Below are 115,343 nucleotides of genomic sequence, written 5' to 3'. Positions count from 1 at the left end.
TGAAGCCATTGAGGATGCCGTTAGCCGGGAGGATACCAAATATTCCCTGGGAAGTGTTTTAAATCATGTACTGCTTCATCAGACTATTGTGGGTTTAGAGGTCAAAAAACAATTTGAAAAGATAGGAGAATATCCGGATATCTTGATCGGTTGTGTAGGAGGGGGTTCTAATTTTGGGGGATTCAGTTATCCTTTTGTAAAGGATAAGTTAAGTGGAGAACGGAAGAATACCCGAATTATTGCCGTAGAGCCCACAGCATGTCCCAGCTTAACAAAAGGGATTTATACCTATGATTTTGGAGATACTGCCGGAACCACGCCGCTCCTTAAGATGTATACCCTGGGGTCTAATTTTATTCCGCCTCCGATCCATGCCGGTGGACTCCGCTACCACGGCGATGCGCCTACTTTATGTCTTTTGGTTGATGAAAAAGTGATCGAAGCCAGGGCCTATCCCCAAAAGGCTATCTTTGAGGCCGCCTTACAATTTGCAAGAACAGAAGGTATCGTACCGGCACCTGAGCCAGCCCATGCCATTCGTTGTGTTATCGATGAAGCTTTACAATGTAAAGCTTCTGGAGAAGCTAAAGTCATCGCTTTTAATTTATGCGGGCATGGTCATTTTGACCTGGCGGCCTACGATGCGTATTTGAACGGTAAATTAGAAGATTATAGTTATCCTGAAGAAAAAATCAAGGAGTCTTTAGCAAAACTTCCGAAGTTTTAAGGAAAAATCGGAGGTTAGAAATCATGAGAGAGGTTACCTATTTAGAAGCTATTCGTGAAGCCCTTCGAGAAGAGATGGCTCGGGATAAAGATGTGTTCCTATTGGGGGAAGACATCGGTGTTTATGGGGGGGCCTTTAAAGTAACCGCCGGCTTACTGGAAGAGTTTGGAGAAGAACGGGTTATCGATACCCCTTTATCCGAAGGGGCCATTGTGGGAGCCTCTATTGGAGCTGCTTTGATGGGTATGCGGCCGGTCGCCGAGATGCAGTTTGCAGATTTTATCTCCTGTTGCTTTGATCCCATTGTAAACTGGGCAGCTAAAGCCCATTACCGGTGGGGGGCTAAAGTCCCTATTGTGATTCGATGTCCTTCCGGGGGAGGAATGAATGCAGGCCCCTTCCATTCTCAAAATCCAGAAGCCTGGTTTACCCATGTTCCCGGTCTAAAAGTAGTGGCTCCGGCTACTCCTTATGATGCCAAAGGTCTGCTTAAGGCTTCCATCCGGGATAATAACCCGGTGCTGTATTTTGAGCATAAATTCCTTTATCGAAGAATTAAAGGAACCATTCCCGATGAAGATTATATAGTGCCTTTGGGAAAAGCCGATATAAAAAGACGGGGCCATCATATCACCCTTTTAACCTACGGGGGAACCCTCCATAAGTCCCTGGAAGCGGCAGAGAAAATGGCCGAAAAAGGGGTCAGTGTGGAGGTTGTAGATCTAAGAACGCTCATTCCCCTGGATAAGGAAACGCTTTTAGAATCCATCAAAAAAACCAATAAGGTTGTGATCGTCCATGAAGATACCAAAACCGGTGGATTTGGAGCTGAGCTTGCCGCGATTATCTCCGAGGAGGCCTTTGAATATCTCGATGGACCCGTTCTGCGGGTAGCTTCCATTGATACCCCCGTGCCTTATAGTCCCCCTTTAGAGAACTTCTTCTTACCTCAGGTGGAGGATATTGTCGAAGCGCTGGAGAAGCTGGCAGCCTATTAAAGGGATAAGGGAGAAGAGGGAGAATGGGAGAGCAAAAGACAGAACTAAACTCCCAAACTCTCGTTCTCTTTACATTTTCATTCTTTCTTAAATTATGAATCTTAAAAAAGATGAGCTTTTAAAAATCTATTATTACATGAAACTCATTCGGGCCATAGATGATCGGGCCTCAAAGTTGTATCGCCAGGGGAAGCTCTATGGCGGAGTTTACAGTGGTTGGGGTAATGAGGCTACGGCTATTGGCTCAGCCTGGGCTTTAGAGAAAGAGGATATTCTGGCTCCCCTGCAAAGGGATGTCGGCGCAGCCCTCGTCCGAGGGTTTACCCCGGCCAAAATTTTTGCCCAATATATGGGCAAAAAAACCGGTTATACCCGTGGAAAAGACCTTAACCTTCATATGGGAGATCTGAAACTCGGGGTTATTGCCCCCATCAGTATGCTAGGAGAAACCATCGTAGTTTGTTCTGGAATTGCCCTTTCTTTCAAATTAAGACGGGAAAAAAGGGTCGTTTTGACGTACATCGGAGATGGTGGAACCAGCACAGGACTCTTCCATGAGGGGATGAACTTCGCCGGGGTTCATAAACTCCCCCTGGTGGTAATCTGCGAAAATAATCAATATGCCTACTCGACGCCTCTAAGCAAACAAACGGCCCTTGTGGATCTGGTGGATCGTGCCAAGGCTTATGGAATACCTGGCGTCGTTGTCGACGGTAACGATGTTTTGGCCGTTTATGAAGTAACGAAGGCAGCCGTAGAAAACGCTCGGAGCGGTAAGGGTCCTACTTTTATTGAGTCAAAAACCATGAGAATGCGGGGCCATGCAGAACATGACGATGCTTTCTACGTACCCAAGCAATTGCTGGAAGAATGGGCTAAAAAGGATCCCATCGATCGATTTGAAAAATATCTGAGGAATCATAAAATCCTTAATAAAACCATCCAGAGCGAAATAGAGACCCGTATAGAAAAAGAGATCGAAGAGGCCGTCCAGTTCGCCGAGAATAGTCCCTGGCCGGAACCCGAAGAGGCCCTGGAAGGTGTATATGCTGACTAATTTTGTCCGTTATTCGCTGTCCGTTGTAGGGGATTAAGGGATTGTCGGAACAGATAAGGAACCGCTTACAACGGACAATGGAGAACGGATACCAGACACTCATTATGCCTGTTAAGGTTGTGATGCCACAACTGGGGGAAAGTATTGCAGAGGGAACCGTCTTGAAATGGTTGAAGAAAGAAGGGGAACGGGTAGAGAAAGATGAGCCGCTCCTGGAAGTCAGTACAGATAAAATCGACTCTGAAATACCTTCCCCGGCGAGTGGAATTTTATCCAAAATTATGGTTCCAGAAGGAGGTGTGGTCCAGGTCGGCAAAGAAATGGCCGAAATTGCCCCCTCCGGCGAACAAGTTATGGCTAAGCCGCCTCCTCTAGAATCGGTTCCTCCCCAGGCAGGGGTTCCGCAGCCTGAGAAACCCTCTGCAGAAAAGCTTACCGAATTTAAACCGGAAAGTAAGGGAAGGGAACCCCGGCATTATTATTCTCCGGTGGTTCGAAATATCGCTCAGAAAGAAGGAATTAGCCTGGAAGAATTGGAGCAAATCCAGGGAAGCGGTCTCGGAGGAAGAGTCACCAAAGAGGATCTCCTAAAATATATCCAAGTACGGGCCCAGAAGAAAAAAGCAGAAGCAGAAAAAGAAGTCATTCCTTCTCCGGTTGAACCGGCCATCAAAATGCCTGAAAAACCTCCCGTTACTCCTACTCCACGGGTAACCCTTGAAAAAGGGGATGTGCTAATTCCCCTGACCCCGATGCGTAAGGCCATCGCCGAACATATGGTCCGTAGCGTACACACTTCCCCCCATGTCACAGCCGTTGTGGAAGTCGATATGACTGCCATTGTCAAATTCCGGGAGAAAATCAAAGAACAATTTCTCCAGAAAGAAGGGGTTAATCTCACTTACCTTCCCTTTATCATTAAAGCAACGGTGGGTGCATTAAAAGCTTATCCAATGGTCAATTCCAGTTGGTCCGACGAAGGGATCATCCTACATAAGGATATCCATATAGGAATTGCCGTAGCTTTGGAAGATGGACTTCTGGTACCTGTGATCAAAGCTGCCGATGAGAAGAGTATTTTAGGATTGGCCCGGGAAGTAGAGGACCTGGCCCGAAGAGCCAGAGAACGTAAATTAACTCCCGCCGATGTGGAAAAGGGAACCTTCAGTATCACCAATACGGGCATGTATGGAACTCTCTTTGCAACCCCCATTATCCATCAACCCCAGGCGGCAATTTTAGGCGTAGGAGCCATCGTGAAACGGCCTGTAGTTTTGGAAAATGAGGCCATCGCCATCCGCTCCATGATGTACCTGTCTCTTTCCTTTGATCATCGGATCATCGACGGAATCATAGCCGCTCAATTTATCGATAAAGTTAAACAAAATCTGGAAACCATGGACTTAACCACCCTGGAATTGCTTTAACCCGGATGAATCTGGAAGTTATACTTGGGAAGTTTCAAGATTTTAGTGCTTAAAAGGTTTTGACAATAACTTCGTACTGTTCCGGTTGACAGGAGAGGGGAATCGGACCTTTATGCTCGAAACTGAATATTCGCAATAAGAAGAAACCGTAGCTTTTCAGACACGCTCTACGGGATAGAATTGCCTCCTGGCCGGCAAACTCCCGGGAACTTTCCATCCCTCATTCGGTTTCCACTTCCTCATCGCATATCCAAAACCTATCCACCTTATATCAGGTCGGTATTGAAATAGGGTATAAATCCTTTTCTGCCTGTTATTTAAATTTTACCTTGACACTCCTTAGATTCGGCATAAAATTTGAATATTACTATTTTTAAGGTTTTTCCGAATTTTCATAGGGAGTTAAAACGGTTATGGCTACGATTACCTACAAAGTGGTAGAGCTAAATATTGTCACCGATGAAACCATTGAAGCTTCCGTCAACGAGTGGGTACGTAAAGGTTGGAACTTTGAAGGGATTCATTTTGTGGTTACACCGGCTTCGCGGAGACCCTCGATGGCTTTTATTTTCTTTATCCGGGAAGCCCCGGAAGAAGAGTAGGAGGTAAGGTATGGAAACGACCTATATCTGTGCAGAATGCCTGATGCGTCAGGCTCGAGAAGCTTGTGATCTGGCCTTTGAAGAATGGAATTCCCGCTATGAAACCATGTTATGGGCCATCGATAAACTCCAGAATTCCTTTCAAGGTGCCACGCCCGCCTTACTGGGCACCGAGATTCATAGAATGATCAAAAATGCGGCCACCGGGGACCCTTATCTGAAGTTTAAAAAGAAAAGTAATGAGGTCGCCAAACAGGTTTTTGAAATCATCTCACCGAAGGTAAAAACTCTAAGAGAGGCTTTCCTTGTAGCTACTACCAGTAACGCCATCGATGCAACGGTGGCCGACTATACGAGCTTTGAGGTAGCTGAAAATCTCATTCAACTTATCCAACAGGGCTTACAAACCGGTTTTGCCATTGATGAGAGTAAAAAACTGGAAGAAGTCCTTCAAGGGGTCGATAGTGTTTTATTCTTAACGGATAACTGTGGGGAGATTGTTTTCGATAAGCTGATCTTAAAGCGATTGGTTGAGATGGGCAAAACGGTGGTCATTTCCCCGAAAGAAGAGCCGATCCTGAATGATGCGACGGTAGAGGATGTCATGGAGATGGGTTTGGATGAGTACGGGGTAGTTATTCCCCATACCCGGGACCAGGAAGGCTTAACCCTCCAGACCATGTCGGAAGGATTCATCGATGTATGGGACAACTCGGACCTGGTCCTTGCCAAGGGAATGAGTTATTATCAGACCCTGTTTGGGGTTCGAGAGAATATCGCCTGTTTACTCAGGGCAAACTGTGAACCGGTAGCCCGGAGTCTGGGAGTTAAAAAAGGAGATAATGTACTTCTATTTTAAAATGAGAAGGTCCGATGGATAGATGCAAAAATTTTTGCTTATTGTGGCTGCGGGGCTGGGAGCCGGTTTTATAAATGCGGTCGCCGGTGGGGGTTCCTTGATCAGTTTCCCGGCTCTGTTTTTGAGCGGCTTGCCTGCTGTTATGGCAAACGCTACCAGTACGGTGGCCCTGTGGCCTGGATCTCTGGCCAGTGTTTGGGCTTATCGCTTACGTATCTGGTATAAACGAAAACAGGCCATGGCCCTTGCACTTCCTTCACTTCTGGGTGGACTTCTGGGTTCTGTTATTCTCTTACACACTCCTGAAAAAGCCTTCCGACTCATCGTCCCCTACCTTATTTTACTTGCCTGTGCCCTGCTGGTTGTACAGGGGCAGGTTGGAAGGTGGGTAACCCGGCGAACCAAAACAAATCCTAAGGGGGCTTCACGAGCCCTGTGGATCGTCCAGTTCCTCATCTCCGTTTATGGTGGTTACTTTGGTGCAGGTATTGGCATTCTCATGCTTGCCGCTATGGCTATTTTTATGCCCGAAGATTTGCAATCTGCCAATGCCCTCAAGGTTTTTTTTGCCACCCTTATCAACGGAATCGCTGCCTTTTATTTTATTTTAACCGGTGCGGCAGATCTCGGTGCTGCCGGAATTATGGCCGGAGCCTCCATTGTCGGTGGCTACGCCGGGGCCCGCCTGGCCCAGCGCTTACCTCCTAAACTGCTCCGTGCGGTTGTGGTAGGTTTTGGGATTATCATCGCCTTACGCCTCTTTTAGTATCAAAACAGGAAATCAGAGGAATCAAGAGCAGGATCGGCCCCCTTTTTGAGACAAAGGGACGAGGAGACAAGGGGACGGGGAGGCCCTTCGCCTTGTCTCCCCCTCACCCCCTCTCCTGAAGCTTCAGGAGAGGGGGTGAGGGAGAGCAGGCTCGAAGTAAAGGAAATAAATTTACCTTTGGATAACAATCAAAGGAACAAATATTTCTTCTCGACTTAAACCCCCATGGTTCCCAATATTAAACTGCTCTTTTTCACCGAGAAGAAAATCCTTGAGGATATACCGGTCCTTTAGAATGAAGGTGTAATCTCCAATTCTATCGAATAAATTTTTATGGGGTTCAAATAAGCCGAAATAATTCTTCTCGACCAATTCTTCACTTCTATAAAGCTCCCCATACTCAGCCAGATGGGTCGCTATATACTCTTCAAATTGCCTGGTTTTGGATGGACGAACATAACAATAGGCTACCCGGGGCTCTCCACATAAGGGAAGTATCAAAGTTTCAGCGAGTTTAGGATGGTTTTTTAATTGGATAACGTGGGAGGTATCGGTATCCAAAAGGCCATGATCTGCCGTAATAATTATGGTGGTATGGGTCCCTTCTATGGAGTTTAAAAACGCCGCTAATCTTTTGTTTAAATCGGCAAAATGGTCGGTAACTTCTTTACTTCTGGTCCCATACTTGTGGCACAAACGATCGAACTCGGACCAATAGGCATAAATAAACTTCCGATGGGGATGCCAGCGAATAATTCTTTTTATCTTTTTAAAGAATCCTTTCAGATTACGATAATAGACCCGTTTTGTTTTTCCCGTAGTTGCACAGGTATAGTCGGATTTGACAAAATCTTTGTGGGTCACCACATAGGAAGGGACTTTAATTTTCTCAAAGATGGACGGTTGATCGAATATTTTTCTGGGTTCAACCTGGGTTTGACTAAAGGAAACCCCACCATTTCTCGGCTTAAAGGGTAAGATGGCAGAAACCGTTCCCAGCTCTTTCAGATACATAAACCAGCCGGTAATGGCATGTTGTTGGGGTGCAAGTCCGGTGACAAAGGTGGTTAAACTGGCTGCTGTGGTGGAAGGAAATACAGAAGTCAGTTTATCTTTAAGATTTTCATAGAGGATACTTCCTTTTCCGTAATTGATTAAATATTCATAACCTAATCCATCCAAAACCATCAGGAGGAGAGTTCTGGATCCGGACCATAATTCTGGTTTTAAGGTTTCTAAAGGTTCGTAAAGGGGGGTATCTCCTAAGGATTTTGAGATGGAGCTTATTAAGTTGACGATACTTCCGTTTTGGTAGTCAGGTAAGTACATAATTTATTTTACCGCATAGGAAATCACCGTCGGCACCTTTTCTTTCCTTCTCTATCCTTGGGGGCAGGATAAGGGAGATGAAGGGGCGATGGGGAGATTTTGTGGATTTTATCCATTCGCCCCAGAAGATAAGTCAGAAACGGCCCTTTAGAAGAAGAATCGTCTTCGAACCGGTCGAGATCGTTCAATCAGCCGCATCAGTTCTGTAATACGGCGGTTCTCGGTTTGGAAGGGATTATCACACATGACCCGAACATCCAGGAGGTTTCCGATTCGGATATAGCTCCAATCCAGGTTGTAGTGGATGTTTTTTTCCTTGGCCAGTTTGATAAAGTCGCCCCGAAGTTTCGCCCGGGTATCCTGGGGTGGATTTTGCATGGCGTCTTCGATTTCTGCATCACTGCAGATGCGGGTGGCCATCCCTTCTTTTTCCAGGAGATAGTAAAGGCCTTTATCGGTTCGAATATCATGGTATTGGAGGTCGATCATGAGAACCCGATCATCTCCCCAGGAGAGGTTATACCGGTCGATATAGGTTTCAATTAATTGCTTTTTCATGACCCAATCGAGTTCTTTATTGAGCTGTTCCGGGTTTTCTTCCAGTTTGGTCAGGATATATTCCCATTTTTGGAGAATATCTTTGACCATGGGATTGAAGTCTCGAGCGCTGTAGTATCGGAGGGCCAGTTCCAGATATTCTTTTTGAATTTCCACGGCAGAGAGTTTTTTTCCGTTATCCAGCTTGATCTTTCGTTTGCAGGTAATATCACAGGAGATGTCCTTGATGGATTTTACCGGATTTCGCAGGGAGAGATCTTTGTCGATGAAGTCATCTTCGATCATTTGGAGAACCAGACCCGTAGTTCCGGTTTTCAGATAGGTCACGAACTCGGACATATTGGAGTCTCCGACGATGACGTGAAGTCGGCGGTATTTTTCCTCATCGGCATGGGGTTCATCTCGGGTATTGATGATACTCCGGTCGTTGGTGGTCGTTCCGGAGATTTTCTGACAGATATGTTGGGCCCGTTGGGAGATGTTATAATCGGCCCCCTTTCGATCCTGGAAAACCTTACCTGAGCCGGAAAAGACTTGTCGGGTGACCAGGAAGGGAATGAGTTGCTCGGCCAGGTAGTAGAAATTGGCATTTCGATCGACCAGGTAATTTTCGTGGCAGCCGTAGGAATTACCTATGAAGTCGGTATTGTTTTTAAAGATGGCCAGGTTTCCCGATATCCCTTCTTTGGCTATTTTATATTCAGCGTAGTTGAGGAGTTTTTCTAAAATACGCTCCCCGGCTTTATCATATCGAACGAGATCCAGGGGGTTGGTACATTCCGGGGTCGCATATTCGGGATGATAGCCGGTATCTTGGTAGAATCGAGCTCCATTTTCCAGGAAGACGTTCAAAAATCCTTCCGTTGTGACCAGTTGTTCAAAGAGGTATCGGACTACCTTTTCAACTGGGAGGGTTTTACGTCCGTTGGAGGTAAAAATAATACCATATTCACTTTCTAACCCGTAAATTCGTTTTTCCATACGCCACTAAAGATAACTTTTCATAAGGTCTCGTATCTCCGCGGGGGGGATACGTTTAAACTTCCTTCCTGGACGATTCCTGTCCAGGATCGCGACCTCAAGATTCGTTTCACTGATCGGTTTATTTTCCACGACTCTAAGGGCTTTTTGACTCAGCCACAAAGCATCTGCCAAGGAACTATTTTCCCGATACTGTTCTTTTAAAAAACGGGTTACTTCTTCCGCTTGACCTCCAATCACCGCAAATTGCTTCCGATCGCTGATACTACCGTCGAAAAGGATATGGTACATGGCATTTTCCGACTGAACTTCTCCGACTTCCACAACCAAGATTTCGATTTCTAAGGGTTTAACTTCCTGGGTGAAGACATTTCCTATTGCCTGAGAATAGGCTTCCGCTAGGGACTTCGCCGTGACATCTTCTCGACTGTAGATATATCCTTTGGTATCGGCATATCTCACGCCGGATTTACGCAAATTTTCAAACTCGCTGTATTTACCTACCCCGGCAAAAGCGATCCGATCGTAGATTTCCCATATTTTATGCAGGGAGGAACTCGGGTTCTCGGCGGTGAGGATAATACCATCTCGGTATTCCATAGCCACCAGAGATTTACCCTTGGCGATTCCTTTTCGGGCGTACTCCGCCTTATCCTGCATCATCTGTTCCGGTGAGACGTAATAGGGTAAAACCATAGGGACCTGTTATCCGTTGTTCGTTGTTTACTGCAAAGGATCCTTTGCAGTGGATAAAAACAACGGACAACGGACGGCGGACTATTGATTTTTGCGACTTTCTATAATCGCCTTACAAATAGATGCAACGGTTGTTTCTGGTACATCCATGATACCCTGTTCGGTAATTTTTTTGACGGTAGGGTAAATCCCTCGAACCAGATCCGGTCCACCAGTTCCTACATCTTCTTCCGACGCATCAATGAGAGCTTCCAGAGCTACTTTAAGAGCTTCTTCTTCCTGGAGTCCTCTCCGGTAGAGCTTCTTCATGGTATTGCGGGCGTCTTTCCCACCAGAACCCGTGGCATAAAATTCCTCCTCTTCGTACTTTCCACCGACTACATCGTACTTAAAGATCCGACCTTCTTTTCGCTTGAGGTCGTAGCCGGCAAAAATAGGAATCACGATCAAGCCTTGAAAGGCTGCCGGGAGATTCTGCCTGATCATTTGGGCCAATCGATTCGCTTTACCTTCCAGGGTTAATCGCTCCCCTTCGAGTTTCTCATAATGTTCCAACTCTACTTGAAACAAGCGCGCCATGTCAATGGCAGGACCTGCGGCGCCAGCGATGGCCATTGCAGAGTAATCATCGGTTTTATAAACCTTCTCCATAGTTCTGGAAGAAATCTGAGGTCCTTCAATGGCCCGACGATCCCCTGCAATGAGGACTCCATTTTGATACCTTAAGGCCAGGATGGTAGTCCCGTGAGGTACGGACACAGAATCCTCGCTCAGGAGTGTGGGATCACTCCTGTAGGTAGGGAGTAAGTGAGGATAATCAATTTTTAAAAGTTCAAAAAAGCTGGAACCATCATATTGGGTCTTGAGAATCATCGCAAGTTTTGAGGATTTTAGATTTCAGATCCTGAAGATCTGTAATCTGCTACCTAGAGATTATTCTCCCCCTCTTTGGACATAACTTTTCACGAATTCCTCTGCATTCTCTTCGAGTACCTCATCGATTTCATCCATGAGCTTATCCAGATCCTTTTTAATCTTTTCACCTTTCTCGGCAACTCCCGTTCCGGTTCTCTCACTTTTCTCTTGTTGAGGTGCTTCGGGTTTTTTAACTTTTTTCTGTTGATCGGTACTGGCAGTTATCACATGGAAGAAAGTCTCAGGGTTACTTTCCGGTTGGCGACCTAAAAAGTTTAGAGATGTCATAGTTATTCTCCTTAAAATCTAAAGTGCCTACAGTGTCTGAAGTGGAAAACCCAACTTCAAGCACTTGCAAACTTTAGCTTACTTTAGTTCCTTCTCTGGGGTTAAGCTGCAAGATTCTTCAACAATTCTTTAGCCGTTGCAGAGCGTTCAAGAAGCTCCTGGACATGGGCTTTGGATCCTTTCGCCGGTTCTGACATGAGAACTCTCTTAATAGAAACCTCATCGACACTAAAGGACAAAGCACTCCAACTCACCCCGAATATTTCCGATCGATACTTTCGTAAGCAGCTTCCGCGAAAATAAGCCCGGGTGTCGATGGGGGGATTCTCAACGGCCTCTAAAATCTCCGCATCATTTAAAATACGCTCAACTCCTCCTTGTTTTAGTAATAGATAATATAATCCCTTTTCAGGACGAACGTCATGGTACTGGAGATCCATCATAAGAACTTTGGAATCCGTCCAGTTACAGCCACGACTCTTCATATAATTTGTGATCAGGTATTTTTTAATTACCCAATCAATTTCCCGGTTCAGCTGGTCCGGTTCCTCTTCCAATTTGGTCAGTACCCTTTCCCATCTTGCCAGAATATCTTCTGTGATAGGATTCTTCTCTTGCTGACTGGCATACTTTTTAGCTAACTCCAGATATTCCTTCTGAATTTGAATCGCCGTGAATTTTTTACCATTATCTAACTGGACCTTCTTCTTACAGGTGATATCGTGGGAAATATCCCGGATCGCCTTCACCGGGTTACGAAGCGTCAGGTCTTTATCAATGAACTTATCTTCAATCATTTTGAGAACCAGGGCCGTGGTTCCGACTTTCAGATACGTGGTAACCTCCGACATGTTGGAGTCCCCTACAATCACATGTAACCTTCGGTATTTTTCACGGTCTGCATGGGGTTCATCCCGGGTATTAATAATGGGTCTTTTGACCATGGTATCCAGACCTATTTCGGTTTCGAAAAAGTCGGCTCTTTGAGAAATCTGATAATCTACCGGATCACTGTCATTTTCGAATCCCACCTTGCCGGCTCCCGTAAAGATCTGCCGAGATATTAAGAAAGGAGTCAGGTGAGTAACAATGAGTTCGAAGGGGGTTTTTCGATCCATGAGGTAGTTCTCATGGTATCCGTAACTGTTCCCTTTCCGGTCGCTGTTATTCTTATAGATGAGAATCTCTTCCCCGGCCGGGATCAGTTGGTTGGCCTGCATCCGGCTGACATTAACGATCCATTCTCCAGCTTTCTCATATTTAACCAAATCTCGGGCATTGGAACATTCCGGGGTGGAAAATTCAGGATGGGCATGATCCACATAGTACCGTGCTCCGTTATCCAGGACTTTGTTGATGGCTGCATTGTCTTTTTCTCGAGGGGCTTCTATCTTTCTTTCTACTTTGAACCCCCGGGCATCGACCAGGGGATTCTCTTGGTCGTAATCCCAGATAATTTTAACCGTAGGGTCCGGTTGATAGCTATTTACCAGGAGCATGGAATGGGATATTGCATCGAATTCCACATCGTTTTTAGTCGTAATTCCATATTCCGTCTCAGTGCCTATGATCTTTTCAATAGCCATAAAAAAAATGTCTGAAGGGACAAAGCATTCACTCATGGGTTATACCCCATGGTTTTCCCTGTGAATGCTTTGCCCCTACGTAACCCTACAAATATTGTCCTGCTGTGATGTTTTCTATGCTGCGTCCACCGCCACCTTTTTCACCCCCCAACAGGGTTCGTACATTGACAATCTTTTCACCCTTTCGACCGGAAATCTTAGCCCAATCATCTGGATTGGTGGTGTTGGGTAAATCTTCATTCTCTTTGTACTCGTCTCGAACAGCCTCCAGAAGATCCTCAGACTTGATTCCCCATTCTCCTTTTTCTATATATCGCTTCAACGCTCTTTTCTTAGCTCTTCGGACAATATTTTCGATCATGGCACCGCTGGCAAAATCTTTAAAATAGAAAACCTCTTTTTCTCCCTTGGCATAAGTCACTTCCAGGAATTTGTTCTCATCGTCGGTACTATACATCCGCTCGGCAGTTTTATCAATGAGATATTTAACGGTCTTCTCCCGATCATGGTTGAATCGTGCCAGTTCCTCTTCATGGAGAGGAAGATCTGGCGTTAAATAAATCGCAAAAATGGCCTTGGCCCCCTCTAAATTAGGACGGTCTATTTTAATCTTGATATCGAGCCGACCCGGTCTTAAAACTGCAGGATCAATCAGATCCTGCCGGTTGGTGGCTCCAATTACAATAACATTCCCTAAGGATTCTACTCCATCGATCTCCGAGAGGAATTGGGCAACCACCGTAGCTTCCATATCTGAAGAAATCCCGGAACCCCGGAGCCGGAAGAGAGAATCCATCTCATCGAAGAAAACAATCACCGGAGAGTCCTCCTTGGACTTCTCCTTGGCTTTTTTAAAGACCTCTCGGATCTTATACTCTGTTTCTCCGACATACTTGTTAAGGAGTTCGGGGCCTTTAACATTCAGGAAGTAACTCTTGGTTTTAACCCCCGTTTTCTTCTCCATTTGCTTAGCCAGACTGTTGGCTACTGCCTTCGCAATAAGGGTTTTTCCACACCCCGGAGGACCATACAGAAGAATCCCTTTCGGGGGGGTCAATTTATGTTTCTTGAATTCTTCAGGATAAATATAGGGAAGCTCAATGGCATCCCGAATCTCTTCGATCTGTTTATCTAATCCCCCGATATCGGCATAGGTAATATTGGGGACCTCCTCTAAAACCACTTCTTCTACCTGGGATTTGGGTAGTTTTTCAATGGCATAGTTGGAGCGAGGATTAATCATCAGATGATCCCCGATATTGATCTTCTCCTTTCTTAGTTTATCCGAGAGCTGAATCACCCGCTCTTCATCGGCCCGACCTATTACAATAACCCGATCTTCACCTAAAATATCTTTAACCTGGACTACTTCCCCTCTGGTATCATAGCCGGCAACATCCACCACATTCAGGGCTTCGTTGAGTACTAACTGTTGACCTCTCTGAATTTGACTGGTATCAATCCCAGGTCTTACGTTTACTTTGAGCCTTCTCCCCTCCAGGTCGATATCGATGGTATGGTCATCATTACTCTCTATAAAAGTTCCATAACTGTTGGGAGGTGCACAAAGTTTGTCAACCTCCTCCTTTAATTCTTGAATCTGAATCTTAGATTCTTGTAGAATCCCTACCAGTTTCTCATTCTGCCTTTTGGCTTCCGCCAATTGTTCTTTGGTTCGGTAATATTTCCTTCTTAAAATTTCAAATTCACCGAGGTTTTTTTCCAGTTTTCTTGTCAACTCCTCAGATTCACTCTCGAGAAGCTTTATTTGATTCTGGAGTTCCTGGCTTTCCCGTTCACATTGAGATAGGCGATATCTCAAAGAGGCCTCGCTCATGGGAATATGGGAGGATAGCTTTTTCATCGTGTCTCTCATGAAACTTTTCTTATCCTGGTCTCTGTAGGAGTTGTCCATACCTTACTCACCTCTTAAAGTTTATTGAAGGAAGTTACCTTTTGGGGAAAACTTCTTTCGTCTTATAAAATCAAGCTTTTACAGGTGAACTTCTGACAGTCCGATCCTGCTAGTATCTATAGTGATATATTAGCATCTTTTTCCCTCATGTCAAGTCTAAAAACGAATCTGAAAAGAGTTATGAAAACCCGAAAATGTTGGTTTTTGATTATCCTGAAATTGTAACAAACCAGATTCCCACTCGGAATCCAGGATCCCTGGCCTGCTACGAACAGATCCCACATACCTGGTCGAAGAACTCACCTAAAAATAACACCCTGTAAGGCTAAGGAGAAGACGATATTTTTCTCTTGACGAGGCCTGTATTAGTTGATACCGTAAACACTTACCTAAGTCTTGAATCGGAACGGTGGTAGCAATACGGTCCATTTTTCCTGTACAGACCGCTCTCTATAGCTGCCTTGCTCTATATGAGGATCTTGCTTGAGGAAATCCTCATTAGATCATCCTTGTAAAAACTCGTGAAACTGAAAATACTGTAAACGGCTAGCTATCAGCATAAAACGTAAAACGTAATTCTTAAAGCATCAACCTCCTAACAAAGAGTCTCTAGTTTTTTACGATTTACGTCTTATTCCCTAAAGGCTGATCGCTACGCTTACCTGATATGGGAGCCTTTATTGCAAGTGTCTTCTCTGCCTTATTAGGAATTCTGTTGTTCATCCTGGCCTATAAGGTCTACGATCTCATCGTTCCCTTTGATTTAACCAAAGAGCTGGAGGAAGATCAAAATATTGCCGTCGGCATTGTCATTGCCGGTATGATCATCGGTATTTCTATTATTATTGCAGCAACAATCATGCCAGCTCCTCAAATTGTGATGCCAAAATAAAACAAAATAAAGGAGGTGTGGACTTGCCTGAACCTTTACAGGTAAGGATTCTACCAGGTGGGTGAACCAAATCTTGACCAAGCAACAAATTTTATTTCTGGTTATTCTCATCGTTTTACTTATCTCGGTATTAAAAATTACAAGGATTTTTGTGGGGGTGATTATCCATGCAACTTTATGGCAGGCTATCTTCGCCTTTGCCGTTATGATTACCCTTATTTATGCGATTTACGATCTCTTAGGGTAAAGAATTCTTCGTGGGGTTTACAACTCCCCAGGAGTTACAAGAATGACGAACAAACAACTAAAAGGTAAAGAACTTCTCCATAAGGTTTGCAGCCCCTCAAGGGTTTTGAAGGTTTACCGGGAGTCAAAATCATCCTCCCTTCTACCCAGGGAGGCTCTGAAAAGCCTTCCGGTTTTTGGTTGCCCAGAAAAAACCTTAAATCCGATCTTTGTTAGAATTAGAAGCCGGTGTTATGATCCTGACGCAGGAGCAAAATGCCTGGAGATCCATCCAAGGCAGACTCGAGGTTTCTATAGCTAAAAACCTGACGGTGCTTTAGCCAGGAAGTAAAAGTAAGAATTCCCTGCTTTCTCATTCTTGCTTCTTACTTCTTGAACCTAAAACCCAGAACTTTGCATAATGCAGAAACTGAGAATTTCTACTGAGGTGGTCGGTCCTCACAAGGACATTGTCAAAATAAAAGTGAGTGGCTTTTTAGATGCCCATACGGTTCCAGAAATGGAAGAGGTTGTGCAATCTCTGATAGAAAAAGGCCTCTACAAAATGATTGTGGATCTGGAGGAGCTTTCTTACATTAGTAGTGCCGGATTAGGAGTTTTTATGAGTGTCATTGGAGATATTCGAGACAATCGCGGAGATATCATTCTCATCCGGATACCGCCTAAGATCTTCAAGGTGTTTGATCTCTTGGGATTTACCGAGATTTTTACCACGCTAAATCAAGAAGAAGAAGCCATCCTGGCCTTTACTAAGGAATGAAACCTAAGACGTGAAGCCGAGGGCCTCTCCAGGGAATCCCAAAGGTAAGGCTCAAAATGCCGATATCTCGTTTTAGCTTTTACGTTTCAGGTTTTACGTTCAAAGATGAAGCAGGAAGGCAGAAGAATTGTATTCAGCATACCCGGTGAAACCGATTATCTGATTCAGATTCGATCCCTGATATCTAAGGTTGCTTCGGAAGCCGGATTGGCCGAAGAAGAACTTTATAAGGTTGAAACGGCGGTGGATGAAGCCTGTGCCAATGTTATTGAACACGCCTATGAAGGAGAGAAAGAAAGCAAACCTATTCAGATCTGCCTGGAAGTAACCCCTTCCAGGTTAGTGGTCTCGGTTAAAGATTATGGAAAGACGTTTAACCCCGGCGCCATAAAGCCGCCGGACCTTCCAAAACTTATTACAGAGAAAAGAGATGGCGGCCTGGGATTATTTCTGCTTCAATCCCTGATGGATGAGATCAACTATACCTCAGACCCCTGGGGTTACAACCAACTTACCATGATAAAATACCTTAAGCCTAAACAACGGCATGGTCCCGATGTTTAAAGGGACTCCGCCTGGCTATTCGGGAACAGATATGGCTAAATTTTATAGACTTCTTTTAGTCAGCTTTTCTCTTCTTCCTGTTGGATGTGCCGGCGATTCTCCTTTCCAGAAAGGTCAGATCCTTTACAACTCGGGGAGATACCTTGAAGCGATCTACCAGTGGGAAAAGGTACCTCCCCAGGATAAAAATTACCTGCAGGCTCAGCTCAAAATCAGTCAGACAAAGCGAGAATTAGATCAAAAAGATACCCTGTATACCCAGTATCTTCGTAGAGGAGAACGGCTGGAAAAAGCGGAAGATTTACGCGGGGCTATGGAGATGTATGAAAAGGCAATTCAAGTCGCACCCTACCAGAAAAATCAGCTCTCTCAGAAGATCACTCAACTCACCGCCAAAAAGCAGGCCTTAATGGAACGGGCTTTTCGGTCGGGGGAGGATTTTTTTAAAAATAAAGATTATCAAAACGCCAGAGCCCAGTGGAAGAAAGTTCTTCGTCTGGATCCTTCCCACACTCAAGCCCGGCAACGTCTCAAGGAAACAGATTGGATCGAGAACTCCAATGATCAGGTTTTTTACCGTCGAGGGGTCGAGCTTTACAGGCAAAAGCTTTTAAATGCGGCTAAACGGGAATTTGAAAAAGCCTTAAGCCTTAACCCCAATAACCCCGACGCAGCTCAATATCTGGAGGCTATTTCTAAGGTCCAATCGGTTCCCTATAGAGTTAAAAAAGGAGATACCCTGACCGGTATCGCCAAAACCCAAATGGGGAAGGCCGAGGATGTAAAAATTCTGGCAGACTTTAACCATCTTCGGGTAACCTCTCCGGTGAGGCCGGGAGAAATCCTTCACATCCCTTCCTTCCAGGATTTTAAGGCGGTCGCCTTGAAAGAGGAATCCCGCCGGGGCGTACAGGAATCACCTGTGGAAACCATGGCAAAAGAGGAACCGATGCCCAAAGAGGAAAACCCAATGAAAGAAGAGAGTCCGAAGACACCCGATCTTTCGGAACAGATTCAAAGGATCCTGGAAAGAGGTCGTTCCTATAAAGAACAGGGAGAATATGCCGAGGCCATTGCAGAGTTTGAAAAAATCTTAAACTTAGACCCCCATCATCCTCAAGCCCAGGCTTATTTAGAGGAAACCCGAGAAGCTCTGCAAAAGCAGATCGCCTTCCATTTAAACCAGGGAATTCAGTATTTCAACGATCAGGAGCTGGAAAAAGCCATTGCCGAGTGGGATAAGGTGCTTGCCCTCAATCCAGACAATCCAAAAGCCAGGGATTATCAAAAGAAGGCTTATGCTCTACTGGAAAAACTGCGGGCTCTTCAAAATTCCAAAAATCAACCCCCATAGAACAGGGAGAATCCTTTTATTCCGGATCGACCAGTGGAAAGCAGAGGAAGATGACAAAAGGGGTTCAGCCCCCTGGTTTAGAACCCTGTCGGATCAGGACTTTCCGATCGATCACGCTAAGAAAATTTATCGTAGATAAGACCATGACTTTAAAACCGTTTTCATGGGAAACTTCCCACCTGGTCAGCATGGACCAATTCCAACGGGAAGATATAGAACTTATTTTCAAGAGAACGCAAGAACTTGAAACAAACCTTTTTCCTGTGGATAGGGAGAAATTCTCCCAAATGGTCCTGGCCTCTCTTTTCTTTGAGCCGAGCACAAGGACACGACTTAGTTTTGAGGTTGCCATGCTACGGCTTGGAGGACAGGTGTTAAAATTACCCGATGTCGAAAACCTCTCCCTTTCTAAAGGAGAATCCTTGGAAGATACAATCCGGGTCCTGGGAGCGTATGCCAACGTCATTATTCTGCGCCATCCTTCAGAAGAAGCCCTTGGATTAGCCTGCCGGTACTCTTCTGTTCCCATTATCAATGCCGGGGATGGCTGCGATGAACACCCGACCCAGGCACTCTTAGATCTTTACACGATTCAAAAGGAGAAGGGTTCCATCGATGGATTAAAGATAGCCATCGTGGGAGATCTCAGGCATGCCCGTGTGGTTCATTCTCTTTTGAAGGGACTGGCAAAATTTAAAGTAGATCTCAAACTAGTTTCCCCGCCGGAACTCAAAGTCCCGGAACCTTTTTTAAAGAAATTAGAAGAACAAAACCTGAACTATGTGGAAACTCCGGATCTGGAGAGTGTTATCGGAGACGTTGATATTCTCTATGTGGTAATGCTCCAGCATCATCGAATCTCAGATCCACATCAGGTGGAACAGTTGAAGAAGAAGTATTACGTCATCGATCGAAAGTTGGTCCAGAAGGGCCAAAGCAATCTTATAATTTTGCATCCCATGGTTCGACGCGAAGAGCTTTCACCTGAGGTCGATGAACTCCCCCAGGCAGCTTATTTTCGGCAGGTGAGGAACGGAGTGAGCGTAAGGATGGCCCTATTGAGCTTGATGCTGGGATAGGTCGCCTCTTATCCATCCCCTCTGAAGGGGCTGGATCCTGGGTAGGAGCAACCTTATACGCATCAAGCTAAGGATCAGACCTGGAGCTTAGAGGATCCTATGATCCTGTCTCCCCTGGCGTAAGCCAGGGGCTATCCACAGGTTGCCCCACCGGAGTCAACCTTCTTATCCTGACCCATATGGGGCCAGGGAGGTGTGGCTTTTTCCACCTACTAAATGGATACGGATACAAACTTGACAGGTAGGGGTAAAGTGTTTATTCTTTTATAAGATTATCTTTAATTAAAATAGAGAAAATATTCTGAAAGAGTTGAATAAAAGAAAGGACGGCATGTTTGGTAAACTGGAAAAGATTTTAATCATTGAAGACCGTAAGGAAGTGTTGGAAGTTCAAGAGGAGATTTTCAAGCAGCAGGGGTTTGAGGTCATTATTGCCGATGATGGAATGACCGGACTGGCAAAGGCTAAAGAATATAAACCGAGCCTGATCTTAACGGATATTCGTTTTCCAGATATCAGTGGCATTGAGATTTGCCAGTATGTCAAACAGGATCCAGAGTTGAAAGATATTCCGGTTATTGTCTCCAGCGCCAGCGATCTGGAAGAGGAAGAAGTCTATCAGGCCGGGGCTGATCTCTTTTTACTCAAGCCGGTTTCTTCCCAAAAACTCCTGACCCACGTCCAGAACTTACTTCAAAAAACGAAATCTGATTAACCCTCCAGCCATTTTACCAGAAAAGACGCAAAGAATAAAATACAGAGAAGTCTCACAAAATGAAACAGGGCCACGATGGAAGCGTTGGCCCCGCTTTTAACGGCAACAACACCTAAAGAGGCAATTCCACCTGGCATCGTGCTGAGAAGAGCTGTAATCAGATCCATACCTTTAAACTTAGCCAGAATAAGACCCACCAAAAGGCCTAAAGCGATTAAAAGAGCCGAGGAAAAGAAAACCAGAAACCAATTTGCCCGTATGTCTTTAAGAAGTCGGGGGGTTACAGATAAGCCGATGGCACTTCCTACCGCTACCTGAATAAAGAAATCCAAAGGAGCCGGAAATCGACCTACTTCCATAACGGTGAGTTTAAAAATGGCTACTGCTATTAAAGCTCCCATCATGATTCCGGAAGGGAGATTAAAACGTAAACCTAGATACCCTCCAATACTACCTACCAGTAGAGTTAAGATGGCGTGGGTCATGAAAAAATCTCCTTCGTGAAAACTTTAACGGTTAAAGATACGTCGGCTCTTATCCTTATGGCGCTCAATGGCAAGTTGGATCAGTCGGTCGATAAGTTCAGGATAACTGATCCCGCTGGCTTCCCATAATTTAGGATAAGCACTCATCTCGGTGAAACCGGGTATGGTGTTAATCTCATTTAGATAGACCTTTCCTGTCTCCTTATCAATAAAAAAATCTACCCGAGCCATCCCGGCACAGTCAATGGCCAGATAAGCCCGAATTGCAATCTGTTGAATTTCTTCTTGCGTGGCCGGGGAAAGTGGTGCGGGAATGATAAATTTCATCATCCCCTCGGTATATTTGCAGGTATAATCATAAAATTCTCCCTGGGGGATGACTTCACCGGGAACCGAAACCCAGGGATCATCATTTCCTAAGACGCTGCACTCTATTTCTCGGCAGTTGATCGCCTGTTCCACGATGATTTTGCGATCATATTGGGCCGCAAGGGTTAAAGCTTTACGGAGATCAGCTAAATCCTTGGCTTTGGAAACCCCCACACTGGATCCTAAGTTGGCAGGTTTTACAAAACAAGGATACCCTAACCGTTCTTCAATCTGCTTACACACGGGGTCGGGATCTTTCTCCAGATCTTTCCTTTTGATAACCAGGAAGTTTACGATGGGAAGACCGTGATCTCGAAAGACACTTTTCATAAGGGCTTTATCCATTCCTACGGCAGAAGCCAAGACGCCGGCCCCTACATAGGGAATATCAGCCAGTTCTAACAATCCTTGTACCGTTCCATCCTCCCCATAGGTACCGTGGAGTAACGGAAAAATAACATCCAGCGAATCCATATGGGTAGGGTCCGGTTTGGAATGGTCTAACTTGAGTAATCCCTTCGTTTCTGGATTGACCAGAAGCGTTGCCGGTAAGGTATCTGAATACCCGGTATGCTCTTTAAGAACTTTGAGCGGATCCCCTCCCACGATCCACTTTCCCTCCCGGGTAATCCCGATGGGGACAACTTCGTATTTCTCCTTATCGATAGCCTTCAGGACCGAAGCCGCTGAAGCTAAGGAGACTTCATGCTCCCCGGACCTGCCTCCAAAAATCAGACCTACACGAATCTTTTTCATTTTTACTTTCTCCTTTGACTTTAATATAATGCTTTCTGCCCCAGCCTCCAACCGGGGGAGATGGTAAAAAGATTCGCCCCATCTGTCAATTAAATTATTCAGGATGGATGGAATTTTCAGGGAAGAATTCCCCTTTCTTCAGACGACTTCCGGGTAAAGACAGACAAAAAACTCCAAGAGCCTCAGAAGAAAAGATTCAGACCCCGTTATTAATTTTCATTTATTATAAATAATTTTTCTTGACAGTTAGTTAACAAACGTATATTAACTCAGGTATAAAAAGAAGATCCGAAAGTAATTGGCAGGAAACGATTCGGCAGGATGACCTATCTGAAAATCCAGATCCCCAGGGAAGGAGACCTTGATGAAGGATTTTTCCGATAGGTTCTGCAGGCTTATCTATGGAGCAGACAGGCAGAGAAAGGGTAGAACAGGGTTCATTTATTATCGTGCTCACCGATGCCACTGGTCACGTGAAATATGTTAATTCTATATTCACCCAGGTTACCGGTTATACCTCCGAAGAAATCCAGGGGGTCAATCTTCGGGACCTCATGGAACTATCTCCCGAGCAATATCAAGCCATTTGGGAAGTTTTGACTTCAGGAAGGCCCTGGGAAGGGGAGCTTTCCGGTAAGAAGAAGGAAGGGGAACCTTATCCGGCCTTTGCTTCCCTCTTACCGATTAAAGATCCAGAAGGTGCCATCAGCCACTTCCTTATGGTTAAAGAAGATCTTTCCCAACGTCGACGTCAGGAGGAGACCATTCGTCGCCTGGCTTATTACGATGTCATCACGAACCTGCCTAGTTGGAAGTTGTTTAAAGATCGGTTGAATATTGTATTAGCCCATGCCCATCGGAACCAGGAAATGTTGGCGATCATGTTCCTCAACCTGCAAGAATTCAAGAGAACGGTTGACACCCTGGGCCATGCCTTGGGAGATCGGTTACTCAAAGACGTTGCCAGCCGGTTAACCAGTTCCTTACGAGAAAGTGATACGGTCGCTTATCCCGGAGGGGATGAATTTACGCTCCTGTTATTAGGTATTGCTCAAGTCAGAGACGCCGTCACCGTTGCCCAAAGGGTTCTCAAAATCCTCCATCCTTCTTTTCGTGTCAACGGCCATGAACTTCAGGTCAAAGCAAATATAGGTATCGCCCTTTATCCCAATGATGGAGAAGACGCCCAGACCCTGTTAAGAAATGCCGATCTGGCTTTACGCCAGGCCACAGAACAGGGTCCGAACACCTATCAGTTCTACACGCCGACAATGAATGCCAGGGCCTTTGAGCGAATAGCTCTAGAAAACAGCTTAAATCGGGCTTTAGAGCGAGGAGAATTTAAGATTTACTATCAACCTCAGGTAGATCTGCATACGGGTCAGATTGTCGGTGTGGAAGCCTTGGTACGGTGGCAGCACCCGGATCTGGGACTGATCTCTCCCATGAGATTTATTCCGCTGGCCGAAGAAACGGATTTCATCATTCCTTTGAGTGAATGGATCTTACGGACCGCTTGTGGGCAGATCAAGGCCTGGCAAGAAGCCGGTTTTCCTCCTCTGCGGGTAACGGTAAACCTCTCCGCCCGTCATTTCATGCATAAAGATCTGATCAAAATGACCGATAAGATACTTACAGAGACCGGACTTGATCCCCGCTACCTGGTTTTAGAACTGACCGAGAGTACCATTATGCAGAGTGCCGGGATAGCTCCCAAGACCTTACGCAAATTAAAAGAAAGGGGGGTCCTTCTGAGCATTGATGATTTTGGTACCGGTTATTCTTCCTTAAGTTATCTGAAGCGGTTTTCCATCGATGCCCTGAAGATCGATCAATCCTTTGTACGAGATCTTCCGGTTGACCAGGATGATGTAGCCATTACGGCTGCGATTATTGCCATAGCCCAAACTTTGAATTTGAAAGTGATTGCAGAAGGGGTGGAAACCCAGGAGCAATTATCGGTGTTACGTTCTTACCGATGTGACGAGATCCAGGGTTACTATTTTAGTCGACCCCTGTCGGCAGAGGCCATCGCCCAGCTTTTACAAGAAGGACGACGCTTGACCTTGGAAGAAGGTTCCTCCCGGTGAAATAGAAACTAAAAGATCTCCCCTCGGCTAGGAGGTTTGATCCGATGAGAGGACCTTTTGCAAGATCCTATCCAGCTCTTCGACTTTATAAGGCTTAGGAATAACCCCTTTAAAACCCCATTTTCTAAAATCGGCCATGATCGGATCATCCAGATAGCCACTGGATAAAATCGCTTTAACCTGAGGATTAATTTCTAAGAGTTTCTGAATCGTTTCATGGCCCCCTAAACCTCCCGGTATGGTTAAATCCAGGATAACAACATCGAAGGGTTTTCCAGATTCTTTAGTCTTTTGATAAAGTTCAATGGCTTCGGTACCCTCTTTGGCAAATTCGACGTCATATCCGAGATAATTTAACATCCGCCGGTTAGCCTCTCTGACGATTTCTTCATCGTCCATGATGAGAATCCGCCCTTTGTCACCCTTTGGATGGATCAGGGTTTCCACCTGGATGGCGTCTTCCTGGATTTCGGTCTCTTTTTGGGACGCCGGCAGATAGAGGGTAAAGATGGTTCCTACGCCCAGCTTGGATTCCACATGGATATAACCCTCATGCCTTTTAATAATGGAATAGGTGGTGGCCAGTCCGAGTCCGGTCCCTTTCCGCTTGGTTGTAAAATAAGGGTCGAAGATCTTCGGCAGATGCTCGTCGGGTATGCCGATTCCTTGATCTTCTACGGATATTTTGATATACTTTCCCGGTTGGAGAGGCCATCCTGGTTGAATTTTTTCCGATCCGATAGTTATGTTTTCACCCCTTATCTTGATAATTCCTCCTTTGGGCATGGCCTGTCGGGCATTGAGGATCAGATTATGGATGACCTGGCTGATCTGACCTTCATCCACTTCAGCCGGCCATAGATTTCCAGGAATGGAAAGTTCACACCGAATTTTGGAGCCCCCCAGGGCAAAGCCGGCCGTATCTTTAATTAATTCGGTCAGAGAAGTGATGCGCTTGATGGGTTCCCCGCCCTTGGAAAAGGTTAGAAGCTGTTGGGTTAAATTTCTGGCCCGTAAGGAGGCCTTCTCTGCCTCGGTCAATCGTTTAAACATCTCGGTTTCAGGAGCTACAGATAACTTTGCCAGGGAGATATTAACCGTGATCGCTGCCAGAATATTGTTAAAATCATGGGCAATACCCCCGGCCAGAAGAGCCAGAGATTCCAGGTTATTGGCTCTTATACGTTCTTCTTCTATTTTTCTCTTTTCCGTAATATCCTGAAATACCAGGACGGCTCCGATGACCTTTCCATTTTTATCCCGAATGGGAGTACCACTTCCTGCGATCAAACGCTCTGTTCCATCTTTAGCCATCAGGACCAGATGATTGGGGAGGATGGTAGTTCCACCGACTTCCAGTATTTTCTTCACGGGATTTTCAACGGTTTGACGGTTTTTTTCATGAACCAGGTAGAAAACCTCTGCAAGGGGTTTACCCTTGGAGGCTTCCTGGGTCCATCCTGTAAGTTTTTCCGCTACTTCGTTGATTAAAGCGACCCTTCCTTCGGTGTCGGTAGTGATAACCCCATCACCTATTGAACGCAAAGTTACCGCAAGGTATTCTTTCTCTTTGGCCAGGGCTTCTTCTGCTCGCTTAAGTTCGATTACAATACCCGCCAGGTGAGCGGCGGTTTCGATGAGTTCCAGATCGTAGGGATTGGGGCTGCGGGATTCCTGATAATAAAGTGCGAAAGTTCCCAACACTTCATTACTTCGGGAAAAGATCGGTACAGACCAACAGGCTCTTAGTCCGTACCGCAAAGCCAGATCACGAAAGTCTACCCATAAAGGATCTGTGCTGATATCACTTACAATTACCAACCCTTTTCGACGGATTGCTGCGTTAAACCCATTACTGCCTGCGTCCATAGTAATCCCATCAATCGCGGTATTAAATTCTTCCGGAAGATTGGGTGCAGCCATGAGGCGAAGGTGTTTTCCCTCTTCGTCCAGGAGAAGGATAGAGCAGAAGAGTTCCGGGGACTGCTGTTCAATGGTCCTGGTGAGGGCTTCTAATACCCTGGGAAGGGGAGCCCCCATGGCAATCATCTCGAGCACCCGTTTTTGTCCGGCTAAAAGGCTCTGCGTTCGCCTACGCAGGGTAAGATCCTGAGCTCCCTTTGAAAGCACATTGAGACGTCCGGATTGGTCCCGCAGGAGCAGCCTGCTGAGGTTTATCCAAAGCTTTACCCCCTGTTTAACTACTTGCCAGATATCAGCAATCCTCCAGCTTTCGATGGTTGCCTGTATGTGGCAAAGGGTTCGATAAATTTTCCTGAGAAATTGGATAAGTTTGACCCTAAGCTTTTTTAAGAACTCCACCATAAAAACTCCCTTATTTGGAATAATAGCCATAAAGTAAAGAGAAATATTGAGCTTTTACCCCTTGCACTTCCAATAGATTGATTAAAAAATAAAAACGACCCGGAATCTTTCTACATTCATAGACAAAGTAAAGGGGAAGAAAGATTAATCTCGGACATTAATAAAAACTTTTTATTCATAACTTTCAAAAAACAGGGGGTTTTTCAGAGTTGTTGATCTTTTTCCATTTAAGCGTATCCGTATCCATTTAGTAGGTGGAAAAAGAAACGCCCCCCCCATCCCCCTCCAGGGGGGATTCAGCAGCAGCAACCCTATGTCAGTCCCCCCTGGGGGGATGGGGGGGTGTTCAGACAGAAAAAGTGACACCTACTAAATTGGTATAGTTACCATTTAAGCAGGTTCCCTTGACACTCAGCTGGAAGGACTCTAAAACTTAATAAAACTCCCTGATACAGGAGGTATCTTTATGGAAGCAGCTATTCTTCTTTTTGATCGATTAACCGCCCTGGATGCCGTGGGACCCTATGAGGTCTTGAGACAGATTCCCGGGGCTCAGATACGTTTTGTCGCAAAAGAACCGGGCCCTAAACGTACCGATGCCGGAAGTCTTGCTTTAATGGCCGATTATGCGCTTAAAGATATTTCTTCACCGGATATTATCGTGATTCCAGGAGGACCGGGACAGGCTGATTTAATGGAGGATCACGTTGTGTTGGATTGGATTCGTCAGGTTCATGCCACGACCCGCTGGACCACTTCGGTTTGTACAGGAGCTTTAATATTGGCCGCTGCGGGTTTACTTCAAGGATTACGGGCTACTACCCATTGGCTGGCCCTTCATGTTTTACGCCAGCTAGGAGCTGAGGCTGTATCGGAACGTGTGGTGGTCCAGGGTAAGATTATTACAGCAGCCGGAGTCTCGGCGGGAATCGATATGGCCCTCACTTTGACGGCACTTGAGTACGGAGAGGAAGTTGCTCAGACCATTCAGCTCAGCCTGGAATACGATCCCCAACCACCTTTTAACACAGGATCGCCCAGTAAAGCCCCGGCAACCCTTGTGGAACGTGTTCGCAATCGAAGTCGATTCAAAGTACCGGCCTGAAATAAAATTCCAAAAGAAAGGAGTAGAGGAATAAAATCTCAAAAACTGCCTTTGATCAGAAGACGAAAGGAAGCTCTAAAGCCATACAAATAAAGAAAAAGGGCAGAAGTTAGATGAAAATTGAAGACAAAGGCGGTCTGAAGGATTATCAAAACATAAAAACAAAAACCAGAACGATGAACTTATAAAGGAGGCTAATATCCTTTATGACGCTAACAATCAAGGACTATGTACCTAATTATGTCCGGCTCTATGAGTCCGGTGAACTGGGGAGGCGGGCCGAACAGGCCTTAGCCTATCTGGAAAAATGTAGGGTTTGTCCATGGAATTGTGAAGTCAATCGCCTGGAGAATCAAAAGAAAGTCTGTCGAACAGGTCGCTATGCCCGAGTGGATTGTTACTTTCCTCATTTTGGTGAAGAAGATTGCCTGCGGGGTTGGAAAGGTAGCGGAACCATCTTTTTTGCCTGGTGTAATCTACGATGTGTGTTCTGCCAAAACTATGAGATCAGCCAGAACGAAGCAGGATTCGAAGTACAACCCCAGCAACTGGCCAACATGATGTTAAAGCTTCAGGACATGGGCTGCCATAATATCAATCTGGTCACTCCCGAGCACGTAGTCCCACAAATCCTGGAGGCCCTTCCCTATGCAGTTCGGGGGGGATTGCGTTTGCCCATTGTTTATAACACCAGTGCCTTCGACTCCCTGGAGAGTCTCCGTCAGATGGAAGGGATTGTAGATATCTATCTACCCGATTTCAAGTATTGGCATGAGGATAAAGCAAAGTTTTACCTTAAATCTCCAAAATATCCGGCCGCTGCAAGGGCAGCCATCAAAGAAATGTATCGCCAAGTAGGAGACCTAACATTCGACGAAAATGGGTTGGCACGCCGGGGATTGCTGGTACGCCATCTGGTCATGCCAGGAGGGTTAGACGAGACCCGAGAAATCATGCGGTTTTTGGCCACCGAAATTTCACCTCTTACCTATGTAAATATTATGGATCAGTACTATCCAGCCGGGAAGGTCAAATTAGAAGAAAAATACAAGGAAATTAACCGTCGTACGACTTCTCAGGAAGTCGCCGAAGCCTTTCGGATTGCGCGAGAAGCGGGCTTATCCCGTTTCGATGAACGTAGACCGGTATACGTAAGATCTTCCTCTGGAGGTTGGCTCAGTATGTAAATAATCCTCCATTCTGAAATTGAAGGCTTGACGAAAAATCTGACTGTAATAGATTGTATTTTTGGTTACCTTATTGGTATAAGAGGTAACTTTTTGTAAGGATAAGTAAAAATTTAAACCTGTCTCAAGAAAGTAGAGAAGCCGATAGGAGTTCTAGAGGTATTCTTTACAGCCATTTGGGGAGAGGTGAAGTTATGAAAAAGATATTTTCTCTTTTATGGGTAGTCTTCTTTGTGGCTGGTATGACCACCATGGCCATAGCCCAGCAGATTCAGGAAAGTCCAGCAGGTGGTACTACGACTCAGGGTTCCCAACAAATGGGCGGCCAGAGGGAAACGGGAGTCCAGACTCCCATTAAAGAAGAAGGCCTTAGAGGGGACCATATCATGATGGGTACGGTCAGCAAGGTCGATAAGAATGATATGGTAACCTTGAAAACCGATCATGGGAATTTAATGCTTCATTTACCCGGTGCTTCCCAGAATCTTAAAGAAGGCCAAACCATCCATGTGCGACTGGGTTACTATATGCCAGGTGAGGGTGGGATGGAGAGATCGGGCGCTGCCGGTCAACAGGGTACTACCTCTGGTCAAGGAACTTCCTCGGAGCAACCCGGTGCTTCTGAACAACCGCAACAGGATACCAGCTCAGGACAATACAATCGGTAGGCAAGCTAAAAGAGCTATCCTGTCAAATTGAGCAGAGAATATCTCCCATCAATTTGAAGGACTCTGGAGAGTTGACAGCCCCCCTTCCTCCCCCGCATGCGAGGGGAGGAAGGGGGGCTGATGGGAGGGGAGATGCTTTTTTGTCTCTCCTTCATCCTGGGACAGTTTCAAGTGTTCATCTACGAAGAGCTTAGGCTCGTTGTAAGATTAACCTGCTTAAAGCTATCTTGAAAGCTAGTTAAATCTCCTGGATTTTTGGAGGTTTAGAAAAGGTTTTGAGATAGTTTTCCTGAGAACCGTATGTATAAGAAGATAGGCTGGATAGTATTCTGCTTCATTTTTGTATGGGTAGGCATGGAAACCTTTGCAAAAGGTCAGAATGCACCTTATCGGCTAAGTGACAAAGACGTGAAACGGCTCCTGGATCGGTTAGAGAAGGATTCTGATAAATTCCGTAAAAGTGTAGATAAAACCCTGGACAAAAGCCGTCTGGACAGTACGAATCGGGAAGATGACATAAACAGATTTGTCAAAGACTTTGAAGATGAGATAGATCGACTCAAGGATCGTTTTGGCGATCATAAAATGGTATCTGCCGATGTGGAAGCGGTACTCCGTCGTGCCGTTCTCATGGATCGGTTTATGCAACGCCATCTAGTCAGTACTGAAATGCAAGGGGATTGGGCCGCTGTAAAAGCTGATCTCGATGAGTTGGCCCGTGCTTATAATGTATCCTGGGAGTGGGAGAGGATGACCCGGTAAGCTACCCCGGGATTTTGAGACGCGGGGATACAGGGACATTTCTCCGTGTCCCCCTGTCCCCGCGTCTCCCTGTCCCCGCATCCCCTAAGGGGGTGGATGCTGCAGAAGGACCCTACTTTTCACATCCATAGGGAAGTTGGAAGGGAGGTGGTAGGGTAGGGATAGGGACCTCTATCACCGTAGGCCGATCTGCTTCCAAGGCTTCTCTTAATGCTTTGCCTACCTGTTCGACTCCCACCCGGATTCCCTTTGCTCCGAAGACTTCCGCTATCTGAGCAAAGCTGGGATTATACAATTCCGTTCCTAGGATCCGTTTTTTGAAGCGAGTTTGCTGGTCATTATTCGAAGCTCCGAAGGCGTTATCTACAAAGACCAGGGTTATGACCGGAATATGATACTGGATCGCCGTTGCCAGTTCTGGTAAAGCGTACATGAATCCGCCATCCCCTACGATACATACCACGGGTCGGTTGGGAGCGGCCACTTTTGCTCCTAAGGCCGTTGGGAACTCAAAGCCCAGGGTAGCAAAGTAGGAGGAACTAAAATAGGTCCTGGGATGTCGAACCGGATAGGCCAGATGGCTCCAGTAGCCCACATTTGTAATTCCACTGATAAGAATCGCATCCTCTACGAGCTCTTGTCGGATTTGGGAAATAATGCGCTGCTGGAGAGGAATTTTCTCATCTAGCCAGTGTTGATGGGACCGGCGAATTTCAGCGATTTCCTGGGCAGACCATGCCGGATTTCCTGGAGGTCGTGGCCGGATTTCTGCCGTGAGTGCCTGGAGTGCCATCCTGGCATCGGCCACCAGAGCAACTTCTGCCGGATAATTCTTACCTATGACGGTGGGATCAATGTCTATATGAATGAGTCGTTGAGGTATTCGCAGTCGGGTTGGTCCATACATTTGGCTGGTCAGGCGAGTTCCAATGGCAATCACCACATCTGCCTGGGAAGAGGCCCAGGCCGGGGCACCCTGTCCGTAATATCCTACGCCTAAGGCGAGAGGATGATCTTCCGGGATAATACCTTTTCCCTCCACGGTGGTTGCAACGGCGGCCCCTAGCATTTCTGCCAGGGTGACCACCTCCGGGGACGCATGGGAAATGATGGTTCCTCCACCTGCCCAAATAATCGGCTTTTGGGCCTTCTCCAGTAAAGCAGCCGCCTTATATACCTGTTCGGGATCTGGAGGAGAGGGAGGATATTTTTCAGCTTTGAGGAAGGTGACCTGGGCTGTTTTTGCAAGGATATCGGGCGGGATTTCCAACACGGTGGGGCGGGGACGTCCTGTCTTCATTTGGCGCATCGCCTCATGGAGGGCCGATGGAATCTCCTCAACTTCCCGAACCCGGTAACACCACTTGGTCACAGGCCGAACCACATCCAACTGATCGTTGATTTCGTGGAGTGCTCCCGTATCGCGCCCTATCAGGGAGCTCTCGATTTGACCTGCCAGGAGGAGCACCGGAGAAGAAACCGAAAAAGCGGTTCCCAACCCGGCGGAGGCATTTTGAACGCCCGGACCCGGTACTACCAGACCTACTCCAGGAGTTCCTTTAACCCGGGCATAACCATCGGCCATATAGGTGGTGGTCTGTTCATGACGTACGGTTATCAATCGAATATCTGAACGGTTATAAAAGGCATCAAAAATATGCATAATCTGGACTCCGGGAAGTCCAAACACTACCTCTACACCTTCCTCCACCAAAGCCTGCACAACGGCTTGCCCACCGGTAACTTGCGGCATGTTGATCTCCTTTATTGGATTAAGAATGGGGTATCTCAGGAGTCAGAGTTCAAGGGTTTGGAATCGGAATAAAGTCCGACAAATTTTACCCCTTCTCCCTAAGTATCCCAGAAAAATCGAGTGCTCTATTCCTTTTCATCTTTAGATCCTGATACCTGGTCTCTGTCCCTTGTCTTTACAACTCTCTTTTATCTATCACCCGCTTCGCTTTACCTTCAAAGCGTTGGATGGATTTGGGTCCCATTAACTTTACCCCGACCGAGATACCAAGTGTTTGGGTCAGCTCTCTGGCCACCCGTTTTTGGAGTTCATTTAATTTATCTGGATCGATGGGTTGAAAGAGCCTGGGGGAGGCTTCCACCCATACCTCTATGGTATCCAATTGATCTTTGGGACGGTCGATTACGATCTGGTAATGCGGTTCGATATCTTCCAGGGAGAGCAGGGTTCTCTCGATGAGCTGGGGAAAAACATTAACCCCCCGGATGATAAGCATATCATCGGTGCGACCCAACACTTTATCCATACGGACCGTGGTCCGCCCACAAGGACACTGGTCGGTATATAAGCGTGTACGGTCGCGGGTCCGATAGCGAATAACCGGCATGGCTTCCTTGGTTAAGGTTGTTAAGACCAGTTCACCTTCTTCACCGGGAGGGATTTGTTCTCCGGTATCTGGATCAATAATTTCGGCCAGAAAGTGGTCTTCCTGGATGTGCAGACCCTGGTGGTATTCACATTCCACCGACACGCCGGGTCCTATAATTTCGGTCAAGCCATAAATATCGAAGGCTTCTAACCCCAGTTTGGACTGGATTTCTTGACGCATCTTTTCACTCCAGGGTTCTGCACCGAAGACTCCTATCCGGACTTTCATCCGTTTTTTAAAGTCCACACCCATTTCAGCGGCTTCCTCTGCAATGACAAGTGCATAGGATGGTGTACAACACAGGACCGTTGCGCCCAAATCTTCCATAAGCATAACCTGTCGTTTGGTCAATCCGCCGGATATAGGAATGACCATGGCTCCGACCTTTTCCGCCCCAAGGTGAAACCCCAGTCCACCGGTAAATAAGCCATAACCATAAGCATTGTGGACAATGTCCCGGCCGGTCACGCCGGCACTGGTTACCGTACGTGCCATCACCTCAGTCCATACTTCCAGATCGGCCCGCGTATAACCGGCAACGGTAGGCTTACCGGTAGTACCCGATGAGGCATGGATACGGATGATTTGCTCCAGCGGTACAGTAAACATCCCGAAGGGGTAATGGTCACGTAGATCACCCTTTTCAGTAAAGGGAAGACGCCTCACGTCATCGAGGGAGTTAATCTTGTCGGCAGATATGTTGGCATCGGCGAACTTTTTTTTGTAAAAAGGGACACCTGCCACCCGCATCATAACTTCTCGAAGCCGTTGAACCTGCAGCTTTTCCAATTGATCCCGCGGCATCATCTCGTATTGGGGATTCCAAATAGGCATATTTTCTCTCTCCTTCCCCGGACAATTCGTTTAAAATCGGTCTAGTTCTGACTATAGGCGAGAGACTTAGAACCTGTCAACCAGAATTTATCTATCAAAGCAAGAAAAAAGTAATGATAAAAGGGTTCTGGATCGACGGTAGTTTAAAATCAGGATATTTTAGATGGAGAGAAAGGTAGATTGACAGTAATTTGAATCATAAACCAGTTCTTGTTATAGGAGGAGACCGGACTTATGCTTAAACAACAAGATCAAAATAGCTGGCAAGCCCCGGTGGATTCACTTCCAGATTTGTTATGGGACGTACTGGTTATAGGCGCCGGCCCTGCAGGTTCCATGGCAGCCATTCATTTAGCCTCTCAGGGCCATAGGACCCTCTTACTGGATAAATATAGATTTCCCAGAGATAAGACCTGTGGAGATGGTCTCATTCCCGATGCCATACGGTGTCTCCAAAGGGCAGGCATATATGAGAAAGTCTGTCAGGCCGGTCGACAGACGAAAATGGCTACCGTTTTTAGTCCGTCCAGGATAGATCTCGAGGTTTCGGGAGAGTTTCTGACGATCAAACGGCAGATTCTGGATGAGATTCTTGCCAGAGAAGCTGTCTCCCGAGGGGCTACCTTTTGTCAAGGGAAAGTTAAAAGTCTTTCCCTGGATTCCCAGGGTATGATCACCGCTTCATTTTCAGACTCTCCCCAACAGATCCGTACACGGATAGCAGTTATCGCCATGGGAGCCGACGTTTCCCTTTTACGTCAACTGGATATGGTCTCGCGTCCAAAGGCAAGCGGAATAGCCATCCGCAGTTATCTCCGCTCTTCGTTTCATCTGGACCGCATGATTGTCTCTTTTGATCGTGCCATTATTCCCGGCTACGCATGGATATTTCCCCTGGCTAACAACGAATATAACATGGGGTGTTGCCTACTTTACCGGGGAACTTCCACCGATCAGATCAACTTAAAAGAAATGTTTTATAAATTCACAGCCGAATTTCCCCTGGCGCAGGCATTGTTAAGCCAGGGCGAAATGATAACCCCCCTTCAAGGAGCCATGCTGAGATGTGGTCTGACCGGTTCCCAGCCTCTTAAAGGTGAAAAGATACTGGCCATTGGAGAAAGTATTGGCGCAACCTTTCCCTGTACCGGAGAAGGTATCGGTAAAGCTATGGAGACAGGAGAATTAGCGGCGTTGGTTATACATAAAGCCCTGGCAAAAAGGAAGAGTGAATATCTGCAAGAATTTCCACGTCTTTTAGAGGAAAAATTAAAACCCCGATACCTGGGATATCAAATCGCAGAAAACTGGCTGGCCAAAGCCTGGCTCAACGATTTTATGGTGCAACGCGCCCGCAAAAGCAGATTTCTACGGGAGGCCTTTACCGGGATCCTGGCAGAAACCATAGATCCACGCATGGTCTTCTCTATCTCTGGGATTTTGAAATCCTGGTGGAAGTAAAAGACAAGAGAAGCATCTTAACAACAGAGTGAAGAATGACGGGACTTCATTCTTCACTCTTTAGAGTTAAAGATCTGATCGACCTATTTTAGGGTTTGAAGATAGGCTATGATATTGTTCAACTGATCTTCCTTAAGGATTTTTTCAAAACTGAACATAAAAGAATCCGGCTGGGGAGTGATACTTTCAATCTGATCCTTTTGAACTGTCTGGATTTTAAGATCTGGATCGGTAATATCCATGATTTTTAATTCCTTATCGGTTTCCCCTTTTTTGAGCCCATCCATCGTTTTACCGTCCTTCATTTTAATGGAAAGTATTTCATAGCCCGGAACGATATAAGCACTGGGTTTAACAATGGATTCCCGAAGATATTCCACAGGCTTCTGACCGACATGGGAAAGATCAGGGCCTACATCGGCTCCTTTCCCATTTACCTTATGGCAATTGACACAGGCTAAAGCCCCTAAACCCTGAGTATCAAAAAACAGCTTTTCACCGGCCGCCGGATCTCCCTTTTTTTCTTCTGCAGCCTCTGTCTTAGAAATCGATAGAGATAGATAAAGAGCAAGTCCTAAAAAAACACCAACTACTAAGATTCCGACCCGCATACCCCAGTTTCTAAGTTCATGCATACCTGACCTCCTTTGATCCGATCAAGAAGAAACACCGGTCCATACCTCAAAACAGCAGGTCCTGGTTCAAGTTTCCTCCTGAATCCGGTTTTATTTAAATTGGATTTATGGATTCTTCCATAGAAAAAATAAGAATATCTCCGTGTATCTTATACCTCATTTACTTCCATAGATAAAATATATAATGTTTTCCCTGCCGGCCAGAGTCTGTTTAATAAAGATTTTCACAAACCTTCTTTAATTCCCATGAAGTCCTGTCGGAGGGCCTGTGGGGGAAAAACCTCGATAAAAATCTCAGCTTTAAATAAAAATAGCCGAAACAGAACCTATGGAAGAAAATCGAGTTTCCCATCGATCCCCTTTTTGGATTGGTAAAGGCTTGGTAAAGGAACCGCTCATAATACGCTGGCCGGCTTCCAGATAGGCTCCGTATTCCACGAGTTGATTAGCCAGCCAGGCGATAGATTGAAGCTGATGATCGATAACCTCGGCCCCCACGGCTTTTACCTCCAACTTCCCATTTCGCATAACCTCGGCGGTCACCTGACCGAGATCCAGATCGAGATCCAGATTTTGAGGGTAAGGTGTTATCTCGGCTCCCACCACATAGGCCCTTTGAGCCACATTATCGGCGATTCCCAGCGGAAGGTCAGCCGCCATATCCCCCCGACGCTCAATGATCTCAAAGGCGGGCGCAACGGAATCGATAGCCGAGAGTACCTGCTCCCTGGTAACTCCCGGTCCTTTTAAATCACTTTTAAGCTTGAAACACAATTCGGATTCCAGGGCAGGACTGATCATCTCATCGAATTGAAACGTAGTACCACTGGGAAACTGCCGACTTTCTAAAAGATAACCAAAAGCCGGAGCCTGGGCACGATAAAGATTACGTACCGCATCGGCCGTTAAACCGATCTTCCACCCTGCCTGCTTCTCTCCCCTGGCAAGCCAGCGATCTCGTATCGCCTTCTGTACCTGATAAGCTTCCTTTAAAGTTAACTTCCCCTTCAGGACTTCAGGAAAATGAATACGTCTCTGAATAGACTGCCAGAGTATCTCTGCAGCTTCTTCAACTTTCACAATCCTATGCCTCCTTTGTGCACCTTTAAAGCGGATACTAAATAAAAGCCGTCTTACAACGTACTCTTACTTCCTATCCGGACTTCTACACATCTCTAAGAACCCTTTAATTTCATAGGGTAAGGGTTACTCCTCTTTTATTCTTTTAGACTATCCTGCATTGACATTCCCCGATTCACTTCAAAGTTAACAGAAAATCTATACCCTCCTTTCTCTGGATGTCAATAACAATTAACGAAGACCCTCCCCTGAAAGGGGCATCTTGTAAAGTCAAATAATCGTTTTTCCCTTCCCCCTGCACCCCTCTCCTGAAGCTTCAGGGGAGGGGGAAGGAGGCTTTTAAGGAAGGTTTTTTACCTGCTCCAGAAAGGGGAGAAAAGGCCCCTGGGAATTTGGCCTGGAGATCCCTCAGCTCCTCTCTCCCACGCTGTGGGAGAAGGGCCGGGGGTGAGGACCACTTAAACATTAAGCAAAATTAAAGTAACAAAGCACTACTTGGCTGGGGAAGGTACTTTGAAGCGAAATTCCCTCCCCTGGGAAACGGGGGAGGGACCGGGTGAGGGCACCTTAACCTGGCGCCTATGGGGACCGGGGGGAGGGCCGAGAATTACACGGAACTCCCCTTGCAAACCCTATAAAAAGTTTATCAGATGAGTAGGGGATTCTATCAGGTCGTCCTGAGATCGAACCGCTGTATGGAAGGTCCTTACCCTTTTCAATGTAGAAATAGTAAAATATTATGAAAATTTTAATTGAAAATAGTTTTCTTATCGGCTTATGCTAAGGTAAGAAATAATGGAATCCAGAAGGTTTTCGTATAAGATGCTATGGAACCAAAGTATGTTTTTACGGATCCCGGCGCCGTTGGGATTGTTGTGGGTTCAAATGCGGTCCAGGTAGCTTCCGATGGATTTGTCGAGGTTGTTTTGCTGACCCAACAATCCAAGGTAACCGTTGTTATAAACCTCATATCCGGAGAGAATTCGAAGACCTTTTCCTTTGAGGATCCCCTCTATGTCAACATAGTTCCGCGGGGTAAAATTGTGGATATTACCTCGGATAAGGGGGATCAGGAGGTTGTCTTCCCGAGCCCGGTCACCGTAGAGGTTCAACTCATTTAAGGGTCCTAAAGAACTTCTATTTCAGAATTTGATCCGGCGTATAGACCTGGCCGTCTTTAATAACCAGATCAATGGAACGGGTATTCTGAATCCTGGCTAAGGGATTGGCATGGAGGATAACCATATCGGCAAGCTTGCCTGCTTCCAGGGAACCCAATTCCTGGGATCGTCCCATGAGTTCGGCTCCATGAATCGTAGCAGCCGTCAAAATCTGCTGGTTAGAGAGTCCGGCCTCTGCCATCAATTCCAACTCTCTAAATATGGCCGGTCCATGAAGGGTTCCTATATTTCCGGCATCGGTACCGACTGCCAGGGTGACTCCAGCATCTTGAAGTAATTTCAGGTTTTTTAAGGGAATGGGGTTGGGGAAAATGGGTTTTGGATTCCTTATTCTGCTTAAAATATGTGGGGGAATATCCTCTGGAGGCAATTTTCCAAGGTCAAAGAGGGTTGAGAGGATATAGGGATTGGCTATTTCCCGTTCAGGGGTTGTCAGTCGAATTTGCTGGCTCAGAACCTCACGATACCGCTGAGAAACCATCAGAGTCGATGTGTAGATGACATGATTCTCCTTGAGAAGTTGAATAAATTCACGGTCAACGATCTCATCATCCACACTATGGGCCAGAATATCTGCACCTGCTTTTACAGCTACCCGGGCCGTTTCCAGCTCGGTGGCGTGAACAACTACCCGAATTCCATGATGGTGGCTTTCTTCTATAATTGTCTGAATCAAAGAAAAATAACGCTCCGGTTTATGACCCGGAAGGAGGATAAACCAGATTTTGATTAAGTCGGGTTGCCATTCTGCCTGGCGCCGTACCAGGGCCCGGGCTTCTTCAGGAGAATTTACTTTAATAACAGGAGGATCCTCGGTCGTCAGTTCTTCAGGTTGGTAGGTAGAAATCAAAGGACCTGCTACGGCTACACGAGGGGTCAAAGCGGTTCTTTGGGCCAGCTCGCGTACCTTGAAATTCCAAAGGGGTCCTCCTACATCGACCACCGAAGTAACTCCACATCTCAAATACCGTGCAAAGGTGTCCGTCAAATGGGCTTTAATCCAGGATAACTCTTCTTGGTAAGGTCGATACTTTCTGAGATCCAGAATATCCGGGCGGGTATAAAGCCCTCCCGATTGAAAAAAATGTACATGGGCATCTACTAACCCTGGAATAATCCACTTTCCTTTAGCGTTTATGATCTGTGCATCCTGTGGAATCGGGATTTCCTTTAATTTCCCCACTTTTATAATCTTGTTTCCTTCTATTAAAACAACCGAGTCCTCCAGGGGATCTGTTCCATCTGTCTGGATAAGAGTTCCGCCCACAATGGCTTTCATAGAAGGTTGTGCAGATAAAACCGGCATAATAAAAAATAAAATGAAAAAGATCACGAGATGAGGTTTCATAAAAAATCTCTATTTTAATTTATTACAAAACTAAAATTTATCTAAAAATACTACCTTGTAAAGTTAAATTTGAATAACCGTTCTGCCCTCGCCCCCGGCCCCTCTTCCGAAGCTTCGGGAGAAGGGCGTACTTGGGAAATTGGTCCGGAAATCCGCCGGCCCCCCTCCCCAGCGTGGGAGAGGAATCGGAGGCATACGCGCAGAAGGTTAGCCCCAGCGGAGCACGACCCGTAGATAGCCCCTGGCGGGGCTTTTTACCCTTAACCTGGCCCATAAGGGGAAGGGAGGATGAGGCATGCGGTGTTTCCACGTAGAAATAGTATTAAATAAAGAAATACCGGCCAGGGAATATTATTTGATTGGTCAGGAAAGTAGAAAAAAGGACCTTTAAGGTAGAGAAATAAATCCAAGGAACGGGGCCGACGGGGCTCGAACCCGCGACCTCCGGCGTGACAGGCCGGCGTTCTAACCAACTGAACTACGACCCCGATTCGGAAGGATAAAAGGGGAAGATCTTAGACTTTAACTAATCCTGTCTGCATGAGATAAACTAGTTCTTCTAAATTTTATTGTCAAGGGCCTTCCGTGAAAAATTATCTTGCTTACTCAGCAGGGAAAGCTTCGATAGAATTCGCTTTTTTGAACCAGGTAGAATTCGGAGGGTCCTTTATAAAAAGATCCTCCACTTACCTCCATCCCTTCATTATACCATAGCCTTCCTCCTTCCTGTCGGGTTACCTCCAGAAAGCGTTGGGTTCTCAGTACCGGCCGGGTAACTTTTTCGCAGGTATCTGTATCGATTTAGTAGGCGGAAAAAGTGACCCCTATTAAAGGGTTACAGTTACTTTTCACAGGCCATTTCTTGACTTTTACGTTAGGTTATATTATAACTCCAAAAGATGGTAAGTGTCCTTTGAGGACCTTTATTTATTTTTAGGGACGACACCAAATTTGTTTGAATAATTCGCGCTTTGCTGTCTTGACCGGGGCGAAGTAATCATCCAAATTTGGTAGGACAGATATGAAAAAGTATCCAAAGGTGTTTTCTGTCTTGGTGGGAATTTCTGCTCTCTGGTTACTTTTATCCTCTCCGGCTTCAGGGGCTCAAGCTGAACCGAAGTATGGAGGAATTCTTAATGCTTCCCACATTGCAGACATTCCCAGTCTAAGCATCCACGAAGAAGCAACGGCTTCTACCGTATGGCCCATGATGCCCTGCTATAATAACCTGGTACTCTTTGATCCATTGAAAAAACAAGAGAGTATGGAGACTATCATTGGAGAACTGGCCGAGAGCTGGGAGTGGCAGGATGAGGGAAAGAGTTTGGTTTTTCATCTACGAAAAGGGGTCAAGTGGCACGACGGCCAGCCTTTCAGCTCCAAAGATGTAAAGTATACCTTTGACCTGGTTCGTCAGGCTCCCGGCATGACGGTCAAATTACGGGTAAATCCCCGTAAACTCTGGTATGATAATGTAGAAGCTATCGATGCTCCTGATGAAGCTACAGTTATTTTCCGCCTGAAACGACCCCAACCCTCGCTCTTGATGATGCTGGCCTCAGGATACTCTCCTGTTTATCCCGCCCATATCCCCCCTGCCCAACTTCGCACCAAATGTGTAGGAACCGGTCCCTTCAAAATGAAAGAACATCGTCCGGGCGAGGTGTTGGAGTTGGAGAAAAATCCCGATTACTTTATTCCGGGACGTCCCTACCTGGACGGTATTCGTTATATCATGATCAAGGATCGGGCCACCCGCACAGCCGCCCTACAAGCCGGACAGGTCGATATTGCTTTTCCCTTTGATACCACAAAAACCATTGCCGAGACCTTGAAGAAGACCAATCCGGATATGGTTATCGTGGAGACCAGTCAAAACGTTAATGAGAACATCTTGATTAATTTTGAGAAACCTCCCTTTGATAACCCAAAGTTGCGATTAGCCATTAACCTGGCCATGGATCGTAGAGCTTATGTTCAGGCTGTATATCAGGGAGGAGGGGTTATAGGCGGAGCGATGCTCCCTAAACCTTATGGAGTTTGGGGACTTCCGGAAGAAGAGCTGGTTAAACTGCCGGGCTATGGAGATCCGGTCAAACAGAAGGAGGAAGCGAAAAAAATCCTGGCCGAACTGGGATATGGCCCGGATAATCCCTTAAAAGTCGTCTTATCTACACGGGCCACGGCGAGTTATTTAGACCCGGCTAACTTTGTCATTGATCAGCTCAAACAAGTAGGAATCGAAGCAACTTTGGAACAGGTGGAGACGGGAGTCTGGCATCCGAAAGTTACACGGAGGGAGTATACCCTTGCTGCCAATCGAACCGGTATTGGTCCCGATGATCCCGATGCCAACTACTTTGAAAACTACAAATGCGGTTCGCCCCGTAATTATTCGGGTTATTGCAACAAAGAAATCGATGAATTGATTGAGAAGCAATCTCAAACCCTCGATTTCGCCGAACGTCTCAAACTGGTCCAGGAGATCGATAAAAAACTCCAGATAGACGGGGCCAGACCTATCCTGGGTTGGGCTCTCGATTACTTTGCCATGTGGCCGTATGTTAAAAACTTAGTGCCGCATCAAAGTGTTTATAACTACGGTCGGATGCAGGAGGTCTGGTTAGATAAATAAGGACAGGTGTTTTCAGGGTGGAATAATTACATTTTTCCTTGACCCGGGTCTAGAGTTTATAGGAGATTTTTTAATAAGTTATTACCCTTTGTGAGGATTAATTCCGGAGGTTACTACCAGATCACCCTGTCGGAGCTTTTAATCCTGATTCTGACGTGTAGGGGGCTACAAAGGCTGATTCGAGCGTAAGATGTCCCATTTAGAGTAAGCAACTATGCGAGTCTATCTTTTACAAAGGCTTTTGATCGGATTCATTACCCTATTCGGGATGTCTATTGTCATATTCGTATTGTTACGCCTAGCACCGGGAAATATTGTAGATATTATTTTTGCTTCGGCAGGATATGTAGACCCGGAAGATAAAAAAGCCCTGGTTCATGAGTTAGGGTTTGATAAGCCTCTTATCAGCCAGTATGGAAGCTGGATTGTTCATCTCTTTCAAGGAGATTTGGGAAAGTCCTATCATTACGATGTTCCTGCCTGGGAGATTATCAAACCCAGGATTCCGGTTACCGTAGAATTGGGTATTTTATCCATCCTGGTTGCCATTGCCCTGGGGGTCCCTTCAGGGGTCATCAGTGCCGTTCGACAGGATACCTGGTTGGACTATACTTTTCGTATTTTCAGTCTGGCAGGCCTTTCGATGCCTGCTTTCTGGCTGGGAATGCTCATTATTCTTCTGTTGGTGCGAAATCTGGGTTGGGTTCCTTCCCTGCTCTATATCTCCCCCTTTGAAAATTTTAAGGATCATCTTCTTCAATTTCTCTTTCCGGCATTGGCCGTAGGCTATCGAAGTTCTGCCTTGATCATGCGGATTACACGCTCCGCCTTATTGGAGGTCCTGCGAGAAGATTATGTCCGTACCGCCCGGGCCAAAGGGCAACGTGAGATCCTGGTGATTTTTCGACATGCTCTGAAAAATGCCATTCTCCCGGTTATTACCGTTATCGGTATCGAGTTCGCTTTCCTCATCGGAGGATTGGTGGTAACCGAAACGGTCTTTAATCTGCCCGGAGTGGCCCGCTTTTTAGTAGAGGCTATTTTAAGTCGAGATTATCCCATTGTACAGAACCTGGTGATGTTTATCGCCGTGATCGTGGTACTCTCCAATCTGGTTGTAGACTTCCTCTATGCCTGGCTCGACCCCCGGATACGGTATGCAGGCTCATAGATAATGCGATACTTTACCTTTGATTATTTTATTCATCCACGAAGCATGGGGGCGTATGGGTGTAGATTCTCCCATACCCCCATACCCCCATACGCCCCCATGCTTCGTGGATGAATATTTAAAGGAAGTCACAGAGAGATTATGGACCCTTCATCCCTAACCCGCCGTCAATTCATTAAAAAAATAACCCATGCAGCCGTTGGCCTGTCCGGCTTTTCCATCTTCCGACCTCCTCGGGTTCATGCGGCAACCCCCGAGCTGAGTATACTGACCTTAAATCATTTTGTTCCGGCTTCCGATGAAAAATTAAAAGAACAGGCTGCCGCATTTGCTAAAGAACACGGCGTCATCGTCCGGGTAGATACCATGCCCCATTTGCAAATCCCACGTAAATTAGCGGCAGAGATCCATGCTCAGGCCGGGCATGATATCATCTGGCTACTTGGGGAGTCGGCCTGGCTTTACCATGAACATTTAACCGATGTGGATGCCGTGGTTGCCCGCATGGAAGAAGATCAAGGAATGTTTTATCCTTTCATCAAGGAGAGTCTCTACGTGAAGGGATCCTGGAAAGCGGTTCCCTGGTGTTGGCTAACCCGACCCAGCCTATATCGGGAAGATCTCTTTGCAGAGGCCGGTCTTCCGGCCCCCGATAGCTGGGAAGATATTTTAACTGCCGGGCGCATCCTGAAACCGAAAGGACATCCGGTAGGAATTGCCATCAGTCAGTGTAATGATGCTTATAACGCCTTCTGGTCTATTCTTTGGGGGTTTGGGGGTAAAGTCCTGGAGTCGGATGGAAAAACCATCGCCCTGAGTTCTGCCGAAACCAGGAGGACCCTCGAGTATTACGAAAATCTATATCGAGAAGGGATGGAGCCGGAAGTCCTTTCGTGGGATGATGCCAGTAATAATCGATTCCTCCTCTCAGGGAAAGGCTCATGGACCCAGAATCCCATCAGTGCTTATCTGACTGCAGTAGAAAAGAAAATGGAAGTGGCCGATAAAATCGGCATTTATTCAACTCCGGCCGGGCCTGCCGGAAGGCATAGTGCCGTTGGGATTTACAGCCTCGGCATCTGGAAATTTTCAAAAAATCAAGAACTGGCTCAAACTTTTCTGGCTTATCTTATGCAGCCGGAAAACTATAATGCGTGGATCGAAGCAGGGGGTGGCTTTAACCATGGTCCTTCCCGCAGATATGAAAATCATCCCATCTGGACCCAAAATCCCAGGTTCAGGATTCTCCCCGGAGAGGCCCGATTTGGTCATGCCCTGGGATGGCCTTCTCCTCCAAACCCTTATATCCAGCGAATTAACGATCTCTTCATTTTGCCCAACATGGTGGCCAAGGTGGTAACCGGTTCTTCCTATGATCAGGCCATTACATGGGCCGAGGGACAGATTAAAAGAATTTTAGAAAGTTAATACCATGAAAGAAGGAAAGTGGCTACAAATACTTCGCCGGGCCGGGCGATTTTTACGAAGGAAACCCTTAGGGGCTGCAGGAGGAATCATCGTATTTCTTCTGGTTTTTACGGCTGCCTTTGCCGATTTCCTGGCTACCAAGGATCCAACGCGAACCCATCCGGCCCAAACCCTGGTCCCTCCCAACCGAACTTTTTGGCTAGGAACGGATAATCTGGGAAGAGATGTCTACAGCCGGATTGTTTATGGAAGCCAGCTTTCCTTACTGGTGGGATTGGGCTCTACCTTGTTGGGTTCGGTCATTGGAGGTATCGTAGGACTCCTGAGTGGCTATCTGGGAGGAAAAGTAGATCTGATTAGTCAACGATTTCTTGACATTATGCAGGGGCTTCCCCTTCTTGTTCTGGCTTTGGTGATGTCTGCGGCTCTGGGTCCTTCGGTGTGGAATGTCATCCTGGCCATCTCGGTTCCCCTTATCCCTCGTGCTGCGCGGGTCATCCGGGCCAGTACCCTGACCATCCGGGAGATGGCTTACGTTGAGGCGGCAAGGGCCCTTGGAAGCAAAGAGGGTCGTATCGCTTTCCGCCATATCCTGCCCAATACCCTGGGACCTTTTATCGTACTGACCACGGCCCAACTGGGAAGTGCCATCTTAGTGGAAGCCTCCTTGAGTTTCCTGGGAATGGGAGTGCCGGAACCCTATCCCTCCTGGGGACGCATGCTCTCCGTTTCCGCGGCTGAATATGCCCAGAAGGCTCCCTGGCTGGTTATCTTTCCCGGACTGGCTATCAGCCTGGCCGTTTTTGGCTTTAACTTATTGGGAGATGCCCTTCGGGATCTCCTGGATCCTAAACTACGCAAGCAATAGGGAAGCTCTTTGTTATGGATTTTATTTATTCACCAAGGGCCACGAAGAATTACTCGGTACCTTGTTTCATAATTACTGCCCTGGGTTTTAAAGGCTGTGGAATGTAACGCGAGTGGAGGAATATTTAAAAGCTGCAAAAGTATAGTAAAAAATAAGTGAAGAGAATCTGTAACAAACTGGCTTCAAGGGCTGGAACTCCAGGTCTTGATCAGTTTTTATATCCTGATCGCTTATCTATTTAATAGATGGACAGCAATAGCCGGCACATTCGGGTTTCTCTTTATAGTCAGTAACCATGCTCCCTCCTGGGCTTCTGTTACCTATTTACCATGACTGTTCCCAGGAAATTTTGTTCAATCAAGGTTTTATTTTACACTTGCAGTTTATAAGAGAGCCTTATATGCAGAAAAGTACTGATGGTGTCTCGCAGTTGGGATCCTGTTAGGTGTTACCTTTTTGGGTCATACTGCTTCCGCTTTAATCTTCGGTTTTATTATTGGAATTTTTACCCTGCAAACCATCATCCTATCAAAGAGAGCGTCCTATCCTCTCTTTTTCCTCTTTATCGAATGATGATTAACTTTGGAGTTATTCTAATTTCGGCTCCCCTCGTCAGTCAGTCTTTCTATATAAAGAATTTACAACTGATAAAACGAGTATCTACCGGGTTAAAGGGTGTTCAAGAGATTCATAAAAGTTCTGATACTGCCAAGAAACCTTGATTTTTTCATCGGGTAAAATAAAAAAAAGGAATCTTTGAAACTCAGGGTTTTAATTGATTTCAGATTCTCAGAAGAGAAGGGATATGACTTCAACATTTTCTGGAGGTTTTGTAACTAATAACTTTCCAAACTCTGGGTAAACTTCTTGCCAGTAAGTAACAATGTCAGCATCAGATTTGACGAATCGAATATCATAATCGGTCCCAACTTTGTGCCTCATGACCCAAAATTTTGCCGCAAGCCCTGGATATTCATTTTTACCCACAAAGGCATTTATGGGTTCGCTACGGTTATAGAAATAAAGAACTTTATCTATACCTTTTGAGCGCACAAGGAAAATAAAATCCTCATTAATTCCATGAACCATCGTACAGAGCGTAGTCATAATACTGGTTTTTACGATACCCGTATTGGCTAAAAAACTAGACGTAAATAAGACGATAACCCCACCTGTTATGATTCTTTTTGATACTTTCTTATTAATCAAAACTAAACGCAATTGTTCTATGAATAAAGCCAGAGATATAGCTATGAGTAAGGACGGAAAATAATGGTATCTATCATAAGCTGACAAAGCTTTTGATGTTGCTTCTATATTAAAACCGGAAAAATTCATCTGCATGGTGGTTCTTCCCACATGGATTAGGAAATAAAAACAGGTCATGGCCACAAATAAAACGATCATTCTAAATTGGATGATTCGGCTAGAAGGAAGAATCCAAATACCGATAAGAAATGCACAAATAATTACAATACCGGCTAAAATGCTATGCTCAGGAAATCCCAATAAGCCGGCCCATCCGTTCGAAACTAAATAGAGGAATACTTGCGGAAAATAGGTAAGAATTAATTTACCATCCATCAAGCCGGAAAGATGATTTAGGTAGGTTTCTGTCAGGGCTATGGTAGAAGTAGGGATCAGAGGAAATAAAGCCCATGAAATTTTCTCATAGTCAGGTCTCAAACTCCAGACCAGAGGAAATACTAAAATTGCAGATATATAATTTGAAATAAAAAAAATCGGCGAAAGAGCCAGTCCAAGTCCCAAAACATAATATTTTAAGGAGACCGTATCAGAGTCAAAAGCTTTCATCGCGGCAAGCAGAGCCAGAAGAAAGAATAAAACTGAAAAGGTAATACCTCCAAAAGCTGCGAACCACTCTAATCCTCTGAAAAATACAGCACTTGTAGCCCATAATCCTGAGAAAGAAATGGCAAGGAGCTCATGAATGTTCATTTTTCTCAAAATCCAATAGAGAAGAATTGAATTTATGGAATGAATGACTAAAAGCGTTTCAAAGAAAGAACGACTATTGTACCCAAACAGTTTATAAAGTCCCAGGACTTCTAACTTGAAAAGAGGGTAAAAATGCCCTCCCAGGGAGGCAGAGAGATACTCGATGAGATTCATCCAGTGTAAATCAAAGAGATAAATATAGTCATCCATTCCAAAACAGCCGTTCAAAACATAAGAATACCTAAAAAATACTAAGCCGGGTAATATAAGAGAGGGAAGATAGGATAAAAATGAGGAATTGCCTACGCCATTCCGTTCGCTATGAACATCCTCTCGACTCTTCCCAATTTCAGGAAAAAGTTGTAGATATACTTTATAAGGGAAGATCCGTTTATACATCAGAAAGCCGATAAAATAAACGAAAATCCCTAACCAGGTCAATTTCAGGAATAACAGGAAATACTTTAACTTCTGACCAGCTTTATAATCACGATAATGAGTAAATTGAGAGAGTAAGAGGTAGGAAGGGAGTCTCTTCAGGTTTTGATTCCATGGTGCCCAGGAAAGGTCCATTCCATAAGACCCTCCAGCTTGAAAATATCGAACCTTAATAGGATAAATGCCTGCCTTTAAGTAAATTTGACCTTTCGCCTCTTCTAATTTATGGATTCCTCCATTATCTACCACCAGTTGATCATTTATATAAACTGAAGAGCCATCATCCGAAGTAGTTGCAAAGGTGTACCTTCCAGATTTCTCTATGACCAGATATCCCTGCCACTCTATACTAAACTGATTAGTATGAGCGGCTAATTCCTTTTTTCGTTTTGTTAAAAGGGAAGGAGAAATTTCTAAGTCCAGTTTGACGAACGCAGGTTGGCCTTGCCAGGAAGGATTAGGATAATAATAGCCTTTTAAACCGTGGGGAGGGTTAAACCTCTTGGTTAAGATATAACCTAGAACGGTTGCAACAAAGAGCAAAAGAAGGAAAATAATTTTTAATCTTTTAATCCACATTTTATATGGAAATAAACAGTCAGAGAATTATAATGAATAAATCTCACTTTATTAACAATGAGATGTGTTATTATCAAAAATTCAAACTGTACCTAAAGAAGAGATATATATGCTAACCAGTTTTGAAGCACTCAGGGTAAACATTTACTACCATGTCGTGGTAAAAACATTCTGGAAATGGTGGACTACCCCATCATAGCAACCGTTTTCGGTATGACCAAAATATATCCGGTGAAGATCATCTGGATGCGGAAATCCACCTCCAATTACATAATTATCCGGATCTAAAACAGCTACAGTAACCACTGGCCAACTCCATACGATGCCATCATAGCTGAACAGATAATCAATATTAGACCCGAAATTGTTAGCAAACATGTGGTAATAACCTGCTGATGAATCATACTTTACCTTAAAAGTTGAATAAAGAGCTGGGGCGGTCCATATTGTATTTACAGTACCTATTGTAGTACCATTTGATCCTAAATCAACCCTTTGAACGTAACCTCTGTTTGTGGATGCACCCTGGTTGATCATCCCATAAAGATATATAGTATTACCTACTCTAGTTGCTGATGGCAACCATGCATGAGGAATTAATTGCGCTGGTGGGGACCAATTATTGACGCCATTCGGTGATATTGAATAATATATGGCATCGCCATAATTTGAAGAACATGTAGTCTGCTGAGCTCTGTAACCAGTCATGTACATAATATATTGTCCATCTGAGGGACGTTGGACAATTGTTGGATCATTCAAAATAAGACTAGGATTAGTTGTTTGTGGACCAAAAATCATCTGCCTATTGATTAAACTAGTACAATAAGGATTAGTACACTGGGCTATGTAAATTGCATCTCCATATAATGGAGTTGCTTGTAGGTCACTATGAAAACCACCCACAAATAAATAATATGTACTGTTTATTTTTAATAAAAATGGTGAGTATAAACTATTTCCATGAGTGATTTTGGTTTGATATGGGCTTCCAAAGTTGCAGGCATGGGCAAAAGCACGCTTTTCATCTAAAATTTGATATCCAATAATAGTTGATAATCCTATAATAGCTAATAATAGCTAAAATTAAAGATAATTTTCTCAAATGAAAAAGATCTAACCCATCACTAAACCTTAACCCGTCATAATTTTTAAACTCATAAACAACAAATCTATGAAAGTCATCGAAGAGAGAGCTATCCAAGATAACCAAATAGAAGAGGAAGAAGGTTGGGCCGTCACTGAATTTGCCGATGCGGATCTTCAGGATGCCCAACGTACCAAGCGGTTGATAGAGATTGCTACCGTTGTTGCTGACAAGTCTGGAACTTCGTTTCCTGAAGCCTGTGGGCAGTAAAGCCATGAGGAAAGCAACCTATCGACTTTTCGACCATGAGGCCATCGACCCCAACAACATCGAGGATTCACCACATAGTGGCTACAAGCCGTCGAATAAAGACAGTGCCCGTGGGGTTGGCTGTACAGGATACTACAGGGTTTAACGGGACTCCTCATCCGGCCACGGTGGGTCTGGGGTCTTTGTCTGGGAGTCATCCCCAAGGCTCATGGCCCATACGACGCTGGCCATGACACCGGAGCGGGTAGCCTTGGGGATTCTGGCCCAAGAGGTTCGGGCCCGGGATCCCAATGAGAAGGGTAAGAAAAGGACTCGTAAAACTCGACCTATAGAGGAAAAGGAAAGCCACAAAGGGTTGAGGAGTCTTTGTGCCGTCATCGAGATCAGCCAAGAGCATCTCGAGGGAGATTTCGTCAGCGTAGGGGATCGAGAAGTAGATGGGTACGACTTGTTCTTGGTGGAGCGCCCAGATAATACGGATTTGTTGGTTCGGGCCGCGTGGGATCGCCGGGTAGACCATTCTGAGAAATATCTTTGAGCCAGTGTGAAAGCCAAACCTCTGGCAGCTTGGGTGGGGATAGAAGTGCCACGACGTGGCAGACAACCGGCAAGAGCTGCTCCTTATACCCTGGGACCTTTTATCGTACTGACCACGGCCCAACTGGGAAGTGCCATCTTAGTGGAAGCCTCCTTGAGTTTCCTGGGAATGGGAGTGCCGGAACCCTATCCCTCCTGGGGACGCATGCTCTCCGTTTCCGCGGTTGAATATGCCCAGAAGGCTCCCTGGCTGGTTATCTTTCCCGGACTGGCTATCAGCCTGGCCGTTTTTGGCTTTAACTTATTGGGAGATGCCCTTCGGGATCTCCTGGATCCTAAACTACGCAGACAGTAGTAAAAAGAAAGCTTCTTTAGATCCCATGGATTAATAGTTAAAATGGGTTAATAGTTAAAAATGAAGGCGATTCACCATGTGAGAAACCGGTGGATTCTTTCCCTGTTAGGCCTTTCTGTTATTTTCTTAGGAATACACAAACTTGACCAATCCCTAACCCTTTCCCATGGATTGATAGGGAAGTATTATGCAAATCCCTATTGGTCTGGGAATCCCCAGTATGTAACCCTTGATTCAGAAATCTCCAGTGAACTTCTAAAAGATCGTGGGGAGAAATTTCCGGAAAATCGATTCAGTGTTGAGTGGAATGGGTTCATAGCTATAGAAAAATCTGGGAAATATACCTTTATACTTATATATTAACGATGGGGGTATTTTATCGCTCAGCGGGGGTATTTTATCGCTCAGCGAAACCCTTTTTGATTCCGGTTCTGCTGACCACTCTGTTTTATATCACCTCTCTTCTTTACCTTTCTCATCCGAGAAATCCATCCAAAGAAATTATCTCATTTCTCTAGGTTTTTCTATTGGGTTGTTGGATGAGCCTGCTAGATAGGCAAGGTTTTTTCTATACCCTGTTTGTGTTAGCTGGCTTAGCCCTCTATTACCTTCTACGAAGGAGCCAATCCGACTTGTATCGGGCACTTCTACTTCTCTCAGCTACTTTTTGTTCTGTCTGTGCAATGATCGCTTACAACCTTTATTTGGGACCCTGGATCATTCAGTCTATCAATGGATACCGCCCGGACTTTTCCTATTAAAAAATAGAACCCATTTTCCTGACGAATCTTAACTTTTACCTGGCCGCTTCAGAGATACTTATACAAAGTGTCCATATCCTGACGGGTAGCTTTCTTTTGTGGATTTATGGGCTCCTCAGAGTTTTGATCCTCATCTGGAAGTTCTGGCCTATTTTTGGCTCTTTTCTTCCCTTTAAAAGGACCCATATAGGCTATCAACCCATTGTATCTACTTTTGGAAGGCGGATTGATTATTTAAGCTTGCTTCTGGGTTGTTTTGGGGTAGGTTCTCACATTATCCTGTTTGCTCTCATGATCATGAGGTATGCCCCGGTCTATTTCTGGCCCGATCCCAGACTCTGGTACTATCCTTTACCGTTTCAGGCTGTTTTAGTTTTCAGCCTTTTGCTACTCTTAAACAGATTCATGCCTGCTTTGAATAGCAGGCAGGTGGCGTTTTTGAATTTTTTCCTCTTTGTTATAATCCTGAGTAACATATTCCATTGGGTAAGTTATCGAAATGTAATGCTTTCTACCCCCTGGTTCTATAAAGTTTATGACCAGTCCTCTCATCTTAAGCAATCTCTCCAGGACGGAAAAGCCTACAACCTTAAAGATGCTTACAGGCTCTTTTATCAATATTATGTTCATAGGTTTCCTTCTCTTAAATCCAGGGCTTACCTGAAAATAAAAGAAAACGATGGGGATTATTACAGTGAAATGTTCACTGAAAGGGCCTTTGTCTGGCCTCAGAAAACGACCTTTCTGGAAGTAAACGTTAAAGAGGGAGGTCTTTATAAGATCCGGGTTACTTTTTTGGTACTTCCAGATGCTGAACCCGGCATTGTTTCTCCGTATGTCAATGATCAAATATTAGGTACTTTTGAGGTCCCCCAGACCATTTCCATTGCTCTCAAAGAATTTACGCTTGTACTGGCTCTTCCGGGGGGTGAGGCAGGGATCAGGCTTAAATCCGAGTTATCCGAAAAGGAAGGGGGTCTAGGTCTCCACGCCGGGGGGTAGCCTTTGGAATGTTTTTCCTGCTTGAAGCAGAACGGGTGGAGAATAAAAGTTGAAGAGGAACTCAAGAAGATCCCTTTGGGGGATTTATCGGAATAGATCTTTTCTTTAGAATGGGGTTCTCCAAGACTTTTAAGGAGGCTCCGTAAGGGCACCTTTGTGCCCTTACTTTCCGTGGCAAATTCCCAGGAGGGTCTGGAGGGTAGAAATCAACCGATCTCCGTTCTCCACCTAGCGGTTTACCAGTTGTTCATAGATTCTTTCGTATCCATTGACCATTCGAGAAACAGAGAAATTCTCTTCAACGTGATGACGGCAGGCCTGTCTATCGATATATTTGATATCTTGAACGGCATCGGCCATTTCTTCCCAGGTTTCACAGATAAAACCGGTCTTTCCATGGATCATGATCTCTGGAATGGAGCCGCGGTTCCGAGTGATTACGGGAGTTCCACACGCCAGCGACTCGATAATAGCCAATCCGAAAGGTTCTGGCCAGTCTAGGGGAAAAATAAACGCCCTGGCCCTTTTGACAATTTCATTTCTCTCTTCTTCACCCTTTTCCCCCACGTATTCGATAAAGGGGGGCTCGATGAGGGGCTTGACCATTTCTTCATAGTAAGTCCGATCCGTGGGGTCCACCTTGGCGATTATCACCAGCTTCATACGGACCTTTTTAGCAATCTGGATGGCTTCTACGGGACCTTTTTCGGGTGAGATCCTCCCTACAAAAACCAGATAATCCTCGGGTTCCGGATTGAACGGAAATTTCTCCAAGGGGTATCCATGGTAAACGGTTCCTAACCAGTTTAGGTCGGGAAGAAATTTCCTTTGGGCATTGCTGATCGAAATGAAATTGCCATCCCGATAATAGTGATAGATTTTATGGATATCTGGAATATCCAGGCGGCCATGAAGCGTGTGAACGGTGGGTGTGGAAACTAACCGGGTAAAGGGAAAGGTAATAAAATCCAGATGAGCGTGGATCAGGTCAAATTCCCTGGCCCGGTCATAGACCATTCCCAATTCCAGCATATGATAGGGGAGATAATCTTTCACAGTTGGGTCCAGCCGTAATGCTTTTGGATGGACTGGAACCAGTTGAGCCGAGGTGAGAGAATCTCCACTTGCAAACAGGGTTACCTCGTGTCCCCTTTTCACCAACTCCTCGGTGAGGTGAAAAACGACCCTCTCGGTTCCCCCGTACATTTCCGGCGGAACCCTCTCCACTAAGGGAGCTACTTGGGCAATTTTCATACTTCTACCTCCTTGTAAATGATTTAAAGCCCAGTAACGACTTAGAAGAGCAAGGTTCGTGCCAAAATTCTCAAGGTAGTATTTTCCTGACTCATCGTTTAATAACCACTTCCAGATCAGCACTTTTGTTCAGGATTTCAACGGAAGCTGCATATTGACCTTGAGTCACATAAAAATCCACATACCGACCGTTAACCTCCAGATTGGTTACTTCGATCCAATCCAGCCACTGGGGTAATTGAGGTTGTACGAAATAAATTCGATTATTCAGGGCATCTCCTTCAAGGCCGGTTAATGCTTTTAATACTTCAAAAACGACCCCGGAGGACCAGGCCTGAGGAGAGCAAGAAGTCGGATAAGGTGTAGGGCCGTGATGGTAAGTACGGCTGAAACCGCAAAAGAGTTCCGGGAGTCGATAATCCCGGAAAAACATGGAAGCCTCTGCTAGAGCGGTGGTAAGTCTATCCACATATCTGGTCAACCCATACCGTTTTAACCCGGCAAGGATCAAAGCATTATCATGGGGCCAGATAGAACCGTTATGGTAACTCATGGGATTATAGCGAGCTTCTCGTTCGCTAACCGTTCGGATTCCCCATCCACTAAACATATCCTCCTGAAAAAGCCGTTCGGCAACCAATTTGGCCTTGTCCTGATCCATAATGCCACTCCACAGGCAATGTCCGGGATTGGAAGAGATGATCCGACAGAGTTCCTTTTTTCTATCCAGGGCGATACCAAAAAAGTTTTCCTCTTCCATCCAGAAGTCTCTATGAAATTTCTGTTTCAAAGATTCAGCCTCCTGCCGAAGTTTCTGAGCCAGATCAGTTTCTGAAAAGAGTTCTGCTAAACGGGCCATGCCCATTTTAGCCGCATACACATACCCCTGGACCTCTACCAGGGCCGTAGGGGCTTCCGCCAACCTCCCGTCTTTGTGAAAGATGGAATCCCAGGAGTCTTTCCATCCTTGATTGACCAAACCTTTGGGAGATTCTTTGTAATATTCTACGTATCTATCTCCATCCAGATCTCCATATTGATCTATCCAGGCCAGGGTTTTCAGCGCTTTTGGCCACCATTTTCTGGCTTTAGAGAGATTTCCTGTCCAGGAAACGTATTGATAGAGTAGCATTAAAAACAGAGGGGAGGCATCGACACTTCCATAGTAAGGGATAAAGGGGATTTCCTTCAAATTGGCCATTTCTCCTTTTCTGAACTCGTGGAGAATTTTTCCAGGCTGTTCATCTTTGAAAGCATCGAAAGTTTTTCCCTGATAGTGAGCCAGAAAATTTAAAGTTCCTTCCGCCAGCTTCGGTCGAAAGGGGAGGAGTTCCATAGCCGTAATGCAGCTATCCCGACCAAAGGGGGCTACGTACCAGGGAATTCCCGCATAGGGGACCCATCCCCAGTCTGTCTGGGTACTGAGCAAATAAATATCTCGCAGGGAGCGATTAATCCATTTATTGAACAGCTCGCTGCTGGAAGAAATCGAGCAACCGGCATTTACCCATTGATTGAAACTTCTCTGGAAGGTTTTTCTTAAAGAGGCCAGAGAAAGGACGGGAGGACTTTTAACTCCTTCTATTTTAGCCTGGATGGTCAGGAAAATTTTCTTTTCTTCTCGCGAGTTTAATTCGATCCAATACCGAACCTCGGTTCCTTGAATTTGATCAGGTTTTGGATCGAAAACGATGGAAGTTGTTCGCTTTTGACGATCCAGTCCCTGATATTTCAAAAGGAGTTGATGATCTTGCCATTGGGGAGGGAAAAGCTGACCCCTGGCTGGCCGCTTCATTCCGCGTACTTCAAAGATGTCTGCAAAATCAGCTCCCAAAGACATCTCCAGTGAAATACGAATCGGATGAATATGAAAATTTTTGAGGGTCAATTCTATAAAAAGAAGGTTATGCCATAGCGAGACCCTTCGATTTAAGGTAATACAATTTCTGGGAATAATCAACACCCCATCCTGGAAGATATCTCCATTGGTCAAATCCACCAAAATATCGAAATCGTCATCACTGGTGGAGGATTCAAGCAAGATGGGATATTCGCCGGAGATACGGACGTCTAATTCATCTAAAAAGCGGGTTCCTTCCACATAAAAACCCATCTCTCCGTGAATGCGTCCGGGAATATCAGTCCTCCGATCACAAACCAAAAAGGTTTCCCCCTTTTTTAGAACCAGCTTTTCAAGGTTAGCGGCAATGGCAGAAGCCTGAATATAATATTCATCGCCGACCTGGATCCTTTCTGCGGCTTTAACCAATTTCTCTTTTGGATTCTGTACCTGATCTTGAGCCAGAGTGGGTAGTAGGGAATGTACTTTATCCTCCATGAGCCTTATGATTAAATCCTGTGGGTAGGGGTAGCCTCATATACAGGAAGCTAAAGGTTGATAAACCTTGTGAGCAACTGCATAGAACTACTCCTACTCTGTTGTTTCAAGAATTGAAAATCGATTCTCATTTTTAATTTTTTTCAAGTTCTATGCCGGAATTTACAAGGAGGAAAAACAAAAGAAAAAGGCGAAAAATCCCATCCTACGCTTTCTGTCCATGAGAAGGGTAGGATGGGGATCTTTCGCCCTCTAATTTTATTTATTGGTTTAGTTAAAGGCCGGAATTCCCGTAATTTTCTGTCCCAGGATAAGCTTGTGCATATTTTCGGTTCCTTCGTAAGTTTTCACGCTTTCCAGGTTATTCATGTGGCGGATGGCACCGTATTCCAGGCTGATTCCGTTGGCTCCCAGGATATCCCGAGCTTCTCGAGCAATTTCCAGGGCCATGTGGACATTATTCAGTTTGGCCATGGAGACCTGGGTATAATCCATCTCTCCTTTATCTTTGAGACGTCCCAATTGGAGACACAGCAACTGGGCCTTGGTAATCTCGGTCAACATAAAAACAAGTTTTTCCTGGATGAGTTGAAAGGAAGCAATGGGTTTATCGAATTGAATTCGGGTTTTTGCGTAATTAAGGGCCTCCTCGTAACAGGCCATGGCAGATCCAACGGCACCCCACGCGATTCCATAGCGGGCCTGGGTAAGGCAAGAAAGAGCAGATTTAAGTCCTTCGGTTTTGGGGAGGAGATTTTCCTCGGGAATACGACAATCTTCCAAAATGAGCTCAGAGGTAATAGAAGCCCGAAGGGAGAGCTTTTTTTTCATTTCCAGAACGGTAAGTCCTGGCGTTCCTTTCTCCACCAGAAAGCCTCGGATTTGTCCGTTTAGCTTGGCCCATATAATGGCTACATCGGCAATACTCCCATTGGTAATCCACCGTTTGGTTCCATTCAAAATGTAAAACTTGCCGTCTTTTACAGCTCTGGCCTGCATACCTGCCGGATTGGACCCATAATCTGGCTCTGTCAATCCGAAGCACCCAAACTTCTCGCCCCGGGCCATACTGGGAAGCCACTTTTCTTTTTGTTCCTCGGAACCATAGGTATAAATCGCGTACATGACCAGGGCACTTTGTACAGAAACAAAGCTTCTCAATCCACTGTCCCCCCGTTCGAGCTCTTGCATAATAAGCCCATAGGCTACATTATTAAGTCCGGCACACTCATATCCCTGGAGATTGGCGCCAAATACCCCTAATTTGGCAAGGTCTGGAATCAAATCCATGGGAAAAGTTCCCTTTTCAAAATGGTCCCCGATAATCGGAATTACCCGCTCATCAACAAATTTTCGAATGGTATCCCGAATGAGAATTTCCTCTTCGGACAGGAGAGACTCGGTGTTAAAGAAATCTATTTTCATTTTTTATTACAAAGACGCGTGGGCGCGGAGGAGTGTGGAGGTGTGGGGGTGTGGAAGTATGGAAGTAGGGGAGTAGGGGAGTAGGGAAGTAGGGAAGTTCTATCTTCTACCCTCACACCCCCATACTCCCACACCCCCACACCTCCACACTCCTCCGCGTCTCGAATTAGGGTCCTTCATCTTTTACTTCCTTAAGGCCTCGTTTCATGACCACTTTATTCACGGCATTCAAGTAAGCTTTAGCACTGGCTTCAATGACGTCGGTACTGGACCCTTTACCACTTACCAGTTGCCCATCGAAATCCACAACTACCAGGGCTTCTCCAATAGCATCTTTACCTTTGGTGACAGCACGGATGGAATATTCTTTCAGTCGGCCTGGGATTCCGGTGATGGTATCGATGGCGCGATAAGCTGCTTCGACAGGCCCGTCCCCACATCCGGACTGTTGGACCACCTGATCTCCCCTTCGAATCTTAACCGTTGCCGTAGGTACGATACCGGTTCCGCCGATAATTCCCAAATATTCCAGTGTGTAAGCTTCCGGCATTGAAAGGGAGAGTTCTCCTGCGATAACCTGAAGATCTTCATCGTAGATTTCTTTCTTTTTATCGGCCAGGTCTTTAAATCGCTTAAAGGCTTCATTCAGTTGTTCTTCGGATAATTTATAACCCAATTCTTCCAGTCTATTTCGAAAGGCATGGCGACCGGAGTGTTTACCCAAAACCAGTTCATTACTGGGTCTTCCAATAGACTCCGGGGTCATAATTTCATAGGTTAGTTTTTCCTTCAAAACCCCATCTTGATGGATACCAGCTTCATGGGCAAAGGCATTTTCTCCTACAATAGCTTTATTTCTTTGTACAATGAGTCCGGTAAGTTGGGTCAATAAGCGGCTCGTTCGGTAAATTTCCTCTGTTTTGATATCGGTATGGACAAAATTGAAAAGATCCTTTCGGGTTTTGATGGCCATCACAATCTCTTCCAAGGAAGCATTTCCGGCACGTTCCCCGATTCCGTTAATGGTACACTCCACCTGTCGCGCTCCGTTTTTAATTGCAGCCAGGGAATTGGCTACGGCCAATCCTAAATCATTGTGGCAGTGTACACTCAGGATGGCTTTATCGATATTGGGGACCCGGTTTCGAATTTGAGCGATGAGATCCCCAAATTCCCATGGAATGGTATATCCCACGGTGTCGGGAATGTTAATGGTTGTAGCACCAGCTTTGATCACCTCTTCGATCACTTTACACAGGAAATCCAGTTTAGTACGGCCTGCATCTTCCGGTGAGAATTCTACGTCGTCGGTATAATTTCGAGCCCTTTTAACGGCGTTGATGGCGTCTTCCAGAACTTCCTCACGAGTTTTTCTCAGCTTGTATTTGACATGGATATCCGAAGTAGCAATAAAGGTATGGATTCGAAAACGCTCGGCATATTTTAAAGCTTCCCAAGCCCGGTCGATATCCTGTTTGGTAGTTCTAGCCAGTGCGGCAATAATAGGGCCTTTAATTTCTTGAGCGATCTCTTTGACCGCCAGAAAATCCCCTTCGGAGGCAATGGGAAAGCCTGCTTCGATAACATCTACATTCAGCCTGGCCAGTTGCCTCGCCATTTGCATCTTTTCTTCGATATTCATACTTGCCCCAGGAGACTGTTCTCCATCACGCAAGGTAGTATCAAATATAATGACTTTTTCGCTCATGGTATCACCTCCTAAAAATTAGCGATTTTATACACCTACGCACCCTGAACTCCAGATCATTGCTCATTTTTTATGGTTAAAGGTTGATCCTCGGTATAAGATTTAACTTCACTCCCCTGTACGGTTCCTTCAAGCTTTCTCAGCTTTTTTCGTCTGGATAAAAGAAACTCTACAGGACCCGATAAGGTGAAGATCGAGAACAGGACAAAAATCATAATTTCCGGATGTGCTGCAATGACAATCAGTACCAATGTAGCCATAACCAGAATGTGATAAGGATTTTTATTTCGATAATTGACCTTTTTGAAGCTCCGATATTTGATTCCACTGACCATTAAAAGCGCCAGTACATAGGTCAGAATAGCCATCAGAATGGTATGATTGGGTAATTTACCTGTGACCTGTTCCTGGAGTATAATCGACGAGGCTAAGGTACCGGCTGCCATAGGAATGGGTAATCCTATAAACCGATCCATACTCACTTTATCCACCAAAACGTTAAATCTGGCCAGTCTCAGAGCTCCACAGACTACAAAGAGAAATGCCGCCAACCATCCTACCTTCCCATAGGGTTTAAGGGCCCACAGATAGACCAGCAAACCCGGAGCCACTCCAAAGGAAATAAGGTCTGCCAGGGAATCAAATTCAACACCGAATTTACTTGAGGATTTAGTAACTCGGGCTATTTTACCGTCCAGAATATCGAATAATCCTGCGATCAAGATAAAAATCGCTGCGATTGTATACCTTCCATTGATTGCGGAAATAATGGAATAGAATCCGCAGAAAGCATTCCCCAGGGTAAAAAAATTAGGTATAAGGTAGATTGTTTTCATAATTTTACCACCGACCTATAATAGAGGTTCCAGCCTTGACTTTATCTCCAACTTTTATTTGAAGTTGAACCGTGGTCGGAAGAAATAAATCAACTCTGGAGCTGAATTTAATGAGGCCGATCCGCTGCCCGGTTGTCACTTTGTCTCCTTGTCGAAGCCAGCAAACGATTCGACGGGCCAGCAGTCCTGCAATTTGTTTGACCATAACCCGAGCCGGTCCATGGGGCGTCTCTGCAGTCAGGATGATGCTGGTCTGTTCGTTGAGCTCAGAGGCTTTATCCCGAAAAGCCGGTAGAAATCGGCCGGGAATATAAGTGATGGATTCAACGACGCCGGTAATGGGGGATCGATTCACATGGACATCCAGGGGAGACATAAAGATACTTACCTGCTGATAGCGGCCTTTCAATTCCCGGCGGTCGGCCTCTACGACCTGAACGATTTTTCCATCGGCCGGTGAGACAATGACCCCCGGGGTTTCTGGCGGTTTTCTTTCGGGATCTCTAAAAAAATTGATCATTAAAAGAGTTACGGCCAGAGATAGCCAGCTCAAGAGACTCCCGCGCCATCCCGGTACCAGGAAAAGGATCAACGTTAAGATCAACGGGATGGTTATGAAGATGTAACCTTCTTTCGCTATCGGCATGCCTGGGAGAGGGGATGAGGTGGCAGGAAGTCTGCCCTTCGGGTTACCTCACCCCGGAGATTAAAACTCAATTTCCTTTGCATCGATCCAGCTCATCATCCTCCTCAGGTTTCGCCCAACCTGTTCGATGAGATGGTTGGCCTCTCGTTTCAGGGTCGCATTATAGACCGGTCGACCGGCTTCATTTTCCAAGATCCATTCTTTAGCAAATTGACCGGTTTGAATTTCATCCAGAATTTTCTTCATTTCTTTTCGGGTTGCTTCACCGATCACTCTTTTGCCTCGGGTAAGATCTCCATATTTGGCCGTATCACTTACCGAGTAACGCATGTAATTAATACCCCCTTGATAAAACAGGTCCACGATGAGTTTCAGTTCATGCATACACTCAAAATAAGCTATTTCGGGTTGATAGCCTGCCTCTACAAGGGTCTCAAATCCGGCTCGAACCAGCTCTGTCACTCCGCCACACAGAACGGTCTGTTCGCCAAAGAGGTCCGTTTCGGTTTCCTCTTTAAAGGTTGTTTCCAAAACCCCGGCCCGGGTAGAACCAATTCCCTTTGCATAGGCCAATCCGATACTTTTGGCATTTCCCGTATAATCCTGGTGAATTGCAATGAGGGAAGGGACTCCCCCTCCTTCCACGTATACCCGACGCATGATATGACCGGGGCTTTTAGGGGCTATAAGAACGACATCTACGTGTTTGGGAGGGACTATCTGACCGAAATGAATATTGAATCCATGGGAGAAAAACAGGGCGTTCCCTTCCTCCAGATTGGGTTTTATTTCGGTTTCAAAGAGTTGTTTCTGAATGCTATCTGGAGCCAGAATCTGGATAACATCTGCCTGGGCAGAGGCCTCCGGGACAGTGGTAACTTTTAATCCATCTCGTTCAGCCTGGGCCCAGCTTTTACTATCCTTTTTAAGGCCCACAACGACATTCAACCCGCTATCCCGCAGGTTTTGGGCTTGGGCATGTCCCTGGCTTCCATAGCCGATAATGGCGATTGTTTTATTTTTAAGGACATTTAAATCTGCATCTTTATCATAATAAATGGTTGCCGGCATAGCTTTCTACCTAAAACGTAAAACGCAAAACGTAAAAATACAAGGCATTCCTTTTTTACCTTTTACGTTTTACCTGATGGTTTGTGCTCTTATTCTTTCTCCAGAGAGTCCTCCGGTTTTCTTTTGCTCGGGAAGGTCAGGGCGACGATCCCCGTTCGGGCCATTTCTTCGATTCCATACTGGGCTAAGAGCCGCGTAATGGAATCAATTTGGCGTTGATTACCGGTCACTTCAATCATAATACTGGTTTCAGACATATCGGCGACCCGGGCATTAAAAACACCGGCTATTTGAATGATTTCTGCTCGGGATTGGTTGCTTGGGGTCTTGACGACAAATACGGCCAGTTCTCGCGTGATAGATTCATCGTATTTTAAATCCTTGATAGAGAGAACATCCACTAACTTCTGGCATTGTTTGATAATCTGTTGTACGACCCGCTCATCACCGCCTACGGCAATGGTCATTCTGGATAATTCCGGATTTTCGGTTACACCCACAGAGATACTTTCAATGTTATAACCTCGACGGGTGAAGAGTCCGGCCACATGGGAAAGGACTCCGGGATGATTTCGGACCAGCAAGGATAAAGTATGTAGCATTTCCAAAATAAAGGCGAAGGGTGAAAAGCAAAAAGTCAAAAAAGTAAAAGGCGAAAGGTGAAAGGTAAAAGGAAAAACTTCCTTTACCTTTTGCCCTTCGCTCTTTCGCCTTTCGCCTTGCCCCCTTTGCCTGGTTAGCCGATCATTTGTTTTAAAGTTCCGCCGGCAGGAATCATGGGATAAACATTATCTTCTTGAGGAATGCGAAAATCCATAACCACCGTATTATCTGTTTCAAGGGCTTTTTCAATGGCCGGTCGGACTTCTGCTTTTTTGGTGATAAGTATGCCCACGGCCCCATAACCTTCTGCAATCTTCACAAAATCCGGACTTCCAAGGAATGTATGGGAGTAGCGTCCTTTGAAGAAAAGCTGCTGCCATTGACGAACCATTCCCAGATATCCGTTATTTAAGATTGCGATTTTGATGGGCAGATGATACTGTACAGCGGTAGCCAGTTCTTGAATGGTCATTTGGAAACTTCCATCCCCATCTATGGTAAAGACCGTTCTATGGGGATAGGCAACCTGAGCCCCAATAGCAGCCGGAAAACCAAAACCCATAGTCCCTAATCCACTGGAGGAGACCCAGGATCTGGGTGCTTGAAATCGGTAGTACTGGGCCGCCCACATTTGATGTTGCCCGACCCCAACGGTAATAATCGCTTCCCCTTTGGTGGCTTCGTAAATTTGTTCCACTACATACTGGGGTATGACGCGATCCTCTGAATTCTCATAGGTTAAAGGATATTGGGTTTTCCATTCCTGAATCTGTTTATGCCATTTGTCATAGGTTTTGAGTTTAGCCTTATCTAACTTTTTAAGGAACACCTGTAGGACTTTTTTAACATCTCCCCGGATAGGAATATGGGCATAGACAATTTTATTAATTTCAGCGGCATCTATATCCACATGGACGATTTTAGCATTCCGTGCAAATTCAGAGACCTTTCCGGTGACCCGATCATCAAAACGAGCTCCAAGGGCTAAGATAAGATCGGCCTCTCCCATGGCATAGTTGGCGTATTTGGTTCCGTGCATTCCCAGCATCCCCAGGGACAACTCATCGGTTCCGGGAAAACTCCCGAGTCCCATAAGGGTCGTAGTAACCGGAATACGGGTTCTTTTAGCGAACTCATAAAGTTCCTGGTGAGCCCCGGATATGATCACACCACCGCCCACATAGATAACGGGTCGCTCGGCTTCTTCAATGGCCTGGATGGCTTTGTCTACTTGCGCTTCATTAATTTCTTGAAAATATTGATTATAACAAGGTAAGGAAACGGGTTTAGGCTTTACATATTCTGTTACGGCATTTTGAATATCCTTGGGTAGATCTATTAAGACCGGTCCAGGGCGTCCTGTTCTGGCAATATAAAAAGCCTCCGCGACAATTTGAGCTAATTTATTAACGTCCCGAACTAAATAATTATATTTGGTTGCCGGAATACTAATCCCATAAATATCGGCCTCTTGGAAGCCATCGGTTCCAATGAGGTGGGTTGGAACCTGACCTGTGATAGCCACAATGGGTGTGGAGTCCATCAGGGCATCGACTAAACCGGTCACCAGATTTGTGGCACCGGGTCCGGAAGTCGCCATGCACACCCCAACTTTTCCGGTAGTCCTTGCATAGCCTTCCGCAGCGTGAATCGCTCCCTGTTCGTGGCGGGTCAGGATATGGGCGATTCCAGAGTCAAATAGCACATCATACACGGGCATGATGGCTCCCCCTGGAATACCAAAAATCACTTCCACACCCTCCGCTTTTAAGGATTCTATTAAGATTTGTGCACCTGTTAATTTCATTCCTATGCCTCCAACCTTATAACTCTTTCCCCTTATGGACCCAGCTAGGAGTGGTTCTCTACCCAATAACCTTAAAACCCCGGGGCTATAAAACAACAGGAAGTATTTCCTGGGCTTCCCGAAGGGAATAACCGCTTCTTCCCGGGAAAATAAAGATAAACCCTCAAATTACCCCCTACCCTACCCAATCAGGGAATAGAGCCAAAGGTTTCCGTTACAGCCGTTTAGTTATCTTTCCTATAGGAGTTGTTACTCTAAGTCGCTCCCTTCTTCTGATAAGCCCGAAGCATCTCAGTCATGTGATCCTTTAATCTCAGCTTTTCTTTCTTCATTTTCTTCACTTCCATTTCCTCTTCCGGAGTCAAATAGCGCTTTTCTTCTAACTGCTGGAGTTTGAGGTCTAACTCTCGATGGCTTTTCTTAAGCCGTGCATACTCCTCATTCTCCCTTTCTAAACGCTTTTGGAGCTCCTCCATGGATTCTTCTGACATAATAGCCTCCTTCCTTCTAAGCTTGGTAACCCGAGTGGCTTACCAAAAAGGAAGCACCCCCACCAGGGGTCCCCCTACCAGATAAAACCAACTGGAATTTACCCTGCTTCTTAGGGGATGAAATGGATTTAAAACCCGAGATGCTTCCCCTCTACAGGCTAAATAAGACAGAGTGGTAATCTTCTATCTATAATAACTATATCTCTTTTTGTCAAGTTTTAAAGATGAAATGTTGCTACCTTCTGTACTCTCAAAGTGTTATAAAATTTCTAAAATTTTTCTTGACAGAAGATCCTTTTATGATTTTTATATTATTATTGATATTGATTATCAATATCAATTTTTTTGAAAACAGAAGTTAGGTTTAATATCGCCCTTACACCACTCACGAAAAGAGTTTTTAAACAGGAAAGATGGTAAAATGAAGTCTAAGGGTCACAAAGGTATTTCGATAAAATTCCCTGGCGAAACCGAGGGATGAAGAGAAAATCTGTATGGTAGGTTCCAGATAAAGGGGTAATTACCGTATTAAGTCCTTTCTCTGCTAGGCTACGACACCTCCTCGACCTCTCCAAGTAGCCTGGGAGAACGGTGGGTGGAACATCTTAACCGTTGCCATTAAGATGTTCCCCCATCGGATTTTAGATCTATCCCGAAATGGTTGATTACAGACTCAACATGAGATTTTTCTTTATATTCTTTATTTTCTTTATTTCGCTGGCCGTTGCAGGTACTACCCTTGTCCAAACCCTGCTGGCAGGTGCCGATGATGAATCTATCATAATTCGTGATAGGTCTCGTATCGTAACCATTGGCGGTTCAATTACGGAGATCGTATATGCCCTGGGTCAGGGTTCTAACCTTGTTGGGGTGGATACCTCAAGTATCTACCCAGAGAGCACGACCCATTTACCCAAAGTAGGTTATCAGAGAGCGCTATCGGCCGAGGGTATTCTCTCCCTCAGGCCAAGCCTGATTTTAGCAACCCCCGAGGCAGGCCCCCTTACCGTGATCGCGCAATTGAAAGCTTCCGGTATTCCGGTTCTTGTCTTACCTGTAGAGTATTCTGTTGAGGGTGCAAGAAACAAGATTCGGTATGTTGCTAAAGTGTTGGGAGTGGAAGCAAAAGGAGAAGAGTTAATAAGGTCGATAGATCAAGATCTCAGGGTTGTAGAGCAGCAGGCGGCTTTGATTCGTTCGAAACCTCCAAAGGTTTTATTTATATACGCTCGAGGGCAGGGTACTCTACTCGTATCGGGTAGAGGTACGGCAGCCGATGGAATGATTAAACTGGCACGGGGCATCAATGCCATAACCGACTATGAGGGCTTTAAACCTTTGACCGCAGAAGCGGCCATAGTGGCTGCACCCGATGTACTTTTGCTACCTTCACGGGGCCTTGAGAGTATCGGCGGGGTCGATGGTCTCTTCCGACTTCCTGGATTATCTTTGACACCTGCCGGGAAGAACCGTCGGTTTATCGCCATGGATGATCTATATCTCTTGGGATTTGGTCCACGGGTTGGTCGGGCTATTCAGGAGTTAATGGTTTTGTTATATCCTGAGCTTGGAGAAGGACAACGGCAATGAGTACTCCGACTTACCTTCTCACCATCAAATCTCTGCCTCGTAGACGACGATCTGTTTCTGTATTAATGATACTGCTAATGCTCCTGATAGGGATTGTCCTGGCATCAGTCGGGATAGGGGCTGTTCGTATTTCGTCGGGTCAAATCTTGGCCATCCTTGTTAAGCAGGTAGGTATTGCCTTGCCTCAGGCCTTTGAGGAGCAACAAGAAGTTGTTCTTGTTACCATTCGTCTACCCCGGGTGGTGCTGGGTATTCTGGTAGGGACCGGTCTGGCAGTATCCGGGGTTGCCATGCAAGCTTTATTCCGTAATCCCCTTGCCGATCCAGGTTTAATAGGAGTTTCCAGCGGCGCTGCCCTGGCGGCAGTTTCTGTAATTGTGCTCGGAACAAGGTTATTTGGAGGATTATTCCAGCTTTTAGGATTTTTTACCCTTCCGGTTATGGCCTTTGTAGGTGGGTTAGGGGCTACCCTTGCGGTGTATAAGCTTTCACATTTTGAAGGAAGAATCCAGGTGACTACGATGCTTCTAGCAGGTATTGCCATCAACGCGCTGGCCGGTGCCGGTATTGGGCTGTTAACCTCTATAGCTACTGATGTACAACTCCGTAGCCTTACTTTCTGGAACTTAGGGAGTTTAGGTGGTGCGACCTGGGCAACAGTAAGCGTAGGGGCACCGTTTATTTTAGCCGCAATCATTTTCATCTTACGACTCTCCCAACCCTTTAATGTCCTTCTTTTAGGTGAAGCAGAGGCCGAACACCTGGGTATTCCGGTTGAGTCCCTCAAACGACAGGTAATGATTCTCGTAGCTATGATGGTTGGAGCCGCCGTCTCCATGACCGGCATGATCGGTTTCGTGGGGCTTATAGTTCCACACCTGTTACGGTTAATGATCGGACCAGATCACCGCTATTTACTTCCGGGATCGGTCCTGCTGGGTCCATGTTTGCTCCTGGGAGCCGATTTGATCGCTCGGGTTCTGGTAGCACCGGCCGAGTTACCTTTAGGAGTCGTGACTGCCTTTCTTGGTGCTCCTTTTTTTCTCTGGTTGCTTTTGCAGGACCGTCGTCGAGAGAAGTTTTTATGATCGAAGCTCATCAGATCTCTGTGAAAATTGGGACTCAATTTCTCCTTCAGGAGGTCTCTCTTAAAATCTCTCCGGGTGAAGTAGTGGCTGTGATTGGGCCAAACGGAGCAGGCAAGTCTACCTTGCTCAGGGTACTAAGTGGGGAATTGGTTCCATCCGATGGGGAAGTTTGGATGGCAGGCCAGCCTCTCCCAACATGGTCACTTCTCGAACGGGCCCGCAGGCGTGCGGTGTTACCTCAAGATTCAACTCTTGCCTTTCCTTTTACCGCCTTAGAGGTTGTTCTCATGGGTCGCACCCCACATTGTAAAGGCCTAGAACGGACCTGCGATTATGAAATAGCCCGCACCGCTCTGATAGCCGTGGGAGCCTTGCATTTGGAAACACGTCTCTATCCTACCCTCTCAGGAGGGGAGCGCCAGCGTGTACAACTGGCCCGTGTTCTGGCCCAAATAGGGGATACCTTCTCCATTCACCCCTGCTACCTGTTACTCGATGAGCCTATTGCCAGGTTAGACTTGATTCATCAGCACAGCACCCTCCAAATCGTGCGGGATTTTGCACGGGCCGGGGTAGGAATCCTGCTAATTCTACACGACCTGAATCTGGCGGCACAATATGCCGACCGCATTGTGCTTCTCAAGTCAGGACGACTTATAGCGGAAGGATCCCCCTGGGATGTCCTCACCCCGGAGATAATCCGGAGTGCCTTTGCCATGTCCGTTGTCGTAATACCTCATCCCTATCTGGGGTGTCCGCTGGTCGTCCCTTTACCGGGGCCGGATCTGGTACCTAATTCGGTAGATTGGATAGGACGGTGCAAAGAGAAAAAGTAAGGGATCCTCCCTAAAAATTTTTCCTTAATAGATCTTAAAAAATTTCCTAAAATTTCCTAAAAAGAATAATGGTTTTAAAAATTAACTATACCCAAATAAAAAATGAAACCCTAGAAAGGAGCTAGCCATGATTGCAGTTGCCAATCGTATTTTTGTAGCCCAAGCGTATGCCAAAACCTTTGAGGAACATTTCCGTACCCGAGCTGGTTTGGTGGATGGTATGCCGGGTTTTATTTCCAATCAGGTATTGCGGCCCACCCATCCGGGGGATCCTTATATTGTGCTTACCTTCTGGGAGTCCTATGCCCACTTTGAGTCCTGGACAAAATCTGATGCTTTTATTAAAGGACATACCCGCTCCGGAACCTTACCAAAGGAGGCTTTTATCGCACCCAACAAACTGGAAGTTCATGAAGTTATCCTCACCACCCTTTCAACTCCAAAGCCAGAGGCCCATTGATGGGGCTTATACCCTTTCTATGTTGAAACATCGCATACCCCTGCCTCACCCCTCTGTCCCTCCCCCATTTTCCAGGGAAGGGAGCTTCGCTTCAAAGTTCCTTCCCCTGCAAAGCAGGGGAAGGTCCGGAAGGGAGCGCCTCCCGGATCTCACTCTTATCCTGGCATCTAAGCCCCTCTCCTGAAGCTTTAGGAGAGGGGAGTTTCCTGTTTAAGGGTTACAGTAATCAATTCTTTTAGAATATCCCCTCAACCTGGATCGGTTATTTTATTGTTCCCAACTATTTGGTAACCAGCCAGGCACGACTCCAAATCCGATAGACTTCGTGATACAGGTTTTCTACCATAAATCCAAATGCCAGCTCCTCCTTCGCCCAATCACCGTCTCCACCCATCACCCCATATAGATTCGGACTTCCCATATCGGTTCCCCACATCTGCTGCTGGTTCTGGATAAATTTCCACACGAGTTCCCCAACACTCAGATTCTGTTCAGGAAATGATTCATATTCTTCGTCGGTTAAGGCATTAAACATAAACCTTAACGCAAATCGGCTGACGATTCTAAGCTGGACCAGGTATCTCTCTTCAACCGGTTCCTGAGCCTTTTCAATAAAAGCGGCATAATCTTTCAAACGTGTATCTACTTCCATCAGCCTTAGCAAGGCTTTAATATCCGATTCATCTGGTGTGCCGTCAAAATAAATGATCCCTCCAGAAGGTTCATTGGTTGGAACATTATGAAAAGGATGGTTTAAGCCAGGGTGGTAGCCATAATATTTTGAAGGAGGGTCCGAAAGGACTTTTATAGGATCGTCCCACGGGCGGATCAGAAGTGGGCCTTCAATTCCAATGCCCATAGGAGCAAATAGGCTTAGGTCTCCGGGTTGTATCTCTAACTCCTTACCTGGCCAGACTCGAGGCGAAATCCTAACCAAATCTTTAAATTGCTCAATCTTCTTATCCATCTACGTTCTCCATAGGAGCTAGGAGGATGATACAACTGTCCACCCCCTAATCCCTATACCTGGTTGAATTATTTTATTAGAAGAGTCTTGGGTATAACTCTGGTTTATTATTCTCTATAAGTATAAACATAACAGCGAAGAGTTATTAACAGTCTAATCAAAATTTAGGACATGGCTTTGGTTAACCAGGACTTGGGAAGAGGGGTGTGTAAACTGGGATTTACGAAATGAACCCGTCTTCTTGCTCATTTCACATTTATTCTATCAGTAACTTCAAACGAGACGTTTAATCTACTCCAACGGCGGATTTATTCGTTTTCAGAGGTCTCCTTTAATAATGCTATGGCCCTTTCCTTACGCCCATAGAAAATAGGAAATAGATAGGATCGTGTACCTAACCGGGTCCCCACGGTCCCATCAAAAACCGGACCCGCATATCCCAATATGTTAATGGCATAGGGATCGACCAACCGCTTGAGTTCGCTCCAGAAAAATGTTCCTACTTCAGGTTTTACGTAGAGATCCTGAAGATCAACTAATATATAGCATTTGGCGTTGAGAGATCGGCAGAATCCTTTCATCTTGCTTATAAAAGACTCTATGTCCTGATGGGTTCCCAATAAACAGTGATGAAAGGAAATAATCAACATATTCTCTGCCCGATTATAGTTAAAGTGAAAGGGCAGTGAGGAAGGATCCCATAAGTTTTCACCGGTCATAGCCTTTATCTCTCTCAGATTTTTTGGTTCTTTCGGAGCTCAATTTTTGAGCAAGGGTTTTAACGCCGTGTTCAAATAAAACTTTAATTCGATGAAATTCTTCTACCTTGATGACAATACCCAGACCGAAGGTCGTATGAAAGATCAGATCTCCCGGTTCGAAGGTAACTTGAGGGTTATAGGTTATTGCACGGTCTTTGTGGTTAAACTCTCCGGCCAGAGTCGCGCTCCAGGCTTCTTTAGCCTGGGGATTATTCTGAGTAGGGTCATGGGAATTGGTTCCTGTGGATCTTTTTCTCCTTTTCTTGGGATTGACTTCGTTTGAAGTCTCCAACAGATCAGGATAAAATTTATGCTCCGTCTTACAGAGGGTACATTGAACTTTTTGATCCGAAGCCTGTCGGTTAAAAGACATTGAAATAAGGTGTTCAGACATAAACCGACATTTCGGGCAATAAGTTTCCACGAATTGGGTTTTATAAATCATGAAAGTTTCCTTCTTTTCTTTTTTTATTTATCCTACTTTTACGGGCTTCCTTTTCGAGGATACACCGGATGTACCAGGTTATATCCCTCACCGTTTTCATTCGACTCGCATCTCGTTCAGGGATTTCGATGCCAAACTCTTCTTCCAAACTGATAAAAAGACCTACGATGTCTAAATAGTCTGCTCCCAGGCTCTCAAAAGATGCATCCAGGTATATTTCATCGGCATCGAGACCCAGGCATTCGGCTATGACCGATTTAACCCGGCTTTCCGAAACCATTTTTATTTACCTCCTTCAGGATTTTCCGGTAATTCAATGAGAGTTGTTTTAATTCGTCGGGTCGTAGGAAGTACTCTTCATCGGTCCTGTTTCCATAAAGATCCTAATTACTTTTTTCATTCTCTTTTTTCATTCTCTTTAAAGCATTGAGAGCTCCTTCTCGGGTTTTATAAAAGTTGGAATCAAAGTGATGAAGCAGTCCTTCTTTCTCGATGATGAGGTAATCTAAGAGCGCCCCTCCAAATCGCACAACTCCTAAAGCATATCGGTCCATCACCCTTTTAATTTCTCTTCCCAGAAAGTTAAGGGTTTTATAATCGATTTCAGGACCAAAACAAGCTTTTCTGTAGTCAATCAGGAAGTAACATTTTTTTCCCAGGGATTCGCAGATCTTTTCCTTCGCTTCTATGAATTCTTTAACATCTTCCAAGGTTCGGAAAACGAATCCCTCAAAGGAAACGGTTAAAATATTCTCCATTTCGTCATAATTGAAATCGAACTTCATAAGATCGTCGGTTGAACAAGGGTTTAACAGCTCTTCAGGTGCGGTAATAAAATCCTGGCTTATCTTGCCATGGATCTGGAAAATCCAGATTTTTACCTCCCCGCTATACTTAAGCGCAACCTTTATGCCAGATTAAAATTTGAGATTAAATAAAAACATCTCCTCTGTATAAACCTTGAAAGTTAAAAGGGTTAAAGATCTTTTAAAAATTTTGGATGGAAGGAAAAAGGATTCGAATAAAGATAAGGAGGATAAAAACTGTGCTGAATCTGCACGGTAGGTTGAGAGATAAAGATAAGATCGTGCTATTTCGGCATTAAAAAGCAGGGGGAAAAGAAAAAATCTTATAAACCATGCATTTTTTGCATCCCTCCGGGAAGATGATAATTTTTAAATTTCTGATAAATACTTCCTAAGCCAATGTTAAGGATTTTAACTGTTTTAGTCGGTATTGAAATGTGGAGTAAAGTAGGGATAGCCCCCTGGGCATCAAGCTAAATTTCGTAAAGCCTTGTTAGAGGGTACTCCCACCCTGTTCTTCCTTTCAGGGGTATTTTCTTTGGACCTAACTCCTCCGACTCCCTTCCCTGTAGTTTCTTTTATTTTACTATCCTGTCACCTGAATGGTGTAAAAACTGCTTGTTTTTAATGAAAAACTCACCTAATAAATATCTATACCTTTGCAGTTTTAAATATTCAGCCAGAAAGGACCGCGAAGAATTATGGAAAGTAAGGAGGTATAGAAGCGTAGAAGATTCATAGCTTAACGAAAAAAATGCGAAAGCAAAGTAAATATAAGATTGGGTTCATTCCGTGTTTTAGCTGAGGGATCAGAGGTTGTGTTTAAACAGCTCAACTGGCAGGAAAATAAAAAATAACACCCATGATTCTGAAGGTTTAGACACCTATGTCTTTAGAGAAGGGACTTATTTTAGTAATTGATAGTCAGGAAGGAAATCTCGAAACAGTTAGCAGTTTGTTACAGCATGAAGGATACGAAGTGGTTTCTGCGAGAAACGGCAGGATTGCTTTAGATCTCCTCAAGCAGACCTTTTTTAACGTTGTTATTACGGCCTTAAAAATGCCCGGAGTAAGCGGAATGGAGATTTTGAAGTTCGTTAAAGAGCAAAGTCCGGAAACGGTCGTTATTCTGATGACAGGGTATGCTACCGTAGAGTCGGCCGTTGAAGCCATGAAAGAGGGGGCCTATGATTACCTGACCAAACCTGTAAACCTTTCCAAGCTGCGTGTATTGATTAGGCGGGCCATTGAACAACAGCAAATGGTTGTGGAAGTGGAGGAACTACGCCGGAAATTGGAGACCCGCACCAGCTTCCAGAATATCATAGGGACCTCCAAGGAGATTCAAAGGGTTTACGAAACGGTTTTACGAGTTGCCTCCATCAACAGTACAGTTTTAATCTATGGGGAAAGCGGAACCGGAAAAGAACTGGTAGCCCGGGCGATCCATCATAATAGTCCCCGGCGGGACAGGCCTTTGATTATCTTAAATTGTGCTGCATTGCCGGAAGGCGTCATTGAAAGCGAACTGTTCGGGCATGAAAAGGGGGCTTTCACGGGAGCTTTTTCTACTAAAAGGGGAATGTTTGAACTGGCTAACGGAGGGACCATATTTTTAGATGAAATCGGAGAGATGAATCTTTCCACCCAGTCCAGGCTCCTTCGGGTTTTGGAGGAAAAGGAGTTTATGCGGGTAGGTGGAACTAAAACCCTCAAAGTAGATGTGAATATCATCGCCGCCACAAATGTAGACCTGGAAAAGGCCGTAGCTGAAAAGACCTTCCGGAAGGACCTATACTACCGGTTAAAGGTGATGACGATTAAACTTCCCCCTTTACGGGAACGAAAAGAAGATATCCCCCTGTTGATTCGGGCGTTTATCGATGCTTTCAATCGTGAAAACCATACCAAAGTCCAGGGAGTCAGTCGGGAGGCATTAAGTAAGCTTCAGAATTATCCCTGGCCTGGCAATATCCGGGAACTGAAACACTGTATTGAGAGCATCATGGTTACCACCAATCGAAAAATCATTGAGGTAAACGATCTCCCCGCTCATATTATCCAGGTAGCCCATCAGGAGCCGGAAATACGGCTTAAAGCCGGTGTTTCCATGGCTGAAGTAGAGAAGGAAGCCATCCGGCAGACTTTGATCTATACCGGCGGTAATAAAACGAAGGCAGCTAAAGTGCTCAATATTGGTTTACGAACTCTCCATCAAAAGATCAAAGACTATAACCTTCGTTGATCCCTGAAAAGGGTCCAATAAAACAGGGGAAAGGTTGTATCCTGGGTAGAGTTGCCCCCATAGCAACTACATGCCACAAAATTTTTAGGCTGTGACAAATTTCGTCAGTGGACGATCTCCCTCATAAGCTTTAAAGAGATATTTTCCTCAGTAAAAAAATCCATGAAATCTCCATCTGCCCCAAGATCCTAGGGCATCTTTAAAAATTAAGAATTTTTTATGGAACCGATCCCCGGAAACTGGTCTAGATCTTGCTCTAATCAGAAGGGTATACGAGTACGATTCAAATTGGAAAAATTTTCCAGATCTGGAAAAGGAAATTACTCAAATGGCCACAGTACTTATTACAGGCGGTGCGGGCTTTATCGGCTCCTATGTAGCCCGGGAATTGATCCAAAAAGGAGAGCAGGTTGTCCTTTACGATGCTTTTATCCAGTACGTCTCTCCCTTAGAAAACAACTACTGTATCCATCTTAGGGAGCGCTTCAAAGGAATTCTGGATAAGGTGATCATCGTACGGGGGGATACCCGGAATAAAAACGAGCTGCGAAGGACTATTCTGAAGTACCAACCGGAACGTATTATCCATCTGGCGGCTTTACCCCTTGCAGATCTTGCGGATACGCACTCGGAAGAAGCCCTGGAAAGTATCCTTCATGGGACTGTAAATATTTTGGATATTCTTCGGGACGTGGGGTTTGTTAAAAGATTCGTATATACTTCTTCCAGTATGATCTACGGGGATTTTATGTTTCATCCTGCCGATGAAGAACATCCTAAAAATCCCAAGGATATCTATGGGGGAACGAAGCTGGCCGGTGAAATCCTGGTCCAATCTTACGGGCGTCGCTATGAAATCGAATACACGATTATCCGACCATCAGCAGTTTACGGTCCAACCGATGTCAATCGTCGGGTCAGTCAGATCTTTGTTGAAAATGCTCTGCGGGGTGAAAAGCTGGTGTTACATAACGGAGGTAAATCCAAATTGGATTTTACCTACGTCAAAGATGTCGCTCAAGGCTTCGTCCTGGCTACCTATCGACCGGAAGCTAAAAATGAAATTTTCAATATAACCCGAGGAGAAGGTAGATCTCTGCGAGAATACGCCGAAATCTTGCAAAGCCTGTTACCTGGCGTTGAAATCGTGGAACAACCTGCCAACGTTTTTCGCCCGGAACGCGGCGCCTTGGATATTTCCAAGGCAAGAAAACTTTTAGGCTACGAACCTCAGTACTCTTTGGAGGAAGGTCTCAAGGAGTATGTGGCGTATTTTAAGAAGCTAAAAAATCGAAAGCCAGAATCCAGGAATTCCAGGTTATTTCGAATCCTGAATTCTGAATCCTGAAAAGATGATTCCCCTTTCCCTCCCAAATTTGGATGAAAAAGAGCTGGAAAGTATAAAGGATGTCTTGTGCTCCGGTTGGCTGGCCCATGGAGAAAAAAATCTGGAGTTTGAGCGAAACTTTGCAAACTATCTGGGGGTTCGAGAAGCTGTTTCTTTAAATTCCTGTACATCGGCTTTGTTTCTGGCTTTGAAGGCGTTAAACATTCAGGGTGAGGTCATCCTGCCCAGCTTTACTTTCGTAGCAACGGCCAATGCCGTCGTTACGGCCGGTGCCACTCCTGTATTTGTGGATATTGATTATCATACCTGTAATATGGATCCTTTAAAAATTGAAGCATCCATAACCTCCCGAACCCAGGCTATTATCCCGGTCCACTACGCCGGACAGAGTTGTCAGATGGATGAGATCCTGGCCCTTGCAAGTCATTATCGCCTGGCCGTCATTGAAGATTCTGCCGAAACCCTGGGAGGGACTTTTAAAGGCAGAAAAACAGGTTCCTTTGGGATTGGATGTTTTTCCTTTTTTCCCACTAAAAATATAACCACCGGAGAAGGAGGTATGTTGACCACCGATGACCCCCAATTGGCTGCAAAAGTGAGGGCTATGGCCGGACATGGGATCGAGGAAACGACTTTGCAGCGGGAAAAAAAGGAAAAACCCTGGCTGCGGGCGGCGACTCTGGCCGGGTATAACTTCAGAATGAGCAATATCCTGGCTGCCCTGGGTGTGGAACAGTTGAAAAAGCTGGATTCCATGAATGCGGCAAGACGTAAACACGCCGAGTATTTGAATAAACATTTGAATCGGGAATTTTTAGATTTACCCGTCGAAGCTAAAGACTGTGTCCATGTTTATCAAATGTATACCGTTAAGGTTAAACATCTGGATCGTACCCGATTCGTTCTAAAATTGAGGGAGAAGGGAATCGGCGCTTCTGTTCATTTTGATCCCCCCGTTCACCGACAACCCTTTTATGCAAACTCCGGCTATGGTTCTAAAGATCTACCGGTTACAGAGAAAGTAGCCGCTTCCATCGTTACCCTTCCCCTCTATCCCCAATTGACCCAAGAACAATTAGACAGGATGATAATCGCTATCGAAGAGACGATTCGGGACCTCAGTAGGGACACGGCGGCGCTGTGTCCCTACTGAGGTTTGTTGCAACGGACAACAAACCCCAGACGATGGAAACTGTGATCTCGATCCGGGTCGATGTAGATACCTTGGTTGGACTTGGAAAGGGTCTTCCTGAGTTGGTTCGAATCTTTTCGGACTATGGAATACAGGCCAGTATTTTTGTGGTGATGGGTCCGGATACTATGGGCACTCATATCAAGCGCTTCTCACAGAAGGGCTATTTAAAACGGATTTTAAAGGTAAATCCCTTCAAGTTAATCCGACGTTATGGGATCAAAGCTTTTTTTTACGGAACCCTCTTAAAATCCCCCCCTATTGGAGAGGTCAATAAACCCCTTCTTCTAGACCTGGTCTCCCAGGGACACGAGGTGGGTATCCATGGATATAACCATGCTAAATGGGCGGACCATTATCAGGATTTGAGTTTAGAAGAGACCCGGGCAGAATTTACCAGGGCCTTTAACCTTTATCAAAATATTTTCAAAGTTCCGCCGCTAAGTTCCGCAGCCCCTAACTGGCGTTGTAATGAAAATCTTCTGAGAGTTGAAACCGAATTTCCACTCAAATACGCATCGGATACCCGGGGAGTATCTCCTTTCTGGCCGGTTGTTAAGAATCAGACTTTTCCTATACTGCAAATCCCCACCACCTTGCCCGCGACCCATGAGTGCCTTCAGTCTGGGAAAGCCGATAAATCCACGGTCATCTCCGTTATTATGGAAAGGCTGAAACCGGGTCTCAATGTCTGGACCATCCACGATTGGTTTGAAGGTCTCAGCGAACCCCAGATGGTAAAAGAGTTTATAGAGAAGAGTTTAGAAAAAGGATATCGATTTATGCGACTGGGGGAGGTTGCGGAGGAGGTGCTTAAAAAGAAGGATCAGATTCCCGAGAGTCCCATCGTCCTTAGAAAAATCGAGGGGGGAATCGGGACAGTGAGCTGTCAACATTCTTGACCAGAAGAGGGATTACAAAAATGAAGCGGGTCATCGTCTTTATTCCAGCCTATAACGAAGAGGATAAAATCGCCGAGGTTATCCAGAGAATTAAAACCTGTTACCAGGGGAGCGAGTGGAAGGGTTTTCAGATCGATATTCTGGTTGTAGACGATGGTTCAACCGATAAAACGGTGGATCGGGCCCGTGAGGCCGGAGTTCAGCTCATCGTCTCCCATCCCTACAACCTGGGGTTGGGAGCTGCTACCCGGACCGGGATGAAAACGGCGTATGAGTTGGGGGCCGATATTGCTTTAAAAATGGATGCCGACTTCCAGCACGATCCGGCAGATATCGAAAAGGTCATTCAGCCGATTTTAGATAACAAAGCCGATATTGTCTTTGGATCACGCTTTGCCGGGAAAATAACCTATCGGATGCCACTCCATCGGAAGTGGGGAAATCTGGTCTTTACCTGGTTGATGCGGAAGCTGACCAACTGGAAGATTACCGATGCTCAAACGGGATTAATGGTCTTCTCTCGAAAATATCTGGCAGATTTTAATATCGTCAGTGACTATAATGCTCCCCAACAGATTCTCATCGATGCCTATAGCAAGCATATGCGGTATACGGAAGTTCCCGTTGTCTTTCATCCACGGACCACCGGTAAATCCTTTGTGACTTACAAATATCCTTTCAAGGTTTTACCGGCCATTATCCGCTTGCTCGTTCTGGTAAATCCATTAAAGGTCTTTGTACCTGTCGGATTCTTCTTGATTCTAGGGGCTTTTCTGTTCTTTGCATTAGATTCTTATTTTTACTGGCAGGATCCAGAGTACAGAATCCATGATGCATCGATTATTACCATTTTCCTCTTCGGGGTTCAGATTATCTTGTTTGGACTCTTAGCCGATGCCATTAGCCATAAAAAATAGTACTAAACCATGCGCATTTTATACCTGGGTAACAATATCCGCGGGGTTGTCTGCTTGAAGGCCCTGGCAGAACATGGAGAGGAAATTATCGGGGTCGTGGTGCATCCGAATTTGAAGGAGGAAGACCCGGCGGAATCGGTTCTGGAAACTGCAAAGCATTATGGTTACCCTGTCTATCAACCGATTCAGGTCAATGAACCGGATTTTGTCCGAGAGGTCAGGAACCTGGCTCCAGATCTTATAATTCTGGCAGGTTATAATCAGATCCTCAAAAAGGATCTGATCGATATTCCCCGGTTGGGTTGTATTAATCTGCATGGAGGTAAACTCCCCGAATACCGGGGAGTCGCGCCTATAAACTGGCAGATTATTCGGGGCGAAACGACCGGCGGGATTGCTATCCTGTTTGTAGATGAAGGGATCGATACGGGTGATATTATTGCCCAGGTTCGATTTGATATTACGTTAGAGGATACCGCCAAGACGGTTCTGGATAAAACCCTTGAATTGTTTCCGCCTCTTCTCCTGGACGTCCTGGCAAAGTTCAAATCTGGAACCGTTCCGAGAATGAAACAAAATCGAGAAGAAGGTTGTTATTACACCCGAAGGTATCCACGGGATGGACAGATTTACTGGAGAGACATGACTGCCTGGGAGGTATACAATCTTATACGGGGCCTGGTAAAACCTTATCCCGGAGCTTTTACCTATCACCGGGGAGAAAAGCTCTTTATCTGGAAAGCTTCGTGGATGTCTGAAACCATTCGAGGTGTCCCGGGAAGGGTCTGCTTACGAAGAGAAAAAGGGGTGGTCGTTTTGGCCAGGGATCGTGGACTCCTCATCGAAGAGGTTCAACCGGAGAAAGGCCCTATCCTGGAAGCCAATGTCTATTTTAAAAACCTGGGAGAGGATTTGGTTTAGATTCATCCCCGGATAAGGAGAGTATCCCAACATGCATTTTTTCCATCATAGCAATCAGATCAAGCCGAAAGCCTTTCTGCAGGTAGAAAAGGGGAAAAGCTATGCCGTCCTCTCCAAAGAGCGAATTTTTCTCCTCTTGAAAAGAGGGGTGAGGCCGGTAGTTTGTATTTCCCTCCTCGGGTTTCTGTTTTCCAGAGTACCCCTTTCCGATTTCTTTGCCTTAATTGCTAAAGTGCCTTTTCAAAAGCTTTTCCTGGCCTTTCTCCTTTACCTGACAGGCCAAATCTTCTTTGTTCTTCGATGGGAGGTCCTTTTACACATCCTGAATCTCCGGGTAAGTCGTTTGAGATTGACGGCTTTACATTTTCTGGGTCTATTTTTTAGCTTCCTCCTCCCCACGTCGGTGGGAGGGGATCTGATAAGAGCTTTCTATCTTTCCAGGGATACCTGCAAAACAGGAATCTCCTTTCTGTCAGTTTTTACAGACAGATACATGGCCTTTCTTACGGTTCTCTTCACGGCTACCTTTACGGCATGGGTCAGTCAAATAACCCTTCAGGATCTGCTACTGTATCCCTGGCTGGTCGGTCTGTCGCTGATGGTCATCTTGATAAATATATTACTGGGTCGGGGTTATCCGGCATACGGGATATACCTTTTACCTTCTCCCTTTCGTCCTTTTCAGGATACCCTTGTAACCATGAATCACTCCTTGCAGCTCATTTTTAAACATAAGAAAGCCCTTTGCCTGACTTTACCTTTATCCCTGGCCTTTCTATTCCTGTCGGCCGAAGCCCATCAAATGCTGATTCAGGCCATGGGAAAATCCATAGAATTTAAATATCTTTTACTTTTCATTCCTTTGATTGCTCTGGCAGGTTCGATTCCTATCTCCATCGGGGGGATTGGCTTACGGGAGAGTGCCTATGTTTATCTTTTTTCGGGCATGGGTTTTACCGCAACCGAAAGTCTCGCCCTGGCGTCCTTCATTTTTATAATCTGGCTGGCCGTCAGTTTACCGGGATTGGGGGTTTATTTGTTCATGGGAACAAAGCCTGGGGTTAGAGCAGAACCCTTACCGGTCCAAGATCTGCGGGTTGAAGAACTGAAGCCCGAGGTTTTTCAACCCGGAAATTAAAAAGACCTTATGAAAGTTTTATTGATCAATCCACCACGATATAATGAATTAATCGGCAATAATCCCGAGATTATCGAAGAAGAACGCGGACATAATCCACCCCTGGGCTTACTCTATCTGGCCGGTTATCTTGAAAAGTTTTCGAACCATGAGGTAGCCGTTTTGGATGCCCAGGCTGAAGAGTTGACCTATGAGCAGTTGGAGCAATCCCTGGCCCAAAAGCAGGCCGACGTGGTCGGCATTGAGGCCATGACCTTTACCTTAATCGATGTCATTAAAACTGTTCAACTGGTCAAAAAGGTTAGTCCAGAAACAAAAGTTGTTCTGGGGGGTCCCCACGTTCACATTTACCCCGAAGAGACCATCAACCTTCCCGGCGTTGATTTTCTCGTTTTAGGTGAAGGGGAACGGAGTTTTCACTATCTGCTCGATCACCTCCATAGACCGGATCGATTGAAGGAAATGAGGGGATTCGTTTTTAAGGAAAATGGAAATATCATCAATACCGGCATCAGCGATTCGATTTACGATCTGGATAACCTTCCCTTTCCGGCCCGTCATTTGACCGATATTACCCGTTACAGTTCCCTTCTGGCCAAACGAGATATCGTGACCACCCTGTTCACCAGCCGGGGATGCCCTTACCGCTGTACCTTTTGCGATAGACCCTTCTCCCCTGTCATCGGTCGGGAGTTTCGCTATCGTTCGGCCAAAAATATTGTGGACGAAATGGAAACCTGCACCCATATGGGGATTTATGAGTTTCTTATTTACGATGATACCTTTTCTGTGCGAAAAGATCGGGTTATGGCCATGTGTGAGGAGATCCTGAGACGGAAGCTTAAGGTCGGCTGGGATGTGCGGGCCCATGTCAATACCGTGACCCCGGATTTACTCAAGGCCATGAAAAAAGCCGGCTGTGAGCGAATCCATTATGGTGTAGAAGCCGGAAATGACCGCATGCTCAAACTCATCAAGAAGAACAGTACGGTGGCCCGTATCAAAGAGGCTTTTAAATGGACCCGGGAGGCCGGCATGGAAACTCTGGCTTATTTTATCATCGGCCAACAAACCGAGACCCGGAAGGACATCCAGGACTCTATGCGTCTGGCACGGGAAATTAATCCTAACTACGTCCATATAACCATCCTTTGTCCCTATCCGGCTACCGAAATTTACCTGGAGGGATTAAAGACCGGAATTCTTAAAAAAGATGTTTGGAAAGAATACGCCCGGAACCCAACCCCGGATTTTCAGCCCCCCTTCTGGGAAGAAATTTTCACGGCCCAGGAGCTTCAAGAGATGCTGGTCGAGTTTTATAAAGATTTTTATATGAGGCCCGGCTATATTATTAAAAACATCCTGCGGATCCGATCTCTGGGAGAGTTTAAACGAAAAATTAAGGCAGGACTCAAGGTAATCGGTATGTCCGCCCATTAAGGAATGATGGTTTCTATTCAGATTATTTCCTCAACCAGGGAAGAAAAGGAAACGTGGCAGAAATACGTGGACCAAAATCCCCGGGCCACCTTCTTTCACTTAATTGAGTGGCAAGAGATTTTGAAAAAAGTCTACGGCTACGAACCTTTTTATTTGACCGCCGTACAGGCGGATCAAATCAAAGGCCTGTTACCGCTGTTTCAAATAAAAAGCCGGATCCGGGGTAAAAATCTGGCCTCTCTCCCCTTTCACTTTTTAGGCGGACCCCTGGGTGATTCCCCGGAAATCGAACAAAATTTAATAGATTATAGTATTAAACTGGCGAAAAAATTAGGATGCCAGGACGTTCGTATTAAATCTTACCATTCCTATCCACAACCCTTACAGTTGAATCAATCTTACCTTTCTTTTAAGGTTCTGCTAAAGGAGAATTTTGAGGAAACCCTAAGACAATTTGCTGAAACGACCCGGAGGAACATCCGGTCCGGTCTACGTAACAACAGGATCGATCTCGTTGAAAATTTAGATCAATTGAAAAGTTTTTATGCGTTGTTCGTAAAAAGTACCCGACGCATCGGTATTCCCCCCCACTCCTTCGAGTTGTTTAAGGAGCTTTGGGAGAAGTTCGGTCCCGAACAGAAGGTTCGCATCACCCTGGCCGTCTATGAGGATTCCTGCGTGGCCGGCCACGTGGCTTTAAACTTTAAAGGGAGTGTTTTGTACATGTGGGGAGCTTTGGATCGAACAGTTAAAAGTAAGGGATTCCAGGCCCTTCAAGGTGAAGCGATGAAATGGGCAATAAAAAATGGCTATCAATTCTACGATCTGGGTTGGACCCATCCCCAGGAAGCCGGAGCACTCCATTACAAAAAACATTTTGGGGCCCAGGAAAGACCGGTCCATTTCTACTCTTTGACCGCTAAAAATAAACTGGATTATCACCGGTCCTTTCCTCTGGCTAAAGCAATCTGGCGTAAACTCCCCCTGCCCCTTATAAAAATCGTTTCTCCCTGGCTGGCTAAACAGGCAGGTTAACCTATGACTCAAGATTACTATAAAAATCTTTACGATTTTCATAAACAGGTCGCTTTAGAAAAAGATGGCTTTTACGATAGTCGGGGTCATCGGCTAAAGCATCATCCCGTTCAACTCTGGGCTAGAAGGCAGATTCTGAACCTCCTGACTCCCATTCTTTCGGGTGAAGAGACCCTCCTGGATGCGGGTTGTGGGAGAGGAGACCTGGCCGTTTTCTTAAAAAAATACTTCCCCCATATAAAGATCACAGGGATCGATATCGTACCCGAAATGATTCACATAGCCAGACAGATAACCCGACCGTTATCTGGAATAGAATTCCATGTCGGTGAGATCCAGGAACTACCTTACGAGAATTGCTTTTTTGATGTGGTCGTCGCCAACAACGTCCTGCATTGTTTGTTACCCCAAGATCAGCCATCTGCTCTGGCCGAATTGGCCAGGGTATCCAGAAAGTATCTGATCTTGGAACTAAAAAATAAGAATTGCCTGTATCATTGGATCAAAAAGAAAAAAATAGCCCATCTTCCGCTTTACCCGGGTTCCCTTCCTGAAATGAAACAACGGCTTCGAAAAGATCATTTTGTCGTGGAAAAGGAAAAATACTATCTCTTTACCGGATTTCTCTCTCCCTGGGTTGTTTTAAGGGCAAAGAAAGAATCAGCTCCTGAAGATCTTCTCAAGTAACCGTTTTATTAAACCATGTTGGGTTCTATACCATCTCCTGTGATCTTCTTTAAAAAGAATTCCCCGGATATGGTGGCCATTCTGACCCTATTCCTGATCATCGTTCTCTTCTTCTCAAAAACTTTCTTTTTTCAGGAACTTTATTATATCCGGGACATCTACGGGGTCGGCTATCAATGGATGCATCTGGTTATAGAAACGCTTAAAGCCGGATACATTCCGTTATGGAATCCCTATCAGCTTTCAGGTGTACCCCATCTGGCTAATCCCGGTACCATGTCCCTTTACCCCCTCAACCTCCTCCTCTGTTTAACCGGATTAACCGGATCTACTTATATTTATTTTCTTATTCTCCATATTTTCCTGGCCGGAGTTTTCTTTTATGCCCTTATGCGCCACTGGAACTGCTCCCCCGTTCCTGCCTGGCTGGCCGCCTCCTCTTATATGTTGAGTGGATATGCCGTTGATTTTGAATTTAACCCTCCCTTTGCATGGATCCCGTTAATTTTTTTGTTTCTCGACAGGGCCTTAAACCCCAAACCCCGGACAGAAAAAAAATTATGGCCCCCCTTCAGTTCGCTCCCCTCTATTCTTCTGACCGGTGGTTTTTTGGGTTTACAGTTCTTAACAGGAGGTATCGAGGTTGTTTTTTTTACCTTACTGGCATTGGGCTTATATGTGGGGTTTATGAGTTTGTGGGGTTCAAAGAGTCGACTCAAGGTCTTTACGAGAAATACGGGTATTTTCATGTTGATCCTCGGGATAGGAATCTCCCTGGCCATGGTTCAATTCCTTCCCTCCCGGGAACTGGCTTTACAATCGGCCAGGGTAAAGGGATTGGATTATGAAGCTGCAAGCAGCCATGCCCTCCATCCGGCAGGTCTGATAGAATTCTTTATCCCCCATTTCTTCGGCAAAAAGACAGATATTTCCTTTTGGGGCGAACCTTTTTATGATAATCATTATGCTTACTTTATAAGTATCTACTTCGGCGTATCTACTCTCCTGTTGGGAATGCTGACCCTGACCTGCTTACGCCATAGGCTTGTTTCTTATCTGTTAATACTTTTGATTTTGTCTATCCTTTTGATGTTAGGTCCTTATACCCCGATTCATTATCTGGTATATCGCTATGTTCCTTTTATGGGAGGTTTGAGAATTCCGGTCAAATATCTGGTGTTGACCACCTTTGCAGCTTCGGCCCTGGGAGGTTTTGGGGCCCAGATCCTTTTGATAAAGAAAGAAGAAAGCAGCCGTTTCCTCTCCCCTTTGAAGAGGATCGGTTTTTTCTTTTTATGCCTGGGTGGGCTCCTGCTGGCTTTTCTTTTAGTGGATTTTTTAAGCCGAGGGGCTCTTTTCCAAAGAATTTTCGGAGGATATATTTCCCTTGAAAAACTTCAGGAAGCAACTCCCTATGTTCATAAAGAAATTTTCACCTCCTCGGTCTTTCTCTTAGCAGGAACGGGGGTGGTCATTCTGACCGTAACTTCTAAACTAAACCCTCGCGTTTCTGGAATCCTTCTAAGTTTTATTGTAACCATAGATCTCTTTTCGGCCCATCTCCATCTCCATCCTACGGTAACCGAACCATTTTATTCCGAACCCCCTGCCGTGATTAACCTCTTTGATAAAGACGCTCGTCTTCATCGCTTTTATCGATATGCCTACGATATTCCGGAAATTCCGGATTTTGTAAGGGAAGATCCCCTCAAACGTTATTCCTGGTTTAAGAATACCCTCTTTCCTTACTATAGCGTTCAAAACCATCTGTATGATGTAGCCGGAACTTTTTCCTTACGCCCCATGGATTACGGACTTTTGCTCCATGCTCTGGAAATTGCACCGTGGTCTGCAAAACTTAAGTTGCTAAGTTTGCTCAACGTCCGTTATTTATTGGGTTTTTCGCCGCTGAAGGATGAAAGACTTAGACCGATAGCCTTTTTCCCGGATTTGAAAATGGGAGTCTACGAAAATACCGCTTATCTTCCCAGAGCCTATATCGTTCCACGAAGTAGAACGGTCAAAAAGGGGGTTGAGGCTCTTAATACTTTCATCCGGGACGATTTCGACCCACAAGAAGAAGTTGTTTTATTAGAAGAAGGGCGGGAGGCGGGGAGTCAGAAACAGGAAGCTAAACGTGAATCCCGAATTTCAAGCTCCCTGTTACCTTCTTCAGACTATGAAAGGCGAGATCCTTACGCTCCCCCAGAATCCTCCTGGAAGGAACCCTTTGCCTCTCAAGCCCATGTGATTGACTATTCTCCGACCCGTGCAACCATAGAAACCGAGACTTCCCAAGGAGGTTATCTCGTTTTTGCCGATAGTTATTACCCGGGATGGAGAGCGTCTGTAGATGGACAAAAGCGTGAGATCCTGCGGGTTAATTATATTCTTCGCGCCGTTACTCTGGAGCCGGGGGTCCATACCATCCAATTTAAATATGAGCCTTTCTCCTACAAGATGGGATTATTTTTGAGCTTGATGGCTTTCATGGTATGGATGGGGTCCTGGATGATCCTTACTCTCTATCCTATCCGCTCCGTGAAGGGGAAGAAGCCAAACCTTCATCGCATTCATGATACCTAAAATGGTTTTACCGGTAAAGGTTTTTCCGCAAATTATAAGATCCGGGATGTCTGACATTACTTTGCTGGGACTCTGCTTTTTACTTATCTTTATTCCTTTTAATGAGGGTGGCGGTAATTCTCTGGCCTTATTCATTACCCAGACTCTGGTCCTTTTTCTGATAACCCTTCAGGTTATCCGGGGTCCGGGATTGGGAATCTTTTGTTATCCGGTAGACGTTAAAAACCCAGAACAGCCGATCTGGAACACCGGGCCCCGGACTGTATATCGGGTTCTCATTCTTTTGACTCTCTGGAGCCTTTGCTCCCTCTTTATTACGAAGTACCTCTATGCCACCCTTCAGGAAATAGTTAAGCTGCTCAGTTATGTAGGGGTATTTATTTTGGGTCGAGAATTATGTTATCATAAAAAGTATCCGGATATCCTTCGACTGGCCCTTCTTACGAGTATTTTTATCCAGGCTATAGGGGCTCTCTATCATAACTATCTAACCCCTGAAGGCCAATTTTTATCAGGATTTATCAATATTAATGACTTTGCCACCTTTCTTGTAATCGGCTTTGTCCTGCTGGCAAGTCGGATAACTTTATCCCTTGTGGGATTGGGGTATTTAACCGGGGCAGTTCTCTTAGGTTGGATGACACTGGCCACCCGTTCCCGAGGGGGCGTTATAAGCTTGATAGTGGCTGTGTTGGCTTTGTTGTACTGTCACTATAGAAAGACTTTTTATGGAGTCCTTACCGCTTTGCTTTTATTCTTTTTGATTCCAAATCCCTGGCGCACTCAACTCCTGGGGTGGAAACAGGGGGATCCCTTTGCCTATGATCGGATTCAGATCTGGAAGAGTAGTCTGGCCATGATTCGGGATCATCCTGTAGGGGGGGTAGGTTTAGGAACCTTTGGGGAGTATTTTGAGCAATATCGATTTCCTACGGAAAACTGGATTGCCCGTTATTCAAAAACGACCGATCTGGCCCATAATGAGTTCTTGCAAGTGGGGGCTGAGTTGGGAATACCCGGGTTAATCCTTGCTATAACTTTAGTTGTTTGGATATTCCGGTTCGGACTCCAGGGGAGAGCCTCATCAAAAATCAAAGAAAGCCTTCTGATCGCCCTATTGGCAGTACTTATTCAAAGCCTTGTAAATAGTGTTTTTCACTCACCGGCTATTTCCATTACAACAGTTGTACTCATGGTCCTTCTACTCCATGAGCCCAACGACCGGAATACCTTTGTATCTGGAAAGGTAGAGAGAGAAAATAATTTCCCACGTTTCCGTGCTTCACCATCTTTGCGTTTCCGTATCTTCGCATCCCTTTTATCCCTCTATTTTTGGACGGTTGTAATTCTTTACCCTTTTTTGGGACACTTCTATTATCTCAAGGCCCAGGAGTCATTGGATCGGGGTAAGCCCCTGGAGGCTATTGAGAAATTGAATCGGGCCCTGACCTACGTACCGATCCATCCTTATTATCATGATCTTCTGGGAACCCTTTATACCACAGCTTTCAAAAATCATCCCAACTGGGAGGCTTTTTACGGAGGAGTTAAAGAATTCTCGGAAGCTATCCATTGGAATTCAAGGGAAGCTCAATTTTATTATCATCGGGCCACTCTATATGTCGAACTCGCCAGACGGCTTCTCCCCACCGAACAGACTCTCCTGAAGGGAATTACGGACTATCACCAGGCCATTGCGTTAAGCCCCTTTGATCCCTTTCTGAGGTACAATTTAGCCTATCTCTATATTAAACTGAAGCGATATTCAGAAGCTCGGGAACAGCTAAAAAAAGCCCTGGATTTAGAACCTAATTTTATCGGAGGGTATTATCTCCTAAGTAAAGTTCTGTCGGCCCTTGGAGAAGAAGAAGCCTCCGTCCAAAAAATTGAAATAGTCAGAAGCCTGACCAGACGGTTCAACCCGGAATCCTATAATTCTCTTTATCTAAAGAACTTATTCCAAAGACCTGAAGAATAAAGTAATGAGATCATTTATTCTTAATTGACCGGTTTTATCCTGGTATATATATTGCTATCGCAAGCTGTAACCACAAAAACCTGTCTTATATGAAAACTTTTCCTATAAATTTTTTTACTTTGATAGTTTTACTTCTTTTTTTATAGAAAAATAAAAAGAAGTAACTAACAGGGTAAAAGCTAAGACTATGGACAAGAAAGAGTTTTATTATGTCTACCTGAAAACTTTGTTAGATGGGAAGAATCGGAGAGACCTGGGGGGTGTGGTGGTAGGAATCTGGATCTTACTGTTGGGGTTTGCTCTGCCTGGATGGGGGGCGATCTCCGATACCACGGCCGATATAGTGATCGGGCAGGTAGCTTTTAACAGGGGAACCGATAATCTGGTAGATGCCAAGGGATTTAATCTTCCTTTTGGAGTTGCCATAGATCGAAGTGTCAATCCGAACCGTCTTTATGTCACCGACAGTAAAAATCATAGAATTTTAGGTTATCGGGATATCAGTTCTTTTGTAAACGGTAATCCGGCGGATTTAGTAATCGGACAGCCGGACTTTTTCTCTTCAGGTTGTAATTCCAGTGGCCTGGGTCCCGGTTCCCTCTGTACCCCTTTAGGGATTATTGTCGATAATGCCGGGAATCTCTATGTTGCCGATAGTGATAATAATCGGGTCCTGGAGTATGACTCACCCTTTACGACCGATACTTTGGCGGACAGGGTCTTTGGTCAGGGCGGTAGTTTTAGTTCCAATACCTGTAACAATGGAGGCATTCAGGCAGGCTCACTGTGTGGTCCTCAGGGTATTTACATCAGTAATGCGGGAATTCTCTATATCAGCGATTCTAAAAATAATCGGGTCCTTGAATATAACAATCCCCTGACCTCCCAGGTAGCCAATAGGGTTTTTGGTCAGGGGGGAAACTTTGCAAGTAATGCCTGCAATAATGGAGGCGTTGCCGGCAATTCCCTTTGTCTTCCTGTAGGGATTGTAGTGGACCAGGCCGGGAACATTTATATCGTTGACACCAATAACAACCGGGTCCTCGAGTTTGATAATCCACAATCCGCCGACCCGGTGGCAGATAGGGTCTTCGGTCAGAATGGAAGTTTTGGATCCAACGTCTGTAATAATGGTGGAACCAGCCAGAATTCTCTTTGCTTTCCCCAAGATGCAAAGATAGATCCAAATGGAAATCTTTATATCGTTGATACCAACAATCACCGAGTCCTGGAGTTTGATAATCCTTTGACTTCCGATACCCAGGCGGATCGCGTATTCGGTCAGGGGGGAAACTTTAATACCAATACCTGTAATAGCGGAGGGGTTACTGCCGCTTCCCTCTGTACCCCCATAGGGGTTACTTTTGATAGTTCTGGAAATGCCTATGTATCGGATTTCTCCAATAATCGGATTCTCATGTATCAAACTCCTTTAACTTCGGATACCATTGCCGATAAAGTTTTCGGGCAAAAGTTATTTACAACCTTTTTTCCTGATTTCACAGATGCCCAGGGACTTTTTGACCCATTTGGGGTAGCCATAGATCGGAGTGTAATCCCGAATCGGTTGTATGTAACAGATACAACCAACAGCCGGATACTCGGTTATAAGGATGTCCTATCCCTTATTAATGGAAAACCCGCCGATTTGGTCATTGGACAGCCGGATTTCTTTTCGGCAGGCTGCAATACCGGTGGCATAAGTGCTTCTTCTCTTTGCCTGCCTATAGGCATTGCTGTGGATTCCAACGGAAACCTTTATGTCGCCGATTTTAATAATAACCGGATCCTGGAATATAACAGTCCTTTTACCACCGATACCATTGCGGATAAGGTGTTTGGTCAGGGAGGAGATTTTACTACCAATGCCTGTAATAAAGGAGGTCTCAGTGCCAACTCGCTCTGTATTCCTTTGGGAGTTGCGGTGGATAAATTGGGAAATCTTTACGTATCCGACAGTAATAACCATCGGGTTTTGGAGTTTGATAATCCTTTGACTTCCGATACCCAGGCAGATCGGGTCTTTGGTCAGGGGGGAAGCTTTACGACGAACACCTGTAATAACGGGGGTATCCATGCAGGTTCTTTATGCTCTCCCTGGGAACTTGCCGTAGATAATTTAGGAAACCTGCTGGTAACCGATCGGGATAACCATCGGGTTTTGGAGTTTGATAATCCTTTGACTTCCGATACCCAGGCAGATCGGGTCTTTGGTCAGGGGGGAAGCTTTACGACGAACACCTGTAATACGGGAGGAAGAAGTGCAAACTCCCTCTGTTCACCGCAAGGAGTTACCTGGGATAACTTTGGAAATGTTTATATTGCCGATGCGGGTAATCATCGGGTCCTGCTTTTTATGTCCCCTCTCACAACGGATCAGGTAGCCGATCTGGTTCTGGGGCAGGGAGGAAATTTTACCACAGCCCTCGCGAATAACGGAGGGATCAGCGCTAACTCTTTCTTTACCCCGGTGGGTCTTGGGGTAGATGATTTTGGAAGATTATACGTGGCAGATAATGACAATAATCGAATCCTGGTTTTCTTCCCCCCGCCACCCTCGGTTACCACACTGACCCCTTCCGTGGTTATTCCGGGGATTCGTAGTCAAACCGTCTTATCCGGAGCCGATTTCCAGGCCGCAATGACCGTAGACTTCGGCCCTGGCTTTACGATTCACTCGCTTACTGGTCTCCCTAACAATCAACTCCTGATCGATTTTACTCCTGGTATTTCCATCTCACCGGGCTCAAGAAATGTGACCCTCAATGCCCTGGATGGACAATCCTCTACCTTGGCTAACGGTCTTATGGTGATAAGAAATCCTTCTATCGTGGATTCATCGGATTTTGATAGGGATAACAAACTGGATCTTGCCGTTTGGCGACCTTCCGAAGGAAGATGGTATATTCAGAATTCCTTCTTAGGACTTACTTTTCTGGATTGGGGCCTGGAAGGGGACGTTCCGGTTCCAGGAGATTACGATGGGGATAAGAGAACAGACCTGGCGGTATGGCGACCCAGTGATGGAACCTGGTATATCTTTGGATCTCGAGGTGGCTTTAACTTCATACCTTGGGGGGTGGGAGGAGACATTCCGGTACCCCGAGATTATGATGGAGATCAAAAAACAGACCTGGCAGTATGGCGACCCAGTGATGGAACCTGGTATATCTTTGGATCTCGAGGCGGCTTTAACTTTGTAACCTGGGGGGTGGAAGGAGATATTCCGGTACCCGGGGATTACGATGGAGATGGAGTGATCGACGTGGGAGTCTGGCGACCCAGCGATCAGACCTGGTATATCCTTCTTTCTCAATTTGGGTTTCTCATCCAGAAGTTCGGTCAACCCGGTGATATTCCCGTTGCAGCCGATTATGACGGGAATGGAATTACGAATCTCGCAGTATGGCGACCAACTGATGGGACATGGGAAATCCTGGCAGGAAACAGGACCATCCCCAAGGTATGGGGTTTGCCAGGAGATGTACCGGTCCCCGCAGATTACGACGGGGATAAGAGAGTAGATCTGGCTATCTGGCGTCCCCAAAATGGAAACTGGGAGATTTTAACTTCTTCTTCCAGATTTACAAAATCTTCTTCAATTCAATGGGGATTTCCAGGGGATATTCCGGTTAGTGGAACCAGGGAATGATACCTTGCAAGTTGAGAAGGATACTTTAGGGCTATCATTGCCGGCAACGGCAGGAACGAAGTTTATGCTGGGCTGGGCCTTCGATAAATTCAGGGTGGGCACCGACGAAGTTCTTCCCACAATGACGGTTTTGGGTCTCAGGATTAACCGAAGTAACGGTAAGGTTAGTAGGTGTCACTTTTTTCTGTCTGAACACCCCTAAATCCCTATACACGCACCAGGTTAAGGCGCCCTCCCTCAGGGATCTCACCCTTATCCTGGCGCCTCTAAGCCCCCTCACCCCCTCAAGGGCTTTCTGGGGCAGGTTTTTTGGACCCGCCCCCTCCGACTCCCCTTCCTTCATTGCTTTACTCCCTGGCTTTCTTCATTAAACACAGTACTTCCACTCTTGAGATACTTGTCGGTAAACTGAGTAGGTCGTACCCTGGGATAAATAATACAATTTCTTCCTATTTGCACCCCTTCCGGTAATACGGCTCCTTTTCCAACCACGGTAATTCCCGTATAGAGATGGGTTGGGAACTTTTCATTGGGAGGGTTGTCCTCTCCATAACCCACTATAGACTTTGCGCCGACCTTTACGTCTTTATCCAGGATGACTTTATCCAGGATGACATCTTCTTCGATGACACAATCATGCATTACGACCGAGTTTCGGACTTTAGCTCCTTTATGGATAATAACTCCAGGCGAGAGGATACTGTTTTCCACGCTTCCACTGATAATGCATCCCCGACAGACGATGGAATTTACGGCTCTTCCCTCTCCCAGGAACTTAGCCGGGGGCCTGTCTCCCAGGTACCGATCTTCCTGATTGGTACGGACCCTCCACTTAGCAAGATCTAACCCCGAGTTATAGTCTAAAATATCCATATTGGCATCCAGATACGATTGAATGGTCCCCACGTCTCGCCAATACCCCTCAAAGGGATAGGCATAAATCTTATAGCTTGCTAACATCCCGGGGATAATATCCTTACCAAAATCGTGGGAGGATGACGCCCGTTTGGCATCTTCTAGAAGGGTCTTATAAAGTACCTCTGCTTTAAAGACGTAAATCCCAAGAGATCCCAGGGTACTCCTGGGTTTTTTAGGCTTTTCCTCAAATCCGGTAACCTGGCCGTCTGGATTTATAAATACCGTACCGAATCGGGTAGCTTCTTCAAGGGATACTTTCATAACGGCCAAAGTTAAATCCGCTTTTTTAGAGATATGGTATTCAATCATGGGAACATAATCCATCTTGTAGATGTGGTCCCCGGAGAGGATCAAAACCAAATCCGGATTATGATCCCATAGATATTGTAAATTTTGGAAGACGGCATCGGCAGTTCCTTTATACCAATCTGCACTCGTTGTACCTGTGTAAGGAGGAAGAATTTTTACCCCCCGGCGTCGACCCACAAGATCCCAGGCTTCTCCCTGACCGATATGGTCCATGAGAGAGCTGGGACGATATTGGGTCAGAACGCCCACATTCTCGATTCCCGAATACATGATATTACTTAGCGTAAAATCGATGATCCGATAAGCACCTCCAAACGGAACTGCCGGCTTGGCACGCTCACTTGCAAGGATATTCAGCCGGCTTCCCTGCCCTCCGGCCAGGAGCATCGCAACAATTTGTTCCATCTTTAGAAGTGCCTAAAGGGTTTAAAGTACCTAAAGTCTCCAAAGTTTTTTTTAACTTTCGTTCACTTTAGGTACTTTAAGCACTTTAAACACTTTAACCGCTTAAAAACTTAAAACCTTTTCCTTCACTTGAAACCCTTTAGCTCATTTTTAAGCCTGTCCGGAAAGTTGGTCACGATTCCGTCTACACCCATTTTAATAAAATAGGACATCTGGGCCGGTTCATTAACGGTCCACACCAGGACTCTTAGTCCATGTTGCCTGGCTCGACGAACAAGACCCGGGGTTACATAGGATTTATTTAAATGAAGGCCTGTAGCTCCCACCGATTGTGCTATTTTTTCAGGTCTTAGCAGTCTGGCCACATAAAGAACCCCTAGTTTGACCAGAGACCCCGTAGTCAGCTCTGGATTCATCTCTCTGATTTTTTTTAAACACCGATGATCAAAGGAAGAGATGACGACCTGATCCTTCAGGTCGTGTTTTGAGAGAAGGGTCAGTATTTTTTCCTCGATACCCCGGTAGTAAATGGGTCCATTTTTAATTTCGATATTAAACTGAACTTTTCCTTTCAGGCTCTGTAACACTTCTTCCAAAGTAGGAATTCTCTCTCCGGCAAATTCGGATTTATACCAGGAGCCTGCATCCAGTTTCTTTAACTCAGATAAAGTATAATCCCGGACGTATCCCCTTCCGTTGGTTGTTCTTTCCAGCGTTTCATCGTGAATCACCACGACTTCCCCATCTTTTGTCAGGTGCACATCTAATTCTATCATATCGGCTCCCATTTTCACAGCCTGTTGAAACGCCCTTAAGGTATTCTCGGGATAATACCCTGAAGCTCCTCGATGTGCAATGTTTAACACGTGACGGAAGGTCTCTGATCCGTTGTTAGTCAGGGGTTGTCATCGGTGGTAAACAACGGACCGGAGATCTTATCTTTTTTCTTTCGTCCAGAGATTTGTTTGTCTGGCGTCGGGTTCTATCCCAAAATGTTCATAAGCCAGGCGGGTTGCCTTCCGACCCCGTGGCGTTCGTTCAAGATAACCCAACTGGATCAAGAAGGGTTCATAAACATCTTCCAGGGTATCCTTTTCTTCACCGATGGCTGCAGCCAGGGTTTCCAATCCTACCGGTCCCCCGTCGTATTTTTCGATGATGGTAAGCAGTAATCTACGATCCATCTGATCGAGGCCCTGTTCATCGACTTCCAGCATTTTTAACGCCTTATCGGCCACTTCCTGGGTAATAACTCCTTGCGCTTTTACCTGGGCATAATCCCGGACCCGACGAAGGAGCCGGTTGGCAATCCGGGGAGTTCCCCGAGAGCGTTTAGCGATTTCCAAGGCACCGGATTCCTCGATTTCAATCTGGAGGATTCGGGCGGACCGCCGAACAATTTGTTTGAGTTCTTCAGGGGTATAAAACTCCAGACGGTGTACGATCCCAAATCTATCCCGGAGAGGAGAGGTCAATAATCCTGCTCGAGTTGTAGCACCTACCAGGGTAAACTTGGGAAGATTCATCTTGATGGATCGGGCACTGGGACCCTGGCCTACGATCAGGTCGAGTTGAAAATCCTCCATAGCCGGATATAAAATCTCCTCAACCACCCGATTTAAGCGATGGATTTCATCAATAAATAAAACGTCCTTTTCTCCCAAATTAGTCAAAATTGCAGACAACTCCCCGGCATGTTCAATAACCGGACCCGATGTGGTTTTGATATTTACGTTCATTTCACGGGCTATAATATAGGCCAGGGTCGTCTTACCTAAGCCAGGTGGCCCGTAAAACAATGCATGATCCAGGGCTTCCCCTCTTTTTTTAGCCGCCTGGATAAATATATGGAGATTTTCCTTAACTTTTTCCTGTCCGATGTAATCCGAAAAACCCTGAGGCCGAAGACTGGTATCCAATAAAACGTCTTCCTCGATTCGAGCAGGAATCGTATTAAGATTATTCCTTTGATTCTTATTCATCTATTTGTCCGTTGTCCGTTGTCCATTGTACATCCTTTCTGACAACAGACAACAGATTTTTAACCTGAAAAATATTTTAAAGAGATCCTGATAATCTCTTCCAGAGGACTTTCTATACCGATTTCAGCAACGGCTCGTTTAATTGCCTGTTCGGCTAAATTTCGTTTATATCCTAAATTTACCAGGGCCGAGAGTGCATCGCCAATTTTTTCATCTGGAGATATCTCCTCCGTTGCTTCATGGAGAGCCGAGGTAGCAGGAATTTTATCCTTGAGTTCCAATACCAACCTCTCGGCTGTTTTCTGGCCAACTCCCGGAATAGCATTTAACTTTAAAACATTAGAGGTTATCAGTGCATTCTTCAATTCACTTACAGAAATCCCAGAAAGTATATTTCGAGCCAACTTAGGGCCTATTTTAGATACCGTCAGCAAAAGTTTAAAAAGTTCCCGCTCTTCCAAAGTTAAAAAGCCGTAGAGTTCAATGGCATCTTCCCGAACTGCCGTATAGATATGGAGACCGATTACTTCTCCTTTTTCTGGAAGCTCATAGAATGTGGATAAAGGAACGGAAACCTGATATCCCACTCCCCCAACATCTATGACAATATATTCTGGAGATTTATAAATCAGCTTACCTGTAAGCCTTGCGATCACCCTTGTCTGTAGTATGGAAGTGGGGGGGTAGGGGAGGTATGGGAGTGTGGGAGGTATGGGGGTATGGGAGTATGGAAGTGAGGAAGGTATCTATACCCTCACACTCCCCCATTCCCACCCTTCCATACCCCCATACTTCCATACTTCCACCCTCCACACCTCCACACCCCCATACCTCCCCTACCCCCCCACTTCCATACTACAAATTCATGAGTCTTCTCTTCATTTCCGCCGAATGGATATGACAGATAGCTACTGCAAGGGCGTCTGCCGCATCTTCAGGTTGGGGGATATCTCGGAGTCCGAGGAGGATCTTTACCATTTGTTGGATTTGGTGTTTATCGGCCCGACCATAACCGACCACGGCCTGTTTAATTTCTAAAGGTGCATACTCCACAACCTCGAGGCCGGCTTCTATGGCAGTTACCAGGATAACTCCCCTTGCATGGCCCAATTTGAGTGCGGATTTTACATTTTTGGCAAAGAACACATCTTCTAAAGCCATCACTTCGGGCTGATACCGTGCAATAACCTGCTCAAGGCCCCGTTTAATTTCCAGTAAACGAACCGGAAAGGGATCCTTCGGATGGGTATAAATGGCTCCAAAATCGAGGGTCTGTAACTTCCTCTGAGATTCTTCGATTAAACCATAGCCGCTTTTAATAGATCCTGGATCTACGCCCAAAACCCGAAGGCTCACATTTCCTCCGCAATAGCTTGAAGTTCTTCCTGTGGGATATTAAAATTCGAATAAACCTTCCGAACATCATCATGGTCTTCCAGTGCTTCCATAAGTTTCAAGAGTTGCTGGGCGTCTTTCCCCTTAACCACCACCGTGGTTTGGGGGACCATGGTCACTTCAGCAAAGGAAGGTTTAATACCCAGATCCTCGATGGCTCTTTTAACTTTCTCAAAATCTCCGGGTTGTGTGGTAATCTCGTAACTCCCTTCCTCGATTTTCATATCTTCAGCTCCGGCATCCAATACCGCCGTCATTAACTCATCTTCCTCGATAGCTTCTTTATCTACGAGAATAAGTCCCTTTTTGTGAAACATCCAGGATACTGCTCCACTTTCGGCCATATTCCCTCCATTTCTGGATAGAATATGTCGGATCTCCGATACCGTACGATTCTTGTTATCGGTGGTAATTTCAATTAAAAGGGCCGCACCTCCGGGTCCATAACCTTCATAGATGGTCTCTTCATAGGTAACCCCCGGTAATTCTCCGGTTCCTTTCTTAATAGCCCGTTCAATATTTTCACTGGGCATATTAATGGCTTTGGCCGCTGCAATGGCTGTTCTGAGTCTTGGATTGGACTCCGGATCCCCACCTCCCATGCGTGCTGCTATCGTCAGTTCTTTAATCGCCTTTGTGAAAAGTTTACCCTTCTCCGCATCCGCCTTGGCTTTTTTATGTTTGATCGTACTCCACTTCGAATGGCCTGACATGGATTTATAGGTAAAACGTAAAACGTAAGGGGTAGAAATCCCGTGCAATATCTGCTTTACACTTTACGTTCTACGTTTTATAAGTTATGTTTTACGTTTTACTTCTTAACTTAAGAATTGCTAAAATCTTAATCTAACACTAGATTAGAGGAGTTTCAAATAGATGTCAATGACTTTTTGGAACTCGTATCTGGACCATTCACCGCCATAAAATGTCAGGCTCAGATTTGCCTAAAAAACTTGACTTTAACCGGAGAAAAGATGTAAATACAAATTGTCCGTTGTGTTTTGTTTGTTATCTATCCGGCGCTCATTAAACAACCGGCAACGGACATCAGACGATGGATACGGTCTCTTACAGAGCCAAGATCAATAAAAGCCAGATCGGCTTTCTGAACAGCATTATCGAGGGATATGATGGAATAGCTGTGGTTCGTACCGTGGATCCGAAGGAAGGTATTCTGGAGCTCTGGGTTTCTCCGTTCTTTGAAGAAATCACCGCTGAAGTGATGAAGAGCCTGGCGGAAGAAATTGGCCTGGAATATTACTATAAGGTGTCACCTTGATTCTAAACCTCCCCAATATTCTCACACTCATGCGCATATTCCTTGTTCCTCTGCTGGTTGTGGTGATTGTGACCAAATACAGTAATGTCCTGGCGGTAGTTATTTTTCTAATTGCAGCACTGACTGACTTATTAGATGGTTACATTGCACGATTTTTAGGTCAGATAACCACGCTGGGCAAATTACTAGACCCCTTAGCCGATAAATTGCTTATTTCTGCGGCTCTCATCTCCCTGGTCCAAATTGGAAGGGCCCCTGCCTGGATGGTGGTCGTTATTGTGGGAAGAGAGCTTGCCGTAACCGGTCTAAGGGGAATTGCTGTAACGGAAAATATTATCATATCGGCTGGAAGACTGGGAAAGTACAAAATGATCTCCCAAATCCTGGCTACCTGTGCCCTTATCTTAGGTCCTCAGAATATGGGACCCCATTTAGGAATTGTCTCCCTGTGGATAGCCATGCTGCTCACCGTGCTTTCGGGAGTAGATTATTATATCAAGTTCTGGCGTCAGCTTAATCGTTCCATGCACAAGGTTGAGTAAAAAGATAAATCACCCTTTAAGAAGTTTTCAGCCATGTTATACAAAAACCTGGAGGATCAGATTAACCGATATAACGATTCGGGATTATGGTTTTTATTTGACCGGGAATCCCGTCCCATTTGTCTCAAGGATCGAATCTTGGGATTTGAAATTCTTCTGGCTTTTACGTCCCCTACTAAACTCCAGAACTATATCGATGCTACGGGAGCTACCGGAAAATTTGGGAATCTCATGATGTTCGGTCCTCTCAGAGGAGATCAAATTATCCTGTTCATGGAAGAAGTTGCTCGAAAGGGTCAGGATGCCATTGCCGTCAATGTAGATCCGGTTACCCTCCAGTACGAAGACCTGCTTGTATGCAGTCGACGAGCCCAGAACCTCTCCACCAGGATCCAATTGAATTAAAAGGCTGTGGTTTCATCCCTGTTCTTGTTCCATCGAGAAGACAGATACCGGGCCTTTTCAGGAGTAAATCTGGCATGGAATTTCAGCTCCGGGTCTTGAAATCGGTATGGAGTTCCATAGACACAATGAAATCGGGATAAGCAGGTTTGTTGGCAGATAGGGTGGGTGAGTTTTGTCTCCAGGCATTGAGAAAGATTAAATCCCGAATCGGTTACAGCCCTTCCCGGGCATACGGTTATACAGGGGGCCGGGCAGTCCTTACACGGATCAAAGTTTCGATCGGGAATCTCAAAGTTAAAGGGAATGTCGGTCAAAAAGGCTCCCCGAAAAGATACCCAGGGTCCGTATTCGGGATGGATAAGGACCCCATGTTTGCCGACCTTACCTAAGCCTGCCAGGACGGCCATCTGCTGAAACGAGAGCCAAACTTTCTCTCTAACGAAAGGATAAACGGTTTTTGTTTTAAACCCTGCTTCCCGCAGTAACTTTTCACCTTCTGCCAGAACCAGGATGGTATAATCATCAAAGGGGTCTTTCCGACCCTGCTCAAAGTCCGGATTTTTTTGAAGGAAGTTTTTGTAATGCTGCCAGAAAGTAGATCCCCCATTTCCTATGATAAGGACCGTCCTGGCCTCTGGAAAGAGCTGTCGAATACGAGGGGCCTGGGGAGGAGCCTTGGTATCATACTCCTCGGCAGAGGCCATGCCAAGCAGGTTAAAACCAATGTTATCATAAAACCGTTTCAGTTTATCCAGATAATGAAGAATCATGGGATTATACCTTCCTCCCCGGCTTTCAGATGAAAGCCTGGCAAATAAGCGGATTCTTTACCCTTTCCCTGCCTGGTTATCCAAGGGGCATGGCACGCCATGCCCCTACTTCTCTTATATCTCCTTTCTCTTTTAGCATCTCTATCCGGCAATTTCAATAAAAAAATGGTATCAGGAGGGCTCCTGGTGAGTCATCGGGTAGCCGAACATCTGTTAGGTTAGTCTATTGATGGAATCTGACTGTGTATTTAACGATTAATGCTTCTGAGTGATTTAGCCAGAAGATAGAGAAGTGTGTGAGGGGTCGCTACAGACTAAAGAATGAGAAAAATGCCCGGTATTATTAACGGCCTTAATACTCTAATACCGGAGATGTCGCAGCTTATCTGGATTGCGCATGACATAAATCGCGACAATGATTTTTCTCAGTCGCCCCCAGCTAGAACAGCACGGGCAAGATTTTCTGCTTAAACTCTTTGCGTGGCCTGTTCAATCCTTCTGCCTGCTTGCGGGGCCATAACATTCACAATTTTCAGAGGACCCTCCAGGTTTAATGATGAGGAAGTGGAGACCGTGCAGCAGACAACGGATCAGTTTTTCGCAATAGCCGATCTATTACATTGTTTACTTAGTTTTGCTTGACTTTTAAGTAGCCCTCACCCCCGGCCCCTCTCCCCTCACCCCCTGTCCCCTCTCCTGTGTAGGGGCGGGAAGCCTCCCGCCCCTACGGAGAGGGGGAACTGGGGGGCTAGGGGGGAATGGGGGTGAGGGGAGTTGGGGCGTGAAAGCGGTTCTATGAGGTCAAAATTAAAGTAACAGTGTACTATCCACCGAAGTAGCGTGGTTGCCGAGTAAGGGGTGACGGTAGGATTACCCTGAATTCTCTTAATATGTTAAAGCAATCGAGGGTTTGATGCGATGTCGTGCACATCAAAGAGGTATACCTGTTTTTCTTTACCGTCGGCCAGAGCGTCATGGAGCAGACTTAGTTTGATATCTTCGCAAGTCGGATTTTTATGCAGTCCAGGTAATCGCAATCCACAGGTCGCCGGGTGACACGTCATCAAAGTAAAGCTTCAATTCGCCGGTTGGTTTGGTAAATGATCCGTCGGTGAGTTGACCGGACAGCAATCTTCCAAATCTATCATCGCGAGACAGTTCACCTTTCTTCGTACTATCAGAACGGTCAGGATTAGCGAAAATGCTGAGGGGAGATTGCTCGCTGCGTGCCAGTATATCTACCCGTGTCACGTGGTTCAACCGCCCTTGCGCCCAAAAGGGGTAGTGCTCCGGCTTCAGGGTAAACGCCAATTCGTGGCGTTGGCTGCTAGGCGGCGTTTGTGTCTTGAAGCGGTGCCACTCCGTCGGGAACTCATGACGCACGGAGAAGAGGCGCACCGAACCGGCGGCCTGCCCCTCCTCGATGAGTTGTTTGATCTGCGCCATGGCAGCGTTGCGCAAGAAGGAACCCCTTGGTGTCGCCTTTGCAATATATCCAGTAAATAGCAAAGCCGTCTGTACAGGTCCATCAACACGGAACTGTATCAAGGTCGGCGACGAAAGGTGGCATCCACATCCTGATAGATCTCTGACTTCAGGCGGAGTGGTCCACAGCGACAGTTTATGGTCAGACTGACCAATGGTAGAGATTCCATTAAGTTTGAGCCCGGGGCGACTCCGAAAAGGACCTGAGCAACCAGTTGCCTTTGGTCAACCCCTGTCTTCGGATCTTCCGACAAGTCATAACCCAATCGCCGCTGACGGTCCGAGAACGCTCTAATAACACCTTCCGTAAGGCTCTTCTTCTCCTCGGCGAATTTGCGGTACCCCACTGAAAACTGCGGCAGAACGTCTTTGAGGTAAGGCAAATCCACGAGCAACGCCTCTGGCACGCCAAGGCTCACAGTCCCTTTAATGTCTGTAGACTTCGATACTTCCTTGTAGGCAGAGAAGACATCGTTGGGAAGCCAGGCGCCTAACTGCTTTACCAGCTCCTGGAAATCCAGACGCACGTGAGCCCAGGATACTTTCTGCTTCTCGGGGGGAACGAAAGCGACATTGAACTGCATCCCATACCAGTCCAAGTCCGTGCTCATCACAAAGTCCGCATAGACTTCGGTTGGAACCCAGATCTCTGCCCTTCGGAAGTAATCGAGAATGCCCTCACTGTCGAAGTCGCCGGAAAGCTGCGTATCTGCGGCCTCCTGGTCTGTGACAAGCTCCGCGATTCTCTTTCTAGTTTTTTTGTTGATCTCATCCATCTTTATCCCTCCAGCAGTGTTTTCCTGATTCGGGCCATCGGATCGCCTAGAATCAGGTAGTTTCGGAAGTTACAGGTGCCAAAAGAATACTGCAGGAAGCTGCGCTCATAGGCTCCGACGCCCTTACGAGGCCAGCCGATACCTGAACCTCCACGACTCCGGCCGGTCAAGAGCCATTCAATCTGGTACGAGAGCGTCATGGCCTGGTCCATGTAATGAATAGTCATGCGACGGCAGCTTTCTCGACCAAACCCGATAGGCAGTCCGTGAACCAGCGCCTTGAGCATTTCATAATAATGGAGATAGGGATAGGACTTGTTTTCAACATCCGGGTTATAGTAATTAGACTGGTGCGACCGATTGACGTGACCATAGACTGCTATAGGCCCTTGGGGATTGGCAAGGAAAGCCTGTGCCAGCTGGCTGATAAAGGGCGCTGGAGGAGATACCCTCTCGGGCATCTGCAAGTGAATCCACTCCGGCATGGTGTCTCGATCGATGGTACCCGCTGAGTAACAAGCATGCAGGATAACGATGCCACCCGGGGACACAGGCCTATCTACCACGTCGGTCGCGCACAAGAGTCCAGTCGTGGAGCCCAGAGGCCGAGGTCCCAGGAAGTCGTCCAGCATGAGTGCTCCTTGAAACTGTCTCATATCTTCAAAGACAGCATCGACGGGTTGGCCTCTGGTCGTCAGGTGCTCAAAGCCGTGCGCGAAGATGAGCAAAGGGCTACGTGGCGGAACTCTCCTGAGCACTTCCAGCACCCGCTCTTTATACGCCCGACCGCGCGCCAAGACCTCCTGAGGCTTGGGCAGATCCGGCACCGCAGCGAGCGGCAGGACAAGTTCCGTATAGTTGCGCGCGTTGACGTCGTCATAGTCGGTCGCGATGTAGGTAGGCCCTGGAGGCTCACGGTCATCGAGGTCAGCCTCATAGCGGATGATCTTCTCTGCGTATTTGCGGTAGGCATCTGGGTTGGAGAAGGCGAGACGACCTGCGGCGCCAAAACTCTGTAGGAAGTACTGGAACTCCATGCTGAGGACATCGAAATCACCCAGCGCTAATAGGTAGTAAGGGCGCTCCTCGATAGGCATGCGGGATAACTCCGCTACAAAATTGTCTATCACTGCAGGATTATGCCCGTGGGAGAGTTCAAATGTGCAGCCACCGCGATGCTTAATTAACGGCTCCAGGGCTAAAAGCACCTGGTCGCGATCAGGCAGATCCTGAGGATAGATGACCGCCCAGTTATGAGGAACATCTACACGACGTGCCTTATCAAGCAAGGCATCGGGAACAATGTTGAAGTGGGCAAGCCGTGCAATCATGGCATCCAGCTTGCCGAATTGCCTCGGCCCCCAGAAGGCTTCCAGATAGATCGGTGGATTAAGCGATTCCGTCCGGACCCCAAGATCGCACTTTCGCTCAACCTCCTGGAGCACAGCTTCTAGGTCGGCGCTGGTTATGAAGCCCTCGATCGCCGACTCATCCGTCCGCCTCTCGTCGTCAAGCGCCAGGAACGATACCGGGATCTCATCTCCATGCGCGAGATGGAGCGCGTGCCAGAGCTGGGCGATGGCGCGCAAGTGGCCACTCGCAATAAAACCTAGGTCCGTTTGGCCGTCACTGTCAAAGAACCGACGAGCGATCAGGCGCGTCTGAGCGACCGAGCGACCTATGCGCACTTCAAAAGCGTTGATGTTGCCCGCATCTGGTGGATCAAGCTCCAGCACCAGCGGAATCGCTATCCCCACGACCGGTCCGTCGTGCGGAGGTTCATCGTAACGAATTCGAACTCTATATCTGCGATCCATTTCCGTAGTTACCTCCATTGGGCCTTCTGACCGGTATATGGGAGCCTAACCGCTCCGGGTTCGGCGGCGCGCAGCGCCGTCCGCTGCATGCTGTTGTTCGGCGGCGCCTGCCCCCGATTGATCGCCCAGAGTCAGCCCGCACACAGGCCGTGTTCCTACGCGCTCCCGCTCCACGTCACTGCGATCCAGAAGTCGCTGAGCTTGGCGTCCACGAAGTAGAGCTTGAGCGCGCCGATCGGCTTGGCGGGCAGCGTGATGTTGGTGAGCCTGCCGACGAGGAGATTGCCCAGCGAGGCGTCCTTTACCAAGGTGTCCTTTTTCGTGGTGCCATCACTTGTGTCCGCCTTGTCGGCCACCTCGATGCTGGCCGGTATCGGTTCTTGCTCACTACGCGCCAGTAGATCGACCCGGATCACGCTGTTCAACCGCCCCTGCGCCCAGAAGGGATAGTGCTCCGGCCGCAAGGTGAGCGCCAATTCCTGTCGTTGACCGGCAGGCGGCGTTTGTGTCTTGAAGCGATGCCACTCCGTCGGGAACTCGTGGCGCACGGAAAAGAGGCGCGTTGAGCCGGCTGCCTGCCCCTCCTCCATGAGCTGCCTGATCTGCGCTATCGCGGCGTTGCGCAGGAGCATGCCGCCTTCCCGCGCGGTGTAGCGGATGTGCAGGATCACGTCGCTGATGGTGTCGTAGTCGAACTGCGCCGGTTCGTCCTTGCTGGGGTTGGCCGGCAACTCCAGTTGCCACTCGCTGATGACGCCCGAGTTCTCGCAGGGCAGGTAGCGTTCGTCGCGCAGGTTGGTTTCGAACAGACCGCTGTCGTTCTGGCCGCTGCTGGTGACGATGGACTCGAGACTGCCGAAGTGATCGCTGAAGCGGTCGTCTTCGGCGCCCTGGCGGAGGTATTCACCATCCTGCAGGATGGGCGTCTTGCGGATGCTGCTTTTGAGCAGGGTCAGCTTGCAGTTAACGCTGGCATAGGGTCCGGTCACGCAGGGGATGCTCACGGCCACCGACTTGATGCGGCGGAAGTAGTGGCCGGGGCCGTCCATGTCGAAGAGCATCTCCGGCAGGCGTACGGTGCAGCGGCCCGTGGTGCGCAGTTGGATCAGGGCCAGGGGATCTACCTGCAAAAGGCTCACGTGTTTGGTCAGCTCGTACTCGCGGCGGTTCTGCTCGTGGTAGGCCATCTCCATGCGCTTGAGGTCGAGGTAGAGCCGCTCGCCGGCGAGCAGTCCCTCCTTGCCCGCCAGATACCCGAACTGGAGATAGCTCAGCTCCGGGTTGCCCAGTTCGTGTTGCAGCGCCCGCTCGGCCTTACGGGCGATGTCGAAGGCGAACTGGAAGCACTGGGCGTAAAGGCCGCGCACCTCGCGCTTCATCCAGGCGTAGAGGGCCTTGTTGGTCCGCTTGCCGTTCCGCTCTGTGCCCTCTTCGTTGAGGAAGCGCTCGATCTCCTCGGCGTGCTGCATCTGCAACCGATGGCTCTTGAGTTCCTGCTCGGCGATGGCCTCGCGGATCTGGGCGGCGCGCAGTTGCTTGAAGATCTGGTTGATCTCGCCGGCGGCCAGGTTGCTCTGGAAGGCCCATTCCTGCTCGCGACGGGCGAAACCGTCGATGCGGGCCGCGCGGCGTGCTTCAAAGTTGAGCCGTTCGGCGACCGCCTTTGCAGCATTCGCCGTCGCAGCAAGCCCCCAGCCGAAATGCGAACCGCCAGTTTCAGCCGTGCCGCCCACGCCCATCGGCTGGCCGTGGATCTTAACCTCGGGTATGACGTGAATAGCCGAGCTTATCGTGTTCAAAACATTGGCGATGTCCGAAGCAAGCTGCGCCCCCTCTAAGAACAAGGATTCCCGTACCTCGTGTGAGCTTAGCAGCCTGCCACCACTCAGGGCCTGCGCTGCTTGGGCAAAAGCGTCACTGGCAATATCCACCTCGATCGGCCGCAGCCCCATGGCCGGTTCCTGCTGGGTAAACTTCATCTTGGCCAGGCCGTCTTTGTCCAGCTCGTCCAGTTGCGGGATGGCTTTTTCGATCTCGTCGGGTTTTTTGCCCAACTGCCGCTCGTAGTAGGTGTATCGCTGCACGGCCAGAGCCAGAGACTGCAACAGGCCTTCTTTGGCTTTGATCGCTTCCTGCAGTTGCGCGTACTTCACCTGCTCCACCATCTGCATCACGGCGCGCTCGTGCTTGGCGCGCAGGAGGGCCAGGGCCTCGCCGTCTTCCTTCTCCATGGCCGAAAGCAACTGGTTGCCCAGGGACTTCACTTCCTGGGCAATCTCGGCGGCCTTCTGGATCAGGAAGGCGAAGCGCACCAGCGGCAGCGGCTGGTTGAGGCCGTTGACGATGGCGCCGACGTCCAGCCCAGCGGCCGCGGCCCGCGCCAGCAGCGCCGGGTCGATGGGCGGCTCGAACAGCGCGAGCTGACGGAACACGCCCTGGATGTTGAGGCTGTTGCGGATCTTGAACAGCCGGTCGGCTACCGTGTCCCAGTAGCTCAGGAGCTTGTCGTTGCGCGGCACGCAGAAGTAAAGCGCCCGTCCCATGCCGCGCACCACGGCGAGCCGGTTATCGTCTTTTGCCTCCGTATCGGGGAACGGCATGAGGTCGAAGGGAATGTCCGCCTCGACATCACGCAGTACCGTGCCGAATTGCTGCAGATCTTTGCGCAGATTGGCATAGGTCTGCGGTCGCACCGCCCCCTTCTTCGGCACGGCCTGCGGCCGCGGTCCCAGGATGTTGGCCGCCAGCACGTAGAGTTGCAGCGCCTCGTCGATGGCCTCGCCGGTGTCCTGCCGGAAGAGCGAATCGCCCCAGGCGATCAGGTTGTCGAGATAGGCCATGACGGTCTTGTACATATAGGCCTGCTGGCGGTAGCGGGCGATGACGTGGGGGCGGAAGGGTGCGTCCTTCCAGGCCTCGATGCTGCGGAGGGTCTCGTTGCGTAGCTCGGGGTCGGCGCCGGTGGCCAAATTGACCAGGATCTCCTCGATCTTTTTCACATCGGTGGTCTGGAAGGGGCGCACCTTCCAGAAGCGCTCCGGCGTAGGACCGTCGCTGTCGTCGGTGGGATCAAAGAGGTAGTGGAACCAGCGCTGCGCCTCGGCGTAGCGGCCGTTCTTGCTGAGATGCACGGCAATGGTAAACGGCACGTGGAAGAAGAGCTCCCAGTTGTAGACGGCATAGGCGCCGCCGGAGCTGAAGTCCAGCTCTTTGACCGGATAGGGCTGCTGGACCAGTGATGAAGGTTGGTAAGCGTTCCGGAAGAAATCGGCGTACAGGACCGGCAGGGGTCTGCCGTCGACCAGGGTGGCGTTGGCTTGGGCATCGAGCGTGACAAGGGCACCCGTGCTTCGCCGAACCATCGTTTGGGCAGGGATTATCACTGCCGTGTTTGCCGGCGGGGTCGGCACCGAATCATCGAGCGACTTGAGGACTTTGTTGCCCGCAAAGCGAACGGGGTTACCATCCAGGATGGTGGTAGCACCATCAGCGAGATACACGATCTCTCCAGCCGCCAACTGTACGGCTTTTCCTGCAGGATCCTTTGCTGCGATGGCGCTGGCCAGCCGAACGCGGGTGTTGTACTCCGTATCCGCCGCCTGCAGGCCCGATGTGCCCTTTCGGAGCAGCCGCTGCATCAACGGCTGTACGTAAGGGTGCTGGTGCAGCGTAACGCGGTAGCTGAGCGTGCGCTCTTGGATAACGAAATATTTGATCTCTTTGGTCTCAACGATACGGCCAGGGTAGAGGAGTATCTCGGTATCCACCATGCTGTGAAACTTATTGCTCTTGGCCAAAGTCAGGTTGCTCATGTTGTCCTCCATTGACTCAACGCTCCAGCCGCCCGACGCCGGTCACGCCCGCGCCGAAACCTGAGCGGTTGAGTTGATTGAGATTCTGTGCCAGCGCGGCGTTGAGTCCACTGCGACCGACGATATTCAACCCGCCGCCTGCCGCCGCAAGGCCGGAGCGGCCGAAGGTATGTTGCGCGCTGACCACGACCATGCCAGCGACTTCGCTGCCGGGATTGACGTTGATATGCCCTCCGAGAGCGGCTTGGTCGCCACGAGTCACAACCTCCACACCGGGCTGGCCGGCGGGACCGATCAGCACGTTGTCGAACGCCAATACGGTGGCCGGGTTGATCAGCCAATCCCGATCCAGCGCCGGAGTGATGCGTGCGGCCGGATCGACGGCAAAACGCCACGGGTCGCCGGGATCGGGAAGCGGGCCCTTCCACGGTATGGCCGGAACCATCACGATGTCTTTCCACCAGGGATATTCCGGTCGCCACGGTTCAGCCCCCGGCGTCTTCGTGACCCATTCCTGCCACTCCTCGATCGTGCGCTCACTGACGCTTGGCTCAACGAAGAAGGTGTGCCGATTGTCCTGATAGAACACCGGCTTCATGAGCGTGGCGATCTCACCCAGACCGCTCTCGATGGCTTTCTTAACAGCTTCCGGATTCGCTGCATTGCGATACGCATCCTCGGACACGCCCAGGGGCAGCAAGTCGTTGTCGCACGGCAGCAGGGTGTAGGCGTCGCCCTGCCCTAGAATATCCCGGACGACCGGCGGAGGGGTCTTGCCGGGTTCGGTGGTGATCCTTTCCCTGAAACGGACCTGGAGCACGCTGCTGCCTCGGTAGCGCGTGGCTTCTTTCGCGTTGGCGCTGGAGAAGGGGTTGGTGGGTGGGGCAAGATAGCTCGCGGCTTCGGGCGTGCTGTTGCGGCCAGCCAGGTAGAAGGCCTGATCTGTTGGACCTGTTCCAAGCTTGGAACCGAAGTAGACTGAATCAATGCGCCATCCTGCGATGGCCATGCTAACGCTTGTTCCAAATCCAAAATCGATATCGAAAAACCCTCCGGTTGGTCGCTGAACGGCCTGTGACCAGTTACCCAGATGGATGAAGACTCCAAGCTCGGAGCCGTCGGTGTCGTACTCCTTGGAGACGTGGACGAACACTTTCGTGGGATCAAAATACAGGACGTTCCGCACCACAACCGGACTCGGAACGTTCATCTGGCTCGACTCGCGTGTAGTCCACTCGCCATTGACGTACTCGCTCCAGTGCAGATGCGCCTCAATGTCTTTCCTGGGCGCTGGAATGGTAACCCCCTTGGTTGGGTCGGGGATTGTGGTATCGCTCGTTGACTGCTGCGGCTTCTCCAGGAACGTCACCCAGAACAGATACAACCGGTCGCGCCATATCACGGGCGCCAGATGGTCGCCCTCGATCTGAGCACTCACAGGCTCCCACGGCGTCCACATCTGGTTCTTGTAGCGGCGGTAGAAATACTTGTGGGGCACGCTGTAGGTACGGCCGAAAACGTGGAGCATCCGCCGCGCCGGGTCGGGATTGTCCTCGATGTGCATGGCAACGATGTCCAGCCGCGCCAGCTCGTCGAGTTTCTTCAAGTAGTTGAGGAAGGCATCTTCGACGAGATCGCTGGAGACATCGCCCTGGAGCAACGCCCCTTCGAGTTCGGTGAAAAGATGGGTTTTGTCGTCCCGGAACTCCGGCTCCAGCCAGTTTTCCGGGAAGAGGAAGATCTTGCGGTTGGCCTCCCAGACCCGGTAGCGCTTCATCCACTCCCACTGCTTCGAGTTGATGAGGGAGGGATGGACCTTGGGCTCGAGATTCAGCAGGCAACGCTGGATGAAGAGCTGCACCGAGGCGATGGCCAATCGGATCCGCGAGGTCTGCACCACCGGCTCCATGCCGGGGTCTATGAGGAAGTACTCGTAGAGCTGCTCCATGCGGGCGAAGCCATGCCGGTGCATGACGTGCGCCACCAGGGCATCGCGGCTTTGCTGGCGCAGCTTGTCGAAAATGGGCTGGGCCACGCGTTGCCAGGTCTCGTCCTCGAAGCGCGCCTGGATCGTATCCCTCAGGTCGCGGGCGATCTCAAAGCGCTGCTGCGGGGTCGCCGTGGCGCTGACGATGCCGGTCCAACGCTTGAGGGCCGCCGGCGACACGCCGAAGCGCTGGACGATCTGCAGCGCCTCCCACAGCCGTTCCAGCGGCTGCTCGCTGGCGAAGGCCGGACTTGCGCCAAACAGCACCTCGGCCGTGGCCTTGACCGTCGCCTCATCCCGGCGGGTGATTTGAGCGATCAGCGGATAGACCTGTTTTTCCAGCCTGTCCGGCGCAGTCGTGCCGTTGGCCTCGAAGAGGCCGATCAGGTCCTCGGTGCCGCCGGCCATCTCGCGCTTGAGGCGGGCGTAAGCGGCCAACCGGCGGAAACGGGCGAAGCGTTGTTCGGTGGCTGCCTTCTCGGCAGGCGTGTCGCCGACCGCTTCGGTCGGCAGCTCGCTCAAGGACACGCCGCCGAAATCCGCAGCGTGGGTCCGCAGGTAGCGGAGCTCCCGTTCAGTTAGCCCAAGACTTTGCACGAGCTGCAGCGACTTGGCGAGCAACAGCCACGCGCCCTCGGCGGCGTCCCAGGCGCTGGCCGGATAGAGCTTGAGCTGGGATAGCGGCCCTTTGGGTAGGGTTTCGCCCTGCACCAGCAGGCGGCCGTACCCGCCATTCAAATTCTTGAGTTCGAGGGTGAAGCGGTAGGGCACGCCGGCCTTCAATTCCAGAAACTCACCAGCCTGGTTACCGAAGATGGCGTTGTTGCTGGCGGCCGTGCCTTTGAGGAACACCGGCTCGGGCAGATGGTCGAAGCGCAACTCCGCCTCGGCGTTTTGTCTTTCCAGTTCGATGAAGAAACGGTAGGCGCCGGGAGTGACGACTTCCAGATAACCTGCGAAGCGCGCGCTATTGGCCGCATTCAGCGGATTGCCGTCCAAGTCTTGTTGGTCTTTCAGGCTCGTGTCTGCGCTGGCGACCACCGGCGATGCCTTCTGGGGTGCACCGGAGCCGTCGGCTGAATCGAAAAACGCTGCGCTCACGCCCCGGGTATCCGTCGCCGCGAACGCCAACAGCAGGCTCTTGCCATCCGCCGAGAGCAGGCTTTCATCGGTGACAAGACTTTCCACCAGCAACGGGTCGGCGCTGGTCTGGGCAACTAGCGTCTGCACAATGAACTGACGGATCAGACGATCCTGCAGGAACGGCAGAAACGCCTGGGCCAGCCGGGCGCGCCGCTGCCGTTCACGCTCTTGTTGCTGCGCCTCGGTAAGGCCATCGGGCATGGGGGAAAACAGCAGTTCGTAATCGGCATTCTCCAAAAACCCGCTTTCCGGTTGCACACCGGTCTGTTTGCGCAGGTATGTATCGAAGAAGGCGCGCGCCTGCTGCTGCACGTCATCAAGCAGCCCGGCAAAGACGGTCTGCTGTGCCGCAGTCAACGTGGCATTGACGGCCGCCTTCAACGCGTTCTTCTGCGCATCGAACAACACGCCGCGGAAGGTGAGGCGCTGTTCCTGGCGTGTGGTGTTGTAGGCGACTTCGCGAACGGCCGGATGAGCAGCAAACGCAGTCGGGGGCAGGCTATCCGATTGCGTCACACCGTTCTGCACCGCCGTGAACTCCGCCGTGCCGCTCAGCATGCCCATGAACTTCGTCACCACGTCCGGCGGCAAGACCAGCCCCAGCTTCTGTTGCAACACTTCGTCGCTCAACGCGGCGGGATCGTCCGGAACGGCGTGTTCGCTGCGAATCGCGGAGATCCCCTGAGCCAGCGCCTTGAGCAGCGCGACCGTCGCCTCGCGGTTGGGGCGATACTTGCCGGCGGGATCGAAGCGGTGGCGCAGCAGGTAGTCCAGATCTTCGATCTTCAGGCCGCTGTCTTTGACCGTCTCGACCGCCTCGACGAAGGCCAGCGTTTGCGAGAAGGGGTGATCCGTGCTGAGATTTTGCAGGGGGTTGCCGTCCAGCGCCTTGAAGGGATCAAGGCCGGACATCTGTTTGAGCGCGATCAGCTCCCGCACGCTGAGTTTGATCCCCTTGGCCAGCAGGCCGTAGCGGTAGAGCAGCGAGACGTTCGCCAGGGACAGGGGATCGTCCGGGGTCTTGCCGGCGTCGGCCAGAATGGCGGCGATGTCGTCGGCGGTCAGGCCCAGCGCCCCCTGCAGGGCAAGGAGATGATCCTTGATCTTGATGCTGGCGTCGCTCAGGTAGAGCCCCAGGGGATGGTCGAAGACCGGGTCGGTCTTGAGCACGCTCTTGGTGAGAAAGAGCTGGGCATAGAGCGGCTTCTTGCCGCTGGTGGGAATGTCCGCCCACAGGGTAAGCAACTTGATGCGGGCGTTCTTGCCGACCCTGACCCTCTCCTCCAGGGCCTTGAGATGGGCGAGATAGATGAGCGCCGTCTGCAACCAGCCGGGGAGTTGTGTCGCATCCACCAGCGCCGCGGCTGGGATAAACGTCGTCAGCGCCCGGTCGGTCTCCTCGATGCTCCAGCCCAGTTTCTTCCACAGCCGCACGAACAGGTTGATGCGCAGGAAGTCGAGCGGCCTGGCCTTGGCGCCGTCGGCGTATTGCAGCGTGGTCCGGTCGAAGTTGCAACTCGCATCGGGATCGGCCAGGACGAGCGCCTTATCGAACGGCATGTTGGCGATGGCGATTTGCAGATCGCTCACCGAGGTTTTGAACTCGTCTGCCAACGTTTTCAGCCGCTGCTCGAAGCCGGCTATTTCGTTGAGAACCTCCCAGCCGGTGAGGTTGGTATTGGGCACCTTGTTGGAAAGCGCATCGAAGCGCGCCTGATCGGCAGGGGACAGACTGCTGCGATCCTTGCCGAGCAGATCTTTGTTCTGCTCATAGAAGCTTTTGTGCGTCTGGTAGAAGCGCGCATCGGCGATGCTCACACCGAGCTTGTAGAGCAGTGCCAGCTTTTGCAGTTCCGGGTTGACGAAGCCGGTCTGAACGATCTCGGTGATCTCCTTGTAGGTGACCCCCAGGCGGCGCGAGAGGGCCTTGGCCGAGTTGAGATCGATGCGCTGACCGGTCTCGGCGTCGGTGGCTTCTGTCGTCGCTTCGGCTTCGCTGGCAAAACCGTACAGCTCGTACCACTTGGCAAGCGGATCGGAATCCGTAAACAAACTCCTTTCCGCCGGCACCAGGCCCAGCGACTCGATGAAGATGGCGGCGCGATCGTAGGGTTTGGTGGCATCGAACAGCGCATCGGTCGGGCGGAACACGTCGAGCAGCCGGTGCAGCGGGGTCTCGAAGTAGTCGCAGAACGCCCGCGCGGTGGCCAGCCAGCGGTCGAAGGGCAGCGCGAGCGGGTAGCGCGCGTCGGTCAGCTTCTCATAAGCCGCAGCGATCACGTACTGCGGCTCGGCCAAAAGCTCGGTGCTCGTGGCCTCCCCGGTGTCGCGGGCGGCGTCCTCCGCCAGCTTGCCGTTGGCGACGTAATACTCGAGGATTTCGTTGACGATGTCGATGTAGGGCAGCGCCGTGTGGGTGTTTTCGCAGGTCAGCGGGATGTGGGGCAGGTCGGGGCGGCGCTCGATGAGCACGTCGTACGGTTTCATCGGCTTGCCGTTACTGTCTTTATGCGGGTACTCCTGACCGCCGTGGGTCGCCTTCCATTGCGCTAAGAAGTTGGCCCACACCGGGTCCTCCATATCCACGAACTGCAGCAGATCGACGAAGTAGGCCGCCGGACTCAATACCGAGCGGCAGTGCTCGCACTCGCAGAAGTCCATGGAGCCGAACAGCGATTCCAGGGTCGGGTAGTGCTTGATGAGCTCGTTCCTGACGCTTTCATGCACTTCTGGCGCGGGGGAAAGGGCTGGGATGCCCGGACTGCTCTCGAGTTGCTTGGCGACGGCGAATAAATTGTAGGTGACACTGCTCACCTGCTGCGCCTTACGATAGACCAGTTCCGGCACGCCTCTCGGGGCCGGCTTTCTGTAAATATCGACGTACTTGGCCTGATACTGCGCGACAAACTGCTCCTGGGGGTAGGCCGTCACGTCGTAGGCCGAGGTGATCCCCATGGCCTGGAGCATGGGCATGGACTCGTGGTCCGGCGTGATCTGGTAGAGCCGCTGGAGGGTTTTGAGCTGTTGGCCGGCGGCCTGAAACTCGGCATCGCTCAGGCTGCCCCGAACCTCTGGCTTCGTTTTGAGAAAGACTGCCACCGGCGTCTCGCCCAAACGAAAGCCCTGCGCCGTGGCGTTTTTGAGCAGCGTGCGGGTGGCGCCGTCCGGGGCAAGCGGTTTGAACTTCTCGTCGGTTTCCATCAGCCGGGTCAGGACCTGGGTGGGATAGCTCAGGCGGATCTTGCGCGCCATGTCTTCGGCGTAGAGATCGAGGCGCGCTTCGACCGTGTCGGCCGCATAGGCTGGAGGGATCACGGTCGTAAGTTGCTTGCGGTCTGCCTCGGTCAGGTTGGACCGGCGCTCCGGTGGAATCCCCGCAAGCTCGAAGATTTCCTGTTTCCATGCGTCCGGACGGTGGAAATCCTGCTCGACCAGCGCCACGGGATCGGCGAGGTTTTTCTTGAGCAGGCGTTCGGTCATCGCCGCGCTGTTGCCGGCGAGATAAGCCAGCTTGCCTTGCAGTTGCAGCTGGCCGATCTGGGCGTTGCCGAGACCCGCATTTTTCGCCGCTTCCCAGAGCTGGGCGCCGTCCCCGCGATGGCGCAGGAAGACCTCGGCGAACTTCGCCCGCGCCTGCTCGTCCAGACCGGATCCCTTCAGCAACTCGCCGTAGGTCGAGGCCGATCCCGGCGCTGGCAGGTTGAGGCGCACGCGGTTGCTGAAGGCGGCAAATTGCGTTTTGAACGCGGCAACAGCTTGGTCATCGAGCGCCACGATGCCGGCCTCGCGCACCTTCTTGAGCGCTTCTTCCACCGTGTCCGGCTCCACCTGCGCCAGTAGCAGTTTGTCCGATGGCAGTCCCGCGCGCAGCAGGCCGTACAGTCCCTCCGAGGGCAATCCCACCTCGGCGTCGGCGGCGAGTCGTTCGGTGATCGCCGCGAGCGCAACGAGCCGCGCGTCCCAGCCGGTGGCGCGGTGCAGCACGGTGATGTCCTGCCGCTCCCCGTTTTCTTTCGCTTCCGCCAGACGGCGGATCTGACCGACATGGGGCGCAAGATCTTTGACCAGCCGGCGGTACTCGGCCTCGAGGGGCTGGGCCTCGGCGGGAACCACGAGGTTGAGGCTGGCCCGCTCCGCCGCCGTCAGGCCGTGTAGCGGTTTGGTGAGCGCGATTTCTTGGCCGTCGGCCTTGACGGCCCGCACCTCCAGCACCGGCTCGGCCGCGCCAGGGTCGTAGGCGAAGGCATAGCGCCCGCCGGCCTGCGCAGCGGTTTCGGCCAGCAGCGTCGTCTGGCCGCCGAAGTCATGGCGGTAGAGCCGCAAGCGCAGGTTTTCAGCGGGTTGACCGTGCTCGGTGACGACGACTCCGCGGATAGTCTCGTACCGCTCAACGCGCAGCACGATGGGATCGCGCCGGGGCTGGAAGTTGGGGATCACCCCACCCCCGCCGGGGATCTCCGGCAGGGTGTACTCCAGCGGGGTTTCATCGCGAAACACCTTGAAGAAAAGGTTGGGGCCGCGCTCGCCGGTTTGGCCGGTGAAGTCCGAACGCTTAAAGCGGAACGTGGCCAGGCCCTCGGCGTCGGTGGTCGCCGGTTCCCCCAAGGGAACCGGCGGCGACTGCGGATCCTGATGGAACAGTTCCACGCCCAGGCCGGCGATCGGCTGGCCGCGGGCATCCACCGCGCGGCAGAGCACCGTGTAGCGGCTGTCCACGAACGTTGCCCCGCCGCCGTCCAGCACGCCCAGCTCCTTGAGCAGGCCGTTGAGCGCATTGGCGGTCGGTTCATCAACCTCGCCGGTGGGTGGCAGCCGATGTTCTTCCTGGAATCGAGCCACCAGTTTGGCCGTGGCGCTGCCATAGAGTTGTTCGGCTCGCTCGCGTTGCAAGGCTTGCAACAGCTCCCGGCGCGCGCCTTCATCGTTGGCGAGCAGTAACCCGCGTTCGAGTAACAGCCGTAGTGCGTCCTGCAGATCGGCCACCTGCGGCCCGCGCATTTGTCGTTTTAAGGGAAAGATGATCGTGTTCATGCTTTATTCTCCTCAGCTT

General features: G+C 47.6%; 95 protein-coding genes and 1 tRNA gene (1 of these 96 running past the window's edge). 50 read left to right on the top strand and 46 right to left on the bottom strand.

Annotated features, from left to right (window positions below):
• The 4 genes from VNM22_12425 to VNM22_12410 form a co-directional block, all read left to right on the top strand.
• Window positions 1–727, top strand: partial view of a TrpB-like pyridoxal phosphate-dependent enzyme gene (locus VNM22_12425; GenBank protein HWP47961.1) — the 3' portion only. 632 nt of this gene lie to the left of the window's left edge; 727 of the gene's 1,359 nt are visible here — the last part of the coding sequence; its start codon lies beyond the left edge, outside the window; it ends in the stop codon at window positions 725–727.
• Window positions 728–750: 23 nt separating this feature from the next.
• Window positions 751–1,725, top strand: a complete 975-nt coding sequence (locus VNM22_12420) for an alpha-ketoacid dehydrogenase subunit beta (protein HWP47960.1) — start codon at window positions 751–753, stop codon at window positions 1,723–1,725.
• 94 nt (window positions 1,726–1,819) lie between these two features.
• Window positions 1,820–2,782, top strand: coding sequence for a thiamine pyrophosphate-dependent dehydrogenase E1 component subunit alpha (locus VNM22_12415; protein ID HWP47959.1), 963 nt, complete (start codon window positions 1,820–1,822; stop codon window positions 2,780–2,782).
• Window positions 2,783–2,886: 104 nt separating this feature from the next.
• Complete coding sequence (locus VNM22_12410) at window positions 2,887–4,209, top strand: dihydrolipoamide acetyltransferase family protein (GenBank protein HWP47958.1); 1,323 nt, start codon at window positions 2,887–2,889, stop codon at window positions 4,207–4,209.
• A gap of 49 nt (window positions 4,210–4,258) precedes the next feature.
• Here the strand turns inward: VNM22_12410 and VNM22_12405 are convergent, their stop codons facing one another.
• Window positions 4,259–4,426 (bottom strand): hypothetical protein, encoded by a 168-nt coding sequence (locus VNM22_12405; protein HWP47957.1) that lies wholly within the window; start codon window positions 4,424–4,426, stop codon window positions 4,259–4,261.
• Between the two features lie 196 nt (window positions 4,427–4,622).
• Between VNM22_12405 and VNM22_12400 the strand changes: the two genes are divergently transcribed.
• From VNM22_12400 to VNM22_12390, 3 genes are read left to right on the top strand one after another with little or no spacing between them, the layout of a single operon-like run.
• A complete protein-coding gene (locus VNM22_12400; protein HWP47956.1) occupies window positions 4,623–4,811 on the top strand; it encodes a hypothetical protein in 189 nt (62 codons plus the stop codon).
• Window positions 4,812–4,821: 10 nt separating this feature from the next.
• Window positions 4,822–5,670: an ARMT1-like domain-containing protein gene (locus tag VNM22_12395; GenBank protein HWP47955.1), complete on the top strand. Its 849-nt coding sequence runs from the start codon at window positions 4,822–4,824 to the stop codon at window positions 5,668–5,670.
• A gap of 22 nt (window positions 5,671–5,692) precedes the next feature.
• On the top strand, window positions 5,693–6,436 hold the full coding sequence (locus VNM22_12390) for a sulfite exporter TauE/SafE family protein (GenBank protein HWP47954.1): 744 nt from the start codon (window positions 5,693–5,695) through the stop codon (window positions 6,434–6,436).
• A gap of 174 nt (window positions 6,437–6,610) precedes the next feature.
• Here VNM22_12390 and VNM22_12385 read toward each other — a convergent pair whose 3' ends face one another.
• The 7 genes from VNM22_12385 to arc all read right to left on the bottom strand — a co-directional run bounded on the left by VNM22_12385 (window position 6,611) and on the right by arc (window position 14,656).
• Window positions 6,611–7,768: an alkaline phosphatase family protein gene (locus VNM22_12385; protein HWP47953.1), complete on the bottom strand. Its 1,158-nt coding sequence runs from the start codon at window positions 7,766–7,768 to the stop codon at window positions 6,611–6,613.
• A 147-nt stretch (window positions 7,769–7,915) separates the two neighbouring features.
• The gene (locus tag VNM22_12380; GenBank protein ID HWP47952.1) at window positions 7,916–9,307 is read right to left on the bottom strand and encodes a proteasome accessory factor PafA2 family protein; all 1,392 of its coding nucleotides are present in this window, start codon (window positions 9,305–9,307) and stop codon (window positions 7,916–7,918) included.
• 6 nt (window positions 9,308–9,313) lie between these two features.
• Window positions 9,314–10,003 carry a proteasome subunit alpha gene (prcA, locus tag VNM22_12375; protein ID HWP47951.1) on the bottom strand — a complete coding sequence of 230 codons (690 nt, stop codon included), beginning with the start codon at window positions 10,001–10,003 and terminating at the stop codon, window positions 9,314–9,316.
• A gap of 81 nt (window positions 10,004–10,084) precedes the next feature.
• Window positions 10,085–10,762: a proteasome subunit beta gene (gene prcB, locus VNM22_12370; protein HWP47950.1), complete on the bottom strand. Its 678-nt coding sequence runs from the start codon at window positions 10,760–10,762 to the stop codon at window positions 10,085–10,087.
• A gap of 174 nt (window positions 10,763–10,936) precedes the next feature.
• Window positions 10,937–11,206, bottom strand: coding sequence for a ubiquitin-like protein Pup (locus tag VNM22_12365; protein HWP47949.1), 270 nt, complete (start codon window positions 11,204–11,206; stop codon window positions 10,937–10,939).
• A gap of 101 nt (window positions 11,207–11,307) precedes the next feature.
• The gene (gene dop, locus VNM22_12360) at window positions 11,308–12,828 is read right to left on the bottom strand and encodes a depupylase/deamidase Dop (protein HWP47948.1); all 1,521 of its coding nucleotides are present in this window, start codon (window positions 12,826–12,828) and stop codon (window positions 11,308–11,310) included.
• Window positions 12,829–12,877: 49 nt separating this feature from the next.
• A complete protein-coding gene (arc, locus tag VNM22_12355; GenBank protein HWP47947.1) occupies window positions 12,878–14,656 on the bottom strand; it encodes a proteasome ATPase in 1,779 nt (592 codons plus the stop codon).
• Window positions 14,657–15,374: 718 nt separating this feature from the next.
• Between arc and VNM22_12350 the strand changes: the two genes are divergently transcribed.
• The 7 genes from VNM22_12350 (at window position 15,375) to VNM22_12320 (ending at window position 20,317) form a co-directional block, all read left to right on the top strand.
• The gene (locus VNM22_12350; protein ID HWP47946.1) at window positions 15,375–15,599 is read left to right on the top strand and encodes a DUF350 domain-containing protein; all 225 of its coding nucleotides are present in this window, start codon (window positions 15,375–15,377) and stop codon (window positions 15,597–15,599) included.
• A gap of 61 nt (window positions 15,600–15,660) precedes the next feature.
• On the top strand, window positions 15,661–15,846 hold the full coding sequence (locus VNM22_12345) for a hypothetical protein (GenBank protein HWP47945.1): 186 nt from the start codon (window positions 15,661–15,663) through the stop codon (window positions 15,844–15,846).
• Between the two features lie 399 nt (window positions 15,847–16,245).
• A complete protein-coding gene (locus VNM22_12340; protein HWP47944.1) occupies window positions 16,246–16,605 on the top strand; it encodes an STAS domain-containing protein in 360 nt (119 codons plus the stop codon).
• Between the two features lie 105 nt (window positions 16,606–16,710).
• The gene (locus VNM22_12335) at window positions 16,711–17,169 is read left to right on the top strand and encodes an ATP-binding protein (GenBank protein HWP47943.1); all 459 of its coding nucleotides are present in this window, start codon (window positions 16,711–16,713) and stop codon (window positions 17,167–17,169) included.
• Window positions 17,170–17,200: 31 nt separating this feature from the next.
• Window positions 17,201–18,523: a tetratricopeptide repeat protein gene (locus VNM22_12330; protein ID HWP47942.1), complete on the top strand. Its 1,323-nt coding sequence runs from the start codon at window positions 17,201–17,203 to the stop codon at window positions 18,521–18,523.
• A 50-nt stretch (window positions 18,524–18,573) separates the two neighbouring features.
• On the top strand, window positions 18,574–19,602 hold the full coding sequence (gene pyrB / locus VNM22_12325; protein ID HWP47941.1) for an aspartate carbamoyltransferase: 1,029 nt from the start codon (window positions 18,574–18,576) through the stop codon (window positions 19,600–19,602).
• 331 nt (window positions 19,603–19,933) lie between these two features.
• The gene (locus VNM22_12320) at window positions 19,934–20,317 is read left to right on the top strand and encodes a response regulator (GenBank protein ID HWP47940.1); all 384 of its coding nucleotides are present in this window, start codon (window positions 19,934–19,936) and stop codon (window positions 20,315–20,317) included.
• Here the strand turns inward: VNM22_12320 and VNM22_12315 are convergent.
• A complete protein-coding gene (locus VNM22_12315) occupies window positions 20,314–20,802 on the bottom strand; it encodes an AbrB family transcriptional regulator (GenBank protein HWP47939.1) in 489 nt (162 codons plus the stop codon). The two genes, VNM22_12320 and VNM22_12315, sit on opposite strands and share 4 nt — an antisense overlap.
• Before the next feature lie 24 nt (window positions 20,803–20,826).
• Complete coding sequence (locus tag VNM22_12310) at window positions 20,827–21,927, bottom strand: D-alanine--D-alanine ligase (protein ID HWP47938.1); 1,101 nt, start codon at window positions 21,925–21,927, stop codon at window positions 20,827–20,829.
• Between the two features lie 401 nt (window positions 21,928–22,328).
• Between VNM22_12310 and VNM22_12305 the strand changes: the two genes are divergently transcribed.
• Entirely contained in the window at window positions 22,329–24,017 is a 1,689-nt protein-coding gene (locus VNM22_12305; GenBank protein ID HWP47937.1) for an EAL domain-containing protein, read from the top strand.
• A 27-nt stretch (window positions 24,018–24,044) separates the two neighbouring features.
• Here VNM22_12305 and VNM22_12300 read toward each other — a convergent pair whose 3' ends face one another.
• The gene (locus VNM22_12300) at window positions 24,045–26,342 is read right to left on the bottom strand and encodes an ATP-binding protein (protein ID HWP47936.1); all 2,298 of its coding nucleotides are present in this window, start codon (window positions 26,340–26,342) and stop codon (window positions 24,045–24,047) included.
• 466 nt (window positions 26,343–26,808) lie between these two features.
• Here VNM22_12300 and VNM22_12295 point away from each other — a divergent pair, with 466 nt between their 5' ends.
• The 4 genes from VNM22_12295 (at window position 26,809) to VNM22_12280 (ending at window position 30,064) form a co-directional block, all read left to right on the top strand.
• On the top strand, window positions 26,809–27,447 hold the full coding sequence (locus tag VNM22_12295) for a DJ-1/PfpI family protein (protein ID HWP47935.1): 639 nt from the start codon (window positions 26,809–26,811) through the stop codon (window positions 27,445–27,447).
• Between the two features lie 206 nt (window positions 27,448–27,653).
• Window positions 27,654–28,634 carry a radical SAM protein gene (locus VNM22_12290; GenBank protein HWP47934.1) on the top strand — a complete coding sequence of 327 codons (981 nt, stop codon included), beginning with the start codon at window positions 27,654–27,656 and terminating at the stop codon, window positions 28,632–28,634.
• A gap of 194 nt (window positions 28,635–28,828) precedes the next feature.
• Window positions 28,829–29,302 carry a hypothetical protein gene (locus VNM22_12285; GenBank protein ID HWP47933.1) on the top strand — a complete coding sequence of 158 codons (474 nt, stop codon included), beginning with the start codon at window positions 28,829–28,831 and terminating at the stop codon, window positions 29,300–29,302.
• A 300-nt stretch (window positions 29,303–29,602) separates the two neighbouring features.
• Entirely contained in the window at window positions 29,603–30,064 is a 462-nt protein-coding gene (locus tag VNM22_12280) for a hypothetical protein (protein HWP47932.1), read from the top strand.
• Window positions 30,065–30,176: 112 nt separating this feature from the next.
• Here VNM22_12280 and VNM22_12275 read toward each other — a convergent pair whose 3' ends face one another.
• Both VNM22_12275 and VNM22_12270 read right to left on the bottom strand, forming a co-directional pair.
• Window positions 30,177–31,817, bottom strand: a complete 1,641-nt coding sequence (locus tag VNM22_12275; protein ID HWP47931.1) for a thiamine pyrophosphate-binding protein — start codon at window positions 31,815–31,817, stop codon at window positions 30,177–30,179.
• 175 nt (window positions 31,818–31,992) lie between these two features.
• The gene (locus VNM22_12270) at window positions 31,993–33,300 is read right to left on the bottom strand and encodes a phenylacetate--CoA ligase (GenBank protein ID HWP47930.1); all 1,308 of its coding nucleotides are present in this window, start codon (window positions 33,298–33,300) and stop codon (window positions 31,993–31,995) included.
• 234 nt (window positions 33,301–33,534) lie between these two features.
• Here VNM22_12270 and VNM22_12265 point away from each other — a divergent pair, with 234 nt between their 5' ends.
• Window positions 33,535–34,761 carry a geranylgeranyl reductase family protein gene (locus VNM22_12265; GenBank protein HWP47929.1) on the top strand — a complete coding sequence of 409 codons (1,227 nt, stop codon included), beginning with the start codon at window positions 33,535–33,537 and terminating at the stop codon, window positions 34,759–34,761.
• An 83-nt stretch (window positions 34,762–34,844) separates the two neighbouring features.
• Here VNM22_12265 and VNM22_12260 read toward each other — a convergent pair whose 3' ends face one another.
• Both VNM22_12260 and VNM22_12255 read right to left on the bottom strand, forming a co-directional pair.
• Window positions 34,845–35,396: a c-type cytochrome gene (locus VNM22_12260; protein HWP47928.1), complete on the bottom strand. Its 552-nt coding sequence runs from the start codon at window positions 35,394–35,396 to the stop codon at window positions 34,845–34,847.
• A gap of 300 nt (window positions 35,397–35,696) precedes the next feature.
• The gene (locus VNM22_12255; protein ID HWP47927.1) at window positions 35,697–36,476 is read right to left on the bottom strand and encodes a fumarylacetoacetate hydrolase family protein; all 780 of its coding nucleotides are present in this window, start codon (window positions 36,474–36,476) and stop codon (window positions 35,697–35,699) included.
• A gap of 827 nt (window positions 36,477–37,303) precedes the next feature.
• Here VNM22_12255 and VNM22_12250 point away from each other — a divergent pair.
• Entirely contained in the window at window positions 37,304–37,597 is a 294-nt protein-coding gene (locus VNM22_12250; GenBank protein HWP47926.1) for a hypothetical protein, read from the top strand.
• 16 nt (window positions 37,598–37,613) lie between these two features.
• On the opposite strand, the gene VNM22_12245 is transcribed toward VNM22_12250, so the two are convergent.
• The gene (locus VNM22_12245; protein ID HWP47925.1) at window positions 37,614–39,005 is read right to left on the bottom strand and encodes an amidohydrolase family protein; all 1,392 of its coding nucleotides are present in this window, start codon (window positions 39,003–39,005) and stop codon (window positions 37,614–37,616) included.
• Window positions 39,006–39,419: 414 nt separating this feature from the next.
• Window positions 39,420–39,493 (bottom strand) — tRNA-Asp (locus tag VNM22_12240).
• A gap of 533 nt (window positions 39,494–40,026) precedes the next feature.
• Between VNM22_12240 and VNM22_12235 the strand changes: the two genes are divergently transcribed.
• The 4 genes from VNM22_12235 (at window position 40,027) to VNM22_12220 (ending at window position 45,107) form a co-directional block, all read left to right on the top strand.
• Window positions 40,027–41,640 (top strand): ABC transporter substrate-binding protein, encoded by a 1,614-nt coding sequence (locus VNM22_12235; protein HWP47924.1) that lies wholly within the window; start codon window positions 40,027–40,029, stop codon window positions 41,638–41,640.
• Between the two features lie 214 nt (window positions 41,641–41,854).
• Entirely contained in the window at window positions 41,855–42,811 is a 957-nt protein-coding gene (locus VNM22_12230; GenBank protein HWP47923.1) for an ABC transporter permease, read from the top strand.
• 141 nt (window positions 42,812–42,952) lie between these two features.
• Complete coding sequence (locus VNM22_12225) at window positions 42,953–44,239, top strand: extracellular solute-binding protein (protein HWP47922.1); 1,287 nt, start codon at window positions 42,953–42,955, stop codon at window positions 44,237–44,239.
• 4 nt (window positions 44,240–44,243) lie between these two features.
• Window positions 44,244–45,107 carry an ABC transporter permease gene (locus VNM22_12220; protein ID HWP47921.1) on the top strand — a complete coding sequence of 288 codons (864 nt, stop codon included), beginning with the start codon at window positions 44,244–44,246 and terminating at the stop codon, window positions 45,105–45,107.
• Window positions 45,108–45,896: 789 nt separating this feature from the next.
• Here VNM22_12220 and VNM22_12215 read toward each other — a convergent pair.
• On the bottom strand, window positions 45,897–48,083 hold the full coding sequence (locus tag VNM22_12215) for a PA14 domain-containing protein (protein ID HWP47920.1): 2,187 nt from the start codon (window positions 48,081–48,083) through the stop codon (window positions 45,897–45,899).
• Window positions 48,084–48,230: 147 nt separating this feature from the next.
• The gene (locus VNM22_12210) at window positions 48,231–48,461 is read right to left on the bottom strand and encodes a hypothetical protein (GenBank protein ID HWP47919.1); all 231 of its coding nucleotides are present in this window, start codon (window positions 48,459–48,461) and stop codon (window positions 48,231–48,233) included.
• Window positions 48,462–49,257: 796 nt separating this feature from the next.
• Between VNM22_12210 and VNM22_12205 the strand changes: the two genes are divergently transcribed.
• From VNM22_12205 to VNM22_12185, 5 genes are all read left to right on the top strand, one after another.
• The gene (locus VNM22_12205; protein ID HWP47918.1) at window positions 49,258–49,440 is read left to right on the top strand and encodes a transposase DNA-binding-containing protein; all 183 of its coding nucleotides are present in this window, start codon (window positions 49,258–49,260) and stop codon (window positions 49,438–49,440) included.
• A gap of 208 nt (window positions 49,441–49,648) precedes the next feature.
• A complete protein-coding gene (locus VNM22_12200) occupies window positions 49,649–49,978 on the top strand; it encodes a hypothetical protein (protein HWP47917.1) in 330 nt (109 codons plus the stop codon).
• Window positions 49,979–49,984: 6 nt separating this feature from the next.
• Complete coding sequence (locus VNM22_12195) at window positions 49,985–50,332, top strand: ABC transporter permease subunit (GenBank protein HWP47916.1); 348 nt, start codon at window positions 49,985–49,987, stop codon at window positions 50,330–50,332.
• A 60-nt stretch (window positions 50,333–50,392) separates the two neighbouring features.
• On the top strand, window positions 50,393–50,695 hold the full coding sequence (locus tag VNM22_12190; protein HWP47915.1) for a PA14 domain-containing protein: 303 nt from the start codon (window positions 50,393–50,395) through the stop codon (window positions 50,693–50,695).
• 521 nt (window positions 50,696–51,216) lie between these two features.
• Entirely contained in the window at window positions 51,217–52,095 is an 879-nt protein-coding gene (locus tag VNM22_12185; GenBank protein HWP47914.1) for a hypothetical protein, read from the top strand.
• A 228-nt stretch (window positions 52,096–52,323) separates the two neighbouring features.
• Here the strand turns inward: VNM22_12185 and VNM22_12180 are convergent, their stop codons facing one another.
• The 10 genes from VNM22_12180 to VNM22_12135 all read right to left on the bottom strand — a co-directional run bounded on the left by VNM22_12180 (window position 52,324) and on the right by VNM22_12135 (window position 64,274).
• Entirely contained in the window at window positions 52,324–53,349 is a 1,026-nt protein-coding gene (locus VNM22_12180; GenBank protein HWP47913.1) for a glycosyltransferase family 4 protein, read from the bottom strand.
• 91 nt (window positions 53,350–53,440) lie between these two features.
• On the bottom strand, window positions 53,441–55,687 hold the full coding sequence (locus tag VNM22_12175; protein HWP47912.1) for an amylo-alpha-1,6-glucosidase: 2,247 nt from the start codon (window positions 55,685–55,687) through the stop codon (window positions 53,441–53,443).
• Window positions 55,688–55,957: 270 nt separating this feature from the next.
• Window positions 55,958–57,112, bottom strand: a complete 1,155-nt coding sequence (locus VNM22_12170; protein ID HWP47911.1) for an acyl-CoA dehydrogenase family protein — start codon at window positions 57,110–57,112, stop codon at window positions 55,958–55,960.
• Window positions 57,113–57,278: 166 nt separating this feature from the next.
• Window positions 57,279–58,820, bottom strand: a complete 1,542-nt coding sequence (locus VNM22_12165) for a 2-isopropylmalate synthase (GenBank protein HWP47910.1) — start codon at window positions 58,818–58,820, stop codon at window positions 57,279–57,281.
• A 56-nt stretch (window positions 58,821–58,876) separates the two neighbouring features.
• Entirely contained in the window at window positions 58,877–59,656 is a 780-nt protein-coding gene (gene pssA, locus VNM22_12160; protein HWP47909.1) for a CDP-diacylglycerol--serine O-phosphatidyltransferase, read from the bottom strand.
• A gap of 4 nt (window positions 59,657–59,660) precedes the next feature.
• The gene (locus VNM22_12155) at window positions 59,661–60,302 is read right to left on the bottom strand and encodes a phosphatidylserine decarboxylase family protein (GenBank protein ID HWP47908.1); all 642 of its coding nucleotides are present in this window, start codon (window positions 60,300–60,302) and stop codon (window positions 59,661–59,663) included.
• Between the two features lie 60 nt (window positions 60,303–60,362).
• The gene (gene ilvC / locus VNM22_12150; protein HWP47907.1) at window positions 60,363–61,373 is read right to left on the bottom strand and encodes a ketol-acid reductoisomerase; all 1,011 of its coding nucleotides are present in this window, start codon (window positions 61,371–61,373) and stop codon (window positions 60,363–60,365) included.
• Window positions 61,374–61,462: 89 nt separating this feature from the next.
• On the bottom strand, window positions 61,463–61,975 hold the full coding sequence (gene ilvN, locus VNM22_12145; protein ID HWP47906.1) for an acetolactate synthase small subunit: 513 nt from the start codon (window positions 61,973–61,975) through the stop codon (window positions 61,463–61,465).
• A 134-nt stretch (window positions 61,976–62,109) separates the two neighbouring features.
• Window positions 62,110–63,783, bottom strand: coding sequence for a biosynthetic-type acetolactate synthase large subunit (gene ilvB, locus VNM22_12140; protein ID HWP47905.1), 1,674 nt, complete (start codon window positions 63,781–63,783; stop codon window positions 62,110–62,112).
• A gap of 254 nt (window positions 63,784–64,037) precedes the next feature.
• Entirely contained in the window at window positions 64,038–64,274 is a 237-nt protein-coding gene (locus VNM22_12135; protein HWP47904.1) for a DUF465 domain-containing protein, read from the bottom strand.
• Window positions 64,275–64,952: 678 nt separating this feature from the next.
• On the opposite strand from VNM22_12135, the gene VNM22_12130 reads away from it, so the two are divergent.
• The 4 genes from VNM22_12130 to VNM22_12115 all read left to right on the top strand — a co-directional run bounded on the left by VNM22_12130 (window position 64,953) and on the right by VNM22_12115 (window position 68,248).
• Window positions 64,953–65,864, top strand: a complete 912-nt coding sequence (locus VNM22_12130) for a hemin ABC transporter substrate-binding protein (GenBank protein ID HWP47903.1) — start codon at window positions 64,953–64,955, stop codon at window positions 65,862–65,864.
• Window positions 65,861–66,952 carry an iron ABC transporter permease gene (locus tag VNM22_12125; GenBank protein HWP47902.1) on the top strand — a complete coding sequence of 364 codons (1,092 nt, stop codon included), beginning with the start codon at window positions 65,861–65,863 and terminating at the stop codon, window positions 66,950–66,952. Before VNM22_12130 ends, VNM22_12125 begins: the two co-directional genes overlap by 4 nt.
• Window positions 66,949–67,788, top strand: coding sequence for a heme ABC transporter ATP-binding protein (locus VNM22_12120; protein ID HWP47901.1), 840 nt, complete (start codon window positions 66,949–66,951; stop codon window positions 67,786–67,788). The genes VNM22_12125 and VNM22_12120 overlap by 4 nt, the downstream gene beginning before the upstream one ends.
• A gap of 127 nt (window positions 67,789–67,915) precedes the next feature.
• Window positions 67,916–68,248, top strand: a complete 333-nt coding sequence (locus VNM22_12115; GenBank protein ID HWP47900.1) for an antibiotic biosynthesis monooxygenase — start codon at window positions 67,916–67,918, stop codon at window positions 68,246–68,248.
• 280 nt (window positions 68,249–68,528) lie between these two features.
• Here VNM22_12115 and VNM22_12110 read toward each other — a convergent pair whose 3' ends face one another.
• The 5 genes from VNM22_12110 to VNM22_12090 form a co-directional block, all read right to left on the bottom strand.
• On the bottom strand, window positions 68,529–69,215 hold the full coding sequence (locus VNM22_12110; protein HWP47899.1) for a hypothetical protein: 687 nt from the start codon (window positions 69,213–69,215) through the stop codon (window positions 68,529–68,531).
• Between the two features lie 308 nt (window positions 69,216–69,523).
• Window positions 69,524–69,934 carry a hypothetical protein gene (locus VNM22_12105; protein HWP47898.1) on the bottom strand — a complete coding sequence of 137 codons (411 nt, stop codon included), beginning with the start codon at window positions 69,932–69,934 and terminating at the stop codon, window positions 69,524–69,526.
• Window positions 69,924–70,421, bottom strand: coding sequence for a hypothetical protein (locus VNM22_12100; protein HWP47897.1), 498 nt, complete (start codon window positions 70,419–70,421; stop codon window positions 69,924–69,926). Before VNM22_12100 ends, VNM22_12105 begins: the two co-directional genes overlap by 11 nt.
• Window positions 70,411–70,701, bottom strand: a complete 291-nt coding sequence (locus VNM22_12095; GenBank protein HWP47896.1) for an acyl carrier protein — start codon at window positions 70,699–70,701, stop codon at window positions 70,411–70,413. The genes VNM22_12100 and VNM22_12095 overlap by 11 nt, the downstream gene beginning before the upstream one ends.
• A 103-nt stretch (window positions 70,702–70,804) precedes the next feature.
• A complete protein-coding gene (locus tag VNM22_12090; GenBank protein ID HWP47895.1) occupies window positions 70,805–71,206 on the bottom strand; it encodes a hypothetical protein in 402 nt (133 codons plus the stop codon).
• Window positions 71,207–72,113: 907 nt separating this feature from the next.
• On the opposite strand from VNM22_12090, the gene VNM22_12085 reads away from it, so the two are divergent.
• The 13 genes from VNM22_12085 to VNM22_12025 all read left to right on the top strand — a co-directional run bounded on the left by VNM22_12085 (window position 72,114) and on the right by VNM22_12025 (window position 91,268).
• Window positions 72,114–73,472 (top strand): sigma-54 dependent transcriptional regulator, encoded by a 1,359-nt coding sequence (locus VNM22_12085; GenBank protein HWP47894.1) that lies wholly within the window; start codon window positions 72,114–72,116, stop codon window positions 73,470–73,472.
• 328 nt (window positions 73,473–73,800) lie between these two features.
• The gene (locus tag VNM22_12080) at window positions 73,801–74,820 is read left to right on the top strand and encodes an NAD-dependent epimerase/dehydratase family protein (protein HWP47893.1); all 1,020 of its coding nucleotides are present in this window, start codon (window positions 73,801–73,803) and stop codon (window positions 74,818–74,820) included.
• Between the two features lie 4 nt (window positions 74,821–74,824).
• On the top strand, window positions 74,825–75,973 hold the full coding sequence (locus VNM22_12075; GenBank protein HWP47892.1) for a DegT/DnrJ/EryC1/StrS family aminotransferase: 1,149 nt from the start codon (window positions 74,825–74,827) through the stop codon (window positions 75,971–75,973).
• Between the two features lie 32 nt (window positions 75,974–76,005).
• Window positions 76,006–76,914, top strand: a complete 909-nt coding sequence (locus VNM22_12070; GenBank protein HWP47891.1) for a polysaccharide deacetylase family protein — start codon at window positions 76,006–76,008, stop codon at window positions 76,912–76,914.
• Window positions 76,915–76,934: 20 nt separating this feature from the next.
• Window positions 76,935–77,831: a glycosyltransferase family 2 protein gene (locus VNM22_12065; protein ID HWP47890.1), complete on the top strand. Its 897-nt coding sequence runs from the start codon at window positions 76,935–76,937 to the stop codon at window positions 77,829–77,831.
• A 9-nt stretch (window positions 77,832–77,840) separates the two neighbouring features.
• The gene (locus VNM22_12060; protein ID HWP47889.1) at window positions 77,841–78,752 is read left to right on the top strand and encodes a methionyl-tRNA formyltransferase; all 912 of its coding nucleotides are present in this window, start codon (window positions 77,841–77,843) and stop codon (window positions 78,750–78,752) included.
• Window positions 78,753–78,783: 31 nt separating this feature from the next.
• Entirely contained in the window at window positions 78,784–79,890 is a 1,107-nt protein-coding gene (locus VNM22_12055) for a lysylphosphatidylglycerol synthase transmembrane domain-containing protein (GenBank protein HWP47888.1), read from the top strand.
• 9 nt (window positions 79,891–79,899) lie between these two features.
• Window positions 79,900–81,330, top strand: a complete 1,431-nt coding sequence (locus VNM22_12050) for a radical SAM protein (protein ID HWP47887.1) — start codon at window positions 79,900–79,902, stop codon at window positions 81,328–81,330.
• 3 nt (window positions 81,331–81,333) lie between these two features.
• Complete coding sequence (locus tag VNM22_12045) at window positions 81,334–82,365, top strand: GNAT family N-acetyltransferase (protein HWP47886.1); 1,032 nt, start codon at window positions 81,334–81,336, stop codon at window positions 82,363–82,365.
• Between the two features lie 3 nt (window positions 82,366–82,368).
• On the top strand, window positions 82,369–83,052 hold the full coding sequence (locus tag VNM22_12040) for a class I SAM-dependent methyltransferase (protein HWP47885.1): 684 nt from the start codon (window positions 82,369–82,371) through the stop codon (window positions 83,050–83,052).
• 69 nt (window positions 83,053–83,121) lie between these two features.
• Window positions 83,122–85,638 carry a YfhO family protein gene (locus VNM22_12035; protein ID HWP47884.1) on the top strand — a complete coding sequence of 839 codons (2,517 nt, stop codon included), beginning with the start codon at window positions 83,122–83,124 and terminating at the stop codon, window positions 85,636–85,638.
• 46 nt (window positions 85,639–85,684) lie between these two features.
• Complete coding sequence (locus VNM22_12030; GenBank protein HWP47883.1) at window positions 85,685–87,616, top strand: O-antigen ligase family protein; 1,932 nt, start codon at window positions 85,685–85,687, stop codon at window positions 87,614–87,616.
• Between the two features lie 187 nt (window positions 87,617–87,803).
• Window positions 87,804–91,268 (top strand): hypothetical protein, encoded by a 3,465-nt coding sequence (locus VNM22_12025; GenBank protein HWP47882.1) that lies wholly within the window; start codon window positions 87,804–87,806, stop codon window positions 91,266–91,268.
• 339 nt (window positions 91,269–91,607) lie between these two features.
• Here the strand turns inward: VNM22_12025 and VNM22_12020 are convergent, their stop codons facing one another.
• From VNM22_12020 to VNM22_11995, 6 genes are all read right to left on the bottom strand, one after another.
• On the bottom strand, window positions 91,608–92,900 hold the full coding sequence (locus VNM22_12020; GenBank protein ID HWP47881.1) for a glucose-1-phosphate adenylyltransferase: 1,293 nt from the start codon (window positions 92,898–92,900) through the stop codon (window positions 91,608–91,610).
• 125 nt (window positions 92,901–93,025) lie between these two features.
• Window positions 93,026–93,766, bottom strand: a complete 741-nt coding sequence (locus VNM22_12015) for a glycerophosphodiester phosphodiesterase (GenBank protein HWP47880.1) — start codon at window positions 93,764–93,766, stop codon at window positions 93,026–93,028.
• Between the two features lie 69 nt (window positions 93,767–93,835).
• Complete coding sequence (gene ruvB, locus VNM22_12010) at window positions 93,836–94,882, bottom strand: Holliday junction branch migration DNA helicase RuvB (GenBank protein HWP47879.1); 1,047 nt, start codon at window positions 94,880–94,882, stop codon at window positions 93,836–93,838.
• A gap of 59 nt (window positions 94,883–94,941) precedes the next feature.
• A complete protein-coding gene (gene ruvA, locus VNM22_12005) occupies window positions 94,942–95,538 on the bottom strand; it encodes a Holliday junction branch migration protein RuvA (GenBank protein HWP47878.1) in 597 nt (198 codons plus the stop codon).
• A gap of 199 nt (window positions 95,539–95,737) precedes the next feature.
• A complete protein-coding gene (gene ruvC / locus VNM22_12000; GenBank protein ID HWP47877.1) occupies window positions 95,738–96,238 on the bottom strand; it encodes a crossover junction endodeoxyribonuclease RuvC in 501 nt (166 codons plus the stop codon).
• Window positions 96,235–97,038, bottom strand: a complete 804-nt coding sequence (locus tag VNM22_11995; GenBank protein ID HWP47876.1) for a YebC/PmpR family DNA-binding transcriptional regulator — start codon at window positions 97,036–97,038, stop codon at window positions 96,235–96,237. Before VNM22_11995 ends, ruvC begins: the two co-directional genes overlap by 4 nt.
• A gap of 293 nt (window positions 97,039–97,331) precedes the next feature.
• Between VNM22_11995 and VNM22_11990 the strand changes: the two genes are divergently transcribed.
• The 3 genes from VNM22_11990 to VNM22_11980 are packed head-to-tail and all read left to right on the top strand — an operon-like array spanning window position 97,332 to window position 98,503.
• Entirely contained in the window at window positions 97,332–97,556 is a 225-nt protein-coding gene (locus VNM22_11990; protein HWP47875.1) for a DUF4911 domain-containing protein, read from the top strand.
• Window positions 97,553–98,098: a CDP-diacylglycerol--glycerol-3-phosphate 3-phosphatidyltransferase gene (gene pgsA, locus VNM22_11985; protein ID HWP47874.1), complete on the top strand. Its 546-nt coding sequence runs from the start codon at window positions 97,553–97,555 to the stop codon at window positions 98,096–98,098. The genes VNM22_11990 and pgsA overlap by 4 nt, the downstream gene beginning before the upstream one ends.
• A gap of 33 nt (window positions 98,099–98,131) precedes the next feature.
• The gene (locus VNM22_11980) at window positions 98,132–98,503 is read left to right on the top strand and encodes a hypothetical protein (protein ID HWP47873.1); all 372 of its coding nucleotides are present in this window, start codon (window positions 98,132–98,134) and stop codon (window positions 98,501–98,503) included.
• On the opposite strand, the gene VNM22_11975 is transcribed toward VNM22_11980, so the two are convergent.
• From VNM22_11975 to VNM22_11950, 6 genes are all read right to left on the bottom strand, one after another.
• Window positions 98,500–99,273 (bottom strand): hypothetical protein, encoded by a 774-nt coding sequence (locus tag VNM22_11975; protein HWP47872.1) that lies wholly within the window; start codon window positions 99,271–99,273, stop codon window positions 98,500–98,502. The two genes, VNM22_11980 and VNM22_11975, sit on opposite strands and share 4 nt — an antisense overlap.
• 1,014 nt (window positions 99,274–100,287) lie before the next feature.
• Entirely contained in the window at window positions 100,288–100,734 is a 447-nt protein-coding gene (locus tag VNM22_11970; protein HWP47871.1) for a hypothetical protein, read from the bottom strand.
• Between the two features lie 83 nt (window positions 100,735–100,817).
• Window positions 100,818–101,534, bottom strand: a complete 717-nt coding sequence (locus VNM22_11965; protein HWP47870.1) for a hypothetical protein — start codon at window positions 101,532–101,534, stop codon at window positions 100,818–100,820.
• A 2-nt stretch (window positions 101,535–101,536) separates the two neighbouring features.
• Window positions 101,537–103,351, bottom strand: a complete 1,815-nt coding sequence (locus VNM22_11960) for a hypothetical protein (protein HWP47869.1) — start codon at window positions 103,349–103,351, stop codon at window positions 101,537–101,539.
• Window positions 103,352–103,506: 155 nt separating this feature from the next.
• Window positions 103,507–107,163 (bottom strand): hypothetical protein, encoded by a 3,657-nt coding sequence (locus VNM22_11955; protein ID HWP47868.1) that lies wholly within the window; start codon window positions 107,161–107,163, stop codon window positions 103,507–103,509.
• A 16-nt stretch (window positions 107,164–107,179) separates the two neighbouring features.
• A complete protein-coding gene (locus VNM22_11950) occupies window positions 107,180–115,324 on the bottom strand; it encodes a neuraminidase-like domain-containing protein (GenBank protein ID HWP47867.1) in 8,145 nt (2,714 codons plus the stop codon).
• Window positions 115,325–115,343 lie beyond the last annotated feature (19 nt).

This window comes from Candidatus Limnocylindrales bacterium (genome assembly GCA_035559535.1).
Taxonomy (GTDB): Bacteria; Moduliflexota; Moduliflexia; order Moduliflexales; family JAUQPW01; genus JAUQPW01.
This window is presented reverse-complemented; position numbering and strand designations above follow the sequence as displayed.

Coding starts and splice junctions, on each gene's coding strand:
- VNM22_12045 (HWP47886.1), top strand. CDS start 81,334: ATGATGGTTTCTATTCAGATTATTTCCTCAACCAGGGAAGAAAAGGAA.
- VNM22_12200 (HWP47917.1), top strand. CDS start 49,649: ATGGCCCATACGACGCTGGCCATGACACCGGAGCGGGTAGCCTTGGGG.
- VNM22_12205 (HWP47918.1), top strand. CDS start 49,258: ATGAAAGTCATCGAAGAGAGAGCTATCCAAGATAACCAAATAGAAGAG.
- VNM22_12340 (HWP47944.1), top strand. CDS start 16,246: ATGCAGAAACTGAGAATTTCTACTGAGGTGGTCGGTCCTCACAAGGAC.
- VNM22_12280 (HWP47932.1), top strand. CDS start 29,603: ATGTATAAGAAGATAGGCTGGATAGTATTCTGCTTCATTTTTGTATGG.
- VNM22_12330 (HWP47942.1), top strand. CDS start 17,201: ATGGCTAAATTTTATAGACTTCTTTTAGTCAGCTTTTCTCTTCTTCCT.
- VNM22_12235 (HWP47924.1), top strand. CDS start 40,027: ATGAAAAAGTATCCAAAGGTGTTTTCTGTCTTGGTGGGAATTTCTGCT.
- VNM22_12070 (HWP47891.1), top strand. CDS start 76,006: ATGGAAACTGTGATCTCGATCCGGGTCGATGTAGATACCTTGGTTGGA.
- VNM22_12095 (HWP47896.1), bottom strand. CDS start 70,701: ATGGTTTCGGAAAGCCGGGTTAAATCGGTCATAGCCGAATGCCTGGGT.
- VNM22_12190 (HWP47915.1), top strand. CDS start 50,393: ATGAAGGCGATTCACCATGTGAGAAACCGGTGGATTCTTTCCCTGTTA.
- VNM22_12315 (HWP47939.1), bottom strand. CDS start 20,802: ATGACCCACGCCATCTTAACTCTACTGGTAGGTAGTATTGGAGGGTAT.
- VNM22_11955 (HWP47868.1), bottom strand. CDS start 107,163: ATGAGCAACCTGACTTTGGCCAAGAGCAATAAGTTTCACAGCATGGTG.
- VNM22_12220 (HWP47921.1), top strand. CDS start 44,244: ATGAAAGAAGGAAAGTGGCTACAAATACTTCGCCGGGCCGGGCGATTT.
- VNM22_11965 (HWP47870.1), bottom strand. CDS start 101,534: ATGGATGAGATCAACAAAAAAACTAGAAAGAGAATCGCGGAGCTTGTC.
- VNM22_12025 (HWP47882.1), top strand. CDS start 87,804: ATGGACAAGAAAGAGTTTTATTATGTCTACCTGAAAACTTTGTTAGAT.
- ilvC (HWP47907.1), bottom strand. CDS start 61,373: ATGCCGGCAACCATTTATTATGATAAAGATGCAGATTTAAATGTCCTT.
- pyrB (HWP47941.1), top strand. CDS start 18,574: ATGACAAAAGGGGTTCAGCCCCCTGGTTTAGAACCCTGTCGGATCAGG.
- VNM22_12310 (HWP47938.1), bottom strand. CDS start 21,927: ATGAAAAAGATTCGTGTAGGTCTGATTTTTGGAGGCAGGTCCGGGGAG.
- VNM22_12230 (HWP47923.1), top strand. CDS start 41,855: ATGCGAGTCTATCTTTTACAAAGGCTTTTGATCGGATTCATTACCCTA.
- VNM22_12300 (HWP47936.1), bottom strand. CDS start 26,342: ATGGTGGAGTTCTTAAAAAAGCTTAGGGTCAAACTTATCCAATTTCTC.
- VNM22_12215 (HWP47920.1), bottom strand. CDS start 48,083: ATGTGGATTAAAAGATTAAAAATTATTTTCCTTCTTTTGCTCTTTGTT.
- VNM22_12105 (HWP47898.1), bottom strand. CDS start 69,934: ATGACCGGTGAAAACTTATGGGATCCTTCCTCACTGCCCTTTCACTTT.
- VNM22_11980 (HWP47873.1), top strand. CDS start 98,132: ATGTTATACAAAAACCTGGAGGATCAGATTAACCGATATAACGATTCG.
- VNM22_12405 (HWP47957.1), bottom strand. CDS start 4,426: ATGGAAAGTTCCCGGGAGTTTGCCGGCCAGGAGGCAATTCTATCCCGT.
- VNM22_12060 (HWP47889.1), top strand. CDS start 77,841: ATGCGCATTTTATACCTGGGTAACAATATCCGCGGGGTTGTCTGCTTG.
- VNM22_12055 (HWP47888.1), top strand. CDS start 78,784: ATGCATTTTTTCCATCATAGCAATCAGATCAAGCCGAAAGCCTTTCTG.
- VNM22_12115 (HWP47900.1), top strand. CDS start 67,916: ATGATTGCAGTTGCCAATCGTATTTTTGTAGCCCAAGCGTATGCCAAA.
- VNM22_12420 (HWP47960.1), top strand. CDS start 751: ATGAGAGAGGTTACCTATTTAGAAGCTATTCGTGAAGCCCTTCGAGAA.
- VNM22_12130 (HWP47903.1), top strand. CDS start 64,953: ATGAGATTTTTCTTTATATTCTTTATTTTCTTTATTTCGCTGGCCGTT.
- VNM22_12390 (HWP47954.1), top strand. CDS start 5,693: ATGCAAAAATTTTTGCTTATTGTGGCTGCGGGGCTGGGAGCCGGTTTT.
- arc (HWP47947.1), bottom strand. CDS start 14,656: ATGAAAAAGCTATCCTCCCATATTCCCATGAGCGAGGCCTCTTTGAGA.
- VNM22_12120 (HWP47901.1), top strand. CDS start 66,949: ATGATCGAAGCTCATCAGATCTCTGTGAAAATTGGGACTCAATTTCTC.
- VNM22_12365 (HWP47949.1), bottom strand. CDS start 11,206: ATGACATCTCTAAACTTTTTAGGTCGCCAACCGGAAAGTAACCCTGAG.
- VNM22_12400 (HWP47956.1), top strand. CDS start 4,623: ATGGCTACGATTACCTACAAAGTGGTAGAGCTAAATATTGTCACCGAT.
- VNM22_12290 (HWP47934.1), top strand. CDS start 27,654: ATGACGCTAACAATCAAGGACTATGTACCTAATTATGTCCGGCTCTAT.
- VNM22_12175 (HWP47912.1), bottom strand. CDS start 55,687: ATGGAGGATAAAGTACATTCCCTACTACCCACTCTGGCTCAAGATCAG.
- ruvB (HWP47879.1), bottom strand. CDS start 94,882: ATGAATAAGAATCAAAGGAATAATCTTAATACGATTCCTGCTCGAATC.
- VNM22_11950 (HWP47867.1), bottom strand. CDS start 115,324: ATGAACACGATCATCTTTCCCTTAAAACGACAAATGCGCGGGCCGCAG.
- ilvN (HWP47906.1), bottom strand. CDS start 61,975: ATGCTACATACTTTATCCTTGCTGGTCCGAAATCATCCCGGAGTCCTT.
- VNM22_12415 (HWP47959.1), top strand. CDS start 1,820: ATGAATCTTAAAAAAGATGAGCTTTTAAAAATCTATTATTACATGAAA.
- VNM22_12065 (HWP47890.1), top strand. CDS start 76,935: ATGAAGCGGGTCATCGTCTTTATTCCAGCCTATAACGAAGAGGATAAA.
- VNM22_12385 (HWP47953.1), bottom strand. CDS start 7,768: ATGTACTTACCTGACTACCAAAACGGAAGTATCGTCAACTTAATAAGC.
- VNM22_12245 (HWP47925.1), bottom strand. CDS start 39,005: ATGAAACCTCATCTCGTGATCTTTTTCATTTTATTTTTTATTATGCCG.
- VNM22_11990 (HWP47875.1), top strand. CDS start 97,332: ATGGATACGGTCTCTTACAGAGCCAAGATCAATAAAAGCCAGATCGGC.
- ilvB (HWP47905.1), bottom strand. CDS start 63,783: ATGAAATTAACAGGTGCACAAATCTTAATAGAATCCTTAAAAGCGGAG.
- VNM22_12100 (HWP47897.1), bottom strand. CDS start 70,421: ATGATTTATAAAACCCAATTCGTGGAAACTTATTGCCCGAAATGTCGG.
- VNM22_12305 (HWP47937.1), top strand. CDS start 22,329: ATGGAGCAGACAGGCAGAGAAAGGGTAGAACAGGGTTCATTTATTATC.
- VNM22_12040 (HWP47885.1), top strand. CDS start 82,369: ATGACTCAAGATTACTATAAAAATCTTTACGATTTTCATAAACAGGTC.
- VNM22_12125 (HWP47902.1), top strand. CDS start 65,861: ATGAGTACTCCGACTTACCTTCTCACCATCAAATCTCTGCCTCGTAGA.
- VNM22_12165 (HWP47910.1), bottom strand. CDS start 58,820: ATGAGCGAAAAAGTCATTATATTTGATACTACCTTGCGTGATGGAGAA.
- prcA (HWP47951.1), bottom strand. CDS start 10,003: ATGGTTTTACCCTATTACGTCTCACCGGAACAGATGATGCAGGATAAG.
- VNM22_12075 (HWP47892.1), top strand. CDS start 74,825: ATGATTCCCCTTTCCCTCCCAAATTTGGATGAAAAAGAGCTGGAAAGT.
- VNM22_12265 (HWP47929.1), top strand. CDS start 33,535: ATGCTTAAACAACAAGATCAAAATAGCTGGCAAGCCCCGGTGGATTCA.
- VNM22_12080 (HWP47893.1), top strand. CDS start 73,801: ATGGCCACAGTACTTATTACAGGCGGTGCGGGCTTTATCGGCTCCTAT.
- VNM22_12020 (HWP47881.1), bottom strand. CDS start 92,900: ATGGAACAAATTGTTGCGATGCTCCTGGCCGGAGGGCAGGGAAGCCGG.
- VNM22_12350 (HWP47946.1), top strand. CDS start 15,375: ATGGGAGCCTTTATTGCAAGTGTCTTCTCTGCCTTATTAGGAATTCTG.
- VNM22_12250 (HWP47926.1), top strand. CDS start 37,304: ATGGAACCAAAGTATGTTTTTACGGATCCCGGCGCCGTTGGGATTGTT.
- VNM22_12180 (HWP47913.1), bottom strand. CDS start 53,349: ATGAAAATTGCCCAAGTAGCTCCCTTAGTGGAGAGGGTTCCGCCGGAA.
- VNM22_11960 (HWP47869.1), bottom strand. CDS start 103,351: ATGGATCGCAGATATAGAGTTCGAATTCGTTACGATGAACCTCCGCAC.
- VNM22_12335 (HWP47943.1), top strand. CDS start 16,711: ATGAAGCAGGAAGGCAGAAGAATTGTATTCAGCATACCCGGTGAAACC.
- VNM22_12225 (HWP47922.1), top strand. CDS start 42,953: ATGGACCCTTCATCCCTAACCCGCCGTCAATTCATTAAAAAAATAACC.
- VNM22_12210 (HWP47919.1), bottom strand. CDS start 48,461: ATGTTTGCTAACAATTTCGGGTCTAATATTGATTATCTGTTCAGCTAT.
- VNM22_12090 (HWP47895.1), bottom strand. CDS start 71,206: ATGAAGTTCGATTTCAATTATGACGAAATGGAGAATATTTTAACCGTT.
- VNM22_12085 (HWP47894.1), top strand. CDS start 72,114: ATGTCTTTAGAGAAGGGACTTATTTTAGTAATTGATAGTCAGGAAGGA.
- VNM22_12410 (HWP47958.1), top strand. CDS start 2,887: ATGCCTGTTAAGGTTGTGATGCCACAACTGGGGGAAAGTATTGCAGAG.
- VNM22_12050 (HWP47887.1), top strand. CDS start 79,900: ATGAAAGTTTTATTGATCAATCCACCACGATATAATGAATTAATCGGC.
- VNM22_12380 (HWP47952.1), bottom strand. CDS start 9,307: ATGGAAAAACGAATTTACGGGTTAGAAAGTGAATATGGTATTATTTTT.
- VNM22_12395 (HWP47955.1), top strand. CDS start 4,822: ATGGAAACGACCTATATCTGTGCAGAATGCCTGATGCGTCAGGCTCGA.
- VNM22_11975 (HWP47872.1), bottom strand. CDS start 99,273: ATGATTCTTCATTATCTGGATAAACTGAAACGGTTTTATGATAACATT.
- VNM22_12030 (HWP47883.1), top strand. CDS start 85,685: ATGTCTGACATTACTTTGCTGGGACTCTGCTTTTTACTTATCTTTATT.
- VNM22_12320 (HWP47940.1), top strand. CDS start 19,934: ATGTTTGGTAAACTGGAAAAGATTTTAATCATTGAAGACCGTAAGGAA.
- VNM22_12285 (HWP47933.1), top strand. CDS start 28,829: ATGAAAAAGATATTTTCTCTTTTATGGGTAGTCTTCTTTGTGGCTGGT.
- VNM22_12135 (HWP47904.1), bottom strand. CDS start 64,274: ATGTCAGAAGAATCCATGGAGGAGCTCCAAAAGCGTTTAGAAAGGGAG.
- VNM22_12155 (HWP47908.1), bottom strand. CDS start 60,302: ATGCCGATAGCGAAAGAAGGTTACATCTTCATAACCATCCCGTTGATC.
- VNM22_12260 (HWP47928.1), bottom strand. CDS start 35,396: ATGCATGAACTTAGAAACTGGGGTATGCGGGTCGGAATCTTAGTAGTT.
- VNM22_12170 (HWP47911.1), bottom strand. CDS start 57,112: ATGAAAATAGATTTCTTTAACACCGAGTCTCTCCTGTCCGAAGAGGAA.
- VNM22_12270 (HWP47930.1), bottom strand. CDS start 33,300: ATGCCTATTTGGAATCCCCAATACGAGATGATGCCGCGGGATCAATTG.
- pssA (HWP47909.1), bottom strand. CDS start 59,656: ATGAAAACAATCTACCTTATACCTAATTTTTTTACCCTGGGGAATGCT.
- VNM22_12035 (HWP47884.1), top strand. CDS start 83,122: ATGGTGGCCATTCTGACCCTATTCCTGATCATCGTTCTCTTCTTCTCA.
- VNM22_12110 (HWP47899.1), bottom strand. CDS start 69,215: ATGGATAAGAAGATTGAGCAATTTAAAGATTTGGTTAGGATTTCGCCT.
- VNM22_12295 (HWP47935.1), top strand. CDS start 26,809: ATGGAAGCAGCTATTCTTCTTTTTGATCGATTAACCGCCCTGGATGCC.
- dop (HWP47948.1), bottom strand. CDS start 12,828: ATGAGTGAATGCTTTGTCCCTTCAGACATTTTTTTTATGGCTATTGAA.
- VNM22_12275 (HWP47931.1), bottom strand. CDS start 31,817: ATGCCGCAAGTTACCGGTGGGCAAGCCGTTGTGCAGGCTTTGGTGGAG.